General features: G+C 70.0%; 107 protein-coding genes, 3 rRNA genes and 2 pseudogenes (2 of these 112 running past the window's edge). 53 read left to right on the top strand and 59 right to left on the bottom strand.

Annotation, left to right across the window (positions count from 1 at the left end; all coding sequences use genetic code 11):
* The 3 genes from KKZ08_RS18380 to rrf form a co-directional block, all read left to right on the top strand.
* A 16S ribosomal RNA gene (locus tag KKZ08_RS18380) occupies positions 1–1174 on the top strand; it begins 342 nt to the left of the window's first position.
* Between the two features lie 311 nt (positions 1175–1485).
* A 23S ribosomal RNA gene (locus tag KKZ08_RS18375) occupies positions 1486–4588 on the top strand.
* A gap of 87 nt (positions 4589–4675) precedes the next feature.
* Positions 4676–4792, top strand: a 5S ribosomal RNA gene (gene rrf / locus KKZ08_RS18370).
* Together the 16S, 23S and 5S rRNA genes form the textbook arrangement of a ribosomal RNA operon.
* 67 nt (positions 4793–4859) lie before the next feature.
* Here the strand turns inward: rrf and KKZ08_RS18365 are convergent.
* Genes KKZ08_RS18365 through KKZ08_RS18350 form a run of 4 tightly spaced genes read right to left on the bottom strand, consistent with a single transcriptional unit; the run spans position 4860 to position 8558 of the window.
* Positions 4860–5531: a response regulator transcription factor gene (locus KKZ08_RS18365; RefSeq protein ID WP_223775499.1), complete on the bottom strand. Its 672-nt coding sequence runs from the start codon at positions 5529–5531 to the stop codon at positions 4860–4862.
* Positions 5528–6781 (bottom strand): histidine kinase, encoded by a 1254-nt coding sequence (locus tag KKZ08_RS18360; RefSeq protein WP_223775498.1) that lies wholly within the window; start codon positions 6779–6781, stop codon positions 5528–5530. The genes KKZ08_RS18365 and KKZ08_RS18360 overlap by 4 nt, the downstream gene beginning before the upstream one ends.
* A 44-nt stretch (positions 6782–6825) precedes the next feature.
* Entirely contained in the window at positions 6826–7605 is a 780-nt protein-coding gene (locus KKZ08_RS18355; RefSeq protein ID WP_223775497.1) for an ABC transporter permease, read from the bottom strand.
* Positions 7602–8558: an ATP-binding cassette domain-containing protein gene (locus KKZ08_RS18350; RefSeq protein WP_223775496.1), complete on the bottom strand. Its 957-nt coding sequence runs from the start codon at positions 8556–8558 to the stop codon at positions 7602–7604. The genes KKZ08_RS18355 and KKZ08_RS18350 overlap by 4 nt, the downstream gene beginning before the upstream one ends.
* A 185-nt stretch (positions 8559–8743) precedes the next feature.
* On the opposite strand from KKZ08_RS18350, the gene KKZ08_RS18345 reads away from it, so the two are divergent.
* Positions 8744–9298: a GNAT family N-acetyltransferase gene (locus KKZ08_RS18345; RefSeq protein ID WP_223775495.1), complete on the top strand. Its 555-nt coding sequence runs from the start codon at positions 8744–8746 to the stop codon at positions 9296–9298.
* A gap of 49 nt (positions 9299–9347) precedes the next feature.
* Here KKZ08_RS18345 and KKZ08_RS18340 read toward each other — a convergent pair whose 3' ends face one another.
* Together KKZ08_RS18340 and KKZ08_RS18335 are read right to left on the bottom strand one after the other, a co-directional pair.
* Positions 9348–9944, bottom strand: coding sequence for an NAD(P)H-dependent oxidoreductase (locus KKZ08_RS18340; RefSeq protein WP_223775494.1), 597 nt, complete (start codon positions 9942–9944; stop codon positions 9348–9350).
* Between the two features lie 50 nt (positions 9945–9994).
* Complete coding sequence (locus KKZ08_RS18335) at positions 9995–11515, bottom strand: MFS transporter (protein ID WP_223775493.1); 1521 nt, start codon at positions 11513–11515, stop codon at positions 9995–9997.
* A 79-nt stretch (positions 11516–11594) separates the two neighbouring features.
* Between KKZ08_RS18335 and KKZ08_RS18330 the strand changes: the two genes are divergently transcribed.
* Entirely contained in the window at positions 11595–12350 is a 756-nt protein-coding gene (locus tag KKZ08_RS18330; protein WP_223775492.1) for a TetR/AcrR family transcriptional regulator, read from the top strand.
* 19 nt (positions 12351–12369) lie between these two features.
* Here the strand turns inward: KKZ08_RS18330 and KKZ08_RS18325 are convergent, their stop codons facing one another.
* The 8 genes from KKZ08_RS18325 to KKZ08_RS18290 all read right to left on the bottom strand — a co-directional run bounded on the left by KKZ08_RS18325 (position 12370) and on the right by KKZ08_RS18290 (position 22501).
* Entirely contained in the window at positions 12370–13977 is a 1608-nt protein-coding gene (locus KKZ08_RS18325; protein ID WP_223775491.1) for a type VI secretion protein, read from the bottom strand.
* Positions 13967–15352, bottom strand: a complete 1386-nt coding sequence (locus KKZ08_RS18320; protein ID WP_223775490.1) for an ATP-binding protein — start codon at positions 15350–15352, stop codon at positions 13967–13969. The genes KKZ08_RS18325 and KKZ08_RS18320 overlap by 11 nt, the downstream gene beginning before the upstream one ends.
* A 62-nt stretch (positions 15353–15414) precedes the next feature.
* Positions 15415–16974, bottom strand: coding sequence for an SCO6880 family protein (locus KKZ08_RS18315; protein ID WP_223775489.1), 1560 nt, complete (start codon positions 16972–16974; stop codon positions 15415–15417).
* The gene (locus tag KKZ08_RS18310; RefSeq protein WP_223775488.1) at positions 16971–18311 is read right to left on the bottom strand and encodes a hypothetical protein; all 1341 of its coding nucleotides are present in this window, start codon (positions 18309–18311) and stop codon (positions 16971–16973) included. Before KKZ08_RS18310 ends, KKZ08_RS18315 begins: the two co-directional genes overlap by 4 nt.
* Positions 18301–19143, bottom strand: a complete 843-nt coding sequence (locus KKZ08_RS18305) for a hypothetical protein (RefSeq protein ID WP_223775487.1) — start codon at positions 19141–19143, stop codon at positions 18301–18303. The genes KKZ08_RS18310 and KKZ08_RS18305 overlap by 11 nt, the downstream gene beginning before the upstream one ends.
* A gap of 217 nt (positions 19144–19360) precedes the next feature.
* Positions 19361–19669 carry a hypothetical protein gene (locus tag KKZ08_RS18300; protein ID WP_055570172.1) on the bottom strand — a complete coding sequence of 103 codons (309 nt, stop codon included), beginning with the start codon at positions 19667–19669 and terminating at the stop codon, positions 19361–19363.
* A 217-nt stretch (positions 19670–19886) separates the two neighbouring features.
* Positions 19887–21620, bottom strand: coding sequence for a hypothetical protein (locus KKZ08_RS18295; RefSeq protein ID WP_223775486.1), 1734 nt, complete (start codon positions 21618–21620; stop codon positions 19887–19889).
* A 170-nt stretch (positions 21621–21790) separates the two neighbouring features.
* Complete coding sequence (locus KKZ08_RS18290; protein WP_223775485.1) at positions 21791–22501, bottom strand: DUF4232 domain-containing protein; 711 nt, start codon at positions 22499–22501, stop codon at positions 21791–21793.
* A 364-nt stretch (positions 22502–22865) separates the two neighbouring features.
* Between KKZ08_RS18290 and KKZ08_RS18285 the strand changes: the two genes are divergently transcribed.
* On the top strand, positions 22866–23345 hold the full coding sequence (locus KKZ08_RS18285) for a hypothetical protein (protein ID WP_223775484.1): 480 nt from the start codon (positions 22866–22868) through the stop codon (positions 23343–23345).
* Positions 23346–23420: 75 nt separating this feature from the next.
* Here the strand turns inward: KKZ08_RS18285 and KKZ08_RS18280 are convergent, their stop codons facing one another.
* Complete coding sequence (locus KKZ08_RS18280) at positions 23421–24095, bottom strand: hypothetical protein (RefSeq protein WP_223775483.1); 675 nt, start codon at positions 24093–24095, stop codon at positions 23421–23423.
* Positions 24096–24248: 153 nt separating this feature from the next.
* Between KKZ08_RS18280 and KKZ08_RS18275 the strand changes: the two genes are divergently transcribed.
* The 3 genes from KKZ08_RS18275 (at position 24249) to KKZ08_RS18265 (ending at position 27776) form a co-directional block, all read left to right on the top strand.
* Positions 24249–25178, top strand: coding sequence for an XRE family transcriptional regulator (locus KKZ08_RS18275; RefSeq protein ID WP_223775482.1), 930 nt, complete (start codon positions 24249–24251; stop codon positions 25176–25178).
* A gap of 616 nt (positions 25179–25794) precedes the next feature.
* Complete coding sequence (locus tag KKZ08_RS18270; RefSeq protein WP_276573897.1) at positions 25795–26811, top strand: bifunctional lytic transglycosylase/C40 family peptidase; 1017 nt, start codon at positions 25795–25797, stop codon at positions 26809–26811.
* Between the two features lie 248 nt (positions 26812–27059).
* Positions 27060–27776, top strand: a complete 717-nt coding sequence (locus KKZ08_RS18265; protein ID WP_223775480.1) for a phosphatase PAP2 family protein — start codon at positions 27060–27062, stop codon at positions 27774–27776.
* A gap of 22 nt (positions 27777–27798) precedes the next feature.
* Here the strand turns inward: KKZ08_RS18265 and KKZ08_RS18260 are convergent, their stop codons facing one another.
* Together KKZ08_RS18260 and KKZ08_RS18255 are read right to left on the bottom strand one after the other, a co-directional pair.
* The gene (locus KKZ08_RS18260; RefSeq protein WP_223775479.1) at positions 27799–29367 is read right to left on the bottom strand and encodes an FAD-binding oxidoreductase; all 1569 of its coding nucleotides are present in this window, start codon (positions 29365–29367) and stop codon (positions 27799–27801) included.
* A gap of 56 nt (positions 29368–29423) precedes the next feature.
* Positions 29424–29603 (bottom strand): hypothetical protein, encoded by a 180-nt coding sequence (locus KKZ08_RS18255; protein WP_223775478.1) that lies wholly within the window; start codon positions 29601–29603, stop codon positions 29424–29426.
* A 137-nt stretch (positions 29604–29740) separates the two neighbouring features.
* Between KKZ08_RS18255 and KKZ08_RS18250 the strand changes: the two genes are divergently transcribed.
* A complete protein-coding gene (locus KKZ08_RS18250; RefSeq protein WP_223775477.1) occupies positions 29741–30574 on the top strand; it encodes a hypothetical protein in 834 nt (277 codons plus the stop codon).
* A 94-nt stretch (positions 30575–30668) separates the two neighbouring features.
* Complete coding sequence (locus KKZ08_RS18245) at positions 30669–30854, top strand: hypothetical protein (RefSeq protein ID WP_223775476.1); 186 nt, start codon at positions 30669–30671, stop codon at positions 30852–30854.
* 664 nt (positions 30855–31518) lie between these two features.
* Here the strand turns inward: KKZ08_RS18245 and KKZ08_RS18240 are convergent.
* Complete coding sequence (locus tag KKZ08_RS18240) at positions 31519–31887, bottom strand: metal-sensitive transcriptional regulator (protein ID WP_223775475.1); 369 nt, start codon at positions 31885–31887, stop codon at positions 31519–31521.
* Positions 31888–32086: 199 nt separating this feature from the next.
* On the opposite strand from KKZ08_RS18240, the gene KKZ08_RS18235 reads away from it, so the two are divergent.
* Entirely contained in the window at positions 32087–32707 is a 621-nt protein-coding gene (locus tag KKZ08_RS18235; protein ID WP_205036473.1) for a DUF47 family protein, read from the top strand.
* Positions 32708–32715: 8 nt separating this feature from the next.
* Positions 32716–33714 carry an inorganic phosphate transporter gene (locus KKZ08_RS18230; protein WP_223775474.1) on the top strand — a complete coding sequence of 333 codons (999 nt, stop codon included), beginning with the start codon at positions 32716–32718 and terminating at the stop codon, positions 33712–33714.
* A gap of 127 nt (positions 33715–33841) precedes the next feature.
* Here the strand turns inward: KKZ08_RS18230 and pstB are convergent, their stop codons facing one another.
* From pstB to pstS, 4 genes are all read right to left on the bottom strand, one after another.
* Positions 33842–34618, bottom strand: a complete 777-nt coding sequence (gene pstB / locus KKZ08_RS18225; protein ID WP_223775473.1) for a phosphate ABC transporter ATP-binding protein PstB — start codon at positions 34616–34618, stop codon at positions 33842–33844.
* Between the two features lie 80 nt (positions 34619–34698).
* Positions 34699–35772 (bottom strand): phosphate ABC transporter permease PstA, encoded by a 1074-nt coding sequence (gene pstA, locus KKZ08_RS18220; protein ID WP_223775472.1) that lies wholly within the window; start codon positions 35770–35772, stop codon positions 34699–34701.
* Complete coding sequence (gene pstC / locus KKZ08_RS18215; protein ID WP_223775471.1) at positions 35769–36797, bottom strand: phosphate ABC transporter permease subunit PstC; 1029 nt, start codon at positions 36795–36797, stop codon at positions 35769–35771. Before pstC ends, pstA begins: the two co-directional genes overlap by 4 nt.
* A 113-nt stretch (positions 36798–36910) precedes the next feature.
* A complete protein-coding gene (pstS, locus tag KKZ08_RS18210) occupies positions 36911–38038 on the bottom strand; it encodes a phosphate ABC transporter substrate-binding protein PstS (RefSeq protein ID WP_223775470.1) in 1128 nt (375 codons plus the stop codon).
* 733 nt (positions 38039–38771) lie between these two features.
* Here pstS and KKZ08_RS18205 point away from each other — a divergent pair.
* From KKZ08_RS18205 to KKZ08_RS18185, 5 genes are all read left to right on the top strand, one after another.
* On the top strand, positions 38772–39707 hold the full coding sequence (locus KKZ08_RS18205) for a helix-turn-helix domain-containing protein (protein WP_223775469.1): 936 nt from the start codon (positions 38772–38774) through the stop codon (positions 39705–39707).
* A 164-nt stretch (positions 39708–39871) separates the two neighbouring features.
* Entirely contained in the window at positions 39872–40006 is a 135-nt protein-coding gene (locus KKZ08_RS18200) for a lasso RiPP family leader peptide-containing protein (RefSeq protein WP_223775468.1), read from the top strand.
* 161 nt (positions 40007–40167) lie between these two features.
* Positions 40168–41841 (top strand): asparagine synthase-related protein, encoded by a 1674-nt coding sequence (locus KKZ08_RS18195; protein WP_223775467.1) that lies wholly within the window; start codon positions 40168–40170, stop codon positions 41839–41841.
* Positions 41841–42101: a lasso peptide biosynthesis PqqD family chaperone gene (locus tag KKZ08_RS18190; RefSeq protein WP_223775466.1), complete on the top strand. Its 261-nt coding sequence runs from the start codon at positions 41841–41843 to the stop codon at positions 42099–42101. Before KKZ08_RS18195 ends, KKZ08_RS18190 begins: the two co-directional genes overlap by 1 nt.
* Complete coding sequence (locus KKZ08_RS18185) at positions 42098–42502, top strand: lasso peptide biosynthesis B2 protein (RefSeq protein ID WP_223775465.1); 405 nt, start codon at positions 42098–42100, stop codon at positions 42500–42502. Before KKZ08_RS18190 ends, KKZ08_RS18185 begins: the two co-directional genes overlap by 4 nt.
* Here KKZ08_RS18185 and KKZ08_RS18180 read toward each other — a convergent pair.
* From KKZ08_RS18180 to mshD, 7 genes are all read right to left on the bottom strand, one after another.
* Entirely contained in the window at positions 42478–43002 is a 525-nt protein-coding gene (locus KKZ08_RS18180) for an NUDIX hydrolase (protein WP_223775464.1), read from the bottom strand. The two genes, KKZ08_RS18185 and KKZ08_RS18180, sit on opposite strands and share 25 nt — an antisense overlap.
* Positions 42999–44087, bottom strand: coding sequence for a CHAD domain-containing protein (locus tag KKZ08_RS18175; protein WP_223779100.1), 1089 nt, complete (start codon positions 44085–44087; stop codon positions 42999–43001). Before KKZ08_RS18175 ends, KKZ08_RS18180 begins: the two co-directional genes overlap by 4 nt.
* A gap of 1 nt (position 44088) precedes the next feature.
* Entirely contained in the window at positions 44089–46335 is a 2247-nt protein-coding gene (locus KKZ08_RS18170; protein WP_223775463.1) for an RNA degradosome polyphosphate kinase, read from the bottom strand.
* 253 nt (positions 46336–46588) lie between these two features.
* Entirely contained in the window at positions 46589–47557 is a 969-nt protein-coding gene (locus KKZ08_RS18165) for an ABC transporter permease (RefSeq protein ID WP_223775462.1), read from the bottom strand.
* Positions 47554–48453 (bottom strand): ABC transporter ATP-binding protein, encoded by a 900-nt coding sequence (locus KKZ08_RS18160; protein ID WP_223775461.1) that lies wholly within the window; start codon positions 48451–48453, stop codon positions 47554–47556. Before KKZ08_RS18160 ends, KKZ08_RS18165 begins: the two co-directional genes overlap by 4 nt.
* Entirely contained in the window at positions 48450–48893 is a 444-nt protein-coding gene (locus KKZ08_RS18155; protein ID WP_223775460.1) for a GntR family transcriptional regulator, read from the bottom strand. Before KKZ08_RS18155 ends, KKZ08_RS18160 begins: the two co-directional genes overlap by 4 nt.
* Before the next feature lie 109 nt (positions 48894–49002).
* Positions 49003–49938 (bottom strand): mycothiol synthase, encoded by a 936-nt coding sequence (gene mshD, locus KKZ08_RS18150; protein WP_223775459.1) that lies wholly within the window; start codon positions 49936–49938, stop codon positions 49003–49005.
* A 193-nt stretch (positions 49939–50131) separates the two neighbouring features.
* Between mshD and KKZ08_RS18145 the strand changes: the two genes are divergently transcribed.
* From KKZ08_RS18145 to KKZ08_RS18125, 5 genes are all read left to right on the top strand, one after another.
* On the top strand, positions 50132–51964 hold the full coding sequence (locus KKZ08_RS18145) for a bifunctional metallophosphatase/5'-nucleotidase (protein ID WP_223775458.1): 1833 nt from the start codon (positions 50132–50134) through the stop codon (positions 51962–51964).
* 67 nt (positions 51965–52031) lie between these two features.
* Positions 52032–53264 carry a DUF2993 domain-containing protein gene (locus tag KKZ08_RS18140; protein WP_223775457.1) on the top strand — a complete coding sequence of 411 codons (1233 nt, stop codon included), beginning with the start codon at positions 52032–52034 and terminating at the stop codon, positions 53262–53264.
* Positions 53265–53770: 506 nt separating this feature from the next.
* A complete protein-coding gene (locus KKZ08_RS18135) occupies positions 53771–54196 on the top strand; it encodes a hypothetical protein (RefSeq protein WP_223775456.1) in 426 nt (141 codons plus the stop codon).
* Positions 54144–55031: an ATP-binding cassette domain-containing protein gene (locus KKZ08_RS18130; RefSeq protein ID WP_223775455.1), complete on the top strand. Its 888-nt coding sequence runs from the start codon at positions 54144–54146 to the stop codon at positions 55029–55031. Before KKZ08_RS18135 ends, KKZ08_RS18130 begins: the two co-directional genes overlap by 53 nt.
* A 3-nt stretch (positions 55032–55034) precedes the next feature.
* Entirely contained in the window at positions 55035–56291 is a 1257-nt protein-coding gene (locus KKZ08_RS18125) for a hypothetical protein (RefSeq protein ID WP_223775454.1), read from the top strand.
* A gap of 970 nt (positions 56292–57261) precedes the next feature.
* On the opposite strand, the gene KKZ08_RS18120 is transcribed toward KKZ08_RS18125, so the two are convergent.
* The 7 genes from KKZ08_RS18120 to KKZ08_RS18090 all read right to left on the bottom strand — a co-directional run bounded on the left by KKZ08_RS18120 (position 57262) and on the right by KKZ08_RS18090 (position 64834).
* Positions 57262–57756, bottom strand: a complete 495-nt coding sequence (locus KKZ08_RS18120) for a cupin domain-containing protein (protein ID WP_223775453.1) — start codon at positions 57754–57756, stop codon at positions 57262–57264.
* A 61-nt stretch (positions 57757–57817) separates the two neighbouring features.
* Complete coding sequence (gene abc-f, locus KKZ08_RS18115) at positions 57818–59509, bottom strand: ribosomal protection-like ABC-F family protein (protein WP_223775452.1); 1692 nt, start codon at positions 59507–59509, stop codon at positions 57818–57820.
* Positions 59510–59642: 133 nt separating this feature from the next.
* A complete protein-coding gene (locus KKZ08_RS18110; protein WP_223775451.1) occupies positions 59643–61073 on the bottom strand; it encodes a HAMP domain-containing sensor histidine kinase in 1431 nt (476 codons plus the stop codon).
* Complete coding sequence (locus tag KKZ08_RS18105) at positions 61070–61807, bottom strand: response regulator transcription factor (RefSeq protein ID WP_223775450.1); 738 nt, start codon at positions 61805–61807, stop codon at positions 61070–61072. Before KKZ08_RS18105 ends, KKZ08_RS18110 begins: the two co-directional genes overlap by 4 nt.
* Before the next feature lie 86 nt (positions 61808–61893).
* Positions 61894–62910 (bottom strand): trypsin-like peptidase domain-containing protein, encoded by a 1017-nt coding sequence (locus tag KKZ08_RS18100; protein WP_223775449.1) that lies wholly within the window; start codon positions 62908–62910, stop codon positions 61894–61896.
* Between the two features lie 98 nt (positions 62911–63008).
* On the bottom strand, positions 63009–64031 hold the full coding sequence (locus tag KKZ08_RS18095) for a LacI family DNA-binding transcriptional regulator (protein ID WP_223775448.1): 1023 nt from the start codon (positions 64029–64031) through the stop codon (positions 63009–63011).
* Positions 64032–64054: 23 nt separating this feature from the next.
* Complete coding sequence (locus KKZ08_RS18090) at positions 64055–64834, bottom strand: response regulator transcription factor (RefSeq protein WP_223775447.1); 780 nt, start codon at positions 64832–64834, stop codon at positions 64055–64057.
* A gap of 244 nt (positions 64835–65078) precedes the next feature.
* Here KKZ08_RS18090 and KKZ08_RS18085 point away from each other — a divergent pair, with 244 nt between their 5' ends.
* The 6 genes from KKZ08_RS18085 to KKZ08_RS18060 all read left to right on the top strand — a co-directional run bounded on the left by KKZ08_RS18085 (position 65079) and on the right by KKZ08_RS18060 (position 69913).
* Positions 65079–65933, top strand: a complete 855-nt coding sequence (locus tag KKZ08_RS18085) for an alpha/beta fold hydrolase (protein ID WP_223775446.1) — start codon at positions 65079–65081, stop codon at positions 65931–65933.
* A gap of 12 nt (positions 65934–65945) precedes the next feature.
* Entirely contained in the window at positions 65946–66200 is a 255-nt protein-coding gene (locus KKZ08_RS18080) for a MoaD/ThiS family protein (protein ID WP_223775445.1), read from the top strand.
* A 5-nt stretch (positions 66201–66205) separates the two neighbouring features.
* Positions 66206–67420: a hypothetical protein gene (locus KKZ08_RS18075; RefSeq protein WP_223775444.1), complete on the top strand. Its 1215-nt coding sequence runs from the start codon at positions 66206–66208 to the stop codon at positions 67418–67420.
* Between the two features lie 125 nt (positions 67421–67545).
* Positions 67546–68298, top strand: a complete 753-nt coding sequence (locus KKZ08_RS18070; protein WP_223775443.1) for a DUF2993 domain-containing protein — start codon at positions 67546–67548, stop codon at positions 68296–68298.
* Positions 68299–68734: 436 nt separating this feature from the next.
* Complete coding sequence (locus KKZ08_RS18065) at positions 68735–69580, top strand: sulfurtransferase (RefSeq protein ID WP_223775442.1); 846 nt, start codon at positions 68735–68737, stop codon at positions 69578–69580.
* A 45-nt stretch (positions 69581–69625) separates the two neighbouring features.
* Entirely contained in the window at positions 69626–69913 is a 288-nt protein-coding gene (locus KKZ08_RS18060) for a DUF1416 domain-containing protein (protein ID WP_223775441.1), read from the top strand.
* A gap of 78 nt (positions 69914–69991) precedes the next feature.
* Here the strand turns inward: KKZ08_RS18060 and KKZ08_RS18055 are convergent, their stop codons facing one another.
* Both KKZ08_RS18055 and KKZ08_RS18050 read right to left on the bottom strand, forming a co-directional pair.
* Positions 69992–70288: a DUF3099 domain-containing protein gene (locus tag KKZ08_RS18055; protein WP_263303348.1), complete on the bottom strand. Its 297-nt coding sequence runs from the start codon at positions 70286–70288 to the stop codon at positions 69992–69994.
* A gap of 25 nt (positions 70289–70313) precedes the next feature.
* The gene (locus tag KKZ08_RS18050) at positions 70314–70676 is read right to left on the bottom strand and encodes a DsrE family protein (RefSeq protein WP_223775439.1); all 363 of its coding nucleotides are present in this window, start codon (positions 70674–70676) and stop codon (positions 70314–70316) included.
* A 259-nt stretch (positions 70677–70935) separates the two neighbouring features.
* Here KKZ08_RS18050 and KKZ08_RS18045 point away from each other — a divergent pair, with 259 nt between their 5' ends.
* The 3 genes from KKZ08_RS18045 (at position 70936) to KKZ08_RS18035 (ending at position 73012) form a co-directional block, all read left to right on the top strand.
* Positions 70936–71523: an FABP family protein gene (locus KKZ08_RS18045; RefSeq protein ID WP_223775438.1), complete on the top strand. Its 588-nt coding sequence runs from the start codon at positions 70936–70938 to the stop codon at positions 71521–71523.
* A 16-nt stretch (positions 71524–71539) separates the two neighbouring features.
* Positions 71540–71980 carry a transcriptional repressor gene (locus tag KKZ08_RS18040; protein ID WP_223775437.1) on the top strand — a complete coding sequence of 147 codons (441 nt, stop codon included), beginning with the start codon at positions 71540–71542 and terminating at the stop codon, positions 71978–71980.
* A 66-nt stretch (positions 71981–72046) separates the two neighbouring features.
* Positions 72047–73012 carry a folate-binding protein gene (locus KKZ08_RS18035; RefSeq protein WP_223775436.1) on the top strand — a complete coding sequence of 322 codons (966 nt, stop codon included), beginning with the start codon at positions 72047–72049 and terminating at the stop codon, positions 73010–73012.
* 15 nt (positions 73013–73027) lie between these two features.
* On the opposite strand, the gene dtd is transcribed toward KKZ08_RS18035, so the two are convergent.
* A complete protein-coding gene (gene dtd / locus KKZ08_RS18030) occupies positions 73028–73465 on the bottom strand; it encodes a D-aminoacyl-tRNA deacylase (RefSeq protein ID WP_205036443.1) in 438 nt (145 codons plus the stop codon).
* Positions 73466–73646: 181 nt separating this feature from the next.
* Here dtd and KKZ08_RS18025 point away from each other — a divergent pair, with 181 nt between their 5' ends.
* The 4 genes and pseudogenes from KKZ08_RS18025 to KKZ08_RS38660 all read left to right on the top strand — a co-directional run.
* The gene (locus KKZ08_RS18025) at positions 73647–74249 is read left to right on the top strand and encodes an ABC transporter substrate-binding protein (RefSeq protein WP_223775435.1); all 603 of its coding nucleotides are present in this window, start codon (positions 73647–73649) and stop codon (positions 74247–74249) included.
* Positions 74250–74307: 58 nt separating this feature from the next.
* Positions 74308–74526 carry a hypothetical protein gene (locus KKZ08_RS18020; protein ID WP_223775434.1) on the top strand — a complete coding sequence of 73 codons (219 nt, stop codon included), beginning with the start codon at positions 74308–74310 and terminating at the stop codon, positions 74524–74526.
* Positions 74493–74636 carry a hypothetical protein gene (locus KKZ08_RS38665; RefSeq protein ID WP_263303347.1) on the top strand — a complete coding sequence of 48 codons (144 nt, stop codon included), beginning with the start codon at positions 74493–74495 and terminating at the stop codon, positions 74634–74636. Before KKZ08_RS18020 ends, KKZ08_RS38665 begins: the two co-directional genes overlap by 34 nt.
* Positions 74637–74718: 82 nt before the next feature.
* A pseudogene (locus tag KKZ08_RS38660) lies at positions 74719–75599 on the top strand (GNAT family N-acetyltransferase); the annotation flags it as partial.
* 132 nt (positions 75600–75731) lie between these two features.
* Here the strand turns inward: KKZ08_RS38660 and KKZ08_RS18005 are convergent.
* Positions 75732–75917, bottom strand: a complete 186-nt coding sequence (locus KKZ08_RS18005) for a hypothetical protein (protein ID WP_223775433.1) — start codon at positions 75915–75917, stop codon at positions 75732–75734.
* A 226-nt stretch (positions 75918–76143) separates the two neighbouring features.
* Here KKZ08_RS18005 and KKZ08_RS18000 point away from each other — a divergent pair, with 226 nt between their 5' ends.
* Positions 76144–77052, top strand: a complete 909-nt coding sequence (locus tag KKZ08_RS18000) for a GntR family transcriptional regulator (RefSeq protein ID WP_223775432.1) — start codon at positions 76144–76146, stop codon at positions 77050–77052.
* Positions 77053–77075: 23 nt separating this feature from the next.
* On the opposite strand, the gene KKZ08_RS17995 is transcribed toward KKZ08_RS18000, so the two are convergent.
* Positions 77076–77264, bottom strand: coding sequence for a hypothetical protein (locus tag KKZ08_RS17995; protein ID WP_223775431.1), 189 nt, complete (start codon positions 77262–77264; stop codon positions 77076–77078).
* A gap of 125 nt (positions 77265–77389) precedes the next feature.
* Between KKZ08_RS17995 and KKZ08_RS17990 the strand changes: the two genes are divergently transcribed.
* The 4 genes from KKZ08_RS17990 (at position 77390) to KKZ08_RS17975 (ending at position 82048) form a co-directional block, all read left to right on the top strand.
* Positions 77390–78292, top strand: a complete 903-nt coding sequence (locus tag KKZ08_RS17990) for a winged helix-turn-helix domain-containing protein (protein WP_223775430.1) — start codon at positions 77390–77392, stop codon at positions 78290–78292.
* Positions 78293–79048, top strand: a complete 756-nt coding sequence (locus tag KKZ08_RS17985; RefSeq protein WP_223775429.1) for an HAD family phosphatase — start codon at positions 78293–78295, stop codon at positions 79046–79048. It abuts the gene before it with no gap.
* Between the two features lie 102 nt (positions 79049–79150).
* Positions 79151–81094 (top strand): HAD-IA family hydrolase, encoded by a 1944-nt coding sequence (locus tag KKZ08_RS17980; RefSeq protein ID WP_223775428.1) that lies wholly within the window; start codon positions 79151–79153, stop codon positions 81092–81094.
* Positions 81095–81169: 75 nt separating this feature from the next.
* On the top strand, positions 81170–82048 hold the full coding sequence (locus tag KKZ08_RS17975; RefSeq protein ID WP_223775427.1) for a hypothetical protein: 879 nt from the start codon (positions 81170–81172) through the stop codon (positions 82046–82048).
* Here KKZ08_RS17975 and KKZ08_RS17970 read toward each other — a convergent pair.
* A complete protein-coding gene (locus tag KKZ08_RS17970; RefSeq protein ID WP_223775426.1) occupies positions 82039–82689 on the bottom strand; it encodes a TetR family transcriptional regulator in 651 nt (216 codons plus the stop codon). The two genes, KKZ08_RS17975 and KKZ08_RS17970, sit on opposite strands and share 10 nt — an antisense overlap.
* A 77-nt stretch (positions 82690–82766) precedes the next feature.
* Here KKZ08_RS17970 and KKZ08_RS17965 point away from each other — a divergent pair, with 77 nt between their 5' ends.
* Positions 82767–84839, top strand: a complete 2073-nt coding sequence (locus KKZ08_RS17965; RefSeq protein ID WP_223775425.1) for an AAA family ATPase — start codon at positions 82767–82769, stop codon at positions 84837–84839.
* A gap of 16 nt (positions 84840–84855) precedes the next feature.
* Here the strand turns inward: KKZ08_RS17965 and KKZ08_RS17960 are convergent, their stop codons facing one another.
* Together KKZ08_RS17960 and KKZ08_RS17955 are read right to left on the bottom strand one after the other, a co-directional pair.
* Complete coding sequence (locus KKZ08_RS17960; RefSeq protein ID WP_223775424.1) at positions 84856–86340, bottom strand: penicillin-binding protein 2; 1485 nt, start codon at positions 86338–86340, stop codon at positions 84856–84858.
* Positions 86341–86426: 86 nt separating this feature from the next.
* Entirely contained in the window at positions 86427–87347 is a 921-nt protein-coding gene (locus KKZ08_RS17955; protein WP_223775423.1) for an NAD(P)-binding domain-containing protein, read from the bottom strand.
* Positions 87348–87458: 111 nt separating this feature from the next.
* Here KKZ08_RS17955 and KKZ08_RS17950 point away from each other — a divergent pair, with 111 nt between their 5' ends.
* On the top strand, positions 87459–88517 hold the full coding sequence (locus KKZ08_RS17950; RefSeq protein ID WP_223775422.1) for a helix-turn-helix domain-containing protein: 1059 nt from the start codon (positions 87459–87461) through the stop codon (positions 88515–88517).
* Here KKZ08_RS17950 and KKZ08_RS17945 read toward each other — a convergent pair.
* On the bottom strand, positions 88448–89107 hold the full coding sequence (locus tag KKZ08_RS17945) for a peroxiredoxin-like family protein (RefSeq protein WP_223775421.1): 660 nt from the start codon (positions 89105–89107) through the stop codon (positions 88448–88450). The two genes, KKZ08_RS17950 and KKZ08_RS17945, sit on opposite strands and share 70 nt — an antisense overlap.
* Positions 89108–89263: 156 nt before the next feature.
* Between KKZ08_RS17945 and KKZ08_RS17940 the strand changes: the two genes are divergently transcribed.
* The gene (locus tag KKZ08_RS17940; RefSeq protein WP_223779098.1) at positions 89264–89848 is read left to right on the top strand and encodes a TetR/AcrR family transcriptional regulator; all 585 of its coding nucleotides are present in this window, start codon (positions 89264–89266) and stop codon (positions 89846–89848) included.
* 70 nt (positions 89849–89918) lie between these two features.
* Here the strand turns inward: KKZ08_RS17940 and KKZ08_RS17935 are convergent, their stop codons facing one another.
* Positions 89919–90830 carry an NAD(P)-binding domain-containing protein gene (locus tag KKZ08_RS17935; protein ID WP_223775420.1) on the bottom strand — a complete coding sequence of 304 codons (912 nt, stop codon included), beginning with the start codon at positions 90828–90830 and terminating at the stop codon, positions 89919–89921.
* Between the two features lie 55 nt (positions 90831–90885).
* On the opposite strand from KKZ08_RS17935, the gene KKZ08_RS17930 reads away from it, so the two are divergent.
* Positions 90886–91278 carry a helix-turn-helix domain-containing protein gene (locus tag KKZ08_RS17930; RefSeq protein WP_223775419.1) on the top strand — a complete coding sequence of 131 codons (393 nt, stop codon included), beginning with the start codon at positions 90886–90888 and terminating at the stop codon, positions 91276–91278.
* 115 nt (positions 91279–91393) lie between these two features.
* Here KKZ08_RS17930 and KKZ08_RS17925 read toward each other — a convergent pair whose 3' ends face one another.
* Together KKZ08_RS17925 and KKZ08_RS17920 are read right to left on the bottom strand one after the other, a co-directional pair.
* Positions 91394–92350, bottom strand: a complete 957-nt coding sequence (locus tag KKZ08_RS17925) for a helix-turn-helix domain-containing protein (protein WP_223775418.1) — start codon at positions 92348–92350, stop codon at positions 91394–91396.
* Between the two features lie 75 nt (positions 92351–92425).
* Positions 92426–93271 carry a serine protease gene (locus tag KKZ08_RS17920; protein ID WP_223775417.1) on the bottom strand — a complete coding sequence of 282 codons (846 nt, stop codon included), beginning with the start codon at positions 93269–93271 and terminating at the stop codon, positions 92426–92428.
* 163 nt (positions 93272–93434) lie between these two features.
* Between KKZ08_RS17920 and KKZ08_RS17915 the strand changes: the two genes are divergently transcribed.
* The gene (locus KKZ08_RS17915; protein ID WP_223775416.1) at positions 93435–94469 is read left to right on the top strand and encodes a helix-turn-helix domain-containing protein; all 1035 of its coding nucleotides are present in this window, start codon (positions 93435–93437) and stop codon (positions 94467–94469) included.
* On the opposite strand, the gene KKZ08_RS17910 is transcribed toward KKZ08_RS17915, so the two are convergent.
* The 3 genes from KKZ08_RS17910 to KKZ08_RS17900 form a co-directional block, all read right to left on the bottom strand.
* Positions 94402–95505, bottom strand: a complete 1104-nt coding sequence (locus KKZ08_RS17910; RefSeq protein ID WP_223775415.1) for a MerR family transcriptional regulator — start codon at positions 95503–95505, stop codon at positions 94402–94404. The genes KKZ08_RS17915 and KKZ08_RS17910 overlap by 68 nt on opposite strands.
* Before the next feature lie 89 nt (positions 95506–95594).
* Positions 95595–96008, bottom strand: a complete 414-nt coding sequence (locus KKZ08_RS17905; protein ID WP_223775414.1) for a VOC family protein — start codon at positions 96006–96008, stop codon at positions 95595–95597.
* Positions 96009–96018: 10 nt separating this feature from the next.
* Positions 96019–96438 (bottom strand): helix-turn-helix transcriptional regulator, encoded by a 420-nt coding sequence (locus tag KKZ08_RS17900; RefSeq protein ID WP_223779097.1) that lies wholly within the window; start codon positions 96436–96438, stop codon positions 96019–96021.
* 139 nt (positions 96439–96577) lie between these two features.
* Here KKZ08_RS17900 and KKZ08_RS17895 point away from each other — a divergent pair, with 139 nt between their 5' ends.
* Together KKZ08_RS17895 and KKZ08_RS17890 are read left to right on the top strand one after the other, a co-directional pair.
* The gene (locus tag KKZ08_RS17895; RefSeq protein WP_223775413.1) at positions 96578–97156 is read left to right on the top strand and encodes a carboxymuconolactone decarboxylase family protein; all 579 of its coding nucleotides are present in this window, start codon (positions 96578–96580) and stop codon (positions 97154–97156) included.
* Positions 97153–98031 carry an RNA polymerase sigma-70 factor gene (locus tag KKZ08_RS17890; RefSeq protein ID WP_223775412.1) on the top strand — a complete coding sequence of 293 codons (879 nt, stop codon included), beginning with the start codon at positions 97153–97155 and terminating at the stop codon, positions 98029–98031. The genes KKZ08_RS17895 and KKZ08_RS17890 overlap by 4 nt, the downstream gene beginning before the upstream one ends.
* A 104-nt stretch (positions 98032–98135) precedes the next feature.
* Here the strand turns inward: KKZ08_RS17890 and KKZ08_RS17885 are convergent, their stop codons facing one another.
* Positions 98136–98753, bottom strand: a complete 618-nt coding sequence (locus KKZ08_RS17885) for a TetR/AcrR family transcriptional regulator (protein WP_223775411.1) — start codon at positions 98751–98753, stop codon at positions 98136–98138.
* Positions 98754–98871: 118 nt separating this feature from the next.
* Here KKZ08_RS17885 and KKZ08_RS17880 point away from each other — a divergent pair, with 118 nt between their 5' ends.
* A complete protein-coding gene (locus KKZ08_RS17880) occupies positions 98872–99126 on the top strand; it encodes a hypothetical protein (RefSeq protein WP_223775410.1) in 255 nt (84 codons plus the stop codon).
* Positions 99127–99265: 139 nt separating this feature from the next.
* Here KKZ08_RS17880 and KKZ08_RS17875 read toward each other — a convergent pair whose 3' ends face one another.
* The 5 genes and pseudogenes from KKZ08_RS17875 to KKZ08_RS17855 all read right to left on the bottom strand — a co-directional run bounded on the left by KKZ08_RS17875 (position 99266) and on the right by KKZ08_RS17855 (position 104282).
* Positions 99266–100246, bottom strand: coding sequence for a TniQ family protein (locus KKZ08_RS17875; protein WP_223775409.1), 981 nt, complete (start codon positions 100244–100246; stop codon positions 99266–99268).
* 3 nt (positions 100247–100249) lie between these two features.
* Positions 100250–101302, bottom strand: coding sequence for an ATP-binding protein (locus KKZ08_RS17870; protein ID WP_223775408.1), 1053 nt, complete (start codon positions 101300–101302; stop codon positions 100250–100252).
* Positions 101299–102819 carry a Mu transposase C-terminal domain-containing protein gene (locus tag KKZ08_RS17865; RefSeq protein ID WP_223775407.1) on the bottom strand — a complete coding sequence of 507 codons (1521 nt, stop codon included), beginning with the start codon at positions 102817–102819 and terminating at the stop codon, positions 101299–101301. The genes KKZ08_RS17870 and KKZ08_RS17865 overlap by 4 nt, the downstream gene beginning before the upstream one ends.
* A gap of 409 nt (positions 102820–103228) precedes the next feature.
* A pseudogene (locus tag KKZ08_RS17860) lies at positions 103229–103436 on the bottom strand (transposase); the annotation flags it as partial.
* 180 nt (positions 103437–103616) lie between these two features.
* The gene (locus KKZ08_RS17855; protein ID WP_223775406.1) at positions 103617–104282 is read right to left on the bottom strand and encodes a hypothetical protein; all 666 of its coding nucleotides are present in this window, start codon (positions 104280–104282) and stop codon (positions 103617–103619) included.
* Between the two features lie 145 nt (positions 104283–104427).
* On the opposite strand from KKZ08_RS17855, the gene KKZ08_RS17850 reads away from it, so the two are divergent.
* Entirely contained in the window at positions 104428–105021 is a 594-nt protein-coding gene (locus tag KKZ08_RS17850) for a DUF4240 domain-containing protein (protein WP_223775405.1), read from the top strand.
* 18 nt (positions 105022–105039) lie between these two features.
* Here KKZ08_RS17850 and KKZ08_RS17845 read toward each other — a convergent pair whose 3' ends face one another.
* Entirely contained in the window at positions 105040–105453 is a 414-nt protein-coding gene (locus tag KKZ08_RS17845) for a DUF5958 family protein (protein ID WP_127832451.1), read from the bottom strand.
* 64 nt (positions 105454–105517) lie between these two features.
* Entirely contained in the window at positions 105518–106279 is a 762-nt protein-coding gene (locus tag KKZ08_RS17840; RefSeq protein ID WP_223775404.1) for an SMI1/KNR4 family protein, read from the bottom strand.
* 302 nt (positions 106280–106581) lie between these two features.
* On the opposite strand from KKZ08_RS17840, the gene KKZ08_RS17835 reads away from it, so the two are divergent.
* From KKZ08_RS17835 to KKZ08_RS17825, 3 genes are all read left to right on the top strand, one after another.
* Positions 106582–107448, top strand: coding sequence for a TnsA-like heteromeric transposase endonuclease subunit (locus tag KKZ08_RS17835; protein ID WP_223775403.1), 867 nt, complete (start codon positions 106582–106584; stop codon positions 107446–107448).
* Complete coding sequence (locus tag KKZ08_RS17830) at positions 107445–109733, top strand: transposase (RefSeq protein ID WP_223775402.1); 2289 nt, start codon at positions 107445–107447, stop codon at positions 109731–109733. Before KKZ08_RS17835 ends, KKZ08_RS17830 begins: the two co-directional genes overlap by 4 nt.
* A 121-nt stretch (positions 109734–109854) precedes the next feature.
* Positions 109855–110959 carry the 5' portion of an AAA family ATPase gene (locus KKZ08_RS17825; RefSeq protein ID WP_223775401.1) on the top strand. 62 nt of this gene lie beyond the right edge of the window, so 1105 of the gene's 1167 nt are visible here — the first part of the coding sequence; it begins with the start codon at positions 109855–109857; its stop codon lies beyond the right edge, outside the window.

Below are 110959 nucleotides of genomic sequence, written 5' to 3'. Positions count from 1 at the left end.
AGCAGTGGGGAATATTGCACAATGGGCGAAAGCCTGATGCAGCGACGCCGCGTGAGGGATGACGGCCTTCGGGTTGTAAACCTCTTTCAGCAGGGAAGAAGCGAAAGTGACGGTACCTGCAGAAGAAGCGCAGGCTAACTACGTGCCAGCAGCCGCGGTAATACGTAGGGCGCAAGCGTTGTCCGGAATTATTGGGCGTAAAGAGCTCGTAGGCGGCTTGTCACGTCGGTTGTGAAAGCCGGGCTTAACCCGGGTCTGCAGTCGATACGGGCAGGCTAGAGTGTGGTAGGGAGATCGGAATTCCTGGTGTAGCGGTGAAATGCGCAGATATCAGGAGGAACACCGGTGGCGAAGGCGGATCTCTGGGCCATTACTGACGCTGAGGAGCGAAAGCGTGGGGAGCGAACAGGATTAGATACCCTGGTAGTCCACGCCGTAAACGGTGGGAACTAGGTGTTGGCGACATTCCACGTCGTCGGTGCCGCAGCTAACGCATTAAGTTCCCCGCCTGGGGAGTACGGCCGCAAGGCTAAAACTCAAAGGAATTGACGGGGGCCCGCACAAGCAGCGGAGCATGTGGCTTAATTCGACGCAACGCGAAGAACCTTACCAAGGCTTGACATATACCGGAAAGCATCAGAGATGGTGCCCCCCTTGTGGTCGGTATACAGGTGGTGCATGGCTGTCGTCAGCTCGTGTCGTGAGATGTTGGGTTAAGTCCCGCAACGAGCGCAACCCTTGTTCTGTGTTGCCAGCATGCCCTTCGGGGTGATGGGGACTCACAGGAGACGGGGTCAACTCGGAGGAAGGTGGGGACGACGTCAAGTCATCATGCCCCTTATGTCTTGGGCTGCACACGTGCTACAATGGCAGGTACAATGAGCTGCGAAGCCGCGAGGCGGAGCGAATCTCAAAAAGCCTGTCTCAGTTCGGATTGGGGTCTGCAACTCGACCCCATGAAGTCGGAGTTGCTAGTAATCGCAGATCAGCATTGCTGCGGTGAATACGTTCCCGGGCCTTGTACACACCGCCCGTCACGTCACGAAAGTCGGTAACACCCGAAGCCGGTGGCCCAACCCCTTGTGGGAGGGAGCTGTCGAAGGTGGGACTGGCGATTGGGACGAAGTCGTAACAAGGTAGCCGTACCGGAAGGTGCGGCTGGATCACCTCCTTTCTAAGGAGCACTTCTAAGCCAAGCTTGCTTGGTTCAGAGGCCACTACGTCGGCAAACGATCGACGGTGGTTGCTCATGGGTGGAACGTTGACTACTCGGCCTGGTTCACGGGTCGGAGGCTGTAAGTACTGCTCGCAAGGGCGTGGAAAGCATGATCTCCGGACGGGGGCTGGTCGGGCACGCTGTTGGGTATCTGAGGGTACGGGCTTGTTCCCGACCTCAATGCCGACCCCAGTGAAGGTTCGCTTTGGCGGGCTGTGATGGGTGGTTGGTCGTTGTTTGAGAACTGCACAGTGGACGCGAGCATCTGTGGCCAAGTTTTTAAGGGCGCACGGTGGATGCCTTGGCACCAGGAACCGATGAAGGACGTGGGAGGCCACGATAGTCCCCGGGGAGCCGTCAACCAGGCTTTGATCCGGGGGTTTCCGAATGGGGAAACCCGGCAGTCGTCATGGGCTGTCACCCGCTGCTGAACACATAGGCAGTGTGGAGGGAACGCGGGGAAGTGAAACATCTCAGTACCCGCAGGAAGAGAAAACAACCGTGATTCCGGGAGTAGTGGCGAGCGAAACCGGATGAGGCCAAACCTACGACGTGTGATACCCGGCAGGGGTTGCGTCGTGGGGGTTGTGGGATCTCTCTTTCATAGTCTGCCGGCTGTGAGACGAGTCAGAAACCGTTGATGTAGACGAAGGACATGCGAAAGGTCCGGCGTAGAGGGTAAGACCCCCGTAGTCGAAACATCAGCGGCTCGTTTGAGAGACACCCAGCACGGGGCCCGAGAAATCCCGTGTGAATCTGGCGGGACCACCGTTAAGCCTAAATATTCCCTGGTGACCGATAGCGGATAGTACCGTGAGGGAATGGTGAAAAGTACCGCGGGAGCGGAGTGAAATAGTACCTGAAACCGTGTGCCTACAAGCCGTGGGAGCGTCGGGATGGAGCTTGCTCCATCCTCGTGACTGCGTGCCTTTGAAGAATGAGCCTGCGAGTTTGCGGTGTGTTGCGAGGTTAACCCGTGGGGAAGCCGTAGCGAAAGCGAGTCCGAATAGGGCGATTTAGTAGCGCGCTCAAGACCCGAAGCGGAGTGATCTAGCCATGGGCAGGTTGAAGCGGCTGTAAGAGGTCGTGGAGGACCGAACCCACCAGGGTTGAAAACCTGGGGATGACCTGTGGTTAGGGTGAAAGGCCAATCAAACTCCGTGATAGCTGGTTCTCCCGAAATGCATTTAGGTGCAGCGTCGTGTGTTTCTTGCCGGAGGTAGAGCACTGGATAGGCGATGGGCCCTACCGGGTTACTGACCTTAGCCAAACTCCGAATGCCGGTAAGTGAGAGCGCGGCAGTGAGACTGTGGGGGATAAGCTCCATGGTCGAGAGGGAAACAGCCCAGAGCATCGACTAAGGCCCCTAAGCGTACGCTAAGTGGGAAAGGATGTGGAGTCGCACAGACAACCAGGAGGTTGGCTTAGAAGCAGCCACCCTTGAAAGAGTGCGTAATAGCTCACTGGTCTAGTGATTCCGCGCCGACAATGTAGCGGGGCTCAAGCGTACCGCCGAAGTCGTGTCATTCCAGCATGAGGGCCAACGCCCGCTGGGATGGGTAGGGGAGCGTCGTGTGCCGGGTGAAGCTGCGCCGGAAGGCAGTGGTGGACGGTTCACGAGTGAGAATGCAGGCATGAGTAGCGATACATACGTGAGAAACGTGTGCGCCGATTGACTAAGGGTTCCTGGGTCAAGCTGATCTGCCCAGGGTAAGTCGGGACCTAAGGCGAGGCCGACAGGCGTAGTCGATGGATAACCGGTTGATATTCCGGTACCCGCTGTGAAGCGTCAAACATCGAGCCCATTAATGCTAAGGCCGTGAAGCCGTTCCGGACCCTTCGGGGAAAGGAAAGTGGTGGAGCCGCCGGCCCAAGGTGGTAGTAGGTGAGTGATGGGGTGACGCAGGAAGGTAGTCCAGCCCGGGCGGTGGTTGTCCCGGGGTAAGGGTGTAGCCCGTCATCTAGGCAAATCCGGATGACATGAGGGTGAGACCTGATGCCGAGCCGATTGTGGTGAAGTGGATGATCCTATGCTGTCGAGAAAAGCCTCTAGCGAGTTTCATGGCGGCCCGTACCCTAAACCGACTCAGGTGGTCAGGTAGAGAATACCGAGGCGTTCGGGTGAACTATGGTTATGAACTCGGCAAAATGCCCCGTAACTTCGGGAGAAGGGGGGCCATCACCGGTGATGAGTCTTGCACTCTGAGCTGGGGGTGGCCGCAGAGACCAGCGAGAAGCGACTGTTTACTAAAAACACAGGTCCGTGCGAAGCCGTAAGGCGATGTATACGGACTGACGCCTGCCCGGTGCTGGAACGTTAAGGGGACCGGTTAGTGCACTTTCGGGTGTGCGAAGCTGAGAACTTAAGCGCCAGTAAACGGCGGTGGTAACTATAACCATCCTAAGGTAGCGAAATTCCTTGTCGGGTAAGTTCCGACCTGCACGAATGGCGTAACGACTTCTCGACTGTCTCAACCATAGGCCCGGTGAAATTGCACTACGAGTAAAGATGCTCGTTTCGCGCAGAAGGACGGAAAGACCCCGGGACCTTTACTACAGTTTGATATTGGTGTTCGGTTCGGCTTGTGTAGGATAGGTGGGAGACTGTGAAGCATGCACGCCAGTGTGTGTGGAGTCGCCGTTGAAATACCACTCTGGTCGTGCTGGATGTCTAACCTCGGTCCGTGATCCGGATCAGGGACAGTGTCTGATGGGTAGTTTAACTGGGGCGGTTGCCTCCCAAAGAGTAACGGAGGCGCCCAAAGGTTCCCTCAGCCTGGTTGGTAATCAGGTGTTGAGTGTAAGTGCACAAGGGAGCTTGACTGTGAGACCGACGGGTCGAGCAGGGACGAAAGTCGGGACTAGTGATCCGGCGGTGGCTTGTGGAAGCGCCGTCGCTCAACGGATAAAAGGTACCCGGGATAACAGGCTGATCTTCCCAAGAGTCCATATCGACGGGATGGTTTGGCACCTCGATGTCGGCTCGTCGCATCCTGGGGCTGGAGTCGGTCCCAAGGGTTGGGCTGTTCGCCCATTAAAGCGGTACGCGAGCTGGGTTTAGAACGTCGTGAGACAGTTCGGTCCCTATCCTCTGTGCGCGTAGGAATATTGAGAAGGGCTGTCCCTAGTACGAGAGGACCGGGACGGACGAACCTCTGGTGTGCCAGTTGTCCTGCCAAGGGCATGGCTGGTTGGCTACGTTCGGAAAGGATAACCGCTGAAAGCATCTAAGCGGGAAGCCTGCTTCGAGATGAGTATTCCCACCCCTTTGAGGGGTTAAGGCCCCAGTAGACGACTGGGTTGATAGGCCAGATCTGGAAGCCCGGTAACGGGTGGAGGTGACTGGTACTAATAGGCCGAGGGCTTGTCCTCAGTTGCTCGCGTCCACTGTGTTGGTTCTGAAACCACGAACAACCCCATGTGTGGTCACGCATGGTGCGGTTGACAGTTTCATAGTGTTTCGGTGGTCATAGCGTGAGGGAAACGCCCGGTTACATTCCGAACCCGGAAGCTAAGCCTCACAGCGCCGATGGTACTGCAGGGGGGACCCTGTGGGAGAGTAGGACGCCGCCGAACTAATTTTGAACGGGAAACCCCCGCACCTTATGGTGCGGGGGTTTTCTGCGTTCACGGCGCTTTACGCTCACGCCGGGCGCACCAATCTCGTGTCGTAGGCCAGGATCACCGCCTGGACTCTGTCCCTCGCGCCCGTCTTCGCGAGGATGCGGCCCACGTGCGTTTTCACCGTGGATTCCGCGAGGTGCAGCCGGGAGGCTATTTCCGCGTTAGTCCAGCCCTGGCCGATGACCGTCAGGATTTCGCGTTCCCGGTCGGTGAGGGAGGACAGGCGCGGATGGTTCGCGGGGTCTGTCGGCGCGGAACCGGATGTGGGGAGGTGGCCGGCGTAGGTGTCCAGGAGACGGCGGGTCAGGCTGGGAGCCACCACCGCGTCGCCCGAGGCGACCGCGCGGATACCGGAGAGGAGCTCCTCCGGCAGTGCGTCCTTGATGAGGAAGCCGGACGCCCCCGCGCGCAGGCCGTCGTACGCGTACTCGTCGAGGTCGAAAGTCGTGAGGATCAGGACGCGGGTGCGGTCGCCCGACGCGACGATGCGGCGCGTGGCCTCGATGCCGTCCAGGCCGGGCATGCGGATGTCCATCAGGACCACGTCGGGGTGGAGTTCGGCGGTCATGCGGATCGCCTCGCTGCCGTTGCCGGCCTCACCCGTCACCGTCATGTCGTCCTGGCTCTCCAGGAGCATGCGGAAACCGAAGCGCTGCATGGGCTGGTCGTCGACGATGAGCACGGTCGTCACGGTGTCTCGCTGTCCTTCGGGAGATGGAGGTGGACCCGCCAGCCGCCCGGCGGTCCGGGGAGCGGGCCTGCCTCAAGTGTGCCGTCGTACAGGGAAGTTCGCTCGCGCATGCCGGTCAGGCCACGGCCGTTTCCACGGTCGTTTCCGCGGTCGTTTCCGGGGCCGGGTGCGCCACCGCTGCCGCCCGTGCCGGTGTCCGTGACCTCGACCGTGACGCCGTGGTCGGTGTACGAGACGGCGACGGTGGCGGTGGCGGTGGGGCCGCCGTGCTTGAGGGTGTTGGTGAGCGCTTCCTGGACGACGCGGTAGACGGTGAGCTGGCGGCCGGCGGGGATGGAGTCGGGGCGGCCGATGACGGTGCTGCGTACCGGAAGGCCCGCCGCCCGTACGCCGTCGATGAGTTGGTCCAGGTCGGTGAGGGCGGGCTGGGGGGAGCGTTCGGCGGTGGCGTGGGCGTCGTCGCGCAGGACGTCCAGGAGGCGGCGGAGTTCGGAGAGTGCCTGGCGGCTGGTGGTGCCGATGGCTTCGAGGGCCTGGGCGGCGCGCTCCGGGGACTTGGCGGCGGCGTACGAACCGCCGTCCGCGAGGCCCGTGATGACGGAGAGGTTGTGGCCGATGATGTCGTGCATCTCGCGGGCGATGCGGGTGCGCTCGGCGGCCGCGGCGAGCTGGGCCTGCTGGTCGCGCTCGATCTCCAGCCTGCGCGCGCGTTCGACGAGGGCGGCGGTGTAGTCCTGCCGGGAGCGCACCGCGATGCCGAAGAGCGCCACGAGCGCGTACGCCCATACGTTCGGGAGGATCTGCTGGTCCCAGGAGTCGCGCGGGAAGCGGACGGCGCCGACGACGAGCGGCGCCGTCATGAGGAGGCCCGCCCGGCCGAGGGTCCGCAGGGGCAGCCGCATCGCGATGTCGAACAGGACGATCATCTGGATGAGGGCGGCCTGGAGCATGGCGCCCGTCCAGCTGCTCAGCAGATTCGTCGCCACCATCGTCACGAGGACGGCCATGGGGTGGCGTCGGCGCCAGAACAGGGGGACCGACAGGCCGAGGCTCATCAGGAAGACCTGCCAACCGGCGACGTGCGTGTTGGGCGCGGTGTTGCGCCAGCCGCCGTTCGCGTCGACGAGTGCCGCGCCGACGAAGAACCCGGTGAGCAGCAGGTCCCAGACGAGCGGGCGGCGCCTGTCGAAGGCGCGCACCCGCTGGGTCCAGCGCTGGAGGAACTGCGTGAGGGGGTGCGGCTCGGTCACGGCCTCATCCTCGTACAGCGAACTCCCGGCGTGGGGCCGCTCGGTCACACGTCCCGTCGCTTGAGCAGGACCGATGCCGCGGCGATGATCGCCGCCGTCCAGAGGGTGAGGGTGACGAGGGCCGTGCCGGGGGCGATGGTGTCCTCCACGCGGGTCAGCGAGCCGAGTGAGCTCGCGGCCTGGACGGGGAAGTGCCTGATGGCGCTCTCCACGGCGCTGAACGGCAGCATGCCGAGGACCTCCGGCAGGATCAGCACGGAGCCGACGAACGCGCCGATGGCACCGGGTACCGAGCGCAGCAGGGCGCCGAGGCCGAGGGCGATGAGGCTGAGCAGGGTGAGCGACGCCGCGCTGCCGGTGAGGGCGCCGAGGACGCCGTCGTCGGTGAGGGAGAGTTCCTTGTCGGTGCCGGAGAGCCAGATCTGGGCGGTGAGGAAGGTGACGACGTCGGTCGTCCAGGACACCGCGAAGGCGACCGCGGTGAAGATCGCGGCCTTGGACCACAGGACGGGCAGGCGGCGCGGTACGGCGGTGACGGAGGCCCGGATCATGCCCGTCGAGTACTCCCCGGCGGTGATGAGGATGCCGAGGACGGCGAGGCAGATCTGGGAGAGCTGGGTGCCGAGGAGGGTGAAGACGATCGTGTCGACCTCGGAGTCGTCGCCGTCGTAGGTGGAGCCCATCGTGGCGCCGACGGCGATGACCAGGGCGGTGGCGGTGGACAGGGTGATCCAGGTGGAGCGGAGCGTGCGGAGTTTGTGCCACTCGGAGCGCAGGATGCCCTTGGTGCTCAGGCGGTACGTGGTGGTGGCCGGGGTGCTCATGCGGCGGCTCCTTCCTGCTGAGAGGCGGCGGGGGCGGTCGTAGAGGCGGCGTATTCGACGGAGTCGCGGGTGAGGTCCATGAAGGCTTGCTCCAACGACGCCGCGTGCGGGGTGAGTTCGAAGAGGGGGATCTTGTGGGCGGCGGCGGTGCGGCCGATGTGTTCGGCGTCGGTGCCGCGTACTTCGAGGGCGCCGGGGACGCTGCTGGTGATGTGGACGCCGGGGGCGGCGAGCAGTTCGGTGAGGAGGTCGGCCTCGGGGGTGACGACCTTCACGGAGCCGGTGCCGGAGTCGCGTACGAAGCGTTCGACGGTGGTGTCGGCGAGGAGCCTGCCGCGGCCGATGATGACGAGGTGGTCGGCGGTCAGCGCCATCTCGCTCATGAGGTGCGAGGAGACGAGGACCGTACGGCCTTCGGCGGCCAGGGACTTGAGGAGGGTGCGGACCCACAGGACGCCCTCGGGGTCGAGGCCGTTGACCGGTTCGTCGAGGATGACCGTGGCGGGGTCGCCGAGGAGGGCGGCCGCGATGCCGAGGCGCTGGCCCATGCCGAGGGAGAAGCCCTTGACGCGCTTGCGGGCGACCTCGTCGATGCCCGCGAGCCGCAGGACGGTCTCGACGCGGCTCTTCGGGATGGCGTGGGTGTGGGCGAGTGCCATCAGGTGGTGGTACGCGGAGCGGCCCGGGTGGACCGAGCGGGCTTCGAGGAGGGCCCCGACCTCGCTGAGGGGAGCGGGGTGGGACGCGTAGGCGCGACCGCCGATGGTGGCGCGGCCGGCGGTGGGGGCGTCGAGGCCGAGGAGCATCCGCATGGTGGTGGACTTGCCCGCGCCGTTGGGGCCGAGGAAGCCGGTGACGGTGCCCGGCAGGACCTCGAAGCTGAGGTCGTCGACGGCTTTCTTGGCGGGCTTGCCGCCGTAGTGTTTGGTCAGTCCGTATGCCCTGATCGTCATGGCTTCGATGCTGGCGCGGTCGGGGGCGCGGATCGTCGGACCGGGGGCGGGACGTGGCGGTGGCGGGTAGTACCGGGGTACGACGGCGACCCTGAGGGGCCCCGCGTGACGGCCGGGGGATGACCGGGGGGACGGCAGGGCGTGACGACGGGGCGTGACGGCCGGGCGGAATTTAGGATCACTGCATGAACCACGTCGTACGAGCTGTCCGTGCCGAGGAGTGGCCCCAGGTCAGGGAGTTGCGCCTGGCCGCGCTGCGGGATCCGGCGGCGCCGGTGGCGTTCCTGGAGGCGTACGAGGATGCCGCCGTGAAGCCGGATTCGTACTGGCAGGAGCGGGCCGCGGGGGCGTCGAGAGGGGCCCGGGTGCGGCAGCTCGTGGCGGAGGACCCGCATGGCGTGTGGGCCGGTTCCGTGACGGTGCTGATCGAGGAGGCGGGGCACGACGACGCCTTCGGGGGTGTGATCGAGCGGCGGCAGGCGCATCTCGTCGGGGTGTTCGTGCGGCCCGAGCACCGGGGCAGCGGTGTGACGGACGCGCTGTTCGAGGCGGCTGTGGCGTGGGCGTGGTCTCTGGAGGGGGTGGAGCGGGTGCGGCTGTACGTCCATGAGGACAATCCGCGGGCACAGGCGTTCTACCGGCGGTTCGGCTTCGTACGCAGTGGAGGGGTCGCCCCGGTGCCGGGTGACCCCTCCGCGCGGGAGTACGAGCTGGTGCTTGAGCGGCCTCAGCGGTCTTAGCGGGCTTGGTGGCGGCTCCGGTGCTCTGACTGGCTCCGGCGGCCGGTGATCAGCGGTACGGGTTCTCCGTGCGGGCCGTGCGCAGGGCCTTCGCCCACCAGGCCAGCTGGTCGAGCATCACCTTGGCGGCGCCGGCCGCGCCGTCCTGTTCGTGGGCGCGGCCGTCCGTGCCGAAGTCGTCCCAGGCGCCGTGGAAGCTGACGCCGTCGCGGACGGTCGCGCAGTGCAGCTCGGCGAAGACCAGGCGGAGCTGTTCGACGGCGCGCAGGCCGCCGCCGACGCCTCCATAGGAGACGAAGCCGACCGGCTTGGCCTCCCACTCGGTGCGGTGCAGGTCGATGAAGTGCTTCAGGGCGGCCGGGAAGCTGTGGTTGTACTCGGGGGTGACCACGACGTACGCGTCGGCGGCGTCGACGCGCTCGGCGAGCGCGGTGAGCGCGGGGGTGCGCTCGGTGCCCCAGTCCGGGTGGGCGGCGGGCAGTTCGAGGCCGGCGACGTCGATGACGTCGACGGTGAACGCGGTGTGGCGCTCGGCGAGGGCGGTGAACCAGCCGGCGACGGTGGGTCCGAAGCGGCCGTCGCGGGTCGAGCCGACGATGACGGCGAGGCGCAGCGGCGTCGTGGTGGGGTGCGAGGTGGTGGACATGGCGTGCTCCTCAAGTGCGGGCGTGCGGTGGATGGTGATCGGCCGGTCGGTCAGTGGGTGCGGGCCGGGGCCGGTGCGGGGGCCGGGGCGGTGACGGTGGTCTTCGCCGTACGTGTGCGGGGGCGCAGCAGGGCGTGGACGAGGAGCGCGAGGCCGGTGCTGAGGCCCGCCACGGACCACAGGACGATCCGCCAGGCCTCGGTGAACTGCTCGGCGTGGCCGCCGGCGCCCGCGGTGATGCGCCCGGCGAGCTCCGCCGAGCCGACCCGGGACTCCAGGAGGGCGAGCAGCAGTGCTCCGAAGACGGTGAGCATGACGGCGCCGGTGCCGCCGCGGACGGTGTTGAGGAAGCCGGAGGCCATGCCGACCTGCGCGGGGGCGACCATGCCGAGCGCCTGGGCGTCGATGATGCCGACGGACAGGCCTTGGCCGACGCCGATGGTCAGCAGCGGCCCCGCGAGGCCGGCGGCGGAGATGCCGGGGTGCAGGGTGGTCAGCCAGGCGTTGCCGGCGGCGATCAGGAGCAGGGACAGGACGAGCAGGTGCCGGGCCGGGGCGCCGCGGTTGACGAGGCGGGCGCCGAGCGGGGGCAGGGCGAGGACGGGGACGGTCATCAGGAGCAGGATCAGTCCCGCGTCGCCCGCGGTGGTGTCGCCGGTGCCCTGGAGATAGGTGGGCAGGTAGACCAGGGCGCCGGTGGTGCCCGCGCCGAGTCCGAAGGAGCCGAGGGACCAGCCGAGGAAGGCGGGGCGGCGGGCCAGGGAGAGGTCGAGGACGGGTGCGCCGCCGCGGGCGGTGAGGCGCTTCTCGACGCGTACGAAGGTGATCAGGAGGGCGGTGCCCGCGGCGAGCGGCAGCAGTGTACCGACCGACGTCCAGCCGGACTTGGAGCCCTGGGTGATGGCGAAGAGGGTCAGGGAGAGACCGCCGATGAAGGTGGCGGCGCCCGCCTTGTCGACGCGTGACGGGGTGTCGGCGCGGGACTCGGCGAGGAGACGGGTGCCGAGGAGGATCGCGCCGCCGGCCGCGGCGAAGACCAGGAACGTGGTGCGCCAGCCGAGGCCGTCCACCATCCAGCCGGAGAAGGTGGGGCCGATGGCGATGCCGACGCCCGCCGTGGTGCCGAGGGAGGCGAACACCTTGGTCCGCGCCGCTCCCGTGTAGGTGGCGGCGAGCAGGGCGCCGCCGCTCGTCATGACGCCCGCGGCGCCGATGCCCGAGAGCAGGCGGGCGGCGTCCAGGAACAGGATGTGGTGGGCGAAGGCGGAGGCGAGAGTGCCGGTGGCGTAGAGCGCGGCGCCGACGGTGAGGACGCGGCGGCGGCCGAAGATGTCGCCGAGCGAACCGGCGACGAGCATGAAGGAGGAGGCGGCGAGGAAGTATCCGACGACCACCCACTGGAGGGCCGCGCCCGACGCGCCGAGGTCGGAGCCGATGCGGGGCAGGGCGACGGTGGTGCCGGACATCGCCATCGGCAGGGTGAGCATGCCGAGCAGGACGACGAGGAGGGTGAGGACGGGACGGCCCCGGCGCGTGGCGGGAGGGGCCTGCGGAGCGGTCTCGGTAGGCATGCGAGTAAAGTACAACGAGCGTTGTAGTTATTACAACGGGCGTTGTAATTTTTCGGAGGCGGGAAGGTGAGGCGGCGCCATGGCGGGCCATGCGGACAGCGAGCGCGACAAGGACAGCGGGCGCGACAGGGACGGCGAACGCGACAAGGACGGCGCGGGCGCGGTGGACCGGAAGCCGCCGCGCAAGGGAACGGTGGAGAAGCGCCGGGCGATCACCAGCGGCGCCCGGACCGTCTTCGGGCGCGAGGGCTACACGCGCGCCAGCATCGACGCGATCGCCGCCGAGGCCGGGGCGTCGACCCGCACCATCTACAACCACTTCGGCGACAAGGAGGGCCTCTTCCGTGCCGTGCTCCTGGAGAGCGCGGAGTCGGTGACGGCCGCCACGGAGGCGCTCTTCGAGCGGCATCTGCGCAAGGTGCGTGACGTCGAGGAGGACCTGCTCGACTTCGCGCGCGAATGGGTCGGGCAGAGCGAGGCGCACCCCGGGCACTTCTCCGTCGTACGCCAGATCATCCCCGAAGGGCGGCGGCTGCCCGCCGACGTCCTGGAGGAGTGGCAGCGGATCGGTCCTCAGGCATCCCAGGACGCCCTGGCCCGATGGCTCCTCGAACTGGGGCGGCAGGGCCTGCTCGCCGTCGACGAGACGAACGCGCGCAAGGCGGCCAGGCACCTCGCGCTCATGGTGGGCGGCGGTGTCACGGCGGAGTCCTACTTCGGGGCGCTGCCGCTAACGGAGGCCGAGGTGGAGGAGATCGTGCGGGACGGCGTCGGGATCTTCCTGCGGTTGTACGGGGTGGACGCGGCGGGGGGCCCGGCGGGCGCGGGAGCGTGAGCGGGGTCTTACGGGGGCGTCAGACCGGCAGTGCGCTGTCCGGCCAGCGGGATCTGCCCTGTTCGCGGGAGCGGAGCAGCGCCAGGGTGGGCAGGCCCCGGTCGGCGCCGGTGGCGAGCAGCTCCGGGAGCTGAGGGAGCGGCGCCACGGCGGCGGCGTCCTCCAGGACGAGCGTCATTGGTGGGTCGAGCCGACCGGAGGATGACCGTTCGGCCATGCGCCGGCCGTGCTCGACCACGCTGGAGGCGAGTGCCGTCAGCAGCGGCATGGCACCCGGGCCTTGGCGGGACTTGGGATCCTCGATCGCCTCACCCACCACAAAAAGCGTGCCCCCTTCCTGCACGAAGGAATCCAGGGTGAGCGCATCAGTTCGGTTTGGTGTGCAGGATTCCCGGACGTGCACGGTGAACAGCGCGGCCAGCGAACGGGCCGTCAACTCCTGCGCGATGTCACGTCGTTCCGGATACGCGGTGAGGGCCGCCTCCAGTTCGCCCGCGGCGCCGGACGCGGCCTCGGGGTGCGTACGGAGAATGCGTACCGCCTCCTGGACCTGGGTGCCCTGCGCCCAGCGGTGGACGTGCTTCATCGGCTTGTCGGCCACCGCGGCGGCGTGCAGGAAGCTGCGCAGCAAGGTCTCCGCCAGGTCCGCCACGGCGGCGTCGAGCCTCGCCGTCGGCCTCGTCGGGGCCAGGAGAGCGGCGGCGCGCTGGGCGGCCGTCGCCTTGTCCCGGCAGCCGGAGGTGGGGGACCAGTGCATGCGGGCGGGGGTGTCGCACAGATGGGAGGGGTCGTAGAGGAGGACGGGGCCCAGCTTGGCGCGGGCGTCCTTCGTCTCCTCCCACAGGGTGGGGTCGGAGGTCAGGACCAGGGCCGCGCCCTCGGCGTCCTGGACGGCCCGCAGCGCGTGGGGCCGCCGGGTCTGCGGGGTGCCGAGGATCAGGGGGGTGCGGGGCGCCTCGAGCGGGGGGACGGTGCCGTGCTCTGGGCTTTCAGGGGGTGCGGGCAGGGGGACGGTGCCGTGCTCCGGGCCTTCGGGCTGCGTGGGCAGGAGGCGGTGCGGGCCGGGCTCGGTGCCCTTGTCACGAGGTCCCTCGGGGGGCGACGCGGCCGGGGTGACCGGGGCGACCGGGGTGTCCGGGGTGACTGGGGCGACCGGGGTGTCCGGGGTGACCGGAGTAACTGGACCACGCGTGGCGAGCTCCTCGCCCCCGGCGCGGACACGCACCACCGCCCCCGCCGCGCCTTCGGCGCGAGCCGCCCGCCGTACCGCCCGCCACCTCGCCACCGTCCCCATCACGAAGACCGCCAGCACGACCAGCACCATCAACTGGCCGATGAACAGGCCCCAGAACAGCCCGTACCCCGACAGCTGCGCGGGCGGGGTCTCGGGCCAGGCGCCCGGCAGGTCCTGCGGGTCGCCGACCAAGTGGCGTACCGCCAGCGGCGTATGGCCGAACGTCACCCGGTCCGGCCAGGCGCCGTGCGCGAACAGGGCCGCGAGGTTCGTCGCCGACCAGACCAGGACCGTGGAGACCAGCAGGAAGCCGAGAACTCCCAGCAGCAGCCCGTCCGGAACACCCCGCTCGGCACCCGCGCCCCGGCGGCCGCGCTCCCAGTCATCCCGCATGCTGCTCCATGTACGCCGCCCGCTCCTCGGCCTCGAGTTCGGCCGCCCGCATGGCGTCGTCGGCGAGGTCGGCCGACGACTGCGTCATGGCGCGGTCCGTGAAGACCAGCGGCCGTTCCGTCTCCGTGATGAGGTGCTTGACCACCTGGACGTTGCCGTTCACGTCCCACACCGCGATGCCGGGGGTGAGGGTCGGGATGATCTCCACCGCCCACCTCGGCAGCCCGAGGACACGGCCCGTCGCCCTCGCCTCGTCGGCCTTCTGGGCGTAGATGGTCCGCGTGGAGGCCATCTTCAGGATCGCCGCCGCCTCCTTCGCGGCGGCCCCGTCGACCACGTCGCTCAGGTGGTGGACCACCGCCACGAACGACAGACCGAGCCGGCGGCCGAACTTCAGCAGCCGCTGGAAGAGCTGCGCGACGAACGGCGAGTTGATGATGTGCCACGCCTCCTCCACCAGGAAGATGCGTTTCTTGCGGTCGGGCCGGATCCAGGTGTGCTCCAGCCAGACGCCGACGATCGCCATCAGGATCGGCATGGCGATGGAGTTCCGGTCGATGTGCGAGAGGTCGAAGACGATCAGCGGGGCGTCCAGGTCGATGCCGACCGTCGTCGGGCCGTCGAACATGCCCCGCAGGTCACCGTCGACCAGCCGGTCCAGGACCAGCGCCACGTCCAGGCCCCAGGCCCGCACGTCGTCCAGGGCGACGTTCATGGCCTCGGCGGACTCCGGCTCGGGGTGGCGGAGCTGCTCGACGATGTCGGTGAGGACCGGCTGCCGCTCCACGATCGTCTCGTTCACGTACGCGTGCGCGACCTTCAGCGCGAAGCCGGAGCGCTCGTCCAGGCCGTGGCCCATCGCGACCTCGATGATCGTCCGGAGCAGCGCCAGCTGGCCCGTCGTCGTGATCGCCGGGTCGAGCGGGTTGAGCCGGATGCCCATGTCCAGGGCCGCCGTCGGGTCGAGCCTGATGGGAGTTATCCCCAGCTCCTGGGCGATGAGGTTCCACTCGCCGACGCCGTCCTCGCCCTGCGCGTCCAGGACGACGACCTGCCGGTCCTTGAACCGCAGCTGCCGCAGGACGTACGTCTTCTCCAGCGCCGACTTGCCGTTGCCGGACTCGCCGAGCACCAGCCAGTGCGGTGCGGGCAGCTGCTGCCCGTACAGCTGGAAGGGGTCGTAGATGTAGCCCTTGCCGGAGTACACCTCACGCCCGATGATCACACCCGAGTCGCCGAGGCCCGGCGCGGCCGTCGGGAGGTAGACCGCCTGGGCCTGCCCCGTCGACGTACGCACCGGAAGCCTGGTCGTCTCGACCTTCCCGAAGAGGAAGGACGTGAAGGCGTCCGTGAGGACGGTCAGCGGATCCCGCATCGCAACAGCCTGCCTCTACGTCGATACCGTCTAGCGCAATTGTGCGCTCGCACTTTTGCGCTCTAGCGTCGGATGCCGGTCGCGAACGGCAGCGTGTTGACGAAGGCCCTGTGGTGCTCGCGGTCGCACCACTCCAGCTTCAGATACGACTTGCCGGCGGAGGCGCGGATGGTGCGCTTGTCGCGCGCGAGGGCCTCCGGGGAACGGGACGAGACCGTGATGTAGCCGACGAGGTTCACGCCCGCCGCGCCGCTCGCCAGGTCCTCGCCGCGCTGGTCCAGGCGGGAGTGCGAGGCGATGTCGCGGGGGTCGACCGTGCGGTTCATCTTGGCCTGGCGGCTCGCCTCCGCCTCGTCGTTCGTCTTCTCGGTCAGCATCCGCTCGATGGCGACTTCGGTGGGTTCGAGGTCCATCGTCACGGCCACCGTGCGGATCACGTCCGGGGTGTGGACGAGCAGCGGCGCGAGGAAGTTGACGCCGACGGGCGTCATCGGCCACTCCTTCACCCAGGCCGTGGCGTGGCACCAGGGGGCGCGGGTGGAGGACTCGCGGGTCTTGGCCTGGAGGTAGGTGGCCTCCGTGGCGTCGAGCTCGGCGGGCCAGGCGTTGCGCTTCGTCATCGCCTGGATGTGGTCGATGGGGTGGTCCGGGTCGTACATGGAGTGGACCAGGGAAGCGAGGCGGCCCTGGCCGAGCGGCTGCCGTACGCGGATGTCGGCCTCCTGGAGCCGCGAGCAGATGTCGGTCAGCTCGCGGGCCATGACGACGGCGAGACCGGCGTCCTTGTCGAGCTTCCTGCCGCCCACCGGGCGGGCCGCACGGGCCATGGCCTGGGCCTCGGCGGCCAGGTCACGGGAGTAGTGCATGCAGGCGACGAGGTAGGCGCGGTGCTGCTCGCTGCTGGTCGACACCATCGACTGGAGCTGGTCGTACGACTCCTGGAGCCACGGCAGGGCCCGGTCGTCGCCGCGCACGGCGACGTCCTTGGCGTGGGCGTCGGGGTCGGCGGGCAGGGTGCGGGCGAGCATCTGGAGGCGGGTGACGAAGCCGTCGCCGTTCGCCACGTGCTTGAGGAGCGTGCCGAAGCGGTCGACGAGGGCCTCCTGGTCCTCGCTGTCGCGCAGGCCGACGCCAGGACCCTCGATCTCGATCGCGGCGGTGACGGTCCGCCGGTCGGCGTGCAGCAGTACGGCGATCTCATCCGGCCCGAAGGGCGCGGCCAGCCAGCTGATGCGGCCGATGCCGGGTGGCGGCCCGACCTCGACCTCGCGGCCGTCCAGCCTCACCCCGGCCTCCGGGGCGGCGGAGCGGTAGGCGGTGCCGCGCTTCAGGGAACGCTTGTAGGTGCGGTTGATCTCGAACCACTTGTAGAACGTCCGGCCCTTGTACGGGACGTACACCGCCGCGATGGCGAGCATCGGCAGGCCGGTGAGCAGCACGATGCGCAGGGAGAGGACGGGGACGAGGAGTCCGCACATCATGCCGAGGAACGCCCCCACGATGATGAGGGCGATCTCCCCGGTCTCGCGGTTCTTGCCGACGATCGCGTTCGGCCGCGCGCGGCCGATCAGATATGTGCGGCGGGGCGTGACCGGCTGGGACACGTGGGACTGGGTCGTCAACGCCCTTCACCTCCCGTGCGGTTGGTACTGCTGTTGCGGGAGCCGCCGCGGTTGCCCGCGTGCGGCGTGTTCGTCGCGCTGGTGCTGCTGCGCGGCGCGGGTGCGGCGGAGGGGACAGATCCGCCGCCGTTCGATGAGCCGCCGCCCCCGGTGGGACGGCTGCTGTGGGCGGCGACGCCGCCGCCGGCGGGGTTGGCGGGGCGGGGCTGGTTGCTCCCGCCGCCACCGCTTCCGTTGCCCCGGGCGCTGTGGGTCTTGATGCCCTGGGAGACGAGGGAGGCCGGGGAGCTGATCACGGCGGCGGCCTTGTTCTCCGCGCCGCGCATGATGCGGTTGTTGCGGGAGCCGGCGATCTCGTCGCCGAAGCCGGGGACGAAGCGGTAGATCATCGCGCTCGCGAAGATGGCGAGCAGGATGATCGAGAGCCCGGAGACGACGGCGGAGAACGCGTCGGGTCCGTCCTCGGCGGAGAGCGCCCCGGCGAGGCCCAGCACGATGACGATGATCGGTTTGACGAGGATGACGGCGATCATGATGCCCGCCCAGCGGCGGACGTGCGACCACAGGTTCTTGTCGACGAGTCCGGCGTAGACGACGGTGCCGAGGAGTGCTCCTACGTAGAGGAGCGCCGCCCTGATGACGAGCTCCAGCCACAGGACGCCCGCGGCGAGGATCGACACGAGCGAGACCACGATCAGCATGATCGGGCCGCCGCCGATGTCCTCGCCCTTCTTCAGGGCGCCGGCGAACGTCCCGAAGAACTGGTCGGTCTGACCCCCCGTCGCCTTGGCGATGACGTCCGAGACGCCGTCGGTGGCCGAGACGACGGTGTACAGGATCAGCGGCGTGAAGGCGGAGGCGAGGACCGTCAGCCACAGGAATCCGATGGCCTCGGAGATCGCGGTGGTCAGCGGCACGCCGCGCACGGCCCGCTTGGCCACGGCGAGCAGCCACAGCAGGAGCGTGAGGATGGTCGACGCGGCGAAGACGACGGCGTACTGCTGGAGGAACGTGGCGTTCGTGAAGTCGACGTCGGCGGTCTCCTTCACGGCGTCGGAGAGCTTGTCGACGGTCCAGGAGGCGGCCTCGGCACAGCCCTTGGCCAGGGAGCTGAGGGGGTCGAGGCTGGGGCTGATGGGGTCGTCGGCGGGGAGTTTGTCCGTGCCGCTGGAGCGTTGGCCTTTTTCGCAGTACTTCTTGGCGGGGCCGTGAATGAGGTCGCAGGCGTCGTCTTTGGGCTCGGGCGCGGCGAAGGCACGCGTCGCGAAGAGGACCGCCGCGGTCTGGACGGCCGCGACGGTGGCGCTGAGGCTGAGTACACGGCGGCTACCGGGCATACGTGAACCCTCCGTACCCTTCGACCGCCTTCGCGATCTCGTCGGAGTTGGACGCACGGTCATCGCCCGGAACCGGGGCGGGACCGTCCTTTTGGGAGTGCGTGACGGCCTTCCAGTCGCCGTCGATCCACGCCAGCTTCATGGTGACCGTGAACCAGCTGTTGGTGACCGGCTTGGTGGACTTCTCACCGGCCAGGCCGAGCAGACCGCTGCACCAGACCTCGGCGGTGGCCCTGCCGTCCGAGAAGTCGGTGACCTTGGTGCCGATCGGGCTCGTTCGCGAGACGAACTGGTAGTCCTTCGGGGTCGATCCGTCCTCGTTCAGGCCTACGTTCCGGAAGAAGGGCGCGCTGTACGCCTTGTCCAGCTCGCTCTGGAACCTGGACAGGCTCTCCGGGGCCATGACGGTTCGGAGGATGGCGTCGCGCTTGGCCTTGTCGAACATCTCGGCGGAGCCGAGCGCCACCGCGTAGTTCGCCGCGGCGCTCTGTGCCCCCTGCTCCGTCTTGGCGAAGCCGGTCGCGATCCCCTCCGTCTTGCCCCCGACCGGCTTCTCCCCCGTAGGGGCCGTCGCCGAGCCGGCCGGCTTCTTGGGGTCGCCGGCGCCCGCGGAGTCCTCGTCCCCGCCCCGGTTGGCGAAGGCGATCGCCGCGATCAGCAGGACCACGACGCCGACCACCGTCACCAGGCTCCGGGAGGAGGACCGCCCGGTACGGGCGGATCTGCGCGCGCCGCCGTAGACGTCGTCCCCGCCCTCCCCCTCGGGGAGCCTCGTCCTGGTCTCTCCCGAACCGCCGAAGAGGCCGTCGTTCCGCTCGTCGTCGGGACTCATGCCGCGACCGCCCCCTCAACCTCTCGCTGAACCGTCACGCAGGACACGTATGACGGTAGCCGTGCTGGTTCCCGCGCGGGCGCGGTGTGGTGACTCGACATCAGGGAGTTGCAACCTCAGCCGGTGGGCACGACGGACGGGTGGGGAGAGGGGGACAGGGGAGACAGGGAGAGAGAGGGAAGGGGAGGGGGGACGCGGCAGAGGCGGTGGAGGGACGCTAGACCGCCATGCCGTACACGATGGTGAAGAGTGTGCCGAGCGAACCGATGATGAAGACTCCGGTCAGGCCCGCGATGATCAGGCCCTTGCCCTGTTCCGCGCTGAAGGTGTCCCGCAGCGCCGTCGCGCCGATGCGTTGCTTCGCCGCGCCCCAGATGGCAATGCCGAGACAGAGGAGGATGGCGATCGCCATCACCACCTCGATCATCACGCGTGCCTCGTTGCCCAGACTCCCGAAGGGACCCCAGTCGGGGGCGATCCCGCCGATGATGGTGGTGATGTCGCCCTTTTCGGCTGCCATAAGCATGTTGTAACTCACCGCCCCTAGTGGGTTGTTCTGCCACCTCTGCCTACCTCGGTGCAGAGGACAGCTCATTCTCGCCGACAATCGCGGCCGCGGATGACGCCTTGGCGCCATTCGTTGGCCGACTTCGTACGTTTCCTCGTGCGTGAGGTCTGGTTACTCTGTGTATCACGCGGTACGACGCCGGGCAATGACGGCCCGGCGTGCCCCTGACCAGGACTTAAGTAAGTCCGAGACCGGCGCTCCCCCGGGTCACGAAGGAGCAGTCGGTGTAGCGGTAGGCAGGGTTGATCCTCGCACCGTCGGCTCGATCGCGTACGGTGGCCCGCTTGTAGAGGAAGTGGTATTCACCGGCGGGCAGCCTGAGGGTGGTCCTCGGGTAGCGCGAGACGCCGGCCCGGCAGGCCTTGTCGCCCTGGGACTTGGCGGCGAAGATCCGGCAGGACGCGCAGTCCTTGAGCGTGACCCTGCCGGTGGTGGGGCCGGTGTAGAGGACCTCCAGCTCGCCGGGGCCGAGGTTGGCGAGGACGAGGTCGACCTTGCTGCCGCCGACGGCGCCGGATGGGGGCAGGCGGCGGCCCGCGCTCGGGCGTTCCGCGGCGATCTCGGCGGCGATGGCGACGTCCTTGGCGCGGTCGCGCTTCTCGCCGGCGGGGTAGGCCTTGGCGAAGCCGTTCAGGGTCGCGGCGGCCTTGGCGAAGCGGGCGTCCTCGAACTCGTCCATGCCGCAGGCGTAGACGCCGCGCTCCACGGCCCGGTCGGTGTCGCCGCGCAGGGCGGTGGTGTCGACCGCGTCGCCGGGCAGGGCTTCCGCGGTGGCGCCGAGGGCCCGCAGTTCCTCGACGGCGGGGCAGGGGTCCTTGCCCTTGAGCGCGGCCGTACGGGCGCCGATGGCGTCGCGGAGGGCGGGTTCCACCTTCGCGGCCTGGTCCGACGTGGGGAAGGTGCGCAGGAGTTCGCCGAGCGGGGCGTCGGCGGCGGGGCGGCCGAGCGCGTCGGTTCCGCATGCGTAGAGCGAGGTGGCGAGGCGGCCGTCCGGCCAGGTGGCGAGGGTGCCGAGGTGGTCCTTGCCGGGGGCGCCGAGGGTGCGGGGGACGGTCCGCAGGTGGGTGAGCGGGGTGACGGCTTCGCAGTAGCGCCGGGCGGCGTAGGGGGCGGCGACGGAGCGGTAGTAGGCGCCGAGGCTGTCGGGCAGGCGGCCGGCGGCCTTCGAGCCGGGGTGGTCCTCGGCGAGGGAGCGGTAGACGCGGAGGGCCTTGGTGTACTTCGTCTCGGCGGGGCCGTCGAAGGGCTGCCCGTCGAGGCCCGCGACGGTGCGGTCGGCCTTGGCGAGGCGGTCGAGGAGCATCTGTTCGACCGCCTCGTCCCGCGCGCTCTCGTACGCGAAGGCGCCACCGGCGGGTACGGCGAGCAGGGCGACGCCGAGCCCGGCGGCGAGGGGCGCGCGCAGCGGCCAGTGGCCGCGGTCGCGGACGGCCCGCAGCGCGCCGTGGGCGGCGGCCAGGGCCAGGAGGGCGGCATAGCCGACGAGGAGGCCACCGGGGACGCCGTCGACGTCGGCGGGCAGGGCGACGAGGAGCAGGGCCGCGGTCGCGGCGCAGCAGAGCGCGGTGAGGATCGGCCGCCGCAGCAGGAGGTAGCCGAGGCCCAGGCCGGTGAGGTTGAGCAGGGCGACGGCCAGGGGCCGGAGGGGGCCGCCGGGCCGCTCGGGAGCGCTGTCCGGTGGCTGGGCGGGCAGTGGGGGCGGGGGTGGTGGGTCCTGGGGTGCGGACGGAGGTGCGGACGGATGCGCCTGCGGGGGTGCGTGCGGAGGTGTGTGCGGGGATGCGGACGGAGGTGCGTACGGGGATGCATGCGAGGGTGGTCCGAACTGCCCCGGGGCGTCGCACTTGCCCTCGCCCCTGCCCTCGCCGCCGGGTCCCGCGGCACGCTGGTCCCTTGGCTCTCGTTCCATGGTCGGCTCCCCCCGGCCGTGACCGCGCGCCCTGCCGCACCCGTAGGCCGCACAACACCCAATTCACCCACCATCGGGCCCGGTTGAGGCCACGTCAATCGGGGGTCGGCGGGACGGCTCTGCCCCCTGTGACCAGGGGTTTCCCTGGCACCAGGGGGCACTTCCGTGCCTCAGCCAGCGGGGGAGTCGCTGACCTTGCCGACCGGGCCGACCGCGAGCTTCGGGCCGCTCGACGAGCCCTCGCCGCTCACCGGGAGGGACCCGGCGGGCCAGGCGATGGTGACGGTCTTCGTCTCGCCGGGCGGGGTCACCAGGATCTTGGCGATGCGTACGCCGGAGCCGCCGCTGTTGTTGACCGGGAACGTGATGTTGAAGGCGGCGGACTCGCCGTCCTTGAGGACGGCGGAGTGAGGCTGCTCGCCGTTGCGCTCGACGGAGAGCGTGTCGCCCATGGCCGACTTCAGGTCGACGCCCGCGTAGCCGTTGATGGTGCAGTCGCGGCCGCCGCCGTTCTTGAACACGACGGTGACGACGCCCTCCGCCTTGTCGGTGCTGTTGTCGTGGGCGGTCACCTCCAGCTCGTCGCTGCGGCAGCTGCCGGCCTTGCCGTTCTGGCCGGAGCCGGAGCCGGAGCCGGAGCCGCCGTCGGAGGAGCCCGAGCCCGATGAGCCGGAGCCGGAAGAGTCGGAGCCGGAAGAGTCGGAGCCCGAGGAGCCGGAGCCGCCGCTGCCCGTCCCCGCGTCGTCCGAGGCCGCGCTCGGCTTCGTGCCGGCCGAGGAGGACGCGCCCGAGCCGTCGTCACCGTTGCAGGCGGTGAGCGAGAGCGCGCCGAGGAGCGTGAGGCCGGCGAGCAGGGTCTTCGAGGCGTGCTTGAGCTTCATGGGATCCCCCGTGAGGTGCGTGGTGTCGTCCGATACGGCGGGTGTCGTACGTCGTGACGAGGCCGTGCGTTCCGGCCTGGCTCACAGCGAAGCCGCCCCTGATCGGCGGGGGCAAGGAGTGCCGGGTGATCAGGGACGCTGGAACGGCCACGGTGGGTCTGACCTGGTGTTATGGCCGTTCCCTGGGACGTCGCCATGGGACGGTTATGATCATGGACATGATTATTCCCGCGCCTCTTCGCACGCTCGCCGCAGTGTCTCGGGCGGGGGCGGTACCTCGGGCGGCGACGGCGCCAGTGACGCGGGCGATGCGAACCCCGGCCGGAATGGTGGCGCCAGCGGCGGGCCCGAGGTCCGGCAGAAGATGATGCTGGACAACATGCCCGAGGCCGGCACCGTGATGGCCGCGGGCGAGTACCTCCAGCGCTTCACGACCTGCGAGCGCTACAGCATCGACCCGTCGGACGAGCGCTACTACCCCATGGACGAGAAGTTCGACGCCTCGTGGGGTGTGCGGTTCCGCGGCACGTGCGACGACGGCGGGCACGGCTACATCCGCGTGTTCAAGACCGACGGCACCGACGGCATGGAGCGGTTCCAGAGCGCCTACAAGGCGGACGTGGCCGAGCGCATGAAGAGGGACGAACGCGCCGCCATCAAGGGCGGCTTCGCGATCGGCAAGGACTTCGCCGTGATCGCGCCCGACGGCGGGACGATCCGCGACCTGTCGGCGTCGGGCCTGATGGTCCTCAACTGCAATCCGAACTTCCGGCCGACGGGGGACGTCACGACGGCGCCCGCGCTGGTGGACGGCTGTGTGCTGACGGACGAGTTCGTCGCCTAGGACCGCCTAGGACCGCCTAGGACCGCCTAGGACCGCTTAGGGGCCCTAGGAGCACCTATGGCCGCCCAGGACGGCCTACGACTCGGCGCGCGGCGCCCCGTACCACCGCCACGAGGTCAGGCGTGCCCGGCCGGGGAGTTCGCCGCGGCCGGTCGCCCACAGAAGCGTGGGCCACGGGTCGGTGTCCGTCGGGGCGTCGGGGAAGAGGCGATGCAGGACGCGGGCGCAGAGGGCGGCGGGCGGGTCCCAGGTGTCGCCGATGCCGAGTCCGTTCGCGATGTCGTACGTGTGTACGAGGGTCTCCACGACGCCCATCGCGGCGAAGCCCTCGGGGTCCGAGGCGCCGAAGGCGTGGTGGGATCGGACGGTCGGCGGGGTGGTGGCGACCATGGCGGTCAGCAGCGCGCCGCACGCCTCCACGACCTGGAGCAGCCCCGCGGGACCGGCCGCGGGGTCGGCGAGGGTGACGTTGGCCGGGCCGCCCGGCGTCCGGCTGACCCAGTGGAAGGGGACCACGCCGTCCAAAGGGGGATGTTCCGGGCCGAGTTGGGCGGCGTAGGCGAAGAGGTCGTCCGCCAGGTGTTCACCCGTCTCCCAGCAGTCCCACTCCAGACCGCCCGCCTTGGCGCTCCAGTCGGCGTCGTCCGGTGCCCCGCGCAGGGTGGCGACGGCGAGGCGGACGGCGCGGGTGACGTCGTCGGCGGTGACGGGGGCGGTGTGGTCGGCCGGTGGTTCCGGGGTGTGAGGCATGGCCCGGACGGTAGCAACTGACGGGAAGCGCTCTTGTGGCGGTGCCGGACGGCGGCGACACTCGGTCTCTTCCCGGGACGGGGGCTCTTCCCGGACAGTGGCGCGATCGGCCGGTGGTCGCGCGGGGCGGGAAGCGGAAGGAGCCAGTCGACCATGGAGCACCAGGGCGGTGCGAGGCCCGAGCGGGCCCGTACGCCGGCCGAGTTCGTCGCGCTGCTGCGGCAGGTGAAGGAGGCGTCCGGCCTCACGTACCGTCAGTTGGAGCTCCGTGCCGCCGAGCGCGGGGACCTGCTGCCCCGGAGCACGGTCGCCGGGGCGCTGTCCCGCTCGGCGCTGCCGAAGGCGGAGCTGGTGGAGGCGCTGGTCCGCGTGTGCGAGGGGGAGGAGCGGGTCGGGGCGTGGCTCGCGGCGCGGGACCGTGTGGCGTCGGGCGAGGCGGCGCCACCGCCCGCCCCTGATCCGGCGGCCGGGCCCGCTCCCGTCGCCGCGGCCCCCACGCCCGCCTGGAAGCGGCCGCGCGCCCTCACTCTCGCCGCCGGGGTGATCGCCGTGGTGGCCCTCGCGGCGGTGGGCGCCTCGGCGCTGAACGCCTCCGACGAGCCGAGCGACCCCGCGCCGTCCCGCTCCGCGAAGGCGGTGAGCGTGCCGTCCGGTGTCGTACGGGTGCAGCCGCTGCGGGCGGCCGGGCTCTGCCTCACCGACGGACGGGACAGGAAGGGGCGGTACCGGAGCCATATCGCGGTGTTCCGGCCCTGCGGGGAGGCGGTGCCGCCCACGACCGAGCTGGAACCGCTCGGCGGCGGCGCGTACCGCGTCCGCTGGCGGCACCCGGAGCACGGCCCCGGCTGCCTCGTCGCCCCGGCGAAGGGCGCCGCGAAGGGCTTCCTGGAGCCCTGGGACGACTGCGCGGCGGCGGCGCGGCTCTCGGTCGAACAGCGGGGTGAGGCGTATGTGCTGCGGCTCGAGGACGGGCGGTGCGTGGGCGTGAACGGCGTCGCGGTCGAAGGGGCGGAGGCGGTGCTCGGGCGGTGCGGCGGCGCCGACGCGCAGCGGTTCCTCATCCGGCGCGGCGCCCGGCCGTGACCGCTCCGGCCCGGCGAGGGTCCCCCCGATGAACCCCTCGCCGGGTCCGGCACCGAGGCTGTCACCGGGCGGGGCGGCGGGCAACGGATTCCCCTGTCCGGGACGGCTTCGGGGCTGTCCCGGACAGGCGTTCCACTTCTCCCGGGTGGTCGTGACGACGTTCTCCGGGGCGCTGGTCTCCCGGAGGTGGCCGGCGTCACCCTCGCCGTAGGCGATCTCGATCCAGGGGCCGGGGCCCTGCTCGTCCTTTGGGGCGGCGCGGCGAAGGCGGCGGAGGTGGCGGTGAGTATCGCTCCGCTGGGGTCGCTGCTTTCGGTGAGTTCGACCTTGCCGGTGGGACATGGCGGAGAACGGGCGGGGGCTGCACCTCGTGCGAGCTTGCGCGGACCGCTGGGGGGGCTTACACCGTAGGGACGGCCCACGCGGGGAAACTGCTGTGGGCCGAGGTCACGCCCGGCATCCCATGGCGGCAGTCCCGGGACTCAGGGCGCTGACTGCATCCGCTGGGCGGCCTCGACGTCCTCGGCCGGGTCGTCCGCTGCTGGAGCCTGCCGCTGTCGTACGCGGCCTCTACACTGAGCGGCGGTGGAGTGGACTCCCGGTGGGTGAGGGGTGGTTGACGGTGCGTAAGGCTTGGCTGGTCGCGTCCGTCGGGTTCGGCGGGGCCCTCGGCTTCATCGCGCTGCTCGTCCTCGGGACCTACATGGCCGCGGGGAGCATCGCGGGCGGCGCGAGCGGCGGTTCCGTCGGGCTCGCCAAGGGTGCCGTGCCCGCGACGTATCAGCCCCTCGTGCAGAAGTGGGGCAATCTCTGCAAGGCCATCAACCCCGCGCTGCTCGCCGCCCAGCTCTACCAGGAGAGCGGGTGGAACCCGCGCGCGAAGAGCCCGGCCAAGGCGCAGGGGATAGCGCAGTTCATCCCCGGGACCTGGGCCGCGCACGGCGTCGACGGTGACGGCGACGGCGACCGGGACGTCTGGGACCCGGAGGACGCCATCCCCTCCGCGGCCTCGTACGACTGCAAGCTCGCGGGCTATGTGAAGGACGCCCCGGGCGACCCCACCAAGAACATGCTCGCCGCGTACAACGCGGGGGCGTACGCCGTCCTCAAGTACGGCGGCGTGCCGCCCTACCGCGAGACGCAGAACTACGTGAAGACGATCACCACGCTCTCGAAGAGCTTCGCCCGGCCCACGGGGCGCGTGCAGCCCTCGGAGCAGGCGGCCGGGGCGATCGCCTTCGCGCAGAAGAAGCTCGGCACCCCCTACCTGTGGGGCGGCAACGGCACACCCGAGCAGAACGGCCGCTTCGACTGCTCCGGCCTGACCCTCGCCGCCTACCGCACCGTCGGCGTCACGCTGCCGCGCGTCGCCAACGACCAGTACAACGCGGGGCCGCACCCCAAACGCGAGGAGCTGCTCCCCGGGGACCTGGTCTTCTTCTCGGACGACCTCACCAACTCGCGCGCGATCCGGCACGTCGGGATCTACGTCGGCGGCGGGTACATGATCAACGCCCCGCGGGCCGGCGCGGTGATCCGCTTCGACCCGATCGACACGCCGGACTATTTTGGCGCGACTCGTGTCACGGACGAGGGCGCGGCGGCGCTCCCGTCAGGACCGGCTGCGGCCTGACGGGGGCGCGAAGGGGCGCGAACGGAGGCGTGCGCGCGGGGTGATGTGGCTTGAACTCTCCGTCAAAACACTTCTCTGAGCTGCGGTGATGTGTCTCTCTTCGGTAACGTCTGGGTGATCTTTCGGTGGAGAGTGGAACGTAGGGGTGGGGACCACGCGTTCCCTTGACGGGACCGACCACGGGGGTTGATGGAAAGGGCGCACAGAAAGGTGCGCCCATGGGCTAGGAGACAAGGGGCCGCAGCGCCATGGCTGGACTCGATGAATCCGGGTCGAACCCCGACGTCGGCTTGCTCTACGACATCAACGGCCTGACACAGGAGACCCCGCACTGGCTCGACCGCGCCATGGCGTTCGTCGGGGAGTACGGCCTGCTGCTCGCCCTCGTGCTGCTCGTGGTGTGGTGCTGGTGGGGCCGGCGGAAGCGGGGCACGCTCGACGACGCCGCCTCCTCGGTCGCCGCCGTCGTCTGGGCGCCGCTGGCCGCCGGGATCGCGGTCCTCGTCAACGTCCCCATCAGAGGCTTCGTGGAACGGCCGCGCCCCTTCCGCGACCACAGCGGGCTCCACGTCCTGGTCGAGGGCAAGGACGACTTCTCCTTCGTCAGCGACCACGCGACGCTCGCCATGGCCATCGGCGCCGGACTCTTCGTCGCCCACCGCAAGTTCGGGCTGATCGGCCTCGGGCTCGCCGCCCTGGAGGGCTTCTGCCGGGTCTTCATGGGCGTGCACTACCCCACGGACGTCATCGGCGGCTTCGCGCTCGGCACGGCCGTCGCCCTGCTCCTGTCCCCGCTCGCCATGGCGCTGCTCACGCCGCTCGCCAGGGCGGTCGGGCGGTCCCGGCACGTGGGGTGGCTGGTGTGGGACCGCAAGGTCGGGCCGGTGGCCGCGCCGCTGAGCGAGCAGGCGCCGTCGCCCGCCGAGGCCGCGGCGGACCCGGACGAGCGGGACCTCGCGGCCTAGGACGTGCGCACGCCCGCGCGGCTCACAGCGCCTGCGGGAAGTCGAAGAAACGGTTCGGGTCGTACTGCTTCTTCAGCTTCTTCAGGCGCGGCGCCGCGGCGCCGTAGTACGCCTCGCGCCAGTTCGTCAGCGTGGAGTCCGTGTAGTTCTGGTACGCCGCGCCCGACGCGTACCGCCCCATCGCCCCGTGCGCCTTTTTCAGCCACGCGCGTGCCGGTGTCCCCGACGTCCCCGCCCGCCACGACGCGATGTACTGCGCCAGCATCCGCGAGCGGCGGTGCACGAAGGCCGTCGCCGTCGGGTCGACGCGGTTGATCGCGCCGCCGAGCGCGGTCAGCGCGATGCTGCCGGCGCTCGCGCCCGTCACGTTCTCGACCTGCGAGAGCAGCGTGCGGATGCCCGCCGCCGAGAGCGAGCGGTCGAAGAAGTCCGAACCCGCCGCGTACGTCTCCCGCTTGAGGGCGCCCTGCGGACTGCGCCCCGGCGTCGCGCCGGGCAGGTGGCACTGGGCGTCGGTGGCGAACGACGAGCAGCCCGCGTACACCTCCATCGCCTCCTCGTACGTACGCCGCTTCAGGGAGACGCTGCGCGCGGAGGCACCGACCTTGTCGGCGAGGCGGTCGACGGCGTTCTGGAGTTCGCCGTACGTGCCCAGCGAGAAGCAGGCGACGGAGACGGTCGGGGTGCCGCCCGGGGTGTTCGCCAGGTGGAGGGAGGACCAGATCTCGTCCGGCTGGTCCGGGCCCCACGCCTGCCACGCCTTGACGACGGCGGCCGCCTTCGACCAGGGCCAGGACATGTACGCGGAGACGGCCTGGGGCGCGGTGTGCGTGCGGTAGGACAGCTCGGTGACGACGCCGAAGTTGCCGTTGCCCGCGCCGCGCAGCGCCCAGAAGAGGTCCTTGTTCTCCGTCCTGGAGGCGGTGAGCTGCTTGCCGTCCGCCGTGATGATCTTCGCGGAGGTGAGGCTGTCGCAGGTCAGGCCGTACGCGCGGGAGACCACGCCGTGGCCGCCGCCGAGGGTGAGCCCGGATATGCCGACGGTCGGACAGGAGCCCGCGGGGATCGTCACGCCCTTCGCGGCGAGCGAGCGGTAGACGTCGATCAGCTTGGCGCCCGCGCCGATCGTGGCGGTGGTCCCGCTCGCCCGTATCTTGCTCAGCTTCGACACGTCGATGACCAGCCGGCCGGTGCCGGAGGACCAACCGGCGTACGAGTGGCCGCCGTTGCGTATCGCGACCGGGGTGCGGTGGGCGCGGGCGTAGGCGAGGGCGGTGCGGATGTCGTCCTGGTGCGCGACGTACGCCACGGCGGTGGGCCTCAGGTCGTCGAAGCGCGTGTTGTACAGCTGCCGGGCCGCCGCCCACTTGGCCTCGCCGGGCCGTACGAGAGTGCCGTCCAGGCCCCTTGCGAGGGCCGCGAGGGTCGCCGGGGCGCTCGCGGCGGCGCTGGAGGTCCGCAGGGAGGCGCTGCCGCCGCTGCCGGTGCGTGGTGTCGCCGCGCCCGCCCGTGAGCCCTCGCTCGTGCAGCCGCCGACCGTCGCCGAGGCCAGCGTGGCCGCCGTCGTACCGATGAACGTACGTCGTTCCATGACGCCTCCCGTTGCTTCCCGGTGAACGAGACGGTGCGCGGGGCGGGCGGGTTCCCCTAGGGGGACTCCTCATGTTCGGCCGCGTCCGTACGGGCCTTGCTGCGCGCCCTGCGGGCCGGGCCGCGCCAGCCGCAGGAGCACTGGGCGGATATGAAACGGCCCTTCTCGACCGTCGAGACGCGGTGGGACGCGATGTCGGCGGCGAGCTCTGATGTGAGGTCTTCCTGATCGGCCACCGGGCCACCGTACCGACCCCGGGTGAAGTGCCCCGGGCCGCTCCGGGTCCCGGCCCTCGGCGTGACGGCTCAACGCACCGGTCGTTAGGGGAACGACGGGGGATCCACAAGCGCGGGACCGCTTGGAGGCAGCCAGGATGGGGCAGCAGCGCAGGCACAGGGGCCGAGCGATCACCGCGGTCGCGGCCGCGGGGCTGATGGCCGTCGCCACCGGCTGCTCCGGCGGGGCGGCCGCCGACGGCAGCGGTGCCGAGGCCCCGGGGAAGGACGCGAGCGCCGGGGACGTGGTGCGGCGCTCCGCCGACGCGTTGGTCCGGGCGGGCAGTTCCAAGGCGCGTACGTCCATGGAGATGGCCAGCGGCGGGACGCGCGTGACCGTGCGGGGCGCGGGCGTCTACGACTTCCGGGAGCAGCGCGGGCGGTTCGACGTGGTCCTGCCGCAGGACCCCGCCGGGGGGCGGGCGCGGCGGCCGATCACCGAGCTGATGTCCGGCGGCGCGCTCTACATGAAGAACCGGGGGGCCGGGGTGCCCGCCGACAAGTGGGTGCGGATCGAGACACGTTCGCTCTCCGACGGCAATCTCGTCACCGGGGGTGCCACGGATCCCCTCGCGGCGGCGGAACTGCTGCGCGGGGCGCGGGACGTGACGTACGTGGGGGAGGAGCGGGTCGCCGGGACCGAGGTGCGGCACTACCGCGGGGTCGTCGATCTGCGGGCCGCGGCGAAGGCTGCTTCCGCAGGTCAGCGCGGTGCGGTGGGTGCGGCGGCAGCGAAAGGGTTCAGCGGGGGGAGTGTCCCTTTCGACGTCTACCTCGATGACCGGGGGCGGGTGCGGAAGCTGCGCCAGCAGTTCACCGTCTCCAACGCCGATGTGGCGTCGACCACGCTGCTCTACGACTTCGGGGTGCCGGTGGGGGTGCGACTTCCGGCCGAGAAGGACATCTTCGCCGGGAAGATCGCCGCTCCCTAGTCGCGTACGACTGGTGGAAATGGTCCGTCCGTGCCATGCGCGGTGTGTAGGCCGCTCCCTACTCTAGGAAGTCGGTACGGGTCAGGAAGAGGTGATGAACGTGGCTCCGATGCGTGGTGGTACGGCGGTTCAGGACCACGTCGCCCTCGCCGAGATCGAGCTGTGCGGCGACCTCATCATCGCGGCGAGCGCGGCGGCCGAGCGGTTGAGCTTCGACCGGATCGACGAGGTGCTGAGGGTTTGGGACGTACGGGAGCCTCCGGCGGATGAGCGGGCTTAGCCTGCGGTTGGCCTGGGGGTGCTTCTTGCCGGCGGCCGTCGGTGGGGTGACTGTCCGCCGCTGCGCGGCGATGTCTCCCACCCGTTGCCCGGGGGTGAGTGGGGTTTGGGCTGGGGGTTTGTTCTGCCGGCGGTTGTCGGTGGCTTCACCGTCCGCCGCTGCGCGGCGATCGCGCCCGCCCACCCACCCGCCCGTTACCGGGGGTGAGTGGTGTTCGGGCGGGGCGGGTTCGTTCTGTCGGCCGTCGTCGGTGGGCTGACTGTGCGCCGCTGCGCGGCGAAGTCTCCCACCCACCCGCCCGTTACCCGGCGTCGAGTGGTGCGCTGGGTGTGTTGACCTCGCTGTGTGCTGCCGGGTAAACGGGTGGGTGGGTGGGAAAGCACTGCGGGGGCGGAGCCCGGCGGTGCGATGTCGCGCGGGGTAACTCCGCCCGGCGTGCGGGGAGGGCGGCTCCCGGGAGCGGCCCGGCCCGGCGTGGGTAACTTCCGGGGGACGGGGCGCGCGGCCCCCGGGAGCGGCCCCCGCCCCGCCTGCGACGCGCAAAGCCCCGGGAGACCTGCTCACCCCCCGGCGACCACAGCCCCGCCTACGGGGCGCGCAGCCCCGGGAGCCCTGCTCACCCCCCGGCGACCACAGCCCCCCACACCGTCGATCCCGCGGAGCGTCAGGTGCGGAGCATCCGTGCGATCGCCTTCGTCGCTTCCTCTACCTTCGCCTCGATCTCCGTGCCGCCCTTGACCGCCGCGTCGGCCACGCAGTGCCGCAGGTGCTCCTGGAGGAGCTGGAGGGCGAAGCTCTGGAGGGCCTTCGTGCTCGCCGAGACCTGGGTCAGTATGTCGATGCAGTAGACGTCCTCCTCGACCATGCGCTGGAGGCCGCGGATCTGGCCCTCGATCCGCCGCAGGCGCTTGAGGTGTTCGTCCTTCTGCTTGTGGTACCCGTGCACGCCGTGAGCGTGGTCACCGTGATCCGCGGGCGCGGAGGGCGCTTCGGCCGCCTCCGTGGTCACCGCTGCCGCGTCGGTGGTCGTCATCGCGTCCTCCTCCTGGAAAGGGGCATGGGGCATTACTGCTGATCCGTATACCCCTGGTGGGTATATCTTAGCCGATTTCTCGGGGGGTGTGCTGATCACTGTGCCTGATGGGCGACACTGGGGGGCGGCCGGTTAGCCGTGGCCGGATGATGCGCCTAGCATCAGCCTGACCGCATCCAGAGCACCCCGAGGACCCCACGTGCGCTTTCGTCTGACCCCCAGGGAGACGAGCTTCTACGACATGTTCGCCGCATCCGCGGACAACATCGTCACGGGCTCGAAGCTCCTCATGGAACTGCTCGGAGCGGACTCTTCCGCACGGGCCGAGATCGCAGAGCGTATGCGGGCCGCGGAACACGCGGGAGACGACGCGACGCATGCGATCTTCCACCAGCTGAACTCCTCGTTCATCACGCCGTTCGACCGCGAGGACATCTACAACCTCGCGTCGTCCCTGGACGACATCATGGACTTCATGGAGGAGGCCGTCGACCTGGTCGTCCTCTATCAGGTCGAGGAACTCCCCAAGGGCGTCGAGCAGCAGATCGAGGTCCTCGCGCGGGCCGCCGAGCTGACCGCCGAGGCCATGCCGAACCTGCGGACCATGGAGAACCTCACCGAGTACTGGATCGAGGTCAACCGCCTGGAGAACCAGGCCGACCAGATCCACCGCAAGCTCCTGGCCCAGCTCTTCAACGGCAAGTACGACGCCATCGAGGTGCTGAAGCTGAAGCAGATCGTGGATGTGCTGGAAGAGGCCGCCGACGCCTTCGAGCACGTGGCGAACACTGTGGAGACCATCGCGGTCAAGGAGTCCTGAGCCTCGCCATGGACACCTTTGCTCTGATCGTGACCATCGGCGTCGCGCTCGGCTTCACGTACACGAACGGCTTTCACGACTCCGCGAACGCCATCGCCACCTCCGTCTCCACCCGCGCGCTGACGCCCCGCGCGGCGCTCGCCATGGCCGCGGTCATGAACCTCGCCGGTGCCTTCATGGGCAGCGGCGTCGCCAAGACCGTGAGTGAGGGGATCATCGAGACCCCGCACGGCGACAAGGGGATGTGGATCCTCTTCGCGGCGCTCATCGGCGCCATCGTGTGGAACCTCATCACCTGGTACTTCGGCCTTCCCTCGTCCTCCTCGCACGCGCTCTTCGGCGGCATGGTCGGGGCGGCGCTCGCCGGTGGCATCGGCGTCATCTGGTCCGGCGTGGTCGACAAGATCGTCATTCCGATGTTCCTGTCGCCGCTCGTCGGTCTCGCCGTCGGGTACCTCGTGATGTGCGCGATCATGTGGATGTTCCGCAGGTCCAACCCGCACAAGGCCAAGCGGGGCTTCCGCATCGCGCAGACCGTCTCGGCGGCCGGCATGGCGCTCGGCCACGGCCTCCAGGACGCGCAGAAGACGATGGGCATCGTGGTGATGGCCCTGGTCATCTCCGACGTGCAGAGCGCGGACGCGCCCATCCCGATCTGGGTCAAGATCGCCTGTGCGCTGATGCTGTCGGCCGGTACGTACGCGGGTGGCTGGCGCATCATGCGGACCCTCGGGCGCAAGATCATCGAACTGGACCCGCCGCAGGGCTTCGCCGCCGAGACGACCGGCGCGGGCATCATGTTCACCACCGCGTTCATGTTCCACGCGCCGATCTCGACGACGCACGTCATCACGTCCGCGATCATGGGCGTGGGTGCGACGAAGCGGGTGAACGCGGTGCGGTGGGGTGTCGCGAAGAACATCATCCTGGGCTGGTTCATCACGATGCCGGCCGCTGCGCTTGTCGCGGCCGTGAGTTTCTGGATCGTGAACCTCGCGTTCTTGTAGCGCCAGGAGTACGTACCTGTCAGCCGTACGTACGAAGGAAAGGCCCGCCCCCGGGAGCCAGGGGCGGGCCTTTCTTGTTGTCCCTGCGGTGGCACCGCCATGCAGCACCGCGGGGAGTCCGGAGGGCCTAGCCGAAGCGGCCCGAGATGTAGTCCTCGGTCGCCTGGACCGACGGGTTGGAGAAGATCCGCTCCGTGTCGTCGATCTCGACGAGCTTGCCGGGCTGGCCGACCGCGGAGAGGTTGAAGAAGGCCGTGCGGTCCGAGACGCGCGCCGCCTGCTGCATGTTGTGCGTCACGATGACGATCGTGAACCGTTCCTTCAGCTCGCCGATCAGGTCCTCGATGGCGAGGGTCGAGATCGGGTCCAGGGCCGAGCAGGGCTCGTCCATGAGCAGCACCTGGGGCTCGACCGCGATGGCCCGCGCGATGCACAGACGCTGCTGCTGGCCGCCGGAGAGGCCGGAGCCGGGCTTGTTCAGGCGGTCCTTGACCTCGTTCCAGAGGTTCGCGCCCTTGAGGGACTTCTCGACGATCTCGTTCAGCTCGGACTTCTTGTACGAGCCGTTGAGCCGAAGGCCCGCCGCGACGTTGTCGTAGATCGACATCGTGGGGAAGGGGTTCGGGCGCTGGAAGACCATGCCGATCGTGCGGCGCACGGCCACCGGGTCGACGCCCTTGCCGTACAGATCCTCGTCGTCCAGGAGGACCTTGCCCTCGACGCGGCCGCCGGGGGTGACCTCGTGCATGCGGTTCAGCGTGCGCAGGAACGTGGACTTGCCGCAGCCCGACGGTCCGATGAAGGCGGTCACCGAGCGGGGCTCCACGGTCATCGAGATGTCGTCGATCGCCTTGTGGGAACCGTAGTAGGCGGTCAGGCCCGATACGTCGATTCGCTTGGCCATGGGGATCACTGCTTCTTTCGGGTCTCTACTACGAGGGTCGCTGATATGGCCTTCCGTCGGCGGAGCCGACTGACGGGCACTTAGCGGCCCGTCTTGGGGGCCTTCCAGCGGGCGATGCCGCGGGCCGCCAGGTTGAGGATCATGATGAAGCCGATGAGGGCGAGCGCCGCCGCCCAGGCACGGTCGTACGACGCGTCGGTGCCTGCCGCGTACTGCTGGTAGACGTACAGCGGCAGGGAGGCCTGCGAGCCCTCGAAGGGGTTCGTGTTGATCAGGGGGTTCACCCAGACCAGGAGCAGGACCGGCGCGGTCTCACCGGCGATGCGGGCCACCGAGAGCATGACGCCCGTGGTGATGCCGCCGATCGCGGTGGGCAGGACGACCTTGAGGATGGTCCGCCACTTCGGCACGCCGAGGGCGAGCGAGGCCTCGCGCAGCTCGTTCGGGACGAGCTTGAGCATCTCCTCGGTGGAGCGGACGATCACCGGCATCATCAGGATCGCGAGCGCCATGGCGCCGGCCCAGCCCGAGTAGCCGAAGCCGAGGATCAGGATCCAGAAGCTGAGGACGAACAGGCCCGCGACGATCGAGGGGATGCCGGTCATGACGTCCACGAAGAACGTGATGACCTTGGAGAGCTTCCCCCGCCCGTACTCGACGAGGTAGATCGCGGTGAGCAGGCCGATCGGCACGGCGATGACCGAGGCCAGCACCACCTGCTGGAGGGTGCCGATGAGGGCGTGGTAGATGCCGCCGCCCGTCTCGTCGTCGGAGAGGACGCCCATCGAGTGGGTCAGGAAGTAGACGTCGAAGACCTTGATGCCGCGCTGGACGGTCTCGTAGACCAGCGAGGCCAGCGGGACGACGGCCAGCAGGAACATCACCCACACCAGCGAGGTGGCGAGGCGGTCCCTGGCCTGGCGGGTGCCCTCGACGGTGACCGCGAGGGCGTACGAGCCGATGATGAAGAGCAGCGCGGCGATCAGGCCCCACTGGATGCGGCTGTGCAGACCGGCGCCGAGGCCGACGCCGACGGCGACGGCGGCCGAGCCGAGCGCGACGGCGAGCGGGCTCCAGCGCGGGAGGGTGGCCGCCTTCAGGGTGGCGGGGGGCTTGACGAGGGGCCCGGACGGGGTGGGTGTCGTGGTGCTCATGCGTTGGCCCCCGAGTACTCCTTGCGGCGCGCGATGATCAGGCGGGCCGCGCCGTTGACCAGCAGGGTGATGACGAACAGGACCAGGCCGGAGGCGATGAGCGCGTCCTGGCCGTACTCACTGGCCTCGTTGAACTTGCTGGCGATGTTCTGCGCGAAGGTGCCGCCGCCGTAGTCGAGCACGGACGCGTTGATCAGGAAGGACGGGGAGAGCACGGTGGCGACGGCGATCGTCTCGCCGAGCGCGCGGCCGAGGCCCAGCATCGAGGCGGAGATGATGCCGGAGCGGCCGAAGGGCAGCACCGACATGCGGATGACCTCCCAGCGCGTGGCGCCGAGGGCCAGTGCGGCCTCCTCGTGCATCTTCGGGACCTGGAGGAAGACCTCGCGGCTCACGTTCGTGATGATCGGCAGGATCATGATCGCGAGGAGGATGCCGACGGTCATCAGGGAGCGCGGGGCGCCGCCGTGGTAGGCGAGGACGCCCGTCCAGCCGAAGTAGTCGTCGAGCCAGCTGTAGAGGCCGGTGAGGTTGGGCGCGACCACGAGGGCGCCCCAGAGGCCGTAGACGATCGAGGGCACGGCGGCCAGCAGGTCGATCACGTAGGCGATGGGGCCGGCCAGCTTGCGCGGCGCGTAGTGCGAGATGAACAGCGCGATGCCGATGGCGACGGGGACGGCGATCAGCAGGGCGATGATCGAGCTGACCACGGTGCCGAAGACCAGCACGGCGATGCCGAAGTACGGCTTGCCGCCGGTGGAGGCGCCGGCCGGGTCCCACTCGAACGTGGTGAGGAAGTTGCCCGTGTTGTCGGCGAGTGCGAGGGCCGTGCGGTAGGTGAGGAACACCGCGATGGCGGCCATGATCGCGAGGAGCGCGATGCCGGAGCCCCGGGAGAATCCGAGGAAGATCCGGTCGCCGGGCCGGGTGGCGCCGCGCGCGGCGGCCTTCTCCGCCTTGTCCCGGGGCAGGCCGGGCTTCACTTCGACGGGTGGTGGTGCGGTCGTCTTACTTGATATGTCCATGGGGTTCTCCGGTCTGCGGAGCTGCCGCGCTCACGTGGCGGGCGCTCCGTGGCGGCGGTGCACCGGACGGTGCGGCCGGCCCTGACTCGCGGGGCCGGCCGCACTCGGTTCAGCTAGCTCAGGCCCGCGACGGTGGAGCGGACCTTCGCGATGATCTCGGCCGGGATCGGCGCGTAGTCGTTCTCCTTGAGGACGTTCTGGCCGTCCTCGCTGGCGATGTAGGTCAGGAAGGACTTGGTGGCGGCGAGCGTCTCGGGCTTGTTGCCCTTCTCGCAGACGACCTCGTACGTCACCAGGGTGATCGGGTAGGCACCCTCGGCGGTGGGCTTGTAGTTCAGCTCCAGGGACAGGTCCTTGCCCTTGCCGATGACCTTGGCCTCGGCGATCGCCTTGGAGGCGTTGTCGACGGTGGCCTTCACCGGCTCCTTGGCCTGCGTCTTCAGGTCGACGGTCTTGATGCCCTCGCCCGCGTAGGAGAGCTCGAAGTAGGAGATGGCGCCCGCGGTCTGCTTGACCTGGCCCGCGACACCGGCGGAGCCGTTCGCCGACTGGCCGCCCTTGGGCTCCCACGACTTGCCCGGCTCGTAGGGCCAGGCGTCGGGGGCGGCACCCTTCAGGTACTTGGTGAAGTTGTCCGTGGTGCCCGACTCGTCGGAGCGGTGGAAGGCCTGGATCTTGGTCTTGGGGAGCTTGACGTCGGGGTTGAGCTTGGCGATCGCCTTGTCGTCCCAGGACTCGATCTTGTCGTTGAAGATGTCGGCCAGGGTCTTGGCGTCCAGGGTCAGGTTGTCGACACCGGGGACGTTGTAACCGATGGCGATCGGGCCGCCGACCATCGGCAGGCCGATGGCCTGGCTCTCCTTGCAGACCTTCTTCGACTTGGCGATCTCGTCGGGCTTCAGCGCCGAGTCGGAACCGGCGAACGCCGTCTGGCCCTGGAGGAACGCGGTGATGCCGGCGCCCGAACCCGTCGGGTTGTAGTTCAGCTGCACGTCCTTGCAGTTGGTCGTGTAGACCTTCCGCCAGGCGTCGATCGCGTTCTTCTGCGCGGACGAGCCGGAGGCCGCGAGCTGGCCCTTGGCGTCGTCGCACTTGATGTTGGCGTTGGCGTTCGTCTCCTTGCCGCCGTCGCCGGAGCCACTCGTGTCGTCGGAGCCGCACGCCGTGAGGGCCAGGGCGCCGGAGACGGCGAGGGCGCCGAGGGAGAGGGCGCGGAGCCGGTTCTTGCGCTGAAGCTTCACTTTTCGGATTTTCCTTCCGGGAGCCGCCGGCCCGTTGCTGGCGGCGTGCGATGTCTGTCTGTAAGGCCGAAATTAGGCAGGACAGGTGAAGCGGCTGATGGGCAGGAGTGAACGGCGGGTGAACCTCGGCGGTCGGCCTGGTTAGGGAGTCCATCACAAAAAGTAGCGCTACGAGCACGTACCGTCAGGTAGCTGGGCCCGGCGTCATAGGTCCGGGGGAGATTGGTGCAGGTGGGCAAGCGGGCGCGCCTGGGTGCTGCGGCCCGTGACGGCTGGTTCGTTGTGGCTGAAGAAGAGCGGTGATGGCGTTAGGGAGGCAGGCGCCTCGGCCTTGCGGGCGGCGGTGGCCGGCAAGTGTGTTGAGTGCGTGCTCCAGCGGGCCGGGCCGTCACCGTTACCGGCCGGTGTGGGGGACGCCGCAGTCGTCGGCTGTTGCTGTGGAGGGCCGCGCGGGCGGTGCGCATGGTGACGGCTTCAGGTCCTTGCGGCCGTCCGTCCACGGTGCGGCCGTGGCTTTACGCCGCCGGTCGTCCCCGTATGTTTTGAGTCGAAGTTGACGACCGCATCTCGCCCCTTCCTCCTTATGTTGGGCTCGTTTGTTTCACATTGAATTGAAATGGCTGTGTCCGGGTTTGTGGGCAAGTGTCGACGTCATTGACGGTTCGAGCTATCACAATTGCGCCAGAGGAAATTCCGTTGTGGTCGTACGGGTTGGTGTGATTACTTCTGGATCATGCATAAAGTCGCCATCCTGATACTCGATCAAATCGTCGCCCTCGACATGGCCGCGGCGATCGAGGTATTTGGTCATGTGCGCCTGTCGGATGGGCGCCCCGCCTACCATGTCCGAGTTTGTGCAGAGGAGCCCGAGGTCAACGCAGGGGGGTTCTCGCTGCATGCTCCTTGGGGCCTCGATACGGTCGCCGAAGCGGACACGGTCATCATCCCGAGCACGTCCCTCGCTCACCCGCTGACCGCTGCGGTCAGCGCTGCGGTCAGCCGTGCCGCGTCCAGGGGCGCACGCATCGCCTGCGTGTCGCCCGATGGAAGAGCGAATCCTCTGGCATCCGTCGGCCCGGTCGGCCGACCGTTGTTCACGCCCGATCCCGCAGCGGTCGGCGCCGCCCCGCAGACTCTGTACATCGACAAGGGGCAAGCGCTCACCTCCACCGGCTCCGCCAACTGCTGGGAGCTGTGTCTGCACCTGGTTCACCGCGACCACGGCCCCGAAGTGGCCGCGGCGGTCGCGCACGAGGCCGTTCTGCCCGACGCGGCCCCCAAGAACCAAGCAGGGTTCGTCGGCCAAAGCCGGCCACCCGCTTCCGAGGACTCCACCTTCGACAAGCTGCTGCTGTGGCTCCAGGAGAACCTCACCCGCCACCTGAGCGTGGCGGACGTCGCGGCCCGGGCGGGTGTCAGTCCGCGCACCTTGACCCGCCGCTTCCACGATCGAACCGGCATCACGCCCCTCCAGTGGCTGCATCGGGCCCGCATCAGCCGGGCCCAGTGCCTGCTGGAGACCACGTCCTACTCTGTCGAACGCATCGCTTCAGACGTCGGTTTCGCCTCGCTGACGGCTTTCCGGGACCGTTTCAAAGAGGCGACGGGTTTCAGTCCGCATGCGTACCGGCGCGCGTCCGCCTCGAGTGCATCGCCACTCCCTAACTGAGAGTGGTGACATCGGAGTGGCTGCCTCGAGCGGTGTCGAACGATGCGTCCGTATCCCGGTGGTCCGTGACTCGATTTCACTGGATCATGCCTACCGATAGGGCGACCATGGTTGTCGTAGCGGATTCGCGAGGCCCTCGTGAATCCCGAATCAAAGGAGGAAACATGTACGAGCAGGAGCTCAAGGAAGAGTTCACCTCGCAGGACTACGTTCCCCCGATGCTGGCTGAGGTCGGTGAATTCAGCGAGGACACGCTGGGTTACGGAAACGCGTGGGACAGCAAGAACGGCCTCTTCTGAGTTAGGTCTGACCAGTGATTGACACCGGGTACGTAGTACTTCCGGACCACTCGGCAGCCGAAAGTGTCTTCGAGTCGACGACAGTGCGTTTTCCGCTCGTGGCGTCGCACGACTCGGGCAGGCCGTGGCTGTTGGGGCGGCGGCCGGCAGAGCAGGTTGTCGTGGCGACGAAGGGCCCGGTGCGGGTGGCGGTGATCGGGGCTTGCCCGGTCACCGCCACCGAGTTGGGTCGGCTCGCCTCGCACGTGCGGAGTCTCTCCGATGTAGGAAGCCTGGCGCGAAAACTTCCGGGTTCGAGCATCCTGGCGGTTTCCGTTCACGGCAGGACACGCATCCAGGGGAGCATCGTCGGCTTGCACCCAGTCTTCTACGCCCGTGTGCAGGGCGTGGATGTAGCTGCGGACAGAGCCGACGTCCTGGCGGCCATGGCCGGCGCGAGCATCAACGAGGAGACTCTCGCCGTTCGCGTCGCATGCGGCAGGTTGCTGCCGGCTCCGCTGAGTCATGAGCCGTTGTGGGAGGGCGTTTCGGTTCTCGCCCCGGACAACTGCCTGGTCTGGGGGGACGAGCGGGCACACGAGACCCGCTGGTGGACGCCTCCGGCCCCCGAGCAGTCCCTCGGCGAAGGCGCCGGCAAGGTACGGGAGGTCATGGCGGCTGCTATGGAGGACAGGGGCCCGGGCGAGGGCAGGCTGAGCACTGATCTGTCCGGCGGCATGGACTCCACATCCTTGTGTTTCCTGGCTGCCCGCAAAACTCCCGACCTGCTCACGTTTCGGACCGCTGAGGCCGACGTCACCAATGACGATGCTCTGTTCGCCTCTCACAGCATGGGCGCACTGCCGACTGCGGAACACCTTGTCGCCCCCCAGGAGGACCTACCGTCGATCTTCACCGATCCCGGGTCCTGGGCGAGCACCGAGGAGCCTTACCCGTTCATCCGCACGGGGGCGCAGACGCGTTACGTTGCACGGCTCATGGCGAAGCACGGCTCGCGGCGCCACCTCGCGGGGCACGGAGGGGACGAGCTCTTCACGCCTCTCGCCGGGTACCTGCACAAGCTTCTGCTGCACAGGCCTGGCACAGCACTCAAACACGTGCGCGGTTACAGCGCGCTCAAGCGGTGGCCCCTGGCGGGAACGACAGCTGCCCTCCTGCGCCCCGGCTCTGTGCGGTCCTGGTGGCAGGACCAGGCCGCCGGCCTCACCGCACCACCACCCCCGCTGCGCAGGCCCGTGCTCGGGTGGGGTCTTTGGCCGCTTCGCGCCTCCCCCTGGGTCACCGAGACCGGCATCGAGCTCGCACGTACCGCATTTCTGCGCACCGCCGTTGAGACACCCCGGTACGCCGAGGATCTCGGACAACACCAGTTGCTGCTCATCCTGCGCAGCAGCGCTTTCCTGCACCGTCTCCTCAGGGAACCGTTCGCCCGGGAGTCGATCCACCTCGACATGCCGTTCTTCGACGACCGGCTGATCGAGGCGGTACTCGCCGTGAAACCGGAGGAGCGGTCGGATCCGTGGCGCTACAAACCCCTGTTGTCCGAAGCGATGCGGGGGGTCCTGCCCGACATGGTCATCGGTCGTTCCACGAAGGGAGAGTTCAGCGAGGACGTCCGCATAGGCATCAAGGGCAACGTGCCTGCTCTGCTCGATGTGTTCGCCGACTCCCGGCTCGCCGCCAGGGGCCTCATCGACGCAGATCGGTTGAAGTCAAACCTCCTCGCTCCTCAGCGGAACACCACCATCCTGCAAGACATCGAGTATCTCCTCGGCTGCGAGTCATGGCTGCGTGCGGTGGAGGCCTCGACACCAACTCACCTCGGGGGAGCCTAGTGTCCATCCGTCTGCGCCCTGATGTGTCCCTCGCCGAAACCGCCGATGGCACGGTGCTCCTGGACCAGGCCAAGGGGCGTTACTGGCAGCTCAACGCCACGGGTGCCCGCATACTCAGGCGCCTCCTGGACGGTCACAGCCCTGAAGAGATCGCCCAGGCCATCGCGGCGGGCTGCGGTATCACCGTCGACCACGCGTTGCGGGACGTCACCACGGTCACGGAACAGCTCGACCGTGCCGGCTTGGCGGTGTCCCGATGAGCGTTCCCGTTGCTCTTCCCCCACGCGACGGACGAGACCGGCGTCGGCGTGCGGCACCGCTCATCGCTGTCGCGATCGCTCGGTTGCTGGCCAAAGCCCCGCCGCGACGGCTGCGCCGCTTCATGGAGATCGCGCGTCGCCGTGCCCGGCCGGCCACGGCCGCCCAGGCCCTCGCGGCACGCGAGGCAGTGGTCTCGGTCAGCCTGCGGTGCGCCGGGCAGAACTGCCTGCAGCGTTCCATAGCGACGGCTCTGCTCTGCCGTATGCGGGGCTGCTGGCCGACTTGGTGCACCGGTGTCCGCACCGAACCGTTCGCCGCTCACGCCTGGGTCGAGGCAGAGGGGCAGTTGATCGGTGAGCCCTATCCGCCGGGCTACTACGTGCCCATGCTGTCCGTGTGACGAGGCCTCCCAGGGTTACCTGGGAGGCCTCGTGCGCGTACGGCCAGCAGTTCGGTGACGAGATCCACGTCACCGGGCTGGGTCAGGCGGCGGCCGGCCTCACCAGGGCTCAGCCAACGCAGCTCCGTCACCTCGGAGTTGGGGGTGAAGGTGCCGCTGACCGCTTCGGCTGCCCAGTACCGGACCTCCTTGGGGCGGCCGTACGCGTCCCGATAGTGGGCGGTGGTGAGTTCTGTGCTGGGCGCGCATGTCATGCCGGTTTCTTCCAATACTTCTCGCACGGCCGCGTCACGGGCCGACTCCCCGTGTTTGAGCTTGCCTTTGGGGTGGGACCAATCGGCCCACTTGGGGCGGTACACCAGCGCCAGTTCGATGCTGTCCTCGGCCGTGGCCGTGGCCGTGGCCGTGGCCGTGGCCGCCGGGCGCCACAGGACGCAGCCGGCGGCGAGGACGGTGTCGCCGCCCCTTTCCTCGTCGCCGACGCCGTCGCCGTACGTCATCCCGTACTCACCGTCTCGTGCTGCCAGGCGCGCTGGAAGGCGAAGCGCGCCGCTTCCACCTCATGGCGCTGGTCGGCGTGGAGCACGCCGAGGGCGTACGCCGTGGCCGGGGCGATGCGCGGGGTGCGGGCCGCCTGCGCCGCGGCCGACGCGGCGGCCGCGGCCTCCCGGTGGACGTTCAGGGCGCGGCTCGCGTCCAGGACCCGGGGTTCCAGGGAGGCGGGGCCCTGGATGACCTCGTGGGCGTACCGGTACAGGCGCAGCAGGGAGCGGACCTTCAGCCACGGGGCGTCCTGGGCGTCGGGCGCGGACTCCGCGGAGTGCAGGCCGTGGGCGAGCGCCTCGGCGTTGTACGGGTGGCCCGCCCGGCCCAGCGGCAGGGCCTCCACGGCTTCGGCGAGGTCGGACTCCGCCCTGGCCGCCAGCTGCTCCAGGTCGTCCGTGGCGCCGCTGAAGGGGACCTCGCTGGCCAGCACCGCCACGCTGTCCGCCACCGCGTGGAAGCGGGAGGAGCCGAGGGCCTGGAGGGCGGTGGAGTGGGCGCGGGTGCGGGCCAGGGTCAGCTGCCGCTCCAGCAGGGCGGCGGCCTTGGCCGCGCCCACCGTGAGGCCGCGCTGGGCGCCGCCCCTGTCGTCGGCGGACGCCGGCCGGGGCCGTCCCGGCGCGGTACGCGTGACCGTGACGGGAGCGACGGAAGTGGCGGAAGCGACTGAAGTGACGGGAGCGGCGGGGACCGGCACCTGGGGCGGTCCCGAGAGGCGGTGCAGCGCCTCCAGGAGGCGTTCCAGGCGGGTCGCGTACGCGTGCTCCTGGGCCAGCGTGCCCGAGAGCCAGGCCAGCTCCGGGCGCAGGGCCGCCGACCACTGGGGGTCCAGGAGCGGGCGGAAGGTGTGCAGGGCCGCGCCGATGCGGCGGGCCGCGCGGCGCAGGGAGCGGGCCGCCGCCAGGGACTCCTCGGCGCCCTGCGCGTCCGTCGTGGACTCGCGGTGCAGCCGCAGCGAGCGGAGGAACTCCGTGGCCTGGTCCTGGAGGTGGGCCGCCAGTGCCTCGTGGGCCGCGCCCGCTCCCGTACCCGTACCCGTCATCTCATGGTGTTGCTGTGCCACGCCGGCGCCTCCGGGCGTCTATGAGCATCTCCTGGACGTTGCGCAGGGGCTGGCCGTCCTGGTCCACCGAGTGGCGGGTCCAGTTTCCGTCCGCGCCCAGGTGCCAGGAGGCGGTGGTGTCCGACATGCCGGTCTCCAGGAGCCGGCTGAGGGCCGTACGGTGCGCCGGGTCCTGGACCCTGACCAGCGCCTCGATACGGCGGTCGAGATTGCGGTGCATCATGTCGGCGCTGCCTATCCACACCTCCGGTTCGCCGCCGTTGCCGAAGGCGAAGACGCGGGAGTGCTCAAGGAAGCGGCCGAGGACAGAACGTACGCGGATGTTCTCCGACAGGCCCGCGACGCCCGGGCGCACCGCGCAGATGCCGCGCACCCACACGTCCACGTCGACACCCGCCTGCGAGGCGCGGTAGAGGGAGTCGATGACCGCCTCGTCGACCATCGAATTGACCTTGATGCGGACGTAGGCGGGGCGGCCCGCGCGGTGGTGCTGTATCTCCTTGTCGATGCGCGAGACGAGTCCGTCGCGCAGGGACCTGGGGGCGACGAGGAGCCTGCGGAAGGTCTCGCGCCGCGAGTAGCCGGAGAGGCGGTTGAAGAGGTCGGAGAGGTCCGCGCCGACCTCCGCGTTGGAGGTGAGCAGACCGAGGTCCTCGTACAGGCGGGCGGTCTTGGGGTGGTAGTTGCCGGTGCCCACGTGCGAGTAGCGGACCAGGGTCTCGCCCTCCTGGCGTACGACGAGGGAGAGCTTGCAGTGGGTCTTCAGGCCGACGATGCCGTAGACGACATGGCAGCCCGCCTCCTCCAGCTTCCGCGCCCACTTGATGTTGGCCTGCTCGTCGAAGCGGGCCTTGATCTCGACGAGGACGAGAACCTGCTTGCCGGACTCCGCGGCGTCGATCAGGGCGTCGACTATGGGGGAGTCGCCCGAGGTGCGGTACAGCGTCTGCTTGATCGCGAGGACGTCCGGGTCGGCCGCCGCCTGCTCCAGGAACGCCTGCACGGAGGTGGAGAACGAGTCGTACGGGTGGTGCAGGAGTACGTCGCGTTCGCGAAGGGCGGCGAAGATGTCGGGCGCGGACGCCGACTCGACCTCGGCGAGGTCGCGGTGGGTGCCCGCCACGAACTTGGGGTACTTCAGCTCGGGCCGGTCCAGCTTGGCGATGCTGAAGAGGCCGGTGAGGTCGAGCGGGCCCGGCAGCGGATAGACCTCGGCCTCGCTGATCTTCAGCTCGCGCACCAGCAGGCTCAGCACGTTCGGGGCGATGGACTCCTCGACCTCCAGGCGCACCGGGGGCCCGAAGCGGCGCCGCATCAGCTCCTTCTCCAGGGCCTGGAGGAGGTTCTCGGCGTCGTCCTCCTCGACCTCCAGGTCCTCGTTCCTGGTGAGCCGGAACATGTGGTGCTCCTGGATCTCCATGCCCGGGAACAGCTCCTGGAGGTGCGCGGGAGCGGCGATGACGTCCTCTATGGGGACGTACCGCTGGGGGGAGGCCTCAAGGAAGCGGGAGAGCAGCGGCGGGACCTTCACGCGTGCGAAGTGCTGGTGGCCGGAGACGGGGTTGCGTACGACCACGGCGAGGTTGAGCGAGAGCCCCGAGATGTACGGGAAGGGGTGCGCGGGGTCCACGGCCAGCGGGGTGAGGACGGGGAAGATCTGCTGGCGGAAGAGCGTGAAGAGCCGGGACTGCTCCTTCTCGGTCAGCTCGTGCCAGCGCACCAGCTGGATGCCCTCGTCGGCGAGGCCGGGCGCGACGTCGTCGTGGTAGCAGGCGGCGTGCCGGGCCATGAGCTCGCGGGAGCGGTTCCAGATGAGTTCGAGGACCTCGCGGGGCTGGAGGCCGGAGGCGGAGCGGGTGGCGACGCCGGTCGCGATGCGGCGCTTGAGGCCGGCCACGCGGACCATGAAGAACTCGTCCAGGTTGGAGGCGAAGATCGCGAGGAAGTTCGCCCGTTCGAGGAGGGGGGTCTGTGGATCCTCGGCGAGTTCAAGCACCCGTTCGTTGAACGCGAGCCAGCTGCGCTCCCGGTCCAGGAACCGCCCCTGCGGCAGCTCGACGCCGTCGTGCCCGACCTGGGCGTCCTCGTCGTACGCGTCGAGGTCGGCGTCGAGGTCGGGGGCGAGGTCGGAGATGGTGGCGGCGATGGTGTGCGGCCTGTGCGCGGCGATGGAACCGACGGAAGGCTGGGCGTGCTGGACCTGTCCCTGCGTGTTCGGCTGGCTCATGAAGCCATTCTTCCGCGTGGATACGCCGATGGGCGCGTCGGAGAGCGCGGGAGCGAGGTGACGCTTCCCGTTCTCCGGGTGCGGGTCGGGCGCGGCGGGCTGCATTGAGCGAGCGTCGCAAGCTTGTCTGAATCAGTGGTTACGGCGACATGACGTGCGGGACATCGGCCGAAGACCCCCGGGCGTCTTCTCGGCGCGGGGGCCTTCGGCGATCGTACGGGTCGGGCGGCCCGGCGGTCGGGCGGCCCGGTGGTCAGGCGGTCCGGCGGCGCAGGAGGCGGAAGGCGGCGTACGTGGCGGCGGCCGCGAGGGCGAGCAGGATGCCGGTCTCGATCAACTGGACGTGCCAGAAGTGGGATCGGGGGTGGTAGTCCATGTACCAACCGGTGATCTCGGTGTCGGCGGGGCAGGAGAAGCCGTGCTGTGGCTTCGGGAGGCACTGCCACGCGTAGAAGCGGTCCCCGGCGGCGTTGGTGACGCCCTGATCCATGCTGAAGGAGTTCCAGGGGATCCCGGTGGGGAAGCTTTTCTCCTCGGTGGCGGGCCCGGTGGCGGTCTGCACCGGCACCAGGTGCCAGCGGGCGTTGCCGAGGCCCCACAGGACGAGGCCGGTGACGAACCCGGTGGCGACCATCGCGAGCAGCGTGCGGCGCACGGCGAAACCGATGAGCGTGCCGAGGGCCGCGGCGAACAGGGAGTACGCGACGAGGACGGGGCCGGTCGCCTCGTAGACGCCGCGGTCGGCCCAGTGGAGGTTCCACTGACGTCCGATCGTGTCGGAGGCGCCGAGCTGGAGCGCCGCCATGAGGACGAGCGTCCCGCCCGCGGCGAACGCGGCGGCGGTGGTCAGCTTGGTGGCGAGCCAGCGCGCGGGCGAGACGGACTGGGTCCAGGAGAGCTTGTGGACGCCGCTCTCCAACTCGCGCGCCACCAGCGGGCCCGCGACGAACGCGCCGATGAGCAGGGGGACCAGAAGCAGGCTCAGGGATCCCTTCGACATGCTGGCGTCGAGCAGGTACCGGGCGCTGGCGAAGCCGAGGAAGGAGTCACAGGGCTTGCCCACGACGCAGTTGTCGTCCGACACCGGGTAGGCGCTCGCCGCCCAGCGCAGCCAGCCGGTGTAGGCGACCGCGGCGACGAGGACGGCACCGGCCGCCAGGAGCGTGGTGCGGTGCACCCGCACGTCCACCCAGCGCGGGCCCCGCAGGGTCGGCAGGCTCATGCCGTCACCCCCGCCCGGGACGTGGCGGCCGTGCCCGGGGTCAGCAGGGGTGGCGCGTCCGGGGAGCGGAGATGGGCGAGCAACAGTTCCTCCAGGGAAGGTTCTTCGACGTCCCAGCCGTCGCCGAGGGGGCCCTCGGGGCGGATCAGGGCGCTCACGCCGCGCCCGGTGGCGCGGGACTCGACGACGGTGTGCGGGGCGAGGTCGGCGGCCGGGCGCGCGCCCGTCACCAGGGCGTGCGCGGCGACGATGTCGTCGATGCCGCCGCCGAGCCGGATCCGCCCTTCGGATACGAGGAGCAAGTGGTCGCAGGCGTCCGCCAGTTCGCCGACGATGTGCGAGGACATGACGACGGTGGTGCCGTGCTCGGCGGCCTCGGCCATGAGCGTGCCCATCAGCTGGTGCCGGGCGAGCGGATCGAGGTCGGCCATCGGCTCGTCCAGGAGCAGCAGTTCGGCGCGCTTGCCGAGTGCGAGGGCGAGCGCGACGCGGGTGCGCTGGCCGCCGGAGAGCGTGCGCACGCGGGCGCCCGGGTCGAGTGCGCCCCCGGCCAGGACGCGCTCGGCGACGGCCATGTCCCAGCGCCCCGGGTTGAGTTCGGCGCCGAGCCGCAGCGTGTCGGTGATGGTCAGCCGCGGGTGGAGCGGCTTGTCCTGGGCCACGTACGCCACGCGGGCGCGGGCCTTGGCGGGGCTGGTGCCGAGCACGGCCAGGGTGCCGCCGCCGGGCCGGTCGAGGCCGGCCGCGAGGGAGAGCAGCGTGGACTTGCCGGCGCCGTTGGGGCCGACGACCGCGCAGACGCGCCCGGCCGGCAGGCGGAACGAGCAGTCGCGCAGGGCCTGGCGGCGGCCGAAGCGTTTGGTCAGGGCGTGCGCCTCGATGGCGGCGTCGGTCATGCGGGGTCCCCCTTGGTTCCTGCGTCCGGCTTGGTTCCTGTGTCCGGTGTGGTCCATGCGTCCGGCGAGCCGAACTGTTCTTCCAGTACGGCGCCGAAGAGCGCCGCCACGTCGTCCTTCTCCAGCCCCGCCACCCGCGCCCGCGCGGCCCACTCCACGAGCTCCCCCCGCAGCGGCGAGTCGGCCGGCGCGCTGCCCAGCGACTTCCGTACGAAGGTGCCGAGGCCGCGGCGGGCCTCGACGAGTCCCTCGCGCTCCAGTTCGCGGTAGGCCTTGAGCACCGTGTTCGGGTTGATGGCGGTGGCCTCGACGACCTCGCGTGCCGTGGGCAGCTTGTCGCCGGGCTCCAAGAGGCCGAGGCGCAGGGCCTGGCGGGTCTGCTGGACGATCTGGAGGTAGGTGGCGACGCCGCTGCGCCGGTCGATGCGGTATTCGACCACTGCCTTGCACCACCCTTTCACTAATTGAGTAGTGAAAGGGTGGTGCAAAAAGGGGGCGGCGTCAAGCGACGCCGCCCCCAAGGAGCTTGAAGTCAGGGAAAGCCGCTGGTCACGTCTCCGTGCGGTACATCAGATCCGTCTCGTACGTCACGAAACCGAGCCGCTCGTAGACGCTCACGGCCGCCTTGTTGTCCGCGTCCACGTACAGCATCGCGGTCGGCAGGCCGGCCGCCGCGAGGTGGCGCAGGCCCGTCGTGGTCAGGGCCTTGCCGAGGCCGCCGCCCTGGGCGCCGGGGCGCACGCCCACGACGTACACCTCACCGAGGCGCTCCTCGGCGTGCACCTTCGTCCAGTGGAAGCCGACCAGCTCGCCGTCACTCTCACGCACGGCGAGGAAGAACCCCGCCGGGTCGAACCACGGCTCGGCCTTGCGGTCGTCCAGGTCGCGCTGGGTCAGGGCGCCCTGCTCGGGGTGGTGCGCGAAGGCCTCGGCGTTCACCGCGAGCCAGGCCGCGTCGTCCTGGCCGGGCACGAAGGTACGGATGGTGACGCCGGGCGGCAGCACCGGCTCGGGGAGGTTCAGGTCCGCCAAGGGGCGCCGCATCTGCCGCAGTTCGCGGAAGAGGGCCAGGCCGAGCACCTGCGCCAGGTGCCGGGCGGCGGAGTGCCCGCCGTGCGCCCACACGCGAAGGCGCCGCCCGGACTCGCCGAGCAGCGCGGTGCCGAGCGCCCGGCCGTGGCCGCGCCCCCGGTGCGAGGGGTGCACGACCAGCTCGGCGGCGGGGGCCTCCACGGGGTCGGTGTCCTCCAGCTGCGCGTACCCGATGAGCCGGTGGTCGACGCTGAGCAGCAGATGCCGTACGCCCTCCCGCTCGCCGCCGCGGAGCTGGAGCCGCCCCTGCTCGGAGACCGCCTGCTGCCCGTCGGCGCGGGCGGCCTCGGCGAGCAGCCCGAGCACGGCGTCGGCCTGCGCCGGTGTCAGTGCGGTGAGGGTGTCGATCTTCCGGAGGGTGGCGGGAGCCTCGGCGGGCCGGTCGTCAGTCATGGGTCGAGGGTACGGCGGCGGGGCGCGCGGACGGCCGGGTACAGGTCGTGACATGGGGGATGTGCCCGTATCGCTCCCGATGGCAACCGCCTCGTAACCCGTAACCCCCTGTTGCGCTACGCGCGTTGACTCTAGGCTGCGCACGGCGGTATCGCCTCCCAGTCGTCGTCTCACATCACCCTCAGGGGGACACGTGTCAACCACACCCCAGCCACGCAGACCCGGACGCCGTGCCACACGCGTGCTCGCCGCGGCAGCCTCGCTCGCCACCCTCGGCGCGCTGGTCGCGGCCCTTCCCGCCAGTGCGGGGCAGGACGGAGCGGGCGGGGGCAAGGGCGGCGGCAAGCGCACGGTCGACGTGCAGCTGCTGTCGTTCAACGACTTCCACGGGAACCTCCAGCCGCCCGCCGGCTCCTCCGGCCAGGTGACGGAGAAGCAGCACGACGGGACCGAGAAGAAGATCGACGCCGGTGGTGTCGAGTACCTCGCCACGTCGCTGCGCACCGCCCGCAAGGCGCACCCCTACAGCGTCACGGCCGCCGCCGGTGACCTGATCGGCGCCAGCCCGCTGCTCTCCGGCCTCTTCCACGACGAGCCCACGATCCAGGCGATGAACAAGCTGGACCTGGACGTCACGAGCGTCGGCAACCACGAGTTCGACGAGGGCGCCAAGGAACTGGCCCGCATCCAGAACGGCGGCTGCCACCCCAAGGACGGCTGCTTCGAGAAGGACGAGAAGGGCAGGCCCAAGAAGTTCGAGGGCGCCGACTACCCCTACCTCGCCGCGAACGTCACGGACGAGAAGACCGGCAAGCCCATCCTCAAGCCCTACTGGGTGTGGAAGCACAAGGGCGTCAAGGTCGGCTTCATCGGCGTCACGCTCGAAGGCACCCCGGACATCGTCTCGGCCGAGGGCATCAAGGGCCTGAAGTTCCACGACGAGATCGAGACCGTCAACAAGTACGCGAAGATCCTCGACAAGCAGGGCGTGAAGTCCATCGTCACGCTCATCCACGAGGGCGGCGCCCCCGCCAGCCAGACGTACAACTACGACTGCGACTCGCCGGGCGCGGGCGACGGCATCTCCGGGCCCATCACCGACATCGCCAAGGGCATCACGCCCAAGGTCGACGCGCTCGTCACCGGGCACACGCACGCCGCGTACGTCTGCACGATCCCCGACCCGTCGGGCAAGCCGCGCATGGTGACCTCGGCGTCCTCCTACGGCAAGCTCTACACGGACACCACGCTCACGTACGACCGCAGGACCAAGGACATCGTGCGGACGAGCGTGAAGTCGGCGAACCACGTGGTCAGCCGTGAGCAGGCCAAGGCGCCGGACATGACCTCACTGATCAACCGCTGGGACAAGCTGGCCGCGCCGATCGCCAACCGGCCCGTCGGCTACATCTCCGCCGACATCCCCGGCCGCGGCGCCGGCGTCCCCGAGTCCCCGCTCGGCGACCTCATCGCGGACGCGCAGCTCGCCCACGCCAAGTCCCTCGACCCCGAGGCCGATCTGGCGCTGATGAACCCCGGCGGCATCCGCTCCGACCTCGTCCACAAGGCGAGCGGCAGCGAGGGGGACGGCGTCGTCACGTACGGCGAGGCGTTCACCGTGCAGCCCTTCAGCAACACCGTCAACCTCGTCGACCTGACCGGCGCCCAGCTGGTCACCGCGCTCAAGCAGCAGGTCGGCGGGGCGAACGAGCAGTCCCCGAAGATCCTTCAGGTGTCGGACGGACTGACGTACACGCTGGACATGACGAAGACGGGCGCGGACCGGGTCGTCACCGACTCGATCAAGCTGAACGGCAAGGCGCTCGACCCGGCGGCCACCTACCGCGTCGCGCTGAACTCGTTCCTCGCGGGCGGCGGCGACGGCCTGCCGGAGCTGGGCAAGGGCGCGAAGCCGCTGGTCGGCGCCGACGACCTGAAGGCGTTCAACGACTACCTGAGCGCCAACTCCTCGGCGGGCAAGCCGATCGCGCCGCCGAAGGCCGACCGGATCACGATCGTGAAGTAGCGCTCACTTCGGCGCCTGCTGAAGGTAAGGCTTGGGGTGGGGTGTGAACGTATGGTGAGATCATCTGATGCGTTCCCCCCACCGCATGACCACGCCGCCACCTCCGGACAAGCCCTACCGCAATCCGTACGACGAGCTGGCCGACCTCGCGCCGAATCCGTTGAAGGAGTTCCTCCACGAGGAGAAGCCCGAGCGGGACGACGCCGAAGCTCCCTGGACGCCGCCCGACCACCGCCGCGGCAGCCGCCGCCGAAGCCGGGGCCGTGGCCGCGCCCGCTTCATGGGCCTGCCGCTCGCCGCGAAGGCCGTGGTCGCCCTCCTCGTCACCGCCGCCTTCCTCGCCCTCGGCGACCGCTGGGCGCTGCTCTACGCCGAGCACGAGGCCGCGGAGAAGCTCAAGGAGCAGATGAACCTGAGCGCGGCGCCCGAGGTCGATTTCGAAGGGTTCCCGTTCCTCACCCAGGTCCTCGACCAGCGCGTGGACAAGGTGAAGGTGACCGTCCCCGACGTCGCGGCCGACCGCGTCTCGCTGGCCAAGGTCTCCGCGACCGCCACGGACGTCACGATCCTCGGCGAGGGCCCCACGTCCATCAAGGGCGCCCGCATCGGCGCGATGACCGGCGAAGTACTCCTCTCCTTCGAGGACCTCAACCGTGAACTGGGCGCCTCCCAGGTTACGTTCACCGGCCGGGGCCATGACGAGGTCCTCGCGCGCGGCACGCTGCCCGTCGCGGGACACGACCTGAAGGTGCGCGCAGACGCCCGCATCCAGCGCAACGGCGAGCGGGGCATCTCCACCGACATCGGCGGCATGAGCCTGCAACTCGGCGATCTGGCGACCTACCGCCCCGGCACGCGCGAGAAGGAGGGCCTGCACCTGTCGCGCAGTTCCGCCGACCGCGTGGCCAAGGAGACGGCGAAGGCGAAGGCGCTGCTGTCCGTCCCCGCGATCGTGAAGCGGCTCGGCGTCCCCGAGTCCGTGGTGCGCGAGGCACTCAAGAGCGACGCCAGGCTGAACGAACTCACGGGCTCCCCGCGGTTCGTGAACGACGTGATGGGCCTGAACCTCATCGACGTGGCGATGGGCCACCCCGAGCTGCTCAAGAAGCTCGGCCTGGACCCCGCCCTCCTCAAGGGCCTGGCCCGGCTCACCCGCCCCGTCCTGGCCGACCGCCTCACCCTCGCCTTCCAGCTGCCGAAGCTGCCGGGCGCGGGGACGGTGGCGCTCCAGGACGTGACGGTGGAGAAGGAGGGCATCCGGGTGCGGCTGAGGGGGACGGGGCTGGGTTTCGGGAGTTAGAGGGTTACAGGAAGCTGTGGTCACGCAGCATGAAGTGGGTGGCTGGCCTGCCAGTTCACATGAAGAGGCCACGGGGCCCTGCCCCATTCCACTCCCGTACCACTTTCCCAACTTCGCGAACCGGTTGACCCGCAAGCCCATGAACGTCTTCGCCCACACCGGCGAAACGCGCAATACCCCGCCATACCAGCAAACTGCCCGCGCCGAGCCTTCTGCAGCCATCACCCATTGACAGACTGGCGCAGCGGCACTCGACCTCATGCCGGATAGCGCCGACCGCAGCGGTGACCTGCGCCCGCGCGCCGGGAAATCTACGCGCACCACTTGGGGGCGCTAACCCTCCCGGCGGACATACTCTTCCCCATACAACCTCAGATGTTCATCAAATCGGACCCCGACTCCCGTACGTACCTCCGAGTAGTCATATGATCACTACGCAACAGCTTGTTCGTCATGAAAGGGCCACGTGGCATGACCAGTCACAGGTCCCGACCTAAGAGGGGAACATGAACAGTAAGCGCAAGATAGCCACGGTGGCGGCGGGGGTTGTGGCCATCGCGGGGCTCGGTATCGGACCGGCCTTCGCTGAGGGCGGCTTCTCCAGCAAGATAGAGGGATGGATCACGGGCAAGGACTCCCGTCACTGGAGCGACAAGAACCGCGACGGTGTATCGACCTCGGTCAAGTTCTCCGGTTGCACGGCCCACAACGGAGGGTCGGGCGAAGACCACTTCAAGCACGCGACCATTCAATTGAAGAAGGAACGCTCCGGCCTTCCGGACCCGGTGGTTGCTCGGGACAACAACTATTGCGACACGTCCAGCTTCGGTGACCGTTCCAAGGGTAGCTACTACTTCAAGTACACCCGCCTGAACGGCTATGACCAGACCGGCTACAAGCTGTTCGTCAAGCGCGTGGTTGTCAAGTACTGATCCCGTCGGCAGGGTGCCTGGTCCAGAATGGTGGGATCAGGCACCCTGCCTCCGCTCGCCGCTGTCCCGCGCTGACCAACTGGATAAGGCCGTGCCGCTTCGCTTCACTGACTGTTCCTTCGCCTACCGTGCGGGATCCCCTGTCCTTGACTGCTTGACACTGGAGTTCCCCTTGGGATGCACCGTGTTGCTGGGGCCCAACGGGGCGGGGAAATCAACATTGTTGTCCCTAGGGGCCTCCGTACTTGCTCCAGCCTCCGGTCGCGTGCAACTGGGCGGGCTGAGCAGCACGGAAAGGCGTCACCGTAGCGAGTACCGGCGCAGAGTCGGGTGGTTGCCCCAGCACATAAAACCTGTGCCGTCACTGACCGTGCGGGAACAGGCGGCCTACGCCGGCTGGTTGAAGGGACTCTCGAAGTCCGAGGCGTGGGAGCGCTCCGCGAAGGCCCTGGACCGGGTCCGGCTCACGGAATTGGCGAAGCGCCGGAGTCACGAACTGTCCGGTGGACAGATGCGACGGCTTGGCATCGCGCAGTCCCTGATCCACGATGCCCAGGTCGTTCTGTTGGATGAGCCGACCGCCGGTCTCGACCCGGTGCAGCGTGGTGTCTTCCGCGAATTGGTGGGTGAGCTGTCGGAATCCGTCAGCTTCGTGGTATCCACCCACCAGACGGAAGACTTGGCCGATATCTACGAGAGCGTCATCGTCTTCGACCGAGGACAGGTGGCCTTTCAGGGGAGCATCCCCGACTTCTTCGCCCGGGCGCCTGAAGGCATAGCGGTCGAGAGGCGCGCGGAGAGCGCCTACCGTGGCCTGGTCCGTGGGGAGGTCTGAGACGTGCGTCTTGGAACCCTTCTCCGCTCAGGGCCAGCCGCCTGGGTTGCGCTCGTCTTGCTGCCGGTCCTGTTCTGGTTCGGTGCAAACAACACGGACTCGGTCATTGAGTACTGGGAGTCCGCCACCGCGCAGTCACTGATCGTGCTTGGCTTTGTGAGCGCCGGGTGCGGCGCCTGTGCCGCGTGGGAATCCGCAAGGGTTCACCGTGCGGAGATCGACGGCTGGGCTCCCGCCCGCAGCCGTTTTCGCATCGCGTGGCTGCATCTCGCCCCCGTCATGGTGCTGGGACTGCTCGGTGTGCTCGCAAGTCTCGTGGCCTATTCCTCGATCGCTCTCGGGGCACCTGGCTTCCCAAGCTTGGGAATTCTGTTCATGGCTTACGCAGTTGTGGTGTCCCATATCGCGCTCGGCTGGCTCGTAGGGTCCCGGATGCCGCGGGTCCTGGGCGTCGCAGTGATGCTCATCTTCGGCTATTTGTGGGGGTTCTGGCCGGCCGCGCTGGGTGAATTGCCCTGGCTGCGGCACCTCAACGGCCAGGGACTGGTGGAGTGTTGCAGCATTGACCAAACCGCCTCGGTCCGCAGTATGGCCGCCACCATCGTCTTCTCCGCCGGACTCGCAGCCGCCGCTCTGATTGCCACCGCACTCGGCACCAGGCGCCGACGGCATCAGGCGTACGCCGTGATCGCCGGTGCTCTTGGCATCGCGGGCGCAGTCCTCCTGGCCATGCCGCTTAAGTTCGAGGGCGTGCAGGCCCGGGATCCCGGGCTCCGCAAGTGTGAAGGGGAACGTGTCCAGGTTTGCGTATGGCCGGAGCAGTACGACAGGCAGGGCGACATGGTTCGCTGGGCGCAGGGCGCTGAGCGCCGCCTGAGCAGAGTCGGAGTCGTCTTGACATCACCCGTCGAGTTCGGCGAGCCGCGTCCCAGTGAGAGCACGGTCCGGGCCGTCACCGCCACCAGCGTACTGCCGGATGCCCCGCCGGATTGTGCGACGAAACGAGGAGCCGAGTATCCCGGGGACGCTGCACACAGCGTGATCTACGCCTGGTTGTCGCTGACTGCAGGTGAGCCCGAGAGCGAGCTGGTGACGTACTGGCAGCCCGAGGCGGTCGCTCTCGCCGGCCAGGTACGGAAGCTGTCTCCCGCCCAGCAACATGCCTGGTATGAGCGCAACATGCGATCCGTTTTGGACTGTTCGGTGAAGACGGACCTCAGCCCTGCTTCCTTCCGACACTCGGGGGACGAGCAGTCGTGACCTGGTGGTTTCGCGTGCACATGGTGCACGCCTCGTGGGCCTCTGTGCTGGCTTGCTTCATCCTGGCACCGCTGCTCGCCGGGTCAGCACTTCCTATCCCCTCGCTCTTTGGCGGTTTGGGGTCAGGGATTCCGCTGCCCTTGGTTCTCCCGGTGGCACCCGTCTGCTTTCTTCTGCACGCCATGAGTAGAACGCCCGAGGAGGCCGATGCCACTGCGGTCCGCCCCGTGCCCACCTACCGGGCCATCCTGTTCGTAGGCGCTGCCAGTGTGGCGGTTGTCCTGGGGGCGTGCGAAGCGCAGTGGCTCGACTTCGGTCTGGGTCTCGGCGTGGCGCGGAATCTCGGGGGGTATCTCGGCGTGGGCCTGATCGTCCAGTACTTCGTCGGCTCCACGTACGGCCCGTTGGCCGTCGCCGCCCTCCCCGTGTGCTGCGCGCTCATCGGCCTGGGGCCTGACCAGAAGCCGTACCCCTGGGCGTGGCCACTGCATGAGAGTGCTTCTCTCCCGGCTGCGGCCGCCGCCCTCACGCTCTTCACAGCAGGAGCGGTCTTGGTCTTGAGACGAATTGTGGGTTCCCGACCGTAGGCCAAGGGTGGGCATAGTCTGCTCCGTCATCGAGAAGGCCTTCGCCTGGCTGCTCCCACTGGCCGAGGCGGGTGTCGGGATTGTGGGAGAGGGCCCAGGCAGCCGCGATGCCGGTGGACGCATTACTCTGCGGCTTCGCCCAAGGGATGCCAGACCCCCCGGTTCTCCTGAGTAAGGTCGAGAACGGGAAACGGAGCCGAAGCCACCACGCCAGTCCCCTACTCAGAGATCGTTTCCGAGGTCAAATTCAGAGCAGGAGCGAGGCGACAGTGACTGTGGCCGGGTGCACCTCAGTGCCGTTGCGATGGTGGATAACCGGTCGAACTTGCACACGGTTGAAGGTCCGGGCTTCGGCCAGTAGGTGCACCTGGCCGTGGCCCCGGTCACTGCCCCGCTTCGAGGGCGGCGCGCCACGCCGGGCTGTCCACATAGTGGTTGTCGTACCGCTCGGAGGAGTCCTTGATCTCCTGCGGGCTCGCCTCGCCGCGCATCACGCGGCCGAGGAGGCGCAGGTAGTCGAAGCGCGGCATGCCCGGCGTGAAGACGAACAGGACGTCGGCCTCGGAGCCGGGGGCCGCGGCGAAGGCGTGCGGGGTGTGCGGCGGCACGAGCAGGAAGTCGCCCTGCTCCAGCACCTTCACCTCGTCGTCGACGAGCACCTGGAGGGCGCCGCCGATGACGAAGAACAGCTCCGAGGCCTTGGTGTGGAAGTGGGCGGGGGCGCCGACGGCTCCCTCGGCGAAGGTCGAGCGGTAGCTGGTGACGGAGCTGCCGTCGGTGCCGGAGTCGGCGAGCAGGGTCATGACGCTGCTCGGGTCGCTGGTGGTCTCGGCGGTGGCGGCGCGCGTCAGAACCGGCTTGAGGATGTTGGTGTTCATGGTCGTTCTCCCTGCTCCGGGCGGTGGTCCCGGGTTCCCCCGTGGCCTTGTGAGTACGACTCTAGGCGTGCGATTGCCCCGACGTATGGTGCAGTTCGGGTCCAGAAACATGGGGCAATTCCGAGACCCGGCCGCCGCTCAGAGCGAGCCGCCTGCCCTGGAATCGTGAGCGCAGCCGCCGGTCGTGGCTGACGATCACCAGGGTGCCCCGGAAGTGCGCGAGCGCCGCCTCCAGGTCCTCCACCAGGGCGGGGGACAGGTGGTTCGTCGGCTCGTCGAGGAGGAGCAGGTCCAAGGGACGGGCGACCAGTTGGGCCAGTTCGACGCGGCGCCGCTGGCCCACGGAGAGCTCCCGCACCGGCCGGGTGACGTCCTCCTCCCGGAAGAGCCCGAGGCCCAGCAGCTCGTCCCGCCGCTCCTCGCCGAAGAGGGACAGCGCCGAACGGCCCTCCTGCCACAGCGAGTTGCCCTGCCGCAGGAACCCGACGCGCGCGGGGCGCCGGATGTGACCGCTGTCGGGCGCCACCTCCCCGGCGAGGAGCCCCAGCAGCGTGGACTTGCCCGCGCCGTTGGGCCCGGCGACGAGAACCCGCTCACCGGCACCGATCCGCAGCGCCCCTTCGATGCTCAGGCGGTCCGCCACTCGTACGTCGGTCAGCTCGGCCGCGCCGGCCGCCTCCCCCTGGATTCCCGCCGTGAGGCGCAACGGTCTCGGGGGCGGCGGGACGGGATGGTCGGTGAGGCGCTGCAACCGTTCGCGGGCGTTGCGGATGCGGCCCATGGCGCCGTGCGCCCGCGACCTCGCGCGGAACGCGCCCGCGCCGCTGAAGGCGCTCGGCGCCTTGCGGGGGATCGCCGCGAGCAGCCCGATGTTCGACTCGGCGAGCGCGGAGTGGCGGGCGACCTCGGCGCGCCACGTCTCGTACTCCCGCTCGTGGCGGGCGCGTTCGGCCGCCTTGGCGGTCAGGTATCCGGCGTAGCCGTTGCCGTAGCGCCGTACGGTGCGCTCGTCGCCGTCCACCTCCAGGATCGTCGTGGTGACCCGGTCCAGGAAGGCCCGGTCGTGTGTGACGGCGACGACCGTGCCGCGGTGGGCGCGCAGCCGGTCCTCCAGCCAGCGCACGGCCTCGTCGTCCAGGTCGTTCGTCGGCTCGTCGAGGAGCAGCAGCTCCGGGTCGGACGCGAGGGTCGCGGCGAGCGCCAGGCGGGAGCGCCGGCCTCCGGAGAGCGTGCCGAGCGGCCGCGCGCGCTCCAGCGGTGCCCGCTCGCCGAGGTGGCGCAGCGTGACCTCCACGCGCCGGTCGGCGTCGTGCCCGCCGCGCGCCTCGAAGGCGGCGACCAGGGCGGCGTAACGGTCGTACGCCGCCGCGTCCGCACCCTCCAGCTCCGCCTCGGCAGCCCGGATGCGCCGCTCCAGGGAGCGCAGTTCGGCGAGGGCGAGGTCGATCGCGTCGCCGACGGTCGCCGTGTCCGGCAGGTCGAGGGTCTGGGCGAGGTGCCCGGTGCCACCGGGGGCGCTGACGGTGACCGTGCCGTTGTCGGGCGCCTCCCGCCCGGCGATCAGCCGCAGCAGGGTGGACTTGCCCGAGCCGTTGTCGCCGATGACACCGGCTCGCTCACCGGGGCGGACGGTGAGGGAGACGCCGTCGAGGACCACGTGGTCGTCGTAGCGCTTGGTGACGTGGGTGAGGGTGAGCTGAGAGGGCGTGGCGGAGATGGCGGGGAGGGCGGAGGGTGCGGTTGCTGGGAACAAGTAGGTCCTTCGGCTGGGGGCAGCGGGCACGGAGACCAGGACGGCGTCCTTGAGACGAAACGTGCCGTCTCGCTCCGGTAGGGAGACTGTAGCGTGTCATCTCCCCCATGGCAAGACGTTCCGTCTCGTCAGTTCAGGGCAGCTCGCTGGGCGGTGGCGTCGCCGCCCCCGGCAGCCGTACCGAGGCGACCGTGCCGCCGCCGTCCGCCGTGCTCAGGGTCACCTCGCCGCCCGACTGGCGTACCGTGCGGGCCACGATCGACAGGCCCAGGCCCGAACCCGGCAGGCTCCGCGCGGTGGGCGAGCGCCAGAAGCGGTCGAAGACGTGGGGGAGCTCCTCGGCGGGGATGCCGGGACCGTGGTCGCGCACCGTCAGCTCGCCCTCCCGAAGGGCGACCTCGATGGCCGAGCCCGGGGGGCCGAACTTCACCGCGTTGTCCAGGAGGTTGACCACGGCGCGCTCCAGGGCGGCCGGTTCCGCGCGGACGTACCAGGGGTTGAGATCCGCCGTGAAGGTCAGCTCGGGGCCGCGCAGCCGGGCCCGGTCCAGGGCCGCTTCCACGATGTCGTGCAGGGCGATGACCTGGACCTTGGCGCCGCCGTGGCCCGCGTCGGGCCGGGACAGCTCCTGGAGGTCCCCGATCAGCGCGGCCAGTTCCGTCATCTGCGCCTTGACGGAGGCGAGCAGCGCCCTGCGGTCGTCGGGCGGGATGGCCCGGCCGGTGTCCTCGCTGCGGGCGAGCAGTTCGATGTTCGTACGCAAGGAAGTCAGTGGGGTGCGCAACTCGTGGCCCGCGTCGGCGATCAGTTGCTGCTGGAGGTCGCGGGAGGAGGCCAGCGAGGCGGTCATGGAGTTGAAGGACTCCGAGAGGCGGGCGATCTCGTCGCCGCCCTCGACGGGGATACGAAGGTCCAGGTCCTCGGTGCGGGCCACGTGCTCCACGGCCTCGGTGAGGCGGTCCACCGGGCGCAGGCCGGTGCGGGCCACCCAGAGGCCGGCCGCGCCCGCGCCGAGGATGCCGACGCCGCCCACCACCGAGAGCAGCAGGGTGAGGTTGTCGAGCGTGTCGTGGACCTCGCTGAGGGGGCGGGCCAGGGAGACGGCGTACGGGCTGCCGTCCAGCGGGAAGGTGAGCACGCGGTACTCGGTGCCGTCGGACGCCGTCGCGTCGTGGAAGGTGGGCGGCGACTCGCGGAGGGCGACCTCGGTGTCCGCCTTCTTCAGGTCGAGGCTCTGCTTGCCGAGGACGACACAGCTGCCGCCGGTCTGGTCGACGACCTGCACGGTCTGGTCGAGCAGGTTCGGTGACGCGTTGTTCTGGTCGACGATCGTGCGGCGGCAGCGGCCGTCCCCGTCGATCATGCCGTTCACATAGTCGTCCCAGGGGTCGGACACGCGACTCTGGTTCAGCGAGTCGTCCAGCGAGTCGACCAGCGCGTCCCGCACCACGAACCAGCAGACCGCCGCCGCCATCGCCACCGCGACCGCCACCGCCGTGGCGACCAGCAGCGCGAGCCGGGAGCGCAGCGGCAGCCTCCGGAACCGCCGTACGGGGCCGCTCACTCGCCGCCCCGCAGCACATACCCCACGCCCCGCACCGTGTGCACCAGGCGCGGCTCGCCGGCCGCCTCCGTCTTGCGGCGAAGGTACATCACGTACACGTCCAGGGAGTTGGAGGACGGCTCGAAGTCGAAGCCCCAGACCGCCTTGAGGATCTGCTCGCGGGTCAGGACCTGGCGGGGGTGCGCGAGGAACATCTCCAGGAGGGTGAACTCGGTGCGGGTCAGCTCGACGGTCCGCCCGCCCCGCGTGACCTCGCGCGTCGCGAGATCCATCCGCAGGTCGGCGAAGGCGAGGGTGTCGCCCTCCTCGGCCTGCCCCGCCCCGGCTGCGTACGAACTGCGCCTGAGCAGGGCCCGGATGCGGGCGAAGAGCTCGTCCAGTTCGAAGGGCTTGACGAGGTAGTCGTCGGCGCCCGCGTCGAGTCCCGTGACGCGGTCGCCGACCGTGTCCCGCGCGGTCAGCATCAGGATCGGTGTGGTGGAGCCGGTGGCGCGGAGCCTGCGGGCGGCGGTGAGGCCGTCCATGCGGGGCATCTGGATGTCGAGCACGACCAGGTCGGGGCGGTACGCCGCGGCCTTCTCCAGGGCGTCGGCACCGTCGACGGCGACCTCGGTGCCGTACCCCTCGAAGGCGAGGCTGCGGCGCAACGCCTCCCGCACGGCGGGCTCGTCGTCCACGATCAGGACGCGCTGCTGCTCGCGGTCACCGGTGCGGTCGCCATCGGCGGGATTCATGGGCTTCGGACTTCCTCGGGAAAGGGGTGGAACGGGCCGGTATCAGCCTCGCACGCGAGGCGCGGTCCGGCCGCCCTCAGGTCCTGTCAGGCCTTGGACCCCGACCGCAGCGTGCCGAGGTCGTCCTTGACGGTGTTGATGGGGATGGCGAAGCCGAGGCCGACGCTGCCCGAGGCCGAGTCGCCGCCGCCCTGGGCCGACGAACTGGGCGAGTACATCGCGGAGTTGATGCCGACGACGGCTCCGTTCATGTCGATGAGGGCGCCGCCGGAGTTGCCGGGGTTGAGCGAGGCGTCGGTCTGGAGCGCCTTGTACGTGGTCTTCGACGACCCGGTGTCGCCGTTGAACTCCTGCCCGCCGAACTCGAACGGCCAACCGCCCTGCGGACTCTGCGGCTGCTCCTGGCCCTCGCCGGTGGAGACGGTGACGTCCCGGTCGAGTGCGGAGACGATGCCGCTGGTGACGGTGCCGGTCAGGCCCTCGGGGGAGCCGATGGCGACGACCTCGTCGCCGACCTCGACGTCGTCGGAGTCGCCGAGCGTCGCGGGCTTGAGCCCGGAGGCGTCCTTCAGCTGGATGAGCGCGAGGTCCTTCTTGCTGTCGGTGCCGACGATCTCGGCGTCGTACGTCTTGCCGTCGTTCGTCCGCACCTTGATCGAGGTGGCCCCGGAGATCACGTGGTTGTTGGTGATGACCTCACCGTCGCTCTTGGTGATCACACCGGAACCGGTCGACTTGCCCTGGGCGGAGGTGGCGCTGATCTCGACGATGCTGGGGCCGACCGCCTCCGCGACCCCGGAGACGGTGCCCTTCTTGCTGGTCGGCACGGCCGCCGCACTGGTGGCGGGGGCGGTGCTGCCCGGGTCGGTCAGCGTCTGCACGGCGTACGCGGTGCCGCCACCCACGGCCGCCGCCGCGATGGCGACGGCCGCGAGCAGGGCCACGGGACCCTTGGCCCTGCGCCGCCGCGGGGCGGGCCCGTGGGGTGCCTCCGGCGCGTAGGTGGGCGGGGGCGGAAAGGCGCCCCGCGTACCGCCGTGGTGCACAGGCGCTGACGACTGCTGCTGGGGGTACTCGCCGCTGTGGCGGAAGGTCTCGGTCATGTCTTCGACCTTGACGGGCGTACATGAGAGCTGCCTGAGTACGTCCTGAGAAGCCCGGCAGAAGTGCGTATGCCCCTTATAAAGGCGGGCCGGAGCGGCTACCGGCAGCCGCAGGACTGGCGTACGACCAGCCGCGAGGGGAACAGCTTCAGGCGCTCCCGGCGGGAACCGGCGACGCGCAGGCCGTCGTCCAGGACGAGGTCCACGGCGGCGCGGGCCATCGCGGGCCGGTCGGAGGCCACGGTCGTCAGCGGCGGGTCGGTGAGGCCCGCCTCCTTGACGTCGTCGAAGCCGGCGACGGCCAGCTCCCCCGGCACGTCGATCCGCAGCTCGCGCGCGGCCCGCAGCACACCGATGGCCTGGTCGTCCGTCGAGCAGAAGATGGCGGTGGGCCGGTCGGGCCCGGCGAGCAGCTCCAGGCCGACCTGATACGCGTCGTAGCGGTTGTACGGGGCTTCGAAGAGGCGTCCCTCCACCGACCGCCCGGCCTCCCGCATCGCGCGCCGCCAGCCCTCGACGTGGTCGGAGACGGGGTCGCCGACGGTCGGGGTCCCGGCCATGCCGCCGAGGCAGGCGACGTACTCGTGACCGTGTTCGAGGAGGTGCCGGGTGGCGACCTGCGCGCCGCCGACGTCGTCCGTGACGACCGCGACGTCGTCGATGGCCTCGGGCCGCTCGTGGAGCAGCACCACGCGCGCGTCCCACGCGTCTATCTCGGCGGCGGCCTGATCGGTCAGGCCGTGGCTGACGAGGATGAGGCCGGAGACCCGCATGCCGAGGAAGGCGCGCAGATAGTGGGTCTCGCGCTCCTCGACATAGTCGGAGTTGCCGACGAGGACCATCTTTCCGCGCTCGGACGCCGCCTGTTCGACGGCGTGCGTCATCTCCGCGAAGAACGGCTGGCGCGCGTCCGGCACGATCATGCCTATGAGGTCCGTACGCCGGGACGCCATGGCCTGCGCGACCCGGTCCGGGCGGTAACCCAGCTCCTTGATCGCGGCGAGTACGCGCTCGCGCGTGGCCGGGGCGACCGGCCGGGGTCCGTTATTGATGACATAACTGACGACAGCGGTCGAAGTACCCGCCAGTCGCGCCACATCGTCCCGCGTCACCTTGGCCACGCGCGCAGTCTACGCGGATGGACCTACTGCCCCGCAGGCCCTGTGACGGCTTCCTCGGCCCGGGGCGCCGCGGCCCCCTCGCCCTTGGGCTTCGCCGCCTTCGCCTTCTCCTCGTCGGCCGCCCGCTCGACCTTCTCCGGGACCACGAAGCGGTAACCGACATTCCGGACGGTGCCGATGAGCGACTCGTGCTCGACGCCGAGCTTCGCCCGCAGCCGCCGCACGTGGACGTCGACCGTGCGGGTGCCGCCGAAGTAGTCGTAGCCCCAGACCTCCTGGAGCAGCTGGGCGCGCGTGAAGACCCGGCCCGGGTGCTGCGCCAGGTACTTGAGGAGCTCGAACTCCTTGAAGGTCAGGTCGAGGACGCGGCCCTTCAGCTTCGCGCTGTACGTCGCCTCGTCCACGGAGAGGTCGCCGTTGCGGATCTCCATGGGGGAGTCGTCGGAGGTGATCTGCTGGCGGCCCATCGCGAGCCGCAGCCGCGCCTCGACCTCGGCGGGCCCGGCCGTGTCGAGGAGTACGTCGTCGATGCCCCACTCCGCGGTGACGGCCGCGAGGCCGCCCTCGGTGACCACGAGGACCAGCGGACAGCCGGGCCCGGTGGAGCGCAGCAGCTGGCAGAGGCTGCGCACCTGGGGGAGGTCGCGGCGCCCGTCGATGAGGATGACGTCGGCACCGGGGGTGTCGACGAGAGCGGGCCCCTCCGCCGGGGCGACGCGCACGTTGTGAAGGAGCAGGCCGAGGGCGGGGAGCACCTCCGTCGACGGCTGGAGGGCATTGGTCAGGAGCAGCAGAGAGCTCATCGCCCGTCACCTGCCCGGGTCGTCCTGCGTTCGTCGTGCACGTTTCGCTCGCCCATAACGTCGGTTCCTCCTCGGTCCCTGCGGAGGGGGTCCCCCTGCTCCTTTGAGCTTGGGGGCGTTTACGGCACTGCTATTGGTACGGATGCTGCTGCGATTCCGGGGGCCCGCGCCCTGGGCCGCCTGAAAGCACAAAAGGACCCGGGGGCTGCGTTGCCCGGATCCTCTGCCCAGCACAATAGCTCACATGAGTTCCGGTCCGGCAGGTCAAGCGGCGCGATCTTCTGTGCGGCCGCTCACTCGCGCTCAGCCTGGTGTTCGACGGCGCGCCACGCTCCGTACACGGGACGGGGTCGCCATCGACGCGGCGTACGACCCCGGTCCGGGGTCCCCGGCCGGGGACGGCGGCGTCGCGATCGTGCTCGCGCACGGCTTCACCGGAGACCTCGCGCGGCCCCACGTGCGCCGCATCGCGGGCGTCTTCGCGCAGTGTGCGGCCGTGATCACGTTCTCCTTCCGGGGGCACGGCGCGTCCGGCGGGCACTCCACGGTCGGCGACCGCGAGGTGCTGGACCTGGCGGCGGCGGTGGAGTGGGCGCGCTCGCTCGGTCACGCGCATGTGGTGACCGTCGGCTTCTCGATGGGCGGTTCCGTCGTGCTCCGTCACGGTGCGTCGCACCGGGGGCGCACGGAAGCGCGGACCGACGCGGTCGTCGCGGTCAGCGCCCCGGCACGCTGGTACTACCGGGGAACGGCGCCGATGCGGCGGCTGCACTGGGTCGTGACGCGGCCCACAGGGCGTGTGGTCGGCCGCTTCGGGCTGCGCACCCGGATCCACCCGCACGAGTGGGACCCCGTCCCCCTCTCGCCGGTCGAATCCGTCCCCCTGTTCGGCGCGACACCGCTGCTCGTCGTGCACGGCACCCGCGATCCCTACTTCCCCGTCGACCACCCCCGGATGCTGGCCGCCGCCGCGCCGGAAGGGGCCGAACTGTGGCTGGAGGAAGGCATGGGGCACGCGGAGCACGCGGCCTCGGACGAGCTCGCGGGGCGGATCGCGGCGTGGGCCACGGCATCATGGACGTCGGCAACCGCCGACTGAAAGGGGAGTCGCATGGTGAACGGCACCATTCGCTACTGGGCCGCTGCCAAGGCGGCCGCGGGCGTCGCCGAGGAGCCGTACGCGGCGGCGACGCTCGCCGAAGCGCTGGACGCCGCCCGTGAGCGGCACCCCGGAGAGCTCGTCCGGGTCCTGAAGCGATGCTCCTTCCTGGTCGACGGCGACCCCGTCGGGACCCGCGGGCATGAGACCGTACGGCTGGCCGAGGGCGGCACGGTCGAGGTGCTCCCGCCGTTCGCAGGAGGATGAGCGCCATGTCCAATCAGCCGTACGAGGGCTATCAGGGCCATGAGGGGTACGACCCCTACGCCGGGCAGCAGTATCCGGAGCAGCAGCAGTACGCCCAGCAGCAGTATCCGGAGCAGCAGCAGTACTCGCAGCAGCAGTACCCGCAGCAACAGCAGTACCCGCAGGCCTACCCCCAGGATCAGTACTCCCAGGATCAGTACGCCCAGGGGCAGTACCCCCAGGGCCAGTACCCCCAGGGCCAGTACCCCCAGGACCAGTACACCCAGCAATGGGAGGGCCAGACCTGGGAGGCGCAGGCGCAGCCGCCCGCCCCGGCGGTGGACATGACGGAGACGGCGTACCTGCCGCAGCAGAGCGAGGCGTACGCCCCGGCACACCGGGCGGCCCCCGTGCCCGCGCCCGCACCGGCAGCGGCAGCCGCAGGACCCGCGTACGGTTCCGCCACCACCACCGGCAACCCCCGCGTCACCGACGCCCAGCGCGCCCGCGCCGAGGGGCGTTCGCCGATCATCGAGCCGGGGATGCAGCCCGCCGCCCTCACCGCGGTCCTCGGGCTGCTGCTCGCGGCCGGCGCCGCCACCGGGCCGTACGCCCTGCTCGTGCCGCTGGTGATCCTCCAGGCCGTGACCGCCGCCGGTTGGTTCCGGCTCAACGGCATGTGGCCCGCCCGGCAGGGCATCGCGCTCGCCTTCCTCGGCGGTGTCGTAGCCGACGTCGTGCTGCTCGCCGTGGGCAAGGAGCACGCGCCCGCCGCCATCCTCGGCACCCTCGGCGTGTGGGTGCTGCTGGTGCTCGTCCTCCAGCTGCGCAGCCGGGCCGGGGCGGACGAGCGGATGTACGGGCTGATGGCCACCGTGGTCTCCGCCGCGCTCGCGATCATCGCCGCCGGGCACCTCGCGGCCGCCTCCGACGCCGTCACCGTGGGCTGCGTCGCGGTCGCCGTCGCGGTCGTCGCCCGCGCGCTGCCGCTGCCCACGCCCGTCTCCGTCGTCGTCGCGCTGCTCGCGGCCGCCGGCGCCGGGGTCGTGCTGGGCGGCATGACGGACCTGGGCGGCAAGGGCGCGCTGCTCGCCCTCGGCGCCGGGGTCTGCGCGCTGATCGGGCACCGCGCCGCGAGCTACGACTACCCGTCGCGCTTCGTGCACATGACGGCGGGCGTCGCGCTCCCGCTGGCCGCCGCCGCGCCGGCCGTCTACGTCCTCGGCCGTGCCATCGGCTGACGTCCGTACGCGATCGTCACAGCTGATCGACAGGTCCCCGGCCGGGCCCGAAGGCCGGGGACCTGTCCTTTAGGCTCGCGGCAAGGACAGTTGATACGGGGGATCAAGGTGGGGGAAGACCGGACATGAGCAAGCGCGCCGTACGAATACTTCTGGTCGTCGTCGTGATCCTCGGGGGTCTGTTCGTGGCGGCCGACCGGCTCGCCGTGAACTTCGCCGAGAACGAGGCGGCGGAGAAGCTGCGCACCAGCGAGGGGCTGAGCGAGGCCCCCGAGGTCTCCATCCAGGGTTTCCCCTTCCTGACCCAGGTCGCGGGCGGTGAGCTCGACGACGTGGAGATCGGCATCAAGGACTACGACGCCCGGTCCGGGTCCGACTCGATCCGCATCGCCGATCTGACCGCCCACATGAAGGGCGTGAAGTTCTCCGGCGACTACAGCTCGGCGACGGCCGCGACCGCCACGGGCACCGCGCACGTCTCGTACGACGAGCTGCTGAAGGCCGGCAAGTCCGAGCCCGTGTCGCTGCCGCTCGGCGCCACCGGCAAGGTCGTCGGCCTCTCCGACGGGGGCAACGGCAAGATCAAGGTCGAGGTCGAGGTCAGCAAGGGCGGCGCGAAGCTGCCCAAGCCCGTCCACGTGCTCAGCTCCCTGCGGGTCGAGGGCGACACCATCAAGGTCCACGCCGACGAGATCCCGAAGAAGCTGGAGATCCTCGGTGTCGCCGTCCCGCTGCCCGAGGGCATGGTCCGCGACGTCACCGACTTCGAGCAGAGGATCGACGACCTGCCGGCCGGGATCAAGCTGGAGAAGGTCGAGGCGGCGCCGGACGGTGTGGACATGACCGTGACCGGCTCGGACGTGAGCCTGACCGGCTGAACCCCGCCCCCCCCCGCAGGGCTCCGTCCGCAGTGCGAGACGGACCCGTCCGGCGGGCGGATGTGACGGGCACGACACGGAGCCCGGGGCCCCACCGGGGCGGCCCCGGGCTTCAACCATTCCCACATCGTGGACGATCGTGTCTCAGTATGCGGAGCGCCGGTGACACAGCCGCCTTCGCATCCCTACGATCGGCCCTATGAACCGACAGGCGGACCTCACGAAGCGGCGGGCAGTAGACCTGTGCCGCGTCGCCGCCATGCTCTGTCGCACCTTCTAGCGGGAGTCGCACCTCCCGTATTCCCCCGGCCCGTTGACGACATCGGTCAGGGCCACCCCCCGTGCCACGTACGCCGCGCCTCCCCGCGCGTCTCAGCCGTACCCGCACGTCCCCTCGCAACGCCGCACCGCCGTAACTGCCCCGGAGGAGAGAAGCATGAGCCGCAGCGACGTCCTGGTAGACGCCGACTGGGTCGAGGCCCACATCGACGACCCGAAGGTCGTCCTCGTCGAGGTCGACGAGGACACCTCCGCGTACGACAAGAACCACATCAAGAACGCGATCCGCATCGACTGGACCAAGGACCTCCAGGACCCGGTCCGCCGTGACTTCATCGACCAGGAGGGCTTCGAGAAGCTCCTGTCGGCGAAGGGCATCGCGAACGACTCCACCGTCGTCCTCTACGGCGGCAACAACAACTGGTTCGCGTCGTACGCCTTCTGGTACTTCAAGCTCTACGGCCACCAGGACGTGCGGCTGCTCGACGGCGGCCGCAAGAAGTGGGAGCTGGACTCCCGCGACCTGGTCGACGGCTCCGAGGTACCGAACCGTCCCGCCACCGAGTACAAGGCCAAGCCGCAGGACACCTCGATCCGCGCCTTCCGCGACGACGTCGTGGCCGCGATCGGCGCGCAGAACCTGGTCGACGTGCGCTCGCCCGACGAGTTCAGCGGCAAGCTGCTCGCCCCGGCCCACCTCCCGCAGGAGCAGTCGCAGCGCCCCGGCCACGTGCCGAGCGCCCGCAACATCCCGTGGTCGAAGAACGCCAACGACGACGGCACGTTCAAGTCCGACGAGGAGCTCAAGGCCCTCTACGAGGCCGAGCGGGTGGACCTGTCGAAGGACACGATCGCCTACTGCCGCATCGGTGAGCGCTCCGCCCTGACCTGGTTCGTCCTGCACGAGCTGCTCGGCCAGACCAACGTCAAGAACTACGACGGCTCCTGGACCGAGTACGGCTCCCTCGTCGGCGTGCCGATCGAGCTCGGCGCCGACAAGTAAGCCTCCCGACCCTCCCCTCATCCTCAGGAACCTCAGGAGTACGACATGTGTGGAGCAAAGGCCGGCGGCCCCGACGTCTCGACGATCAAGCCCGGTGAGACCACGATCCAGGGCCAGGTGACCCGCGACGGCGAGCCCGTCACCGGTTACGTGCGCCTGCTCGACTCGACCGGCGAGTTCACCGCCGAGGTCCCCACCTCGGCCACCGGACAGTTCCGCTTCTACGCCGCCGAGGGCACGTGGACCGTCCGGGCGCTGGTCCCCGGCGGCACGGCCGACCGCAAGGTCGTCGCCCAGCCGGGTGGCCTCGCGGAGGTCGCGATCGCGGTCTGATCCGCGCCGCACCGTGAACGGCCGAAGGGCCGCACCCCAGGGGGTTGGACGCCACTGGAACGGGGTGCGGCTCTTCGGCTACCGGCGGCGTCTGCCGTCCAGCTCGTCCCACCACTCGTCCGACTTGGGATCCCCGGAGGGATCGTCCCTCCCCCGAGGACTCCGACAAGCTCCGTCCAGGGGGGACCCCCACCGGTCATCGGGGCCGCGCCGGTTGGCGACGACGGCCGCCAGTGGCGGGATCACCATCGCCACGACGCACATGCCGACGGCGACCGGCACCGACCACAGCCGCACGACGCCCCACGCCAGGACGAACAACGTGAGGCACGTCCCCATCATCACGAAGTACACATGGCGCCTGCGCGCGTACATACGCCCAGCGTACGACCGGGCGGCCTCAGTACACGAGCGCCTGCACGCCCTCCGTCGTCGCCTCCTGGACGAAGACCTGCGCACCCGCGATCCGCACGCCGGGGATGACGTCCTGCTCCGAGATGTCGCGGCGCGCCGCGCACTGCGTGCAGAGCGTGATCCGGCCCGCCGACATGACCGAGTCGATCAGATCCGGCAGCGGCGCCGCATGCGGAAGGTCGAATTCCGCCGCGCGGCCCGGCAGCGCGAACCACGACGACTCGCCGGTCAGCCAGAGCGACACCTCCACCCCGCTGGCCACGGCCACGGCCGCCACCGTGAAGGCCTGGGAGCAGCGCTCGGGGGCGTCGGCCCCGGCGGTCACCTTGATCACGAGCTTCTTCGCCATGGCGGCATCGTAAGGCCCCACACGTAAGGGCCCTCACAGAGAGAGACGGGCGCCGCCCGACTACAGTGGGACCGGCTCTGATACCTGCCCCAACAGCTCACCGAGGAGCACCCCGTGCTTGAGGCCTTCTTCTCCGCCCTGCTGGTCCTGGTCTGCGTCGGCGTTCTCGCCTTCGCCGGGCTCACCGTGAAGAAGCTGTACCAGGGCCAGCGCTGATACCCGCCACCCTCCCCACCACCACAGATCGCCTGAGCTTCCCATGATCGAGATTCCGTCCGACCTGAACCCCTCCCTCGTCCCCCTCGCCTTCCTCCTCGGCAACTGGGCGGGCGCGGGCGTCACCGACTTCCCCGGCGCCGAGAAGGCGAACTTCGGCCAGGAGGTCTCCTTCACGCACGACGGGCGGGACTTCATCGAGTACCGCTCGTACACCTGGGTGCTCGACTCCGAGGGCAACAAGGTCAAGCCGCTGGAGTCCGAGTCGGGCTTCTGGCGCATTGCCGCCGAAGGTGAGGAAGGCCCCCGCAAGGTCGAGGTCGTGATGGTCCGCGACGACGGCGTCGTCGAGGTCTGGTACGGCGAGCTGGCCGACAAGAAGCCGCAGATCGACCTGGTCACGGACGCCGTCGCGCGCACCGCCGCCTCCGGCCCCTACACCGGCGGCAAGCGGCTCTACGGCTATGTGAAGGGCGACCTGATGTGGGTCGGCGAGAAGCAGACCCCCGAGGTGCCGCTGCGCCCCTACATGTCCGCGCAGCTCAAGAAGGTCGTCACGCCCGAGGAGGTCGCCGCCATGGCGCGCAACCTCGGCGACCTGCCCGACGACGGCATCGCTTTCTTCAAGTAGACCTAGACTCTCTGGTGTGGCGAGCACCGACTCCAGGAGCACCGACTCCGACTGGAAGAGCGACCTGCGGCAGCGCGGCTACCGGCTGACCCCGCAGCGTCAGCTCGTTCTCGAAGCCGTCGACACCCTTGAGCACGCGACCCCCGACGACATCCTCTGCGAAGTGCGCAAGACGGCGTCGGGGGTCAACATCTCCACGGTGTACCGGACCCTGGAGCTCCTGGAGGAGCTGGGCCTCGTCAGCCACGCCCACCTCGGGCACGGCGCGCCGACGTACCACCTGGCCGACCGCCACCACCACATGCACTTGGTCTGCCGGGACTGCACGGACGTCATCGAGGCCGACACCGAGGTCGCCGCGGAGTTCACCGCCAAGCTGCGCGAGACCTTCGGCTTTGACACCGACCTGAAGCACTTCGCGATCTTCGGGCAGTGCGGGAAGTGCCGCCAGGAGTAGCCGGAAGCGGCGGCGGGCGCGGGCAGGAATAAGCGTCGGGGCCCGCTGGTCGTACCCTTTGTGAACATGAAGAGCCCCCTCTTGTCCCTGCCCGGCGCCGTCCCCGCCGAGGGCGTGGACGAAGGCGTCGCCGCCCACTACGGCGACCTGTTCCGCGAGCAGCGCGCCCTCGCCGACGGCACCGGTTTCGTCGACCTCTCCCACCGCGGTGTGGTCACCGTCACCGGCTCCGACCGCCTCAGCTGGCTGCACCTGCTGCTCACCCAGCACGTCAGCGAGCTGCCCGCCGGCCAGGCCACCGAAGCGCTGATCCTCTCCGCCAACGGCCACATCGAACACGCCCTCTATCTCGTGGACGACGGCGAGACCATCTGGGCGCACGTCGAGCCCGGCACGCAGGACGCGCTCATCGCGTACCTGGAGAGCATGAAGTTCTTCTACCGCGTGGAAGTCGCCGACCGCACCGACGAGTTCGCCGTCGTCCACCTGCCCGCCGGTTCCATCGCCCCGGTCCCCGAGGGAGTCGTCGTACGCGAGACGGCGCACGGCCGCGACCTGTTCCTGCCGCGCGCGGACCTGGAGGCCTACGCGGAGCAGAACGGCCCGGCGGCCGGTCTCCTCGCGTACGAGGCGCTGCGGGTGGAGACGCACCGGCCGCGCCTCGGCTTCGAGACCGACCACCGCACGATCCCCCACGAGCTGGGCTGGATCGGCACCGCCGTGCACCTCCAGAAGGGCTGCTACCGCGGGCAGGAGACCGTCGCCCGCGTCCAGAACCTGGGGAAGCCGCCGCGCCGCCTGGTCTTCCTCCATCTGGACGGCAGCGACGTCCACCTGCCGGTGGCCGGGACGCCGGTCCACCTCGCGAGCGAGGGCGCCGAGGGCCGCAAGCTCGGGTTCGTCACCACCTCCGCCCGCCACCACGAGCTGGGGCCGATCGCCCTCGCGCTGGTGAAGCGGAACGTGCCGGTGGACGCGGAGCTGGTGGCGGGGGACACCGCCGCGGCCCAGGAGGTCGTGGTCGAGCCGTAGGGGCCAGGCGCGGGCTCACATCTCCAGGAGCACCGTGAACGGCCCGTCGTTCGTCAGCCCCACCCGCATCCGCGCCCCGAAGCGGCCGGTCGCCACGGTCGCGCCCAGGGCGCGCAGCCGGGCCACGACCTCGTCGACCAGGGGCTCGGCCACGTCGCCGGGGGCCGCCGCGTTCCAGGTGGGGCGGCGGCCCTTGCGGGCGTCGCCGTAGAGCGTGAACTGGCTGACGACGAGCAGCGGCGCGTCGATGTCGCTGCACGACTTCTCGTCGGCGAGCATGCGCAACGTCCAGAGTTTGCGGGCCAGTTGGGCCGCCTTCTCCTTGGTGTCGTCGTGCGTGACGCCCACCAGGACGCACAGGCCCTCGCCGTCGATCTCGCCCACCGTCTCGGGGCCGTCCTCGCCCTCGACGACCACACTCGCGCCGTCCACCCTCTGCACCACTGCTCGCATGCGGCCATCATGCCGTGCCCCCCCGTGACGGCCGGACGGGCCCGGCGGTTCCATCGGATGCCCAGGATCCCCCCATCTGGGGCTGATTCCGGGCACTCATTCACATAGCGGCCACTCGGGGTGGCACGATGCTCACACGCGGTGCACCGCGTCGGCCGGTCGAGGGGACGGGTAGAGCAACATGATCACACCAGGTACGGGGCAGTCGCCCGGCCGCATCTCGCTGCGGCGCACACCGGTTCCGCGTCCGCCGACGCAGCGCACGGCGAGTCCGCTGCTGCCCGAGGTGCCGGTGCGCGACCTCGCGGCGCGGCGGCTGCCGGAGCTTCGGGAGCTGCGCAGGGCGGCGCAGCAGGACGAGGCCGACCTCAGCTATGTGCGTCGGCTTCTCCAGGGGCGCATCGACATCCTGCGCGCCGAGATCGCGCGCCGGGGGAACACGCTGGAGCCGAAGCCGGAGGCGGCCGTCGTCGACCGGCTCTCGGAGATCCTGGCGGACGCCCCGGCGCGGCAGCGCTCGTCGGCCCGGCACGTCACGCTCGGCACGCCGCACAGCGAGGAGTACCGCCTGCTGGCCACGGAGATGCTCGCCGAGGTCGCGCTCTCCGACCTGGCGGCCCGCACGGACGAGGAGCTGACCGCGGCCATGGGTCGCCTCGTGCGGTACGAACAGCAGGTCTCGCGGCGCCGCCAGTCGCTCCAGCGCACGGCGGACCACTGCAGCGCGGAGATCACCCGGCGCTACCGCGAGGGCGAGGCGCAGGTGGACGATCTGCTGGTGTGACCCGGGCTCACGCGGAAAGCCGGTGGGCAGAACGTGCCGGGCTGCCTGGCGTGGGCGCATGCGCGATCTTGAAGGCGATATCGAGGTAAGAGCGGTCACCGACGCGGAGCCGCCCGTCTGGGTACGGGCCGCCCACGCCGGGTTCCTGTACCCCCTGGCGGGCATCTCCGACGAGGCCGTGGCCCACACCCGCGCCCGCGGTGACATCGGCGGCATGCAGGGGCCTTCGACCGCGGCCGCTGCGTGGGGGCGTACCGGTCCTACGCCCAGGAGCTGACCGCGGTGGGCGGTGCCGCCGTGGCCGCCAACGCCATCTCGGCGGTGACCGTCGCGCCCACGCTCCCCCAAGCTCTTAAGGAGCAGGGGGGACCCCCATCAAGCTCTTAAGGAGCAGGGGGGACCCCCATCAAGCTCTTAAGGAGCAGGGGGGACCCCCATCAAGCTCTTAAGGAGCAGGGGGGACCCCCATCGCCGCTCCATCCTCACCCGCATGATGGCCGCCGATCTCGCGGCGGCGAAGGAGCGCGGTGACGTGGTCGCCACGCTCATCGCCACCGAGTACGGGATCTACGGCCGGTTCGGCTTCGGGCCCGCGACCTCGGTCACCGAGTGGACGGTCGACGTGCCGCGCTCGGGGCTCGACCCGCGCTGGTCGGGGCCGTCGGACACCGGGGCCCGCATCGATCTCGTCGACGGTGACGAGGTACGCGAGTTCGGGCCCGAGCTGCACGAGCGGTTCAGGGACGCGCGGCACGGCGCGGTCAACCGCGACCGGTGGTGGTGGCCGCGGAACACCGGGCAGCAGGCCACGCCCGAGCCCCCTGGCAGGAGCCGTTCTACGCCCTCTACCGCGACCCGTCGGGGCGCGTCGACGGCCTGGTCGCGTACCGCGCCACGGACGACGAGCGGAGCGACACCCGGCAGCCGGTCAACACCTTGACGGTGCTGTCGCTGACCGCCGTCACGCCCGCCGCCGAGCGGGCCCTGCGGCACTTCGTCTGCCCGGTCGACCGGGTCGCCACGGTGAAGTCCGGCTGGCGGGCCCTGGAGGCGCGTACGTACGCGGGGTCAGGGGTGCTCGTCCTGGAGGTCGCCGACGCGGCGGGGCTCGCGGGCGGGCGCTATCGGCTGGGGGTGGCGCAGGGCGGCGGCGCGGTGTGCGCGCCGACCCGTCAGGAGCCCGATCTCACCCTGGACGTCGGTGCGTTGGCGCGGCTGTGGCTGGGGGACGAGTCCGTGGCGCGGCTCGTGGCGCTCGGGCTCGTGGCCGAGGAGCGGGCCGGGGCGGCCGCGGACGCCGACGCCCTGTTTCGCACCGCCCGGCGGCCGTGGTGCCAGGACATCTTCTGAGGCGGGCCCGGGAAAGCTGAGTCCCGGCTCCCCCGTAGCCGGGAGCCGGGACTCGGTTTTCCGACGGCCGGCCGGACTCCCGGCTCCCCTCCGGATGGGAACCCGGCCAGTCGGACCCGCTCAGCCGGGCCGTCAGCCCGGCTGTGCGAGGAGCAGGACGAGCAGCGCCGCCCCGACCCCGCTGATCTTGGTGTTCTTCGCCTTGATCCCCACGGTCAGCAGGACGAAGGCGATGATGCCCAGCGGTCCGTACTTCCACTGGATGAGCTGTTCGAAGCCGATGGCGAGGGCGGCGACGGCAAGGGCGATGAGCGGCATGGCGTTCCTCCTTCGGATCGGGGTGGCGGACCCCGTTCGGCCGGTGACCAACTGGCGGGCCGGGTGGGTATGTCGCCACGGCTGCCGATGGGTGGTGGCCAACCCCGGAAGGGTCTGACCATGTCGCCAAAGTTGGCTACCAACTTCAACTGACTTATCTCCGCCAGGAGTCGACTCATAACCACCTTTCCCGCAACTCCCCTAAGATGGCGCGAAGTTGTACTGTTTGGTTGTGAGCACGGAACACGCACCCGTCAACGGGCGCAAGCGGCGGCGCTCCCACCGCGAGGTGGCCGACGTACTGCGCGACCGCATCAGGTCCGGAGCGCTGCCGCCCGGCCGGCGCATGCCCACCCAGGCCGAGCTGGCGGACGAGTTCGGCGTGGAGCGCGGAGCCGTGCGTGAAGCGCTGCGCATCCTGCACCGTGAGCACCTCCTGTCCAATGTGTCCAAGGGGAGCCCCGCCACGGTGGCCGACGCCTCCGAACGCATGCTCGGAGGCGGCGACGCGGCGCGCCCGCAGCCCACGATGGTCGGCCTCGCGCCGCGCGTCGCGGCGGCCTTCGAGGCGCCGCACGTGGAGATAGACGCGCTCTGCCTGACCTCCGTCTCCCTCACCATGGCGATCGGCGAACCGCTCCGGCGGATCCACGCCGGGCAGCGCAAACCGGCCAAGGTCGACGTTCGGGTGCTGCTGCCGAGCCGCGACATCGACCTCGCCTTCCCGGCGGCGGTCGACGGCGGGGACGACGAGGACGGCCGCGTCCACCGCCGCTGGCTCGACCAGCGCAACGCGCAGGGGCAGGTGCTGCGCCACAACCTCCTGGCGCTGCGGGCCTCGCACGGCATCGACGTATCGGTGCAGTTCCGCGCGCTGCCGTTCACGCCGCCGGTGAAGCTGTACCTGATCAACGGCGCGGAGGCGCTGTTCGCGTACTACACGCTCACCAAGCGGGACGAGGAGATCGGCCAGGAGTCCCTGGAGATGTACGACGCGCAGGGCACGCAGTCGATGCTCTTCCCGTTCCGGCAAGGGGACGGGCTGCGGGACACGACGTTCGTGGAGCAGTCCCACCTGTGGTTCAACGCGCTGTGGAACACGATCAGCCGGGATCTGGAGCTGGCGGCGGGCTGAGCGGGACCCCGCCGCCGGCCCGCTCAGCCCGCCGGGCCTGTCACCATCAGGGCGAGGACCACGGCGCCGATGGAGCTGCACGTGGCGTTCTTCGCCTTGAGGCCGATGGTCAGCAGGAGGAGACCGGCGATGCCCATCGGGCCGTACTTCCACTGCACGAACTGTTCGACGGTGACAGCGACCACGGCTGCGAGGAGGGCTATGACGGGCATGATGGTTCCCCCTTCTGCCATCTTGACCAAGTTGGCGACCAACTCTGCTGTAGTTGTCCCCACTTGGTTCGACCGAATAAACAACTCCCCTACAACTGCCCCGAGATGGCGGTCAGTTGTATCGTTTGGTCGTGACCCAGGAGAACGTTGCAGTGAACGGCAGCAGAAAGCTCTCGCCCCAGGACATCGCCGACGCCATCCGGGACCGCATCAAGGCGGGTGAGCTGAAGGCGGGCGACCGTCTGCCGACCCAGGCGGAGCTCGCCGACGAGTTCGGCGTGGAGCGCGGCACCGTGCGGCAGGCGATGAAGAGGCTCCAGAGCGAAGGGCTCCTCTCCAACGTCAGCAAGGGCAGCCCGCCGAGGGTCGCCGCATCGGGCCCGGCCCCCGCGAGCCGGGGCCCCCAGCCGTCCATGGTCGCCCTCGCCCCGCGCCTCGCCGAGGCGTTCGCGGAGCAGGACGTGCGGATCGACGTGGTCTCCTACACCGCCGAGACGCTGATGATCGCCCTCGGGGAGCCGGTCCGTCTGATCCATGAGGGCCGCATCCGCCCGCGCTCGATCGAGGTGCGGATCCTGCTGCCGAGCAGCGACATCCAGCTGGCGTTCCCGGTGCCGGTCCAGTACGACGCGGAGAGCCGCGAGCGGCTCCACCAGCGCTGGCTGAACCAGCGCAACGCGCAGGGCCAGGTCCTGCGCCACAACCTGCGCGCGCTGCGGGCCTCGCACGGCATCGACGTCGACGTCACCTTCCGCGCGCTGCCCTTCACCACGCCCGTCAAGCTCTATCTGCTCAACCACCGCGAGGCGCTGCTCGCGTACTACACGCTGGGGCGCGAGCAGCTGGAGCTGGACGCGGACGGCGGCAGCGAGGTGCTGGACCTCTATGACGTGCTGGGCGTCAAGGCGCCGCTCTTCTCCTTCGGCGGGCCGGGGGAGGGGCCACGTGACGCCCAGTTCGTGGAGGAGTCGCAGAAGTGGTTCGACGCACTCTGGGCAACCATCACCACGGACCTGACACTCTCTTAAGTGACCGCTGACTCGACGCAATCCGACGCGATATGGCCCGAGGGACTCGGTGACGAGACCGAAAGGCTTCATGATCTGATCGATCCTGTTCGGTTCGTGCTCTTCGACTTCGACGGCCCCATCTGCCGGCTCTTCCCCGGACGCTCGGCCCAGAAGGTGGCCGAGGACCAGGTCCGGTGCCTGGCGGGGCTGGGCCTGCCCGGCCTGCTCTCCGAGGAGGAGCGGCGCCAGGTCGACCCGTACGTCGTACTGCGCGCCGTCGACCGCCGGCGCCCCCGCAGCGATCTGGTCGAGGAGCTGGAGAAACGTCTCACCCAGCACGAGCTGACCGCCGTGGTGTCCGCCCTCCCCACCCCGCACGTCGACCCGCTCATCCGCACCTGGACGGCGGTCGGCGCCCGGCTGGCCGTCACCACCAACAACTCCCCGAGCGCCGTGAGCCGTTACCTCGCCTCGCGCGGCCTCCTGGAGTGCTTCGCCCCGCACATCTACGGCCGCACCCAGGACCTTAGGCTGCTCAAACCCGACCCGCACTGCCTGCACCGTGCCCTGCGGGCCATGGGCGCCGACCCGAAGACCACCCTGATGATCGGCGACGCCCCCACGGACTTCGAGGCGGCCCGCCGGGCGGACGTCGGGTTCCTGGGCTACGCGCGCGGTGCACGCGAGGCCCGGCTGCTCACGGCGGCGGGTGTGCGGCACGTGGTCCCGTCCCTCGAGCCCGTCCTGAAGCGACTGCGTGCCAAGGGGCGCTGAGGGCGGTCACCAAGGGCGGACGGAGGCGGCGAACGGCGCGCCGGTGTCCACATTGCGGCATGTCACAGAAACGGTTCCGGTCAACGGATACCCTCTGCGCTCATGCCGTCACCTCCGCCTCGCTCCCCCCACGAGGCGCCGAAGAGCGGGCGCCGCGAGACGTGGATCCGACGCCTCGCCGACTCGCACAGGGACCACCCGGACCGTGAGGTCGTGGCAGGTCACCACAACATCAACTATGTCGTGCCGCTCAGCTGGTCCCTCGCCCTGCTGCTGCGCACGATGCCGTTCCGGGCCCGCGTCAAATGCCGGATGCCGCGCCGGACCGTGGAGGTGGTGCCGCGCATCTGGCCCAGCGAGGCGGAGCTGCTGAAGGTGGTGAGCCGGCACCTCGCTGAGGTGCCGCGCTGCTTCCGGGACTTCGGTGACTGGTCGCTGCACTCCTACCGGGCGGGGCGGGCGCTGTCCGACGTCCAGCCCGAGGGTCGCGTCGGAGAGCCGATGATGCGGTCCTTCGCCGAGTTCTTCGCCAAGGCCGCCTCCGTGCCGGAGGCGGAGCTGCCGCCCCGGCCCGCGGGCTGGCCCGAGTCGACGCGGACCGAGGAATTCCTCGCCTGGCTGGTCGACTTCACCGAGGAGCGCGTGCACCGCCCCCACCGGTGGCGGTTCCACGACCTCTTCACCGCCGTCGGCATCCGCCCCGGCGTCATGGCCGCCTTCCGCGACGACCCGGACCGCCCCCGCCTGACGCCGCGGCCCTTCTGCCTGCTCCACACCGACGTGCACCGCGCCAACGTCGTCGTCGACCGCAAGCAGGTCGCGGTCATCGACTGGGAACTGGCCATGTACGGCGACCCGTTGCACGACCTCGCCACCCATCTCGTACGCATGGAGTACGAGAAGGACGAGCAGAGCATGATGAAGGAGCTGTGGGCCGAGGCGATGGAGCGCGCCGGGCACCGGGACATGACCGCGGGTTTGGCCGCCGACCTGCCCGTCTACCTCGACTTCGAGTACGCCCAGTCCGTCTTTCCCGACATCATGCGGGCCGCGCTCGACCTGACCGGGCCGCCGGGCGAGCCGGACGACGCGGACTTCGCGTACGCGGCGGCGCGGGTCTGCCGGGCATTGCGGCGCGCCGCCGAACCCCTGAAGCTGGACGAGGTGCCGGACGAGCGGCGGGCGGAGCGGGCCCTGCGGGAGTGGTTCGCGGGGCCGTTCGGCCGGGCCCTGAGCGAAGGGGAGGCACGGGACATGGACGGCGACGCCGACGGAACCGTTGAGCGGGAAGCCGCTGGGCGCGGGCTGTATACGGCCCCGGCCGAACTGGGCGAAGTAGCACGGCTGTTGAGCGCGCCTGACGAGAGCTGCGTGCTCTTCGACTTCGACGGACCGGTCTGCCGGCTCTTCCCGGACGGGTCATCCGCGAGCGTCGCCCGCGAGCTGCGGGAACATGCCCGCGAGCGCGGCGTCAGCGGTGTCCTCATGCCGCAGGAGGAACGGTCCGCCGACCCCCACGACGTGCTGCGCGCCATGGACCGCGCCCTGCGCGAGGGCGTGATCCAGGACGCCGGTCTGCTCGCCGAACTGGAGGCGATCCTCACGGCCGGCGAGGTCAGGGCCGCGCATACGGCACCGGCCACGCCGGGCGCCCACCGGCTGATCCGCGGGCTGCGGGAGCGGGGCGCGCGTATCGCCGTGGTCACCAATAACTCGCCGCGCGCCGTCGCCGCCTACCTCCACCTGCACGGTCTGACGGACACGTTCGGCCCGCACATCCACGGCCGTACGGACCGGCCCGCCCTGCTCAAGCCGGACCCCGACTCCCTGAACCGGGCCCTGCGCGGCCTGGGCGCCCAGCCCGCCGAGGCCGTGATGATCGGCGACACGGCGACCGACCTCCAGGCGGCGCGGGACGCCAAGGTCCTCTTCGTGGGGTACGCGCGCGACGAGCGCAAGGCCGCGCCACTGCGAGAGGCCGGGGCCGAGCTCGTCGTCCCCGCGCTGGAACCGCTGCTACGGCTCCTGGAGACGGGCCCTTCCTGACCGGACGGCGGGCGGGCACCATGGTCTCCTCCTGTTGGGCCGCCCGCCCGACTCCCGCCGTGCGGAGGTGGCTTGGTGGCGCCGAGTGGTCGTCGTACGGTGCGGGAGCGGGCGGCGGAAAGCTGGGCGGACGCGGAGAGCGCCGTCACCAAGGCCCTGTTGCTCGGTGTGTTCTGCCTCGGCCTGGTCGCGCAGTTCGTGCGGCCGGTGGGGGACGCCCTGGAGGGCAAGGCCTATCTGGGCGGCGCCCTCCTCACCCTGGTCGGCTACGTCCTCTACGCCGAGGTGCGGCGGCTGAACGACGCCCTGAGGCCACAGGCGCGGGACGAGATCAGGACGGAGGATCTACGGCAGTACTTCGGCCGGGCCCTGGTGGCGGGGCGGCCCGAGCGGATCCGCATCGACGCCATCGGGTACACCGGTGAAACCGTGGTGCGTCCGGTCCTGCGCGTCCTGGAGGATTTCGGTGGCGGGGGGAATGCGCGGCCGGTGGTCATCCGTATCCTCGTGCCGGACTTCACCGCCTCGATGGCGATACCGGGGAGGCTCGACGGGGATGGCAAGGCCGTGGACGACCCCGACTTCCGGGCGACGCTGCTGGCGAAGGCCCAGGGGTTCGCGGGCGCCCTGGACGAGCTCGCGCGAAATCTGGCGGGGCGCCGGGCCGTGGACGCGCGGTTCCGCGCCCTGCACATCACGCCGTTCCTGAAGTTCTGCCTGATCAACGACGAGGAGCTGTTCGACGGCATCTACGACGAGGTGGTGAGGAAGCCGGCACGCACCCCCACGGAGCGCCAGGTGCTGGACCTCATGGGCTACCAGGCGTCCCTGACCCGCTGGCATGTCAGGTCGGGGGCCGAGGCGCGGGAGAAGGTCGCGCGGCGGCGCGAGCTCTTCGACACCCTGTGGGAGCTGGCCTCCGCGCTGCCCGAGCCGCCCCCGGCTCACGCGTAGCGCTGGAGGCCGGTGCGCAGTTGGGCGAAGGCGTGGTTCGCCGAGGTCACCGCGTCGGGCCAGGCCTCGTCCGCGGTCTCGCCGGCGGTGATCCGGCGCCAGTTCTCCTCCGCGAGGATCCGCTGGACGGCGACGATCTGGGCCGCGGCCAGGCGAGATTCCAGGGGGTTGCCGCCGTGTGCGGCGGTCAGGGCCTCGGCGAGGGCCTGTTCGGAGCGGTTCTGGTAGCCGTGGAGGCGGGCGACCAGGGACGGGGTGCCGTAGAGCAGGCGGTGGAAGGCGAGGACCGCGGGGACGTCGCAGAGGCCGGTCACCGGGTCCCGGCGCGCGAGGCCGTCCAGGAAGTGGCGCTGGAGGGCGTCGAGGGCGGGGCGCTTGCCGGGGCGGGCGGCGACGACGCGGGCCGGCTCGTCCTCGTGGTCGGCGAAGCGGTGCAGGACCAGGTCCTCCTTGGCGGCGAAGTAGCGGAAGAGGGTCGGCTTGGAGACCTCCGCCGCGGCGGCCACCTCCGCGACCGACACCTTGTCGAAACCCTTCTCCAGGAAGAGCGCGATCGCCGTCTCGGAGATCGTCTGATAGCGCTGCTGCTTCTTGCGGGTCCGCAGGCCGGGCTCGGCGGGCTCGGCGTCGCTGCTGGTCATGGGGGGAGTCTAAGGGGCGGCGGGAGGGCGACGTTACTCGGTTACGAATTCAACTCGGTTACATTATTCTGGTGGGCATGGCCGCTCCGACTTCTCAGACCCCCCTCGCCGCCCTCACCCAAGAACGCAGCTACCACGACGCCTGCCGCGCCGCACTCGCCGGCATGGTCGAAGGCGCCCAGGAACGGGTCGTCTCAGGAGAGGACGTGTCCGCGTCCGGCGCCGACGCCGAAGTCCTCGGCCACCAGTTCCGCAGCCACGCCAAGGAGCTGCGCGAGCTGCCCGAAGCGCCCCTCTTCTTCGGCCGCCTCGACTTCGCCGCCACCGGCCCCGCCGCCGAGGAGGCCGGCGACCACCGCGGGCAGCGCTACCACATCGGGCGCCTGCGCATCACCGAGCACCCCTCCGCACCGCCCCTCGTCGTCGACTGGCGCGCATCCGTCTCCCGCGCCTTCTACCAGGCCGGCGCCCGCGACCCGCAGGGCGTCGCCGTCCGCCGCCGGTTCGGCTGGGCGCCCGGCAGCAAGGGCGACTCCGCGGACCTCACCGGCATGGAGGACGAACACCTGGCCGAGGGCGAGGCCACGGAAGGCGGCGGCAGCCGCATCGTCGCCGGGGAGATCGAGCGGCCCCGCGTCGGCCCCATGCGCGACATCGCCGCCACCATCCAGCCCGAGCAGGACGACCTCGTACGCGGCGAACTCACCGCCTCCCTCTGCGTGCAGGGCGCCCCCGGCACCGGCAAGACCGCCGTCGGACTGCACCGCGCCGCCTACCTCCTCTACACCCACCCCCAGCGGATACGGCGCTCCGGGCTGCTCATCCTCGGCCCCAACCAGACCTTCCTGCGCTACATCGCCGAGGTGCTGCCCTCCCTCGGCGAGAGCGGGGTGCGCCAGTCCACCGTGCGGGACGAAATCGGCCGTGACCACGGCCATCCGGTGCGTGCCACGGACGACGAGGCCGCCGCCCTGGTCAAGCACGACGTCCGGATGGCGGCCGTGCTGCGCCGCGCCCTGTACTCCCGCGTCGCGCCGCCCGCCGAGTCGCTGGCGGTGCCGGACGGGTCCTACCGCTGGCGGGTGCCGCTCGACGAGCTGGAGCGGATCGTCGACGCCGTGCGGGCCGAGGAGCCGCCGTACTCCGTGGGGCGCGAGCGGGTGCGCAGCCGGGCCGTGCGGGCCGTCCAGGAGCAGGCCGAGCGGCGCTCCGGGCCGCGCGGCAACGCCTGGGTGCGGAAGATCTCCCGGGCCCGGCCGGTGAGTGCCTTCGTCGACCGGGCCTGGCCCAAGGTGCGGGCGGACGAGGTCCTCGCGGGGCTGCTCGCCGACTCGGACGCGCTCGCCGCCGCCGCGGACGGCATCCTTGACGCCGAGGAGCAGAAGGCGATCCTGTGGGCGAGGCCCCCGCGCTCGTACAAGTCCGCGAAGTGGAGCGCCGCCGACCTGGTGCTGATGGACGAGATCGACGGTCTCCTCGACCGCCCCGCCGGATACGGGCACATCGTCGTCGACGAGGCGCAGGACCTGTCGCCGATGGAGTGCCGGGCCATCGCGCGCCGCTCGGACTTCGGTTCGCTGACGGTCCTCGGCGATCTCGCACAGGCCACCACCCCCTGGGCGGCCCGCAGTTGGGCGGCGCTGCTCGGCCACCTCGGCAAGCCGGATGCCACCGTGACCCCGCTGACCACCGGCTTCCGGGTGCCGCGGGCCATCGTGGGGCTCGCCAACCGGCTCCTCGCCCGCCTCGATGTGGATGTGCCGCCCGCGCGGTCCATGCGGGCCGACGGGGAGCTGCGCGTCCTCAAGGCGCGCGACGTGGAGGCCACCGCCGTCGAGACCGTGCGGGGCGCGCTCGCGTGGGAGGGCTCGGTCGGTGTCATCGCCGCCGACGCGCGGACCGAACGGCTGCGGGCGGCCCTGGCGGCGGCCGGGATCGAGACGGCGGGCGCGGACGAGCTGGGCGCGCGCGTGACCGTGCTGCCCGCCTCGCTCGCCAAGGGCCTGGAGTACGACCATGTCGTCGCCGTGGAACCCGCCGAGATCGCGGCGGCCGAGCGGCGCGGCCCGCACCGGCTGTACGTCGTGCTGACCCGGGCGGTGTCCCGGCTCGACGTGGTGCACAGCGGGCCGCTGCCGTGGGAGGCGTGACGCCGCGCGGCGGGTGTCAGCGCTCCAGGACCGCCTCCATGACGGCCTTCGCGATCGGCGCGCCCAGCTTGCCGCCCGCGATCTCCGAGCGCGGGATGTTCATGTTCGACGGGTCGACGAAGACCGCCACCGCGACCGGGGACTCGCCCGCGTCGTTTCCGGGGGTCTTGGCGTAGGAGACGAACCAGGCGTACGGGCGTTCGTCGGTGACGTCCGCGCCGTGCTGGGCCGTGCCGGTCTTGCCACCGACCGTGACGCCCGCGATCCGCGCCTTGTTCGCCGTGCCGTTCTCGACGGTGTTCTCCATCATCTCCTGGACCTTCTTCGCGGTGTCCTCGGAGACGGCCTGGTTCAGCTCGTGGGGCTCGGACTTCTCGATCGTCGTCAGGTCGGGGCCGCGCAACTCCTCGACCAGGTACGGCTTCATGACCTTGCCGTCATTGGCGAGACCGGCCGTGACCATCGCCATCTGGAGCGGGGTGCTGGTCAGGCTGCCCTGGCCCATGCCGGTCAGCGCGGTCTGCGGCTTGTCGAGCTCCTCCGGATAGCTGCTGGCCACGGTCCGCACCGGGATGAACTGCTCTTCGTTGAAGCCGAACTTCTCCGCCGTCTCGCGCATCTTGTCCTTGCCGACCTTGAGCGCGATGTCGAGGAAGACGTTGTTGCAGGACCACTGCATGCCGGTCTTCACCGACACCTTGTCGCAGTTGGAGTCCGGCACGTCGTTGCCGATGCGGGTGGAGCTGAGGGGCAGTTTGTACGGGGTCCTGGCGCCGGTCGGCTTGTCGATGTCCGTGACGACGCCGTGCTCCAGGGCGGCGGCCGCCGTGAGGATCTTGAAGGTGGAGCCCGGCGGGTAGATCTCGCGCAGCGCGCGGTTGCTCAGCGGCTTGTCCTTGCGCTTGGCGAGCCGCTGGAAGGTCCGCCCCTCCTCCTGCGAGATGCCCGCGAAGACCGAGGGGTCGTACGAGGGGGTGCTGGCCAGGGCGAGCACCTTGCCGGTGCGGGGGTCGAGCGCGACGACGGCGCCCTTGGCGTCCAGCCGCACCAGGCCGTCGTAGGCCGCCTTCTGCGCCTTGGGGTCGATGGTGGTGACGACGTCGCCGCCCTGCTGCTTCTTGCCGGTCAGCATGTCCAGGGTGCGCTTGATGAAGAGCCGGTCGTCGTTGCCGCTGAGGATGCCGTTGTGGACGCCCTCAAGGAAGGTGCCGCCCTGGGCCTGCGAGAAGTAGCCCGTCACCGGCGCGTACATGGGGCCCTGCTTGAAGGTCCGCTTGTACGCGAAGTCGGTGCCGGACGTCTTCTTCGAGCCGGTGATGGACTTGCCGCCGACGATGATGTCGCCGCGGGGGTGGGAGAAGGCCTCGATCTGCACGCGGCGGTTCTTCTCGTGGTTCGCCAGGTTGTCGTTCTGCGCGAACTGCACCCAGGTCGCCCGCAGCAGCAGCGCGAGCGTGAGGATCCCGCAGAAGACGGCGATGTGCCGCAGCGGACGGTTCATGGGTGGTGGCTCCCCCCGGGCCGACGGATGAACGTTTCCGGTCCATCCTGTCCGCTTCCCCCGCGGCGTGGGCCGGAATCCGGCATCTACCGGCGGGTCGCGCCGCCGCGCAGCACCTCGATCACGCTCGCGTAGCTGTCGGAGCCGTGGCCCGCGGCGGCGGCCCGCTCCATCGTCGCCTTCAGGAGCTCGGGCAGGGAGTTGTCGATGCCGCGCGCGTGCGCGGCGTGGATGAGGTGGCCGATGGCGGCGATCTGTACGTCGATGGTGGCGTCGTCCCCCGGGTGGTGCCCGGCGTCGACCTGGGGCGCGTACGTCGTCAGGAAACCGGAGACGGCGCCGTTCAGCCAGCGCAGCGCGACCCCGGTGAAGTCCGTGGCGGTGGTCCCGTCGGCGGTCACCAGGGCGGTGCCGTGCAGCCAGCCGGTGAACGTCGCCCACATCAGGCCGAGCAGCGCGGAGTCGTACAGCGAGGCGAGGCCCGGTTCGGCGCCGAGGTAGAGCGGGTCGCCGAGCGCGGTGAGGGCGGGGCGGTGCGTCTCGAAGACGGCTTCGGAGCCGCTGTAGAGGAACATCATCCGCGGGTCGCCGACGCCCGGCGGGGTCGTCATGATGCCGCCGTCGAGGTAGCCCGCGCCGTGCGAGGTGGCCCAGGCCGCCATCGCCACGGCCTGCTTCGGCGCCCCCGAGGTGAGGTTGACCAGCGCTTTCCCGGCGAGTCCGCCCGCTTCGGCCACCGGGTCGAGGACGGTGCGCAGCGCGTCGTAGTCGAGTACGCAGACCAGGACGAGACCGCTCGCGGCGACGGCGTCCCCGGCGCTCACCGCCACGCGCGCGCCGCGGTCGGCCAGGGGCTTCGCCTTCTGCGGGGTGCGGTTCCAGACGGTGGTGGGGTGGCCGCGGTCCAGGAGGGCGCCGGCGAGGGCGGAGCCCATGAGGCCGAGGCCGATGACGGTGACGGGAGCGGAAGTGTTCGTGTTCTGTGCGTTCATGTTCTGCGCGTTCATGGGGATCACGCTCGCAGGGCGGGGCGGCGCCCGACAGTGACAGTGGTGACGGCGATCACCAAATTCCTGCCAGGGTCTCGCCGGGTGCCCCCGTCCTCGTACGCTCGCCGCATGAGCGCTGGTTCCGTCGCGGTGGTCGTGGCCGAGGAGATCGGGATCCCGTCCTGGGATCTGTACGAACTGAGCATCCCCTTCACGGTGTTCGGCAAGCCGCAGCCCGACCTGTCCGACCACTGGTACGACCTGCGGCTGTGCGCCACGGGTGAACGGAAGGGCGGGGACGGACCGTTCGGCCTCGCCCTGCGCACCCCCTACGGGCTCGAAGGCCTCGCGGGGGCGGACACGGTCATCGTGACCTCCGTGCCGGACGCCTGCGTCGACGAAGGCAGGGCCCTGCCGCCGGGCCTGACGGACGCGTTGCGCGGCGCCCACGCGGCCGGTGCCCGCATGGTCTCCCTGTGCACCGGCGCCTTCGCGCTGGCCGAGGCGGGGCTCCTGGACGGCCGCAGGGCGACCGCGCACTGGATGCACACCGCCCAGCTCGCCGCCCGGTACCCGAAGGTGACGGTCGACGACTCCGTGCTGTACGTGGACGACGGCGACGTCCTGACCAGCGCCGGCCTGACCGCGGGCGTCGACCTGTGCCTGCATCTGGTGCGCCGCGACCTCGGCGCGCACGTCGCCAACCAGCTGGCCCGGCGCATGGTCGTACCCGCCCACCGTCCCGGCGGGCAGGCGCAGTTCATCGACCTGTCCGTGCCCGAGACGGACGACGCGGGCCTCGGTCCCGTACTGGACTGGGCCCGTGCCCGCCTGGACCGTCCGCTGACCGTCGACGACCTGGCGCGGCGGGCCGCGATGAGCCCGCGCACCTTCTACCGCCGCCTCCAGGCGGCCACCGGCACGACGCCGCTCCAGTGGCTCCTGAACCAGCGCCTCGCGCGGGCCCAGAGCCTCCTGGAGTCGACGGACCTGCCGGTCGAGCGGATCGGCGAGCTGAGCGGCCTCGGCACGGCCAACAACCTCCGGCACCACTTCCTCAAGCAGGTGGGGGTGTCACCGGGGGACTACCGGCGGTCCTTCTTCAGCGCCGGTGGCGGTCAGGCCCGCGTCTCTTCGAGGGCGTCCAGCGCGGCCAGGACGTCGGCCGGCTCGGCCCGCACGGTGTAGTCGGTGTCGACGAACGCCCAGCGGATGACGCCGGCGCGGTCGATGACGTAGGTGGCGGGCAGCGGCAGGGTCCGGTGGTGACCGGCGTTCACGCGGTCGAGGTCGAAGCCCAGCCTGTCGTACAGCGCGCCCAGTTCGTCGGAGAGGTCGAAGGCGATGCCGAACTGCTTGGCGACGCCGGAGCCGATGTCGCTGAGCACGGGGAAGGCGAGCCGTTTCTTCTCGGAGAGGGTGAGGCTCTCGTCGGGGATCTGCGGCGAGACGGCCACCAGACGCGCGCCACGGGCGGTGAGGTCGGCGTGGTGCTGTTGGAGGGCGCGCAGGGCGAGGTTGCAGTAGGGGCACCAGGCGCCGCGGTAGAACGTCAGGACGACGGGCCCCTCGGCGAGCAGGGCGTCAAGGGAGATCTCCTCGCCGGTGGCCGAGGCGAGGGTGAAGCGGGGCGCGGGGTCGCCGGCGCCGAGGGCGCTCTCCGCGAGGCGGGTGGCGAGGAGTTGGGCGGCGCCGCGGTCCATGACCTCCAGGACGTCCGCGGGCAGCCTGCGGTGGGCGTTGGCGTACAGGTCGTGGAGGTCGTCCTTGAGGCTCATGCGGGGGCCTTTCGGTCCTGAGCGGTCCGTGCCGGACCTGAACTTGGAACGGTCGTTTCAGGATGAGGGGGTGTGGGTGGAGCGTCAAGAGGTATCTTGGAATTACCGTTCCAAGAACGGCGCGAGGACGTACTCGGCGTGCGGGAGCACCAACTCATGCCCGACATCAAGCACTTCGACCCGGACGAGGCGCTCGACCGCGTCGTCCGGCTCTTCTGGCAGCACGGCGCCGCCACGACGTCCATCCAGGCCGTGGCCACCGCGACGGGCCTCAACCGCTCCAGCCTGTACGCCACTTTCGGCGGCAAACGCGAGCTGTACCTGGCCGCGCTGCGCCGTTACCTGCGCGACCACTCCGAGCGGGCGTTCCGGTTCCTCGCCGAGGACGGCCGGGGGCTACCGGCCGTGCGCGCGTTCTTCGACGGGCTGATCGAGCTGCGCTGCGCGGGCCCGTACGCCGGCTGGGGCTGCATGGTCGTCAACGCCCACGCCGGGCAGGAGCGCGCCGACCCCGAGGTCCGGTCCCTGCTGGAGCGGCACCACGGGCAGCTGCGGGACGCGATGCGCGGGGCGCTGGAAGTAGCGCGCAGGGAGGGCGAGTTGGACCCCGGCGCCGATGTGGAGGCAGCGGCCGAGGTCCTTGCGCTCCTCGCGTACGGCGTGAACCTGCGCTCCCGGGCCGGGGCCGACGCCGCCGTGCTGCGCCGGACGGTGGACGTGGCGCTCGCTTCCCTGGGGTGACGCGGAGGGTGCCCGGGCCCGAGGGTGGCCGGGCCCGAGGCTCCCGGGCCCGCGGTTATCCGTCCTCGGCTCAGCGGCGGCCGAGCAGTTCCACCATCCGGGTCGCCCCGTCGGCGCCGTGCCCCGCCCCGATGACGCGGCGCGCCAGCCCCTCGGCGGCGCGCATCACGCCCGCCTCGATGCCGTGGGCCTCGGAGGTGTGGATGACGTGGGCCATCGTCGAGGCCGCCGACGTGATCGGGTTGCCCTCGCCCGAGAAGGTGCCGTCGTCGATGTCCCCGCCCAGTCCGTCGAAGACCGGCGGCAGGATCTCGGCGATGCCCCGGGCGAACGGGGTGAGCTCCCGCGCGGAGATCCCCTCGGCCTTCGCCACCGCCACGGCGTGCATGTAGCCGGTCATCGCGGTCCAGAAGATGTCGAGCAGCGCGATGTCGTACGCCGCCGCGCGGCCGATGTCCTCGCCGAGGTGGGTGTGGGTACCGCCCAGCGCGTCGAGGACGGGGCGGTGCCGCTCGTAGAGGTCCGCCGGGCCGCTGTGGAGGAAGACCCCGGCCGCCGTGCCGATGGTGGGGGTCGGCGTCATGATCGCCCCGTCCAGGTACGCGATGCCGTGCTCGGCGGCCCACCGTCCCGTGTCCCGCGCGCGGTCGGGGGTGTCGGCGCTGAGGTTCACGAGGGCGCGCCCCTTGAGCGCCGCGGCGACGGCGTCGCGGCGCAGCACGGCGTCCGAGGCGTCGTAGTTGACGACGCAGACGACGGTCAACGGGCTCGCCGCCACGGCCTCTTCGGCGGTACGGGCGCCGATCGCGCCCTGCTCGACCAGCTCGGTGTCCCGCCCCGGGGTGCGGTTCCACACGGTGGTCCGCACCCCGGCCACCAGGAAGGCGCCGGCCAGGGCCCGGCCCATCGGTCCCAGGCCGAGAACGGTGACGGCGGGGGTGCCGGTGGCGGCAGACTGTTCGGCGTACGACGACGATGGCATGAGTCAGCTCCTGTGCAACAAATAAAGGTATGAAAAGGACCGAGGGGGACCCGAGATGACGCGCAGCCGTGCCCAGGACCCGAACGTGTGCGGTGTGACCGCCGCGATCGCCGTGATCGACGGCAAGTGGAAGACCGCGCTGCTCTGGCCGCTCGAAAGCGGCCCGCACCGGCCCGGTGAGATGCTGCGCCTGCTGCCGGGGCTCACCGAGAAGGTGCTGACCCAGGCGCTGCGCGAGATGGAGGCGGACGGCATCGTGCACCGGGAGGTGCACGACGTACGGCCGCTGAAGACCGTCTACTCCCTCACGGAGTTCGGCCGTGACCTCTGTGAGGCGCTGGCCCCGCTGGCGGACTGGGGGCACCGCCGCCTGGACCGGCTCGCCGAGTCGCGGCCGGCGTTCCAGCCCGAGTCGAGGCCCAACTCGACGCTGTCCAAGGCGTCCTGAGGTGACGTCACCGCGCCTCCCTTCCGTGCTTCGCGGGCGTGGTCACCAGACTGGCCCGAGAGGCCGCGCACGCCAAGTACCCACAAAAAAGTGGCCATGCGCCGGAGTGCGTGGGTCACGCCGACGGGTGGTGCGCGCGGCGGTAGTCGCGGGGCGTGGTGCCGGTGAGGGCACGGAAGTGGTGGCGCAGGGCCGCGGGTGAGCTGAACCCCGTCGCGGCCGCGATGTGCTCGACGGGCGTGTCCGTCTCGCGCAGCAGCCGCATCGCCTCGTGCAGGCGCGCGCGGAGCAGGTACTGGAGCGGGCTGAGCCCGGTGTGGGCGCGGAAGCGGCGCGTGACGCTGCTGACGCTGGTGTTCGCGTGGGCGGCGATCTCGGGGAGCGTGAGCGGGAGGTGGAGACGCGCCCGCATCCACCGCAGGGTGGGTTCGAGGCCCGCGCTCTCCGCGACCTCCCGGTCGATGGCCTCCTGGACGCTGTCCGCGTCACCGTGCAGCGGCGTGATGAGCTCCCGCGACGTCGCGCCGGCCACTTGGCGGCCGTGGTCGCGGGCCAGCAGGTGCAGACAGATGTCCATGCCGCCGAAGACACCCGCGGCCGTGCGGAACGGCCCGTCCTCGACCACCGTGCCGGTCGCGTCCACGTCGATGCGGGGATACAGCTCCGCCAGCTCCTCGACGTACCGCCAGCCGGTCGTGGCCCGCCGCCCGTCGAGGAGCCCGGCCGCGGCGAGGACGAAGGTGCCGGTGCCGACGGCGGCGATGCGGCCGCCCCGGTCCGCCGCCGCACGGAGCGCGGCGGCGACGCCTTCGGGGGGCCCGGCCCTGCGGTCTTCGTACGCGGTCACCAGGACGACGTCCGCGTCCGCGAGTCCTTCGAGGCCGTACGGCGCGCGGACGGCTAGCGGCGGCCCGAGGCCGCCGGTCGCCCGGAAGCCAGGGGCCGCGCAGAGCCTGACCTCGTAGGCCACGCCCTCGTGCCGGGAGGCGGCGCCGAAGACCAGGCCGGGCGTGGTGAGGTGGTGGCCAGGCGCCCCGTCGAGGGCGAGGACGGCGACGGCGGTGACTGACATGTCGGTAACCCAACCACTCGGATACGGGGGCCGTACTCCCGCCGGGCCGGGCCGGGCCGTCCCGGCGGCGGTCCGTCAGCCGTTCTTGTGGATCGTCTTCTGGATCCAGCCCTTGAAGACGGGGACGTTGGTGTACAGCCCCGGGCCCGTCGCGCAGCCCTGCCGCTCGGAACCCGGCCCCGAGGTGGCCCCGATCAGCTCCCAGCGGCCGTTCTTCGCGCGCTGGAGCTGCGGGCCGCCGGAGTCGCCGTTGCACGCCATGGCCTTCGGCTTCCGGCTGACCGTGCACAGCCGGGTCCCGTCGGCCCAGCCCGGGCCGCACTCGGCCGCCGCGCCCCTGCGCGTCTCCAGCTGCTGCAGCCGGTCGGGGAACTTCGCGTCCTCCAGCGTCGGCGCCTCGACGACGGTGCCGTAGCCGAGGATGCGGGTGGGCGTGCCGACCGGCCCGGCCTTGGCGGCGATGCGGATGGGCTTCTGGGAGACCGGGCGGTCCAGGCGGATCAGCGCGAGGTCGTTCACGCTGGGCTTGGTGCCCGTCATGTCCTGGACGTAGCCGGGCGCGGTGACGATCTTGTCGATGTTCCGGACGGTGCCGCCGGTCGTGCGGTGGTCGCTCCCGACGCGGATCTTGCCGGTCAGGGTGGCCAGTTCGGGGTTCACGCAGTGCGCGGCCGTGAGCACCCACCGCGCGTCGATGAGCGTGGCCCCGCACTGGGCGCCGTACTCCTCGACCGGCACCGTCGCCATGAACGAGTAGCGCTGGGTGGCGTCGTCGCCGTTGACGATGGCGCCGGCGCTGCCGCTCATCGCCGTGCCGAGGAGCGCGGTCGCGCCGAGCACCGCGGCCCCTCGGGCGAGCAGGCGGCGCGGCCCCTTCCCGGAGCGGGAGACGGGAGCGGGCATGGTGGTCGTACGGTGCATGAGCCGGCCTTTCACAGACGCTGAGGGGAGAAGCTGGGCGCGGGACCCGGCGCTCCTCGCGCCCCGCCCGCCACCGCACAGCGATCATCCGGCGGAGCGGCGGGCCGCGAACAGCGGCTGTGATGTCACCCTGGGCCAAATTCTGGACAGGTAAGTTCTGGACATGTCAGTGATCGCCGTCCTCGCCCTCGACGGGGTGCCGGGGCACCAGCTCACCGCCCCCGGACTCACCTTCGCCACCGCCGCGAGGCACCACCATCCGGTGGCGTACGAGGTGCGGATCTGCGCGGCTCCCGGGTTTCGCGGCACGGGCGGCCCCGCACCCTTCGGCGTCGACATCCCCTTGGGTCTGGAGGGGCTCGACGACGCCGACACCGTGCTGCTGCCGGGACACGCGGGCTTCCGTGACGCGCCGCCGCCCGGGGTCACGGCCGCCCTGCGGGCCGCCGTCGCGCGCGGTGCCCGCGTCGGCGCCGTGGGCACCGGAACGTTCACGCTCGCGGCCGCCGGTCTCCTGGACGGCCGCCGGGCGGCCACCAGCCGCCGGCATACGCGGGAACTGGCGGAGCTGCATCCCCGTATCGACGTCGATCCCGAGGGCGAGGTCGTCGCGGACGGCCCCTGTCACAGTGCCGCCGGCGTCCTCGGCGGCCTCGACCTCTGCCTGCACCTGATCACCCTGGACCACGGGGCGGCCGTGGCCATCGAGACCGAGCGGCAGCTGTTCCTGCATCTGCACAGCCGGCCCGAGGGGCCCGGCGACGGCCCGGAGGCCGCGTACAACGCCGTCACCCCGCCCGGCAGCGGCCTCGGACCGGTCACCGAGTGGATGGAGGCCCACCTCCACCACCCGCTGACCCTCACCGAGATCGCCGCCCACTCGGGCCTCGGCGTCCGCGCCCTCACCCGCCGCTTCCGCGCCGACACCGGGCTCACCCCGCTCCAGTACCTGCTCCGCATCCGCGTCCAGCGCGCCCAGCGGCTCCTCGAACGCACCGACGAGCCGGTGGAACGCATCGCGGCCCGCACGGGCCTCGGCACCCCGGCCAACCTGCGCCACCACTTCCAGCGCTCCACCGGTACGAGTCCCACCACCTACCGCGCGGCGTTCCGCGCGCTGGTCTCCGACGTCACATGGCCCGAGCGGCCGGGGCCTGAGGGCCAGGAGCCGGGACCACGTCCGCGACGACACAGCTGACGTTGTCGGGGCCGCCGGAGCGGTTGGCGAGGGCGACGAGTTCACGTACCGCCCGTTCGGGGCCATCGGCCGTGGTGATCACCTGGCGGATGTCGTCGGTGGGGACCACGGTGGTCAGACCGTCGGAGCAGAGGAGGTAGCGGTCGCCGGGGCGGGCGTCGTGCAGACGCAGGTCGGGGGTGGCCGCCTCGCCCGCGCCGAGGGCGCGGATCAGCAGGGAGCGCTGGGGGTGGGAGGCGGCCTCTTCGGGGCTCAGGCGTCCCTCGTCGACCATCGACTGGACGACGGTGTGGTCGTGGGTGACCTGGAAGAGTTCACCGTCCCGCAGGACGTAGGCGCGGGAGTCACCGATGTGGACGAGGGCGAGCTGCGACCCGGTCCAGAGCATCGCGGTGAGTGTGGTGCCGGCCTCGTCCTCATGTGCCCCACGTACGGCAATGTCGGCCTGTTCGACGGCGTCCTCAAGGGCGTTGAGGAGAGAGCCGGCCGCGAAGCCGTCGGTCTCCAGGTGCTTGAGCGCGTCGATGGCGGCGGCCCCGGCGGGCGCCCCGCCGTGCCCGAAACCGTCGGCCACGGCGAGCAGACGGGCCCCCGCGTACGCGGTGTCCTGGTTGCTCTCGCGGACCAGGCCGGTGTCGGACAGTGCCGCGTAACGGATCTCCAGCGGTTCGGCGAGCGGGGCCGGGGTCGGGGTCATGGCGGGGTCCTTCCTGGACAGGTGGTCGATGAGGAAGGCGGCCAGGTCCCGCCGCGCGGCGGTCTCCGCCTCGGCCCGGGCCCAGAACGCGCGGATCTCCTGGGCGGCCGCCGTCCCGTCCAGCGCGCGGACGTGCTGGATGCGGGCCAGCGGCATGCCGAGGCGTCGCAGCCAGGCCACCAGGCGGGCCTCGTCCAGCTGTTCGGGCGCGTAGAGGCGGTAGCCGGTCACCGGGTCGACGCGGGCGGGGGCCAGCAGGCCGAGCTCGTCGTAGAGCCGCAGCGCCTTGGGCGACAGCCGGGACGCCTTCGCGAACGCCCCGATGGTCAGCAACCCCATGCCCGTCCCTCCTCACGCCGGGCACACCGCCCGGCCCCACCGATGCTGCGGCCTCCCCCAAGGTGAAGGTCAACCGCGGGACCGCCGGGTCACCCGCGGGGCCGGCTGAACCGCAGCATGTTCCCCGCCGGGTCGCGGAACGCGCAGTCCCGCACGCCGTAGGGCTGGTCCATCGGCTCCTGGAGGACGTCACCGCCCGCGGCGCGGATCCGCTCGAACGTCGCGTCGACGTCGTCCGTACGGAAGATGACGCCACGCAGGAGGCCCTTGGCCATCAGCTCGGCGACCGCCCGCCGGTCGGAGTCCGTGGCGTTCGGGTCGGCGAGCGGCGGTTCGAGGACGATGTCCACGCCGGGCTGCGCGGGTGAGCCGACGGTGACCCAGCGCATCCCCTCGAACCCGACGTCGTTGCGCACCTCCAGACCGAGCACGTCGCGGTAGAAGGCGAGGGCCTTGTCGTGGTCGTCGACGGCGATGAAGCACTGTGCGAGGTTGATCTCCATGCCCCCCACGCTAGGGATCGCCGGGGGATCCGGCTTCTCCGTTCCTGACCGGTCGGGTGTAGATCTTGGCGACGCAGGCCGGGACGTCGGCGCCGGACCCATGGTCGCGTGCCCGGTACGCACTCGGGCTCTCGCCGACCAGCTCCGTGAACCGCGAGCTGAACGACCCCAGTGACGTACAGCCCACCGCCATGCACACCTCCGTCACCGAGAGGTCCCCGCGCCGCAGCAGCGCCTTGGCCCGCTCGATCCGGCGGGTCATGAGGTAGCTGTACGGGGTCTCGCCGAAGGCGGCGCGGAAACTGCGGGAGAAGTGGCCCGCGGACATCAGGGCGTCCCGGGCGAGGGCGGGCACGTCCAGGGGCTGCGCGTAGTCGCGGTCCATGCGGTCGCGGGCCTGGCGCAGCCGGACGAGGTCGGGGAGGGACACCACGGGGGGAACGTTACCGACTGCCTCTGACAGAGCGCGCGGTGAGCGTCCCGTTGTCACATCCCGGCAGTCACCGGTGTCTTCATGTCGAACGACCGAGTAACCGACCGACCGGCATCACTCGACACAGGAGGCCATCATGGCGCCGCGCATTCCCAAGGCCGAACTCCCCGCCGAGCTCAAGGAGAACATGATCAAGCAGCTCGGCGAGGTGCCGGAGCCCGTCGAAGTGGTGTGGCACAGCCCCCGGGTCGCCACGTCCAACCTGGAGTTCTCGGCCAGGCTGAGCGAATGGGACGCGGTCGACGAGAGCCTCAAGTCGTTCGCGCACATGGCGGTCGCGGGGCAGGTCGGCTGCGGCTGGTGCCTCGACGTCGGTTACTTCCAGGCGCAGAACCAGCAGCTGGACCTGGCCAAGGCGAGCCAGGTGCCGCGCTGGCGCGAGTCGGACGTGTTCGCCCCGCTGGAGCGGGACGTCCTGGAGTACGCGGAGGCCATGACGAACACGCCGCCCACCGTCACCGACGAGCTGTACGCGGGCCTGCTGGACCGCCTCGGCCCGGCGGCCATGGTCGAACTCACCGCGTACATCGCCTTCGTCAACATGGCCGCCAGGAACAACAACGCCAACGGCATCACCTCGCAGGGCTTCTCCGAGGCCTGCGCGATACCGCTGGCCGCGCGCTCCGGGGCCGACGGCGTGGCGTCGCCGGCATGACCGCCGCCCCGACCGACGATCCGTTCGTCGCCCACCGCGGCCTGCTCTTCACGGTCGCCTACGAGATGCTCGGCTCGGCGGCCGACGCGGAGGACGTGCTCCAGGAGTCCTGGCTGCGGTGGGCCGGCGCCGACCGGTCCCAGGTGCGGGACGCGCGGGCGTACCTCGTACGGATCGTGACGCGGCAGGCGCTCAACCGGCTCCGGTCGTTGTCGCGCAGCCGGGAGGAGTACGTCGGTGAGTGGCTTCCGGAACCGCTGCTGACCAGCCCGGATGTCGCAGAGGACGCCGAACTCGCGGAGAGCGTGTCGATCGCGATGCTGACCGTCCTGGAGACGCTCGCGCCGACCGAACGGGCGGTGTTCGTGCTCCGTGAGGTCTTCGAGATGCCGTACGGGGAGATCGCCGAGGCCGTCGGCAAGTCCCCGGCCTCGGTCCGGCAGATCGCCCGGCGGGCCCGTGAGCACGTGGCGGCCCGGCGGTCCCGGGTCCCGGTGAGCCGGTCGGAGCAGCAGGCCGTGATGGAACGGTTCCTGGCGGCGTTGCGGACCGGGGAGTTGGGGGAGCTGCTGGAGGTCATGGCACCCGACGTGGTCGTGATCGCGGACGGCGGCGGCCAGGTGCGCGCCGTCACGGCGCCGGTGCACGGCGCCGAGGTGGTGGCGGAACTGCTCTCCCGCGCGAGCCGCACGACGGGCACGCTCGACGCGACCCCGGTATGGCTCAACGGCGCCCCCGCGGGCCGTCTCACCCTGGACGGCGAGCCGACCGCGCTGAGCGCGGTGGTGGAGGACGGCCGGATCACCCGGATCTACGTGATGAGAAACCCGCGGAAGCTGACGCGACTGGACGAGCCGGCGCGGTTGACGAGGTGAGCGGTGGTTCCAGGGGTTGGGGGCGCGGTGGGTTCCCCGCCGCGCCCCGCCGCGAGGCCGTCGCCCTGGTCGCGCAGGGCCTGTCCCAGTACCTCCCGGCTGCCTCAGGCCGTTGCCTCGCGCCGGTCCGGTCCCAGGATCTGATCGATGTGGTGGCCGAGCACGCGGCTGGCGGCATCCGGTGAGCGATACCCAAGGGCGACGTCCACGCCGAGACTCGTGGCAAGCGACCAGCAGATGTCGGCGTCGACGTGCTCTTCGCCGCGCGGTTCGCCGCCCCGCGCCTGCCGGGCCGCGGCGATGAGCCCGGCGGTGAAGGAGAGCAGTTCGTCGTCGCCCGGAGCCAGGACCCTGGCCACCGTCGGGTCGGACACTGCCCGCCCCGCTGCCGCCAGGGAGAACCGCATGAGCCGCATGCTCTCCTGGTCGGTGCTGATCAGGGCATGGAGGCAGGTGCGGAGCACGGCTTCGGGGCTCGTTGTGCCGGCTGCCTTGACCACGTTCTCGATGTTGGTGTTCACGGCTCGCACGGCTCGGTCGAGCGCATCGCGGATCAGGGCCTGCATCGAGGAGTAGTAGTGCTGCACCTGCCCCATGGAGACGCCCGCTTCGTCGGCCACCTTGCGCAGTGTCACCTGCTCGATGCCGCCCCGGACGGCCAGCGCCCAGACGGCGTCGACCAGGCGCCTCCTGCGCTCCTCGTGGTCCACGATCTTCGGCATTGTGCACTGCAACCGTCCCGCCGACGGCCAGGCGGCGCGAAGGGCGCCCCTGGGTGAGTGCTGCCGCGTGACAGCGACGTTCTGGAGATCCGGAAGGCATCACATGGGAAGGCATCGCATGAAGTGCGACATCTTTGAGGGCCTCGGTGTGGTTCTTCTCGTCCTTGGGGCGCAGGGGGCGATACGCCGGCTCATCGACCACGACGACGCCGGCCTGCTCGGCTGGCTGCCAGGCGGATTCGCGGCCGGCATCTCGCTCTACGTTCTCGCCCTCGTGATCGGCGCGGTTGTCGCGGGCCGGGCCCACGGCGCGGCGAAGGCGGCCGGCCGTCTGTCCGTTCCCAAAAGATCTGGATCGAGGAGGTGTCTCTGACCTGGGCCTTGTCAGTTCTGCCGGGACGGGCTGGAAGCCGGGCGGCCCAGTGGATCTGGACGTTGCTGCGCCTGCTTGAGCGCGAGCTGAGACGGTCCCATTTGTTCTGTCGGATGGTACGGCCGTGGCCTGGTGTCTTTCAGTTCTGGTGGGACTCATCCCGTAGGGCGTCGTAGTCGTCCGGCGTCGTCACCAGCATCAGTGATCGTCCCAGGGAGTCGGTCCAGCGAAAGAGGGCGTCGTTGGGGAAGGCGTGGGAACGGAGCTTCTCGCGGAGAGTGGGGACGTTCAGCCGGTGCTCGGCCTCTGTGTAGACGGAGTCGATGGTGCGCCGGTGCTGGCTGAGGCTCGTCCATCGGCCAGGTTCCCGTAGTGCCCGCCAGGCAGAATCGGCCAGCATGCCCAGCAGCGTGACGAACTCTGGATAGGTGGCGATGTACTCCCGCTCGTCGACGCGTCGCCTGATGATGTTCCCGTAGATGGCTTCCTTTGGAGGAAGCTGGGCGAGGCGGTCGTTCCAGCGTGAGAGCAGATGAGGTTGCTTCTTGTTCAGGAGCCATGAGCGGACCAAGTGCTGAGCTTCCTTCGTCGCTGCTTCCAGGGTGTCGGGGAAGCGCCGGGCGATCCGTCGGTGTCGGTGCTCCGCGGTAACGAGCTCTGGTAGGTGACCGACACGGTAGTGGCGGTTGCCGTCCACCCAGATGCCGTGTCGGCGGCAGAGTTGGAGATCTGCGGGGCGATGGGCGAGGACTGGCCTGGTGATCCCGCGGCGGTGCATGCAGTGTGAGCAGGCGATGTAGAGATGCCGACGGTAGCGGACTACCTCACCTGTGGTGCGCGCCTCAACCCGAGCGATCGCTGGTAGCAGCATCCGGAGGGTCTCGGGCGTAAGGCCCGTCAGGGTGGCCAGCCGTGGCAGAACCATCGGAGTCCAGCGCCAAAGCGTGTCCGTCCTCTTACCAACCTGCGCGTTTTTGAATGGTGTCAGAGTCTTCGCCAGCTGGCCCGCCGTCACGTTGTTGGCGGCGGCGAGGTGGTGCAAGTACCAGCCGAAGACTTCTCCGTGGACTGGTGGCAGAGGAAGAGGCAGGAGCCTGACCGGGGCTTCCCAGGGCTCCATTGCTCAGGCTGCCTTCGGCCTGCGGGCGTATTTGGCTCGGGGGCGATCAGGGCGGGTCTTCTGGACAGCGTGGTCGAGCTCAATCTCGTCGAGCATGCGCTTGGTGATCTTTTCCGTGCCGCTGTCGATGGCGTCGACTGCGGCTTCTCGGATGAGCTGGGAGAGACTGCCGATCAGCCCGCCAGTGCGCTCGTGGAGGTAATCGGCCATGGCGACCAAGGTGCCGGGACGATGGGCGTGTAGTCGCAGGGAGTTCTCCATCGTCACCACCAAGGCCTGCCAGCTCTCCTTGTCCGCGCGGATTCTGTGGCCGAAGGGTCGGGAGGGGATGACCGTATAGCGGCCGGCGATCTGCTGTCCGCGAGTGCCCTGGAACAGGCTGCTGGTCTCGACGTCGAGACCAGCAAGCACGAAGGTGGCCGCGATCCGTTCCGAGAGGTGCTTGAGGTGATCGGATGCCTCGGCTCCATTGCGGGTGGTCAGGTCGAGGTTGTGGATCTCGTCGACCAGGACGAGTGTGGTGCCGAGCTTGCCGAGCAGGTCACAGACGGCGTTGGTGATTTGGACCTGGCTCATGCGGTGCTCCAGCGGGATGCCAAGGAATCGGGCGAACTCGCCTGCGAGCATCTTCGGGGTAGCCGCTGGCGGGACGGTGATGAAGGCGACCGGCAGTCCGCCGACGGCGGTGGGGTTGCGCCGCCGGGTGATCTGTTCGACGTTCTTGCCCAGCTGGGTGATCGCTGTGGTCTTGCCGGTGCCGGCCGAACCGGACACGATCAGGCCGCGACGGGCGGAGACTTGGTGCCGGTTGAGCACGATGCGTTTGCGGCCCGTGGTGACGACGCCACGGATCGTGGGGGTATTCACGATGACGGATCGCGTGTGGTAGTCGATCCGCGCTTCCCTGTAGGACTCCAGCTCATCCTCGTCCAGGACGGTGCCGGACGGGAGCGACGGCGGGGTATCAGGGTTCTCGTCGACGAACGCCCGCCAGCCTTCCTTCGTGGTCAGTGACGTCTGCGGGTTGGCGATGTCCTGTGGTGGAGCCTCGCTCACAGGCGGCTCCCGTCGGTGAAGGCGTCGAAGACGCCGAAGGGAATGACGTTCGACGGCTGCTCCGGGACGGTGGCATCGTCCTCGGCGTCTTCCGGAGCTGAAGCCTGCGGCAGAGCAGGGACAGACCGGGCGGGCTCCAGGGCGGCGCGGGTACGGGCCGCGATACGGCGGTCCGGCCCAGTTTCCGCCCGCGTCAGCAACTGGTCGACTGCTGCGGCCACGGCGGCTTGGTTGGTGTCGTCCTGGCCCCGCATCGCAAGCAGGTCCCGGGCTCGGCGCCAGGTGAAGTCAGCGAACGGTGTCGAGACCGGGTGCCGGTGTGTCCACGGAACCGTGATCCACTCTCCGATGCGGGCGTCGCGTACCCAGACCTGAGACAGGTCGTAAGGGTCGTAGTGGACCTCCCAGAGACCGCCTTTCGCGGCCACTCCCGAAGGTTGGCGCCGTAGCGGAGTCAACTCCGGGCAGTTGTAGGTGCGATGGTCGATACGGATTCCGTAGTCGTTCACCGACCGCCAGACCGCCGGCAGCAGTTCGAGGTAGTCGAGACCGCTCAGCGGCAGCGGGACGTAGCCGGTGCGGGCCACAAGCAGCGCGTACGCGTCGTTGGGTGACATCGACCGGCCGGGTAGGAACGGACTACGAAGCCCGTCGTGCGGCCTCTGCTGCCAGCAGGCCACGATCCATTCCTGAAGAAGGTCATCGAGTTCCGCGAGCGTCCATACCGCCTCGACACCCGCGCCGCGGCGGTCCGTGTTGGAGCCGGTGTAGCCGGAAACGTGCTGGCAGAACAGGGTGTTGATGGAGGAAAACGTCCGCTCCACGATGGCCTTGTCTGTCGGAGTGGCGGGCCGCGAGGGCTGCACGGAGACGCCCAGCGACCGACAGGCGGCGATGAACGCGTCGGAGACGAACACCTTGCCGTGATCGATGCCGATGGATTCCGGGACGATCACAGGTTTCGCGGCGGCCTGCTCCAGCCGGGCGTCGATGTCCAGCAGCCGGGAGTGCGGAATCAGCGTCGCCGACAGTGCCAGGGCCTCCGGCCAGCCCGGCCGCAGCGGCTCGGGGACCAGCATCTTCGCCAGCAGCAGCGACGCATCGACCGCCTTGGTGCCCGCTGGCCGCAGCACCGCCGCGCAGATTGTCCGGGTCGCCACGTCAACGGCGATAGTCAGTTCCGGACGACCGCTCACCCCGTCCTCCAGGATCACCAGCACATCCAGTGGAGTCGTGTCGATCTGCACCAGCTCGCCCGGTCGGCAGGCCGCGGACGGCGTGAACATTCCCTCGGGCCGACGAGCTTGGGAGCGGCGGGAAGCAGCCGAACCGAAGGCGTGCGTGCCCGCGCTCACTGCCTCGACAAGCCGGTAGAACGTCGTCTTCGACGGCATCGGCACCACCCCGGCCCCGTGCTGCTCGGCAAGCAGGGCCTCGACCCGGCGCCGCACCCGGCCTCGTGTCCCAGTCGACTCGTTCAGCTGGCCGGCCAGCACCTCCGCGACGGCTGAAACCACCCGCTCATCAGCCCGGCCCGTTGCGGTGATCGACCAGCCCCCAGACCCCTTGATCCCGGTAGCGGGTCCGCATCCTCTCGACCGTCCGCGCGCTCACCGTCCAGCCCAGGGCACGCAACTCGGTGGCTTTCGCGGCGATCCGCTCCTCCAAGGTATGCCGGGCCGGGTCGTACTCTGGCCGCAGCCCCGCCCCGGCTCCGGTACCGCTTTGCCGCCCGGACTCCAGCTCCAGTAGATGCTGTTCCCAGGCGGTGGCCTTCTCTGCCTCCAGCGGCGGAACGGTGTCCAGCAACGCGAAGGGCGCCACTACCGGTGACCCGCCCTGCTGACCAAGAAACTCGAAGCCTTCGGCGGCCAGCAGGTGAGGCAGCAGCACCAGACTCGCCCGCCCAGCCTCGTCGGCCAGCCGCGCGTGATCCCGCTCCAGCCACGACTCGAACCCCACGTGCCCGCCCGTTGTGGCCGACCAGTACAGGCCTGGGAAGTTCCGCTGGCCGCGGTATGAAGGGAAGCCACGTACTGGCAGTCCTGTCTCGAACTCGACCTCCTCCCGCCTCACTCAGCGGTCGGCGGTGTTCACCTCTGGCGTCCCGCCAACCGACCTCGAATCCGCCCACGTCCAGCGGTGCCGTATCACTCGTCCCGCCCAACCCCATGGACTTCACTGTCCAGAATCAATGGGAATCCACCAGAAGTTTTGGGCTGAAACCCCTCATGTGAGTGATGCTGCGAGCCAGCTCAGTCATCATCTTCATGATCACTGGCGACATTGTGCTGAGATTCGGTGGTGTCGGCGATCAGCCGCCGTGAAGCCCCCACTCGTTGAGGCCGCCGTACACGTGGGCTTCAAGGCATCGAGGAGCATCCATGCCTACGGCCTCGCCTCGGTAGAGGGCGATGAGCGAGTCTTTGCCCCGCCACCACGTGTCCGTAACGCCCTGTACCTCAGGCACCGGCTCGAAGCCGACGAGGTCCAATGACTCGACGGCCTTCCCCTTGATCCTTGTCACGGTCTTGGCCCAGCGACCGGCATGGGCGGCGAGCGCCAGGGATTCCACCCATCCGTCTGTGCTGGCGTGCAGCGGTGTCCAGCGGTAGGCATCGATCCCGAATGCGCCGTCGGAGCCGATCATGAATCCGTAGGCCATGGACACCCGACCGCTTCCCGCCGGAAACGACCAACCCTCAGCGGCCGAGCCCTCGGGGCAGTCGGCGCCCAGGATGCGCGGACCGCCCTCGTAGAACGGGGCAGGCGGCAGCGCAAGACCACCCCAACGGTCCTGGAAGGCCGCGGCCCGGTCGAATTCCACGGCCGGAACTCCGCGCTCGATCCACCGCTCCCGGTGCTGCCCCAGGCCCTGCTGAGGAACACGAACGCCGTCCACCTCGACGAACCTTCTGGCCCGGTCGGTCAGGCCGGCAGGCGCGACCGGGATGGGCGATGCGGGAGTGGCGGCCGTCATAGCGCGGGAGTCTAATGGCGGGGGTCGGTCGCGCTTTGGTGTCAGTCGTGGCGACCACGTGTCATCTATCGCGGCCAGTCACAACCACTGCTCAAACATGGTTCGCCGACCGCACGCTGTCAGAGGTGCCTGGCACAGTGCCGCCGTGGACATCGATTCCTTCTGGGAGCTCATCGAAGAGTGCCGACGGCAGACGCGGGGCCGGGACGAACGGCTAACGTGGTTGCGTGACGAATTGTCGCGGAGGCCGCTGGCAGAGATCGTGCAGTTCCAGGTTCGCCTGGACGAAGTGACGCACGAAACCTTCACCTGGGATCTCTGGGCTGCTGCGGAGCGGATCCTCGGCGGCTGGTGTTCGGACGACGGGTTCTGCTACTTCGGCCTGTGGATGGTGGGGATCGGTCGGGAAGCCTTCGTGCGGGCAGTGATCGATCCCGACTCTCTGGCCGACACCCCAGAGGTTCAGTGCCTGGTGGGTCGCCCTCGGGAGCTCTGGAACGACGACTGGCCGGAGTGGGAGTCTCTCGACTACGTCGCCATGGAGGCGTATGGACTACTCACCCGCGCGGATGACGACTGCGGCGACGCATTCTATGAAGCCGTCGAAGCCGAGGAGGGCGCTGTAGGCGGCAATCGAGGGCCGCGCGGCGAGCAGTGGGACGTGCGATGTGAAGACGAGGCGATGTGCAAACTGCCGAGACTGAGCGCGATGTTTCCCCTCCGGCCACTGGTCCGGTAGGCGCGAAAGCGCGAGGGATCAGGCCGAGGCTTCGGGGGTGTCGACAGACAGGCGATGCCACGCGTGGCCGCAACCGTCGGAGCAGAAGCGCTCTCGTCGGCGTTCGTCGGCGACGGCCAGCACCGCGATCAGTAGCCGGAATGACTTGAGGCGCTCGTCGTGCGGGGTGAGACTGGCGATCTTTCCGAGTTGCTGGTCGATCCGCCCTCGTGTGATCAGAACTGCCGGTGTGTGCGTGGCGCGAAGTCCGGCGCGGCGGATACTTTCCGGGCCGTCCTCGGCGGTGGCGCGGGCCTGAATGCAGAAATGTGACAGGAGGCGCAGGGTGTTGGACTGCTCCTCAGTCGAGAGGCCCTCGAACCACTCGATTCCCTGTGGCATCGGCCGAAGCTCTTGGGCGAGTTCGTTGAGAATGATGTACGGATCAGCCATCCGCACGCCCCCGTTGCGCTCGGTTCACAGACTTTCCCGGTCATCCAAGCAGACCCTCGGATGCCTAGAAAGGCAGTTCGTCGGCTTCCAACGGCTCTGAGTACCCACGTACCCAGTGGCCGGGGAGGGCGGCGCAGAGCGACTCCAGGTCGGCGAACGTACTTCCCCGAACGTGCAGCCAGCTGTGGTCACTCAGTCCGTCGAGCCGCAAGAGCTTCCCCGGCGCGGAAAACCAGCCCACGGGTGACTCTTCCTTCCCCGTCCACATCGGGTACTCGGGAAACTCCACCGGCGCGAACCGACTCGGCAGCTCTCGAATCAGGCTGGCGGGAAGTTCGCAGGCGTTGTAGAGCCGTCCTTCGCCGCCAAGCAGTGTCTCGCTGAGTACGAGCTCGACACAGGCCAAGGAGACCCGCTCCAGGTAGCGGACCCAACCATCCCGTGACTGGACGAACACCGGCGGATCGTCCTGACCGAGGTCCCGCAGCCGCACTCCCCAGAAAGCGCATCCCTGGTTCTCGCTGCGGAAGACGAGCACTCCACCGAACTCGTCGTGCACGAACAGCTCGGAAGGGCGCAGCAGCGGGTCCTGGTTGCCGGTGAGGTCGTGACGCGTACCGAGAAGCGAGTACGCCTCGCGCAACGCGGTCGGCAGCGTGAGCCCCAGCATCTCCTCGGCTCGCTCCAGCTCCTCCGCTCGCGTACCCGCGCCGTCGGCGAGCGGCTCCGCCCACGCTGCGGCAAAGTCCCGAACGAAGGCCCAGGCTCGCGCCCTGTCGAGTATCCCACCGCGCAGAGCTTGAGCCACATCGAACTCGTCAACCATGCGGTGGACCGTACAGGCCGGCCAGCTTCGCCGGGACTCCGCCAGGTCGTTTGCCAGAACCACTGGGACTCGCCACATCTATTGAGAACGGACACCGTCGCGGCTGACGGCGGCGGTGATGTGACTGAGCACGATAGGTGTCGTCATTTCGCGCGCCGACCTGGCCTTTCTTGAGGTCCTGAGCGCGACATCTGTCGTCGGATTCGCATCGTTCCTGACGTGCTCAGTGCTCTTTGCAGCCAAGTTGTCGCCAACTTCGAAGATCGCCTCCCTGCCAGGAGGCAAGCAGCTTCCCTTGAGGCATGAGCGAAACCGAGGGCGTGTCTGGGTTGGCTGGCAATGAGGCTCCGTTTCCGTACGAGCTCGGTTCCCTGTGGTCCCACCGGTGTACGTGGACGGATCTGCTGGTGCCCGTCTCCCTGGATGCGGGGCGGGATGCCCTGGACCTGTCCGACGGCTGGGCGAACCGGTGGACCGCGACGTGGAGGTACGCCGGGGACGAGGTGACGGGCCCGGTACGCCATCTGGGGCAGGTCCCTGTGGCGGGCCGCGGCCCGATGCGGGGTTTCACCTGGCGGCGGGATCAGAGGCATCGGCCTGGCCTGGGACCGTTGCTGGCGACCGGGCGGCTGCACGCATTCGAGAGCCTCGAAGAGGATCAGTTGCTGGTGGCAATGGACTTTGCCGGTGATCTGGTCGAGGTGCTGTCGCAGCCGCTGTGCATTCGGTTTCGCACCGCGGAGAAATGGCGCAAGCACACGCCCGACTTCTTCGCGGTCACGAAGACGGGCACCTGGCTGATCGATGTGCGGTCCAGGCCCCTGATCAAGCCCGAGGACTTGCAGTCTTTCGCGGCGGCCGAGGAAGTGGCAGTCGCTTGCGGGTGGCACTACACGGTCGTGTCCGAGTGGCGTCCGCAGGTGCGGTCCACGATCGGCGCGATGTACGGAAGGCGTCGTCCAACGCGGGACATGCTCGGGGTCCAGGCCGGTCTGCTCGCCCACGCCGCAGAGGGCGTGACGTTCGGAGAGCTGGCGGCCGCTCAGGCGTACTGGCCGGTGGCCCGGGCTCATCTGCTGCACCTGTTGTGGCACCGCAGGCTCGGGATCGACCTTTCTCATCCGCTGACGGACGGGTCGCGAGTGGTTCTGGCAGGAGGTGCCTCGTGAATGCATCAGCCGCCCTGGACCTCTCGCCCGGAGCAGGCATTGTGCTTAACGACGTGGAGTGGCTGGTCGAGCGGCAGGAGCCGCATCTGGGGCGGGTCCACCTGGTGCGGGCGGACGGTGATCGCCAGCGGGTGAGCTTCCGCTTCTTGGTCAACGACCCGAATTGCAGACCGTCGTCACGCACGGCTGCGGAAGGGGCGGACCGAGGGCGTCAGCCGGCCACATGGAGCGATGTGAAGCCGGAGAAGCGCCCCTTGATGGAACAGCGCTTCGCCCACCTGATGGAGGTGAAGTGCGGCTTCCGCAGCGGTGATCCGTTCCGTCCTGAGCCGGGTGAACCGCGTCCCGAGTACGACCCGGACCGCACGACGCTGACCGAGCGACGGGCGGCGAAGGCCGCCGAGCTATCGACGCTGCGGCCCGAGGAGACGAGACTGCTCTTGGGCGTCGCCCACGTCGGAGTGCGCACGCTTGAACGCTGGGAACGCCGGCGCAGGAAGTACGGCGTCATCGGCTGTGCCGATCACCGGTGGCTGCGGGCCAGCGGAGGACACCCGAGCATCTGCGAAGAAGTCCGCGAGGCGATCTTCGCAGTGAGGCAGGAGACGCTGCACCGCTCCCGGGTGAGCGCACGAACCCGCGAGATCATGATCCAGCGCTATGTGCGGGAGACCTTCAAGGACGCTGAGATCGAGGTCCCGAGCTATCACACCCTGCTGCGGGTGTGGAAAGAGTGGTTCGGGCCGGGTGGCGCCCGACCGCGGTACCAGCGTTCGGCTGAACTGCCCACCAAGAACGGACATGTGCTCGTGACGCGGCCGGGCCAGGTCGTCGCCCTGGACACAACGATCCTCCCGGTGATGGTCCGCGAGAATGTCTTCGGGGATCCGGTCACTGTCCACCTCACCCTGGCGCTTGACGTATACACTCACTCCATCTGCGCATTCCGGCTCACGCTGGTATCGGACTCCTCCGTGGACGTCGCGATGGTCCTGCGGGACGTCATGCTGCCGCTGCCGATGCGGGCGGAGTGGGGCGAGGACATGGAGTGGCCCTACCCCGGGCTGCCGGCCGCAGTGGTCTCTGAGTTCGCGGGGCACAAGGTGGCCGCACTGCCGTTCTTCACTCCCGAGACCATCACCTCCGACCATGGCTCTGTCTACCGCAACCACCATCTCGTGGATGTTCAGGAGGCGATGGGATGCCGGATCCTGCCGGCTCGTGTTCTGCGCCCGCAGGACAAGAGCACGGTGGAGCGTGTCTTTGGCAGTATCCGATCGCTGCTGTTCGAGAAGCTTCCCGGCTACACGGGAATCGATGTTGCCGACCGTGGCGCCGACCCGGAGGGCGACGCGGTACTGACCTTCACCGAGATGGAACACTTCATCGCGACCTGGGTCGTGAAGACCTGGCAGAACCGCAGGCTCGCCGAGTTCGCACCCAGCTGGGATCCGGGCGGTGATCACAGCCCCAACACTTTGTTCGCTGCCTCCTTCGCTCAGGAGGGCTTCGACCTGGACATCCCGTCACCGGAGACGTACTACCGCTTTCTGCCCGAGCATCATGTGAAGCGGATCTACCGGCGAGGCGTTAAGGTCAAAGGTCTCTGGTACGACGCCGAGCTGCTGCACCGTCCCGGCCGGCAATCGGCGCGAGGCGGCCGGTACAAACAGCAGTGGGTCATTCACCGCGAACCCCGGGACCGGCGGGTGGTGTACTTCCAGGACCCCGACACACACAAGTGGCACGCCCTACGCTGGACGGGCCTGCCGCCGGAGGGCGAGATCCCGGCCTTCGGGGATACCCGGGTCGAAGAACTTCTCAACCGAGTACGAGAAGCAGGACTCAAGCCGCGCTCTGACACCGAGCTCGTTCCGATTCTCCTGGAGATGCTGGGAGCGGTCGATCCGGTCGAGAGCTGGCCGTCCCAGATGACCAAGTCCCAGCGCATGCAGCAGGCGCGGGAGATCGCCCAGGCCCAGGCAGCCGCTGCGGACCGACCACAACCGCAGGAACGGGGCGAGCCGCCGCTGCTGGCCGCCGCCGGTGTGCCTGAAGCAGAGCTGCTGTTGCGGGAACGGGCCCGGCAGGCCACACGGAGTCTGGACACCCATCGGCGTCGGCGGCGCGAAGCGGCTGGGCCACTGCGGCCGTCGCAGCCTGCCTCCCTTGGATCGAGCCGCCGCGGCCGCAACCTCTTCGTGATCGCGGACGACGATGACACACCCGGCGATCCATACACAGAACTGCAGGGGTCCGGTCCGCAGGCGGCGGAGGAGAAGTGAGATGAGCGACCGGCTCCCAGAGGCACCGGACGAGCCCGTGCCGTTCCTACGCTTCGGCCCCCGGCCGGACAGGACCACTTACGAGGGCTGGCAGGAGTTCCGCAGGACACGCGAGCTGTTCGTGCCGGTCAAGAAGATCTCCCTGGCCGAGTACCGACTGCTGAGCCCGCGCAAGAGGTCGCTGCACGACCTGCATCGCGCGGCCACACACGTCAACATGCGGATGGAGGAGACTCCGATGAGCGCGGTGGTCACCACGCTGATGCGTTCTCGCATCCAGAACAACGCAATGCGCATCGGCCCGAGCACTCTCGACGGACTGATGATCAACGGCGGTGGCTACCAGGGCAAAACGGAGACTGCCTGCCGGACCGCCGCCGAGTTCGAGGACACCTGGCGCGACCTGTTCGAGCGGTACCCCGCCTACTACCTCGACCCGATGCCTGGGACCCGGGACCTGATCGCACCGGTCGCCTACTGCCAGACCCCGGTCAAAGCGACCCCGATCGGCCTGTGTGAGGCGATTCTCGACTTCTACGGCGCCCCCTACGGCAAGAACCTGCGCGGCATGATCCGCAACGTCCGCGAATCGATCAAAGCGCACGCCACCACCGTCTTGCTGATCGACGACATCACCCGCCTGAAGATGCACCGGGAGGACGACCAAGACACTCTCGACCTGATCCGAGGCCTGATGGACCTGGACGTCACTCTCGTCCTCATCGGTGTGAACATCCCTCGCTCCGGACTGCTCAGGGAGGGCTGGCACGACCCCCGCACCAAACAGTGGGTCTACGCCCCACTGAAGAAAGGCAAGAGCTACAACCCCGACGCCTCCACCCAGACGGAACGCCGCTTCGATCTGGTCAACCTTGACCCGTTCGACTACAGCAGCGACGCGGGCATCGCGGCATTCGTCGACCATCTCGTCGGCATTGAGAACCAGATCCGGCTCTTCAACGCCGGCCCGGGCACGCTGTCCGAAGGCGAGATGCCCGAGTACCTCTATCGCCGGACCCACGGCATCGTCGGTCTCCTGCGGCGGCTGGCCGAGGACGGACTGGTCAAAGCCATGGAGAGCGGCCTAGAGGACCTGACTGTCGACCTCCTCGACGAGATCACGATCAATCTGGGCAACGTTCCCGGCAGAGACGACGGGCGGGACGCCGAAGCCGGAGAGATCCCCGACGTCGACACTGCTCCGAAGCGGAAACCAGGGCCGAGGC

Source organism: Streptomyces sp. 135 (genome assembly GCF_020026305.1).
Taxonomy (GTDB): Bacteria; Actinomycetota; Actinomycetes; order Streptomycetales; family Streptomycetaceae; genus Streptomyces.
Note: the sequence above shows the minus strand (reverse complement) of the source record. Positions and strands in the feature narration are given on the sequence as shown.

Bases quoted from the DNA above. Each gene is read 5' to 3' on its own strand.
- KKZ08_RS18265 (WP_223775480.1), top strand. From the start codon at position 27,060: ATGGCTGGACTCGATGAATCCGGGTCGAACCCCGACGTCGGCTTGCTC.
- pstC (WP_223775471.1), bottom strand. From the start codon at position 36,797: ATGGACATATCAAGTAAGACGACCGCACCACCACCCGTCGAAGTGAAG.
- KKZ08_RS18055 (WP_263303348.1), bottom strand. From the start codon at position 70,288: ATGTACGCGCGCAGGCGCCATGTGTACTTCGTGATGATGGGGACGTGC.
- KKZ08_RS18120 (WP_223775453.1), bottom strand. From the start codon at position 57,756: ATGAACACCAACATCCTCAAGCCGGTTCTGACGCGCGCCGCCACCGCC.
- KKZ08_RS18130 (WP_223775455.1), top strand. From the start codon at position 54,144: ATGACCAGACCGGCTACAAGCTGTTCGTCAAGCGCGTGGTTGTCAAGT.
- KKZ08_RS18140 (WP_223775457.1), top strand. From the start codon at position 52,032: ATGCGTTCCCCCCACCGCATGACCACGCCGCCACCTCCGGACAAGCCC.
- dtd (WP_205036443.1), bottom strand. From the start codon at position 73,465: ATGCGAGCAGTGGTGCAGAGGGTGGACGGCGCGAGTGTGGTCGTCGAG.
- KKZ08_RS18105 (WP_223775450.1), bottom strand. From the start codon at position 61,807: ATGAATCCCGCCGATGGCGACCGCACCGGTGACCGCGAGCAGCAGCGC.
- KKZ08_RS18240 (WP_223775475.1), bottom strand. From the start codon at position 31,887: ATGACGACCACCGACGCGGCAGCGGTGACCACGGAGGCGGCCGAAGCG.
- KKZ08_RS18170 (WP_223775463.1), bottom strand. From the start codon at position 46,335: ATGAGCCAGCCGAACACGCAGGGACAGGTCCAGCACGCCCAGCCTTCC.
- KKZ08_RS18200 (WP_223775468.1), top strand. From the start codon at position 39,872: ATGTACGAGCAGGAGCTCAAGGAAGAGTTCACCTCGCAGGACTACGTT.
- KKZ08_RS18025 (WP_223775435.1), top strand. From the start codon at position 73,647: ATGATCACACCAGGTACGGGGCAGTCGCCCGGCCGCATCTCGCTGCGG.
- KKZ08_RS18100 (WP_223775449.1), bottom strand. From the start codon at position 62,910: ATGACCGAGACCTTCCGCCACAGCGGCGAGTACCCCCAGCAGCAGTCG.
- KKZ08_RS18050 (WP_223775439.1), bottom strand. From the start codon at position 70,676: ATGGCGAAGAAGCTCGTGATCAAGGTGACCGCCGGGGCCGACGCCCCC.
- KKZ08_RS18090 (WP_223775447.1), bottom strand. From the start codon at position 64,834: ATGAGCTCTCTGCTGCTCCTGACCAATGCCCTCCAGCCGTCGACGGAG.
- KKZ08_RS18305 (WP_223775487.1), bottom strand. From the start codon at position 19,143: ATGAGTCCCGACGACGAGCGGAACGACGGCCTCTTCGGCGGTTCGGGA.
- KKZ08_RS17840 (WP_223775404.1), bottom strand. From the start codon at position 106,279: ATGGTTGACGAGTTCGATGTGGCTCAAGCTCTGCGCGGTGGGATACTC.
- KKZ08_RS18325 (WP_223775491.1), bottom strand. From the start codon at position 13,977: ATGCGGGATGACTGGGAGCGCGGCCGCCGGGGCGCGGGTGCCGAGCGG.
- KKZ08_RS17940 (WP_223779098.1), top strand. From the start codon at position 89,264: ATGCCCGACATCAAGCACTTCGACCCGGACGAGGCGCTCGACCGCGTC.
- KKZ08_RS17925 (WP_223775418.1), bottom strand. From the start codon at position 92,350: ATGTCAGTCACCGCCGTCGCCGTCCTCGCCCTCGACGGGGCGCCTGGC.
- KKZ08_RS17880 (WP_223775410.1), top strand. From the start codon at position 98,872: ATGAAGTGCGACATCTTTGAGGGCCTCGGTGTGGTTCTTCTCGTCCTT.
- KKZ08_RS17890 (WP_223775412.1), top strand. From the start codon at position 97,153: ATGACCGCCGCCCCGACCGACGATCCGTTCGTCGCCCACCGCGGCCTG.
- KKZ08_RS18275 (WP_223775482.1), top strand. From the start codon at position 24,249: ATGGAGCACCAGGGCGGTGCGAGGCCCGAGCGGGCCCGTACGCCGGCC.
- KKZ08_RS18175 (WP_223779100.1), bottom strand. From the start codon at position 44,087: ATGACGGGTACGGGTACGGGAGCGGGCGCGGCCCACGAGGCACTGGCG.
- KKZ08_RS17905 (WP_223775414.1), bottom strand. From the start codon at position 96,008: ATGGAGATCAACCTCGCACAGTGCTTCATCGCCGTCGACGACCACGAC.
- KKZ08_RS17895 (WP_223775413.1), top strand. From the start codon at position 96,578: ATGGCGCCGCGCATTCCCAAGGCCGAACTCCCCGCCGAGCTCAAGGAG.
- KKZ08_RS18230 (WP_223775474.1), top strand. From the start codon at position 32,716: ATGGACACCTTTGCTCTGATCGTGACCATCGGCGTCGCGCTCGGCTTC.
- KKZ08_RS18330 (WP_223775492.1), top strand. From the start codon at position 11,595: ATGGCGGGCCATGCGGACAGCGAGCGCGACAAGGACAGCGGGCGCGAC.
- KKZ08_RS17915 (WP_223775416.1), top strand. From the start codon at position 93,435: ATGTCAGTGATCGCCGTCCTCGCCCTCGACGGGGTGCCGGGGCACCAG.
- KKZ08_RS18350 (WP_223775496.1), bottom strand. From the start codon at position 8,558: ATGACGATCAGGGCATACGGACTGACCAAACACTACGGCGGCAAGCCC.
- pstB (WP_223775473.1), bottom strand. From the start codon at position 34,618: ATGGCCAAGCGAATCGACGTATCGGGCCTGACCGCCTACTACGGTTCC.
- KKZ08_RS17950 (WP_223775422.1), top strand. From the start codon at position 87,459: ATGAGCGCTGGTTCCGTCGCGGTGGTCGTGGCCGAGGAGATCGGGATC.
- KKZ08_RS17855 (WP_223775406.1), bottom strand. From the start codon at position 104,282: ATGACGGCCGCCACTCCCGCATCGCCCATCCCGGTCGCGCCTGCCGGC.
- KKZ08_RS17845 (WP_127832451.1), bottom strand. From the start codon at position 105,453: ATGGCTGATCCGTACATCATTCTCAACGAACTCGCCCAAGAGCTTCGG.
- KKZ08_RS18180 (WP_223775464.1), bottom strand. From the start codon at position 43,002: ATGACGTACGGCGACGGCGTCGGCGACGAGGAAAGGGGCGGCGACACC.
- KKZ08_RS18075 (WP_223775444.1), top strand. From the start codon at position 66,206: ATGTCCAATCAGCCGTACGAGGGCTATCAGGGCCATGAGGGGTACGAC.
- KKZ08_RS17955 (WP_223775423.1), bottom strand. From the start codon at position 87,347: ATGAACGCGCAGAACATGAACGCACAGAACACGAACACTTCCGCTCCC.
- KKZ08_RS18335 (WP_223775493.1), bottom strand. From the start codon at position 11,515: ATGCCTACCGAGACCGCTCCGCAGGCCCCTCCCGCCACGCGCCGGGGC.
- KKZ08_RS18080 (WP_223775445.1), top strand. From the start codon at position 65,946: ATGGTGAACGGCACCATTCGCTACTGGGCCGCTGCCAAGGCGGCCGCG.
- KKZ08_RS17995 (WP_223775431.1), bottom strand. From the start codon at position 77,264: ATGCCCGTCATAGCCCTCCTCGCAGCCGTGGTCGCTGTCACCGTCGAA.
- KKZ08_RS17930 (WP_223775419.1), top strand. From the start codon at position 90,886: ATGACGCGCAGCCGTGCCCAGGACCCGAACGTGTGCGGTGTGACCGCC.
- KKZ08_RS17980 (WP_223775428.1), top strand. From the start codon at position 79,151: ATGCCGTCACCTCCGCCTCGCTCCCCCCACGAGGCGCCGAAGAGCGGG.
- KKZ08_RS18295 (WP_223775486.1), bottom strand. From the start codon at position 21,620: ATGGAACGAGAGCCAAGGGACCAGCGTGCCGCGGGACCCGGCGGCGAG.
- KKZ08_RS18245 (WP_223775476.1), top strand. From the start codon at position 30,669: ATGAACGTGGCTCCGATGCGTGGTGGTACGGCGGTTCAGGACCACGTC.
- KKZ08_RS18070 (WP_223775443.1), top strand. From the start codon at position 67,546: ATGAGCAAGCGCGCCGTACGAATACTTCTGGTCGTCGTCGTGATCCTC.
- KKZ08_RS18290 (WP_223775485.1), bottom strand. From the start codon at position 22,501: ATGAAGCTCAAGCACGCCTCGAAGACCCTGCTCGCCGGCCTCACGCTC.
- pstA (WP_223775472.1), bottom strand. From the start codon at position 35,772: ATGAGCACCACGACACCCACCCCGTCCGGGCCCCTCGTCAAGCCCCCC.
- KKZ08_RS18005 (WP_223775433.1), bottom strand. From the start codon at position 75,917: ATGCCGCTCATCGCCCTTGCCGTCGCCGCCCTCGCCATCGGCTTCGAA.
- KKZ08_RS17960 (WP_223775424.1), bottom strand. From the start codon at position 86,340: ATGAACCGTCCGCTGCGGCACATCGCCGTCTTCTGCGGGATCCTCACG.
- KKZ08_RS18135 (WP_223775456.1), top strand. From the start codon at position 53,771: ATGAACAGTAAGCGCAAGATAGCCACGGTGGCGGCGGGGGTTGTGGCC.
- KKZ08_RS18355 (WP_223775497.1), bottom strand. From the start codon at position 7,605: ATGAGCACCCCGGCCACCACCACGTACCGCCTGAGCACCAAGGGCATC.
- KKZ08_RS18065 (WP_223775442.1), top strand. From the start codon at position 68,735: ATGAGCCGCAGCGACGTCCTGGTAGACGCCGACTGGGTCGAGGCCCAC.
- KKZ08_RS17910 (WP_223775415.1), bottom strand. From the start codon at position 95,505: ATGGGGTTGCTGACCATCGGGGCGTTCGCGAAGGCGTCCCGGCTGTCG.
- KKZ08_RS17970 (WP_223775426.1), bottom strand. From the start codon at position 82,689: ATGACCAGCAGCGACGCCGAGCCCGCCGAGCCCGGCCTGCGGACCCGC.
- KKZ08_RS17835 (WP_223775403.1), top strand. From the start codon at position 106,582: ATGAGCGAAACCGAGGGCGTGTCTGGGTTGGCTGGCAATGAGGCTCCG.
- KKZ08_RS18250 (WP_223775477.1), top strand. From the start codon at position 29,741: ATGGGGCAGCAGCGCAGGCACAGGGGCCGAGCGATCACCGCGGTCGCG.
- KKZ08_RS18020 (WP_223775434.1), top strand. From the start codon at position 74,308: ATGCGCGATCTTGAAGGCGATATCGAGGTAAGAGCGGTCACCGACGCG.
- KKZ08_RS17935 (WP_223775420.1), bottom strand. From the start codon at position 90,830: ATGCCATCGTCGTCGTACGCCGAACAGTCTGCCGCCACCGGCACCCCC.
- KKZ08_RS18060 (WP_223775441.1), top strand. From the start codon at position 69,626: ATGTGTGGAGCAAAGGCCGGCGGCCCCGACGTCTCGACGATCAAGCCC.
- KKZ08_RS18045 (WP_223775438.1), top strand. From the start codon at position 70,936: ATGATCGAGATTCCGTCCGACCTGAACCCCTCCCTCGTCCCCCTCGCC.
- KKZ08_RS18300 (WP_055570172.1), bottom strand. From the start codon at position 19,669: ATGCTTATGGCAGCCGAAAAGGGCGACATCACCACCATCATCGGCGGG.
- KKZ08_RS18285 (WP_223775484.1), top strand. From the start codon at position 22,866: ATGATGCTGGACAACATGCCCGAGGCCGGCACCGTGATGGCCGCGGGC.
- KKZ08_RS17885 (WP_223775411.1), bottom strand. From the start codon at position 98,753: ATGCCGAAGATCGTGGACCACGAGGAGCGCAGGAGGCGCCTGGTCGAC.
- KKZ08_RS18260 (WP_223775479.1), bottom strand. From the start codon at position 29,367: ATGGAACGACGTACGTTCATCGGTACGACGGCGGCCACGCTGGCCTCG.
- KKZ08_RS17945 (WP_223775421.1), bottom strand. From the start codon at position 89,107: ATGAGCCTCAAGGACGACCTCCACGACCTGTACGCCAACGCCCACCGC.
- KKZ08_RS18160 (WP_223775461.1), bottom strand. From the start codon at position 48,453: ATGACCGACGCCGCCATCGAGGCGCACGCCCTGACCAAACGCTTCGGC.
- KKZ08_RS18340 (WP_223775494.1), bottom strand. From the start codon at position 9,944: ATGTCCACCACCTCGCACCCCACCACGACGCCGCTGCGCCTCGCCGTC.
- KKZ08_RS18345 (WP_223775495.1), top strand. From the start codon at position 8,744: ATGAACCACGTCGTACGAGCTGTCCGTGCCGAGGAGTGGCCCCAGGTC.
- KKZ08_RS18185 (WP_223775465.1), top strand. From the start codon at position 42,098: ATGAGCGTTCCCGTTGCTCTTCCCCCACGCGACGGACGAGACCGGCGT.
- KKZ08_RS17920 (WP_223775417.1), bottom strand. From the start codon at position 93,271: ATGCACCGTACGACCACCATGCCCGCTCCCGTCTCCCGCTCCGGGAAG.
- KKZ08_RS17965 (WP_223775425.1), top strand. From the start codon at position 82,767: ATGGCCGCTCCGACTTCTCAGACCCCCCTCGCCGCCCTCACCCAAGAA.
- KKZ08_RS18085 (WP_223775446.1), top strand. From the start codon at position 65,079: ATGAGTTCCGGTCCGGCAGGTCAAGCGGCGCGATCTTCTGTGCGGCCG.
- KKZ08_RS17875 (WP_223775409.1), bottom strand. From the start codon at position 100,246: ATGGAGCCCTGGGAAGCCCCGGTCAGGCTCCTGCCTCTTCCTCTGCCA.
- KKZ08_RS18310 (WP_223775488.1), bottom strand. From the start codon at position 18,311: ATGCCCGGTAGCCGCCGTGTACTCAGCCTCAGCGCCACCGTCGCGGCC.
- KKZ08_RS18280 (WP_223775483.1), bottom strand. From the start codon at position 24,095: ATGCCTCACACCCCGGAACCACCGGCCGACCACACCGCCCCCGTCACC.
- KKZ08_RS18165 (WP_223775462.1), bottom strand. From the start codon at position 47,557: ATGAGCCTGCCGACCCTGCGGGGCCCGCGCTGGGTGGACGTGCGGGTG.
- KKZ08_RS18035 (WP_223775436.1), top strand. From the start codon at position 72,047: ATGAAGAGCCCCCTCTTGTCCCTGCCCGGCGCCGTCCCCGCCGAGGGC.
- mshD (WP_223775459.1), bottom strand. From the start codon at position 49,938: ATGACTGACGACCGGCCCGCCGAGGCTCCCGCCACCCTCCGGAAGATC.
- KKZ08_RS18205 (WP_223775469.1), top strand. From the start codon at position 38,772: ATGCATAAAGTCGCCATCCTGATACTCGATCAAATCGTCGCCCTCGAC.
- KKZ08_RS18320 (WP_223775490.1), bottom strand. From the start codon at position 15,352: ATGCGGGATCCGCTGACCGTCCTCACGGACGCCTTCACGTCCTTCCTC.